General features: G+C 49.3%; 100 protein-coding genes and 1 tRNA gene (1 of these 101 running past the window's edge). 60 read left to right on the plus strand and 41 right to left on the minus strand.

Annotated features, from left to right (window positions below; all coding sequences use genetic code 11):
- Positions 1-746: 746 nt before the first annotated feature.
- From QNM19_RS21880 to QNM19_RS21890, 3 genes are all read right to left on the minus strand, one after another.
- On the minus strand, positions 747-1,931 hold the full coding sequence (locus QNM19_RS21880) for a vWA domain-containing protein (protein WP_284027207.1): 1,185 nt from the start codon (positions 1,929-1,931) through the stop codon (positions 747-749).
- Positions 1,932-1,933: 2 nt separating this feature from the next.
- Positions 1,934-2,767, minus strand: a complete 834-nt coding sequence (locus QNM19_RS21885; protein ID WP_284027208.1) for an AAA family ATPase — start codon at positions 2,765-2,767, stop codon at positions 1,934-1,936.
- Positions 2,768-2,842: 75 nt separating this feature from the next.
- Positions 2,843-3,067: a DUF1653 domain-containing protein gene (locus QNM19_RS21890; protein WP_010383876.1), complete on the minus strand. Its 225-nt coding sequence runs from the start codon at positions 3,065-3,067 to the stop codon at positions 2,843-2,845.
- Between the two features lie 54 nt (positions 3,068-3,121).
- Here QNM19_RS21890 and QNM19_RS21895 point away from each other — a divergent pair, with 54 nt between their 5' ends.
- The 10 genes from QNM19_RS21895 (at position 3,122) to rpoS (ending at position 10,237) form a co-directional block, all read left to right on the plus strand.
- Positions 3,122-3,604: a DUF2947 domain-containing protein gene (locus QNM19_RS21895; protein WP_058796361.1), complete on the plus strand. Its 483-nt coding sequence runs from the start codon at positions 3,122-3,124 to the stop codon at positions 3,602-3,604.
- Between the two features lie 93 nt (positions 3,605-3,697).
- A complete protein-coding gene (locus tag QNM19_RS21900; protein WP_284027209.1) occupies positions 3,698-4,345 on the plus strand; it encodes a hypothetical protein in 648 nt (215 codons plus the stop codon).
- Positions 4,346-4,398: 53 nt separating this feature from the next.
- The gene (gene ftsB / locus QNM19_RS21905; RefSeq protein ID WP_010383879.1) at positions 4,399-4,683 is read left to right on the plus strand and encodes a cell division protein FtsB; all 285 of its coding nucleotides are present in this window, start codon (positions 4,399-4,401) and stop codon (positions 4,681-4,683) included.
- The gene (gene ispD, locus QNM19_RS21910; RefSeq protein ID WP_049864764.1) at positions 4,676-5,377 is read left to right on the plus strand and encodes a 2-C-methyl-D-erythritol 4-phosphate cytidylyltransferase; all 702 of its coding nucleotides are present in this window, start codon (positions 4,676-4,678) and stop codon (positions 5,375-5,377) included. Before ftsB ends, ispD begins: the two co-directional genes overlap by 8 nt.
- Positions 5,374-5,853, plus strand: a complete 480-nt coding sequence (ispF, locus tag QNM19_RS21915; protein ID WP_049864763.1) for a 2-C-methyl-D-erythritol 2,4-cyclodiphosphate synthase — start codon at positions 5,374-5,376, stop codon at positions 5,851-5,853. The genes ispD and ispF overlap by 4 nt, the downstream gene beginning before the upstream one ends.
- A 1-nt stretch (position 5,854) precedes the next feature.
- Positions 5,855-6,919 (plus strand): tRNA pseudouridine(13) synthase TruD, encoded by a 1,065-nt coding sequence (gene truD, locus QNM19_RS21920; protein WP_049864762.1) that lies wholly within the window; start codon positions 5,855-5,857, stop codon positions 6,917-6,919.
- Positions 6,900-7,649 (plus strand): 5'/3'-nucleotidase SurE, encoded by a 750-nt coding sequence (surE, locus tag QNM19_RS21925; protein WP_049864761.1) that lies wholly within the window; start codon positions 6,900-6,902, stop codon positions 7,647-7,649. Before truD ends, surE begins: the two co-directional genes overlap by 20 nt.
- Positions 7,650-7,654: 5 nt before the next feature.
- Complete coding sequence (locus QNM19_RS21930) at positions 7,655-8,293, plus strand: protein-L-isoaspartate(D-aspartate) O-methyltransferase (protein WP_049864760.1); 639 nt, start codon at positions 7,655-7,657, stop codon at positions 8,291-8,293.
- An 80-nt stretch (positions 8,294-8,373) separates the two neighbouring features.
- On the plus strand, positions 8,374-9,198 hold the full coding sequence (locus tag QNM19_RS21935; RefSeq protein WP_049864759.1) for a peptidoglycan DD-metalloendopeptidase family protein: 825 nt from the start codon (positions 8,374-8,376) through the stop codon (positions 9,196-9,198).
- A 55-nt stretch (positions 9,199-9,253) separates the two neighbouring features.
- Positions 9,254-10,237, plus strand: a complete 984-nt coding sequence (gene rpoS, locus QNM19_RS21940) for an RNA polymerase sigma factor RpoS (RefSeq protein ID WP_010383890.1) — start codon at positions 9,254-9,256, stop codon at positions 10,235-10,237.
- Between the two features lie 725 nt (positions 10,238-10,962).
- On the opposite strand, the gene QNM19_RS21945 is transcribed toward rpoS, so the two are convergent.
- A complete protein-coding gene (locus QNM19_RS21945; RefSeq protein WP_049864758.1) occupies positions 10,963-13,077 on the minus strand; it encodes a S8 family peptidase in 2,115 nt (704 codons plus the stop codon).
- Positions 13,078-13,449: 372 nt separating this feature from the next.
- Here QNM19_RS21945 and QNM19_RS21950 point away from each other — a divergent pair, with 372 nt between their 5' ends.
- Together QNM19_RS21950 and QNM19_RS21955 are read left to right on the plus strand one after the other, a co-directional pair.
- Positions 13,450-14,637 (plus strand): BaiN/RdsA family NAD(P)/FAD-dependent oxidoreductase, encoded by a 1,188-nt coding sequence (locus QNM19_RS21950; RefSeq protein WP_049864757.1) that lies wholly within the window; start codon positions 13,450-13,452, stop codon positions 14,635-14,637.
- Between the two features lie 498 nt (positions 14,638-15,135).
- Positions 15,136-15,867, plus strand: coding sequence for a substrate-binding periplasmic protein (locus QNM19_RS21955; protein ID WP_049864756.1), 732 nt, complete (start codon positions 15,136-15,138; stop codon positions 15,865-15,867).
- A gap of 29 nt (positions 15,868-15,896) precedes the next feature.
- Here the strand turns inward: QNM19_RS21955 and QNM19_RS21960 are convergent, their stop codons facing one another.
- The 8 genes from QNM19_RS21960 to QNM19_RS21995 form a co-directional block, all read right to left on the minus strand.
- Positions 15,897-17,081, minus strand: coding sequence for an alpha/beta hydrolase family protein (locus tag QNM19_RS21960; RefSeq protein WP_049864755.1), 1,185 nt, complete (start codon positions 17,079-17,081; stop codon positions 15,897-15,899).
- A 190-nt stretch (positions 17,082-17,271) separates the two neighbouring features.
- The gene (locus QNM19_RS21965; RefSeq protein WP_049864754.1) at positions 17,272-17,964 is read right to left on the minus strand and encodes a M48 family metallopeptidase; all 693 of its coding nucleotides are present in this window, start codon (positions 17,962-17,964) and stop codon (positions 17,272-17,274) included.
- The gene (locus QNM19_RS21970) at positions 17,961-21,263 is read right to left on the minus strand and encodes a type I restriction endonuclease subunit R (protein ID WP_284027210.1); all 3,303 of its coding nucleotides are present in this window, start codon (positions 21,261-21,263) and stop codon (positions 17,961-17,963) included. The genes QNM19_RS21965 and QNM19_RS21970 overlap by 4 nt, the downstream gene beginning before the upstream one ends.
- Before the next feature lie 25 nt (positions 21,264-21,288).
- Positions 21,289-22,632, minus strand: coding sequence for a restriction endonuclease subunit S (locus QNM19_RS21975; RefSeq protein ID WP_049865160.1), 1,344 nt, complete (start codon positions 22,630-22,632; stop codon positions 21,289-21,291).
- Entirely contained in the window at positions 22,625-25,135 is a 2,511-nt protein-coding gene (locus tag QNM19_RS21980; RefSeq protein ID WP_284027211.1) for a type I restriction-modification system subunit M, read from the minus strand. Before QNM19_RS21980 ends, QNM19_RS21975 begins: the two co-directional genes overlap by 8 nt.
- A gap of 4 nt (positions 25,136-25,139) precedes the next feature.
- The gene (locus QNM19_RS21985; protein WP_284027212.1) at positions 25,140-27,632 is read right to left on the minus strand and encodes an N-6 DNA methylase; all 2,493 of its coding nucleotides are present in this window, start codon (positions 27,630-27,632) and stop codon (positions 25,140-25,142) included.
- A 14-nt stretch (positions 27,633-27,646) separates the two neighbouring features.
- Positions 27,647-28,582: a restriction endonuclease gene (locus tag QNM19_RS21990; RefSeq protein ID WP_049865163.1), complete on the minus strand. Its 936-nt coding sequence runs from the start codon at positions 28,580-28,582 to the stop codon at positions 27,647-27,649.
- Between the two features lie 145 nt (positions 28,583-28,727).
- Entirely contained in the window at positions 28,728-29,120 is a 393-nt protein-coding gene (locus QNM19_RS21995; RefSeq protein WP_049865164.1) for a MerR family transcriptional regulator, read from the minus strand.
- 76 nt (positions 29,121-29,196) lie between these two features.
- On the opposite strand from QNM19_RS21995, the gene QNM19_RS22000 reads away from it, so the two are divergent.
- Positions 29,197-31,296 carry a TonB-dependent receptor plug domain-containing protein gene (locus QNM19_RS22000; protein ID WP_049865165.1) on the plus strand — a complete coding sequence of 700 codons (2,100 nt, stop codon included), beginning with the start codon at positions 29,197-29,199 and terminating at the stop codon, positions 31,294-31,296.
- A gap of 128 nt (positions 31,297-31,424) precedes the next feature.
- On the opposite strand, the gene QNM19_RS22005 is transcribed toward QNM19_RS22000, so the two are convergent.
- Positions 31,425-33,515 (minus strand): winged helix-turn-helix domain-containing protein, encoded by a 2,091-nt coding sequence (locus tag QNM19_RS22005; protein WP_284027213.1) that lies wholly within the window; start codon positions 33,513-33,515, stop codon positions 31,425-31,427.
- A gap of 576 nt (positions 33,516-34,091) precedes the next feature.
- Here QNM19_RS22005 and QNM19_RS22010 point away from each other — a divergent pair.
- A complete protein-coding gene (locus QNM19_RS22010) occupies positions 34,092-35,723 on the plus strand; it encodes an MBL fold metallo-hydrolase (protein WP_284027214.1) in 1,632 nt (543 codons plus the stop codon).
- A gap of 60 nt (positions 35,724-35,783) precedes the next feature.
- On the opposite strand, the gene QNM19_RS22015 is transcribed toward QNM19_RS22010, so the two are convergent.
- Genes QNM19_RS22015 through QNM19_RS22025 form a run of 3 tightly spaced genes read right to left on the minus strand, consistent with a single transcriptional unit; the run spans position 35,784 to position 40,212 of the window.
- A complete protein-coding gene (locus QNM19_RS22015) occupies positions 35,784-38,195 on the minus strand; it encodes an ABC transporter permease (protein ID WP_284027215.1) in 2,412 nt (803 codons plus the stop codon).
- Between the two features lie 30 nt (positions 38,196-38,225).
- Positions 38,226-38,918 (minus strand): ABC transporter ATP-binding protein, encoded by a 693-nt coding sequence (locus QNM19_RS22020; protein WP_049865922.1) that lies wholly within the window; start codon positions 38,916-38,918, stop codon positions 38,226-38,228.
- Between the two features lie 46 nt (positions 38,919-38,964).
- Positions 38,965-40,212 carry an efflux RND transporter periplasmic adaptor subunit gene (locus QNM19_RS22025; RefSeq protein ID WP_049865923.1) on the minus strand — a complete coding sequence of 416 codons (1,248 nt, stop codon included), beginning with the start codon at positions 40,210-40,212 and terminating at the stop codon, positions 38,965-38,967.
- Between the two features lie 233 nt (positions 40,213-40,445).
- Between QNM19_RS22025 and QNM19_RS22030 the strand changes: the two genes are divergently transcribed.
- Together QNM19_RS22030 and QNM19_RS22035 are read left to right on the plus strand one after the other, a co-directional pair.
- Positions 40,446-41,846, plus strand: coding sequence for a sigma-54-dependent transcriptional regulator (locus QNM19_RS22030; RefSeq protein ID WP_049865924.1), 1,401 nt, complete (start codon positions 40,446-40,448; stop codon positions 41,844-41,846).
- A gap of 9 nt (positions 41,847-41,855) precedes the next feature.
- Entirely contained in the window at positions 41,856-43,187 is a 1,332-nt protein-coding gene (locus QNM19_RS22035; protein ID WP_049865925.1) for a sensor histidine kinase, read from the plus strand.
- Between the two features lie 252 nt (positions 43,188-43,439).
- Here the strand turns inward: QNM19_RS22035 and QNM19_RS22040 are convergent, their stop codons facing one another.
- From QNM19_RS22040 to QNM19_RS22080, 9 genes are all read right to left on the minus strand, one after another.
- Complete coding sequence (locus tag QNM19_RS22040; protein WP_049865926.1) at positions 43,440-43,859, minus strand: hypothetical protein; 420 nt, start codon at positions 43,857-43,859, stop codon at positions 43,440-43,442.
- 157 nt (positions 43,860-44,016) lie between these two features.
- On the minus strand, positions 44,017-46,209 hold the full coding sequence (locus QNM19_RS22045; RefSeq protein WP_082225563.1) for a TonB-dependent receptor: 2,193 nt from the start codon (positions 46,207-46,209) through the stop codon (positions 44,017-44,019).
- A 183-nt stretch (positions 46,210-46,392) separates the two neighbouring features.
- Positions 46,393-46,845, minus strand: a complete 453-nt coding sequence (locus QNM19_RS22050; protein WP_049865928.1) for a hypothetical protein — start codon at positions 46,843-46,845, stop codon at positions 46,393-46,395.
- A 363-nt stretch (positions 46,846-47,208) separates the two neighbouring features.
- The gene (locus QNM19_RS22055) at positions 47,209-48,477 is read right to left on the minus strand and encodes a sensor histidine kinase (protein ID WP_284027216.1); all 1,269 of its coding nucleotides are present in this window, start codon (positions 48,475-48,477) and stop codon (positions 47,209-47,211) included.
- Entirely contained in the window at positions 48,477-49,196 is a 720-nt protein-coding gene (locus QNM19_RS22060) for a winged helix-turn-helix domain-containing protein (protein ID WP_049865930.1), read from the minus strand. The genes QNM19_RS22055 and QNM19_RS22060 overlap by 1 nt, the downstream gene beginning before the upstream one ends.
- Positions 49,196-49,582 (minus strand): DUF3019 domain-containing protein, encoded by a 387-nt coding sequence (locus QNM19_RS22065; RefSeq protein ID WP_049865931.1) that lies wholly within the window; start codon positions 49,580-49,582, stop codon positions 49,196-49,198. Before QNM19_RS22065 ends, QNM19_RS22060 begins: the two co-directional genes overlap by 1 nt.
- Positions 49,583-49,592: 10 nt before the next feature.
- Complete coding sequence (locus QNM19_RS22070) at positions 49,593-50,450, minus strand: MipA/OmpV family protein (RefSeq protein ID WP_049865932.1); 858 nt, start codon at positions 50,448-50,450, stop codon at positions 49,593-49,595.
- Between the two features lie 215 nt (positions 50,451-50,665).
- Positions 50,666-52,513 carry a sensor histidine kinase gene (locus tag QNM19_RS22075; RefSeq protein ID WP_284027217.1) on the minus strand — a complete coding sequence of 616 codons (1,848 nt, stop codon included), beginning with the start codon at positions 52,511-52,513 and terminating at the stop codon, positions 50,666-50,668.
- A gap of 10 nt (positions 52,514-52,523) precedes the next feature.
- Positions 52,524-53,213 (minus strand): response regulator transcription factor, encoded by a 690-nt coding sequence (locus QNM19_RS22080; RefSeq protein ID WP_049865464.1) that lies wholly within the window; start codon positions 53,211-53,213, stop codon positions 52,524-52,526.
- Between the two features lie 175 nt (positions 53,214-53,388).
- Here QNM19_RS22080 and QNM19_RS22085 point away from each other — a divergent pair, with 175 nt between their 5' ends.
- The 5 genes from QNM19_RS22085 to QNM19_RS22105 all read left to right on the plus strand — a co-directional run bounded on the left by QNM19_RS22085 (position 53,389) and on the right by QNM19_RS22105 (position 58,818).
- Entirely contained in the window at positions 53,389-54,666 is a 1,278-nt protein-coding gene (locus tag QNM19_RS22085; RefSeq protein ID WP_049865465.1) for an HlyD family secretion protein, read from the plus strand.
- Between the two features lie 25 nt (positions 54,667-54,691).
- On the plus strand, positions 54,692-55,423 hold the full coding sequence (locus QNM19_RS22090) for an ABC transporter ATP-binding protein (protein ID WP_049865466.1): 732 nt from the start codon (positions 54,692-54,694) through the stop codon (positions 55,421-55,423).
- A 26-nt stretch (positions 55,424-55,449) separates the two neighbouring features.
- Positions 55,450-58,023 (plus strand): ABC transporter permease, encoded by a 2,574-nt coding sequence (locus QNM19_RS22095; protein ID WP_284027218.1) that lies wholly within the window; start codon positions 55,450-55,452, stop codon positions 58,021-58,023.
- 9 nt (positions 58,024-58,032) lie between these two features.
- Positions 58,033-58,449: an SMU1112c/YaeR family gloxylase I-like metalloprotein gene (gloA2, locus tag QNM19_RS22100; protein ID WP_049865469.1), complete on the plus strand. Its 417-nt coding sequence runs from the start codon at positions 58,033-58,035 to the stop codon at positions 58,447-58,449.
- A gap of 81 nt (positions 58,450-58,530) precedes the next feature.
- Positions 58,531-58,818, plus strand: a complete 288-nt coding sequence (locus QNM19_RS22105) for a hypothetical protein (RefSeq protein WP_049865470.1) — start codon at positions 58,531-58,533, stop codon at positions 58,816-58,818.
- Between the two features lie 86 nt (positions 58,819-58,904).
- Here QNM19_RS22105 and QNM19_RS22110 read toward each other — a convergent pair whose 3' ends face one another.
- Positions 58,905-61,406: a S8 family serine peptidase gene (locus QNM19_RS22110; protein WP_049865471.1), complete on the minus strand. Its 2,502-nt coding sequence runs from the start codon at positions 61,404-61,406 to the stop codon at positions 58,905-58,907.
- A 710-nt stretch (positions 61,407-62,116) separates the two neighbouring features.
- Here QNM19_RS22110 and QNM19_RS22115 point away from each other — a divergent pair.
- From QNM19_RS22115 to QNM19_RS22130, 4 genes are read left to right on the plus strand one after another with little or no spacing between them, the layout of a single operon-like run.
- Positions 62,117-63,637: an autotransporter outer membrane beta-barrel domain-containing protein gene (locus QNM19_RS22115; protein ID WP_284027219.1), complete on the plus strand. Its 1,521-nt coding sequence runs from the start codon at positions 62,117-62,119 to the stop codon at positions 63,635-63,637.
- A gap of 44 nt (positions 63,638-63,681) precedes the next feature.
- Positions 63,682-64,074 carry a CsgE family curli-type amyloid fiber assembly protein gene (locus QNM19_RS22120; RefSeq protein WP_284027220.1) on the plus strand — a complete coding sequence of 131 codons (393 nt, stop codon included), beginning with the start codon at positions 63,682-63,684 and terminating at the stop codon, positions 64,072-64,074.
- 2 nt (positions 64,075-64,076) lie between these two features.
- Positions 64,077-64,493, plus strand: a complete 417-nt coding sequence (locus tag QNM19_RS22125; RefSeq protein ID WP_010383926.1) for a curli assembly protein CsgF — start codon at positions 64,077-64,079, stop codon at positions 64,491-64,493.
- Positions 64,493-65,275 carry a CsgG/HfaB family protein gene (locus QNM19_RS22130; RefSeq protein ID WP_049866236.1) on the plus strand — a complete coding sequence of 261 codons (783 nt, stop codon included), beginning with the start codon at positions 64,493-64,495 and terminating at the stop codon, positions 65,273-65,275. Before QNM19_RS22125 ends, QNM19_RS22130 begins: the two co-directional genes overlap by 1 nt.
- On the opposite strand, the gene QNM19_RS22135 is transcribed toward QNM19_RS22130, so the two are convergent.
- From QNM19_RS22135 to trhP, 5 genes are all read right to left on the minus strand, one after another.
- A complete protein-coding gene (locus tag QNM19_RS22135) occupies positions 65,272-65,970 on the minus strand; it encodes a helix-turn-helix transcriptional regulator (RefSeq protein ID WP_049866235.1) in 699 nt (232 codons plus the stop codon). The genes QNM19_RS22130 and QNM19_RS22135 overlap by 4 nt on opposite strands.
- Before the next feature lie 292 nt (positions 65,971-66,262).
- Positions 66,263-67,450, minus strand: coding sequence for a M23 family metallopeptidase (locus QNM19_RS22140; RefSeq protein WP_049866234.1), 1,188 nt, complete (start codon positions 67,448-67,450; stop codon positions 66,263-66,265).
- Positions 67,451-67,640: 190 nt separating this feature from the next.
- The gene (locus QNM19_RS22145; RefSeq protein ID WP_049866233.1) at positions 67,641-68,378 is read right to left on the minus strand and encodes an EAL domain-containing protein; all 738 of its coding nucleotides are present in this window, start codon (positions 68,376-68,378) and stop codon (positions 67,641-67,643) included.
- Positions 68,379-68,562: 184 nt separating this feature from the next.
- On the minus strand, positions 68,563-68,814 hold the full coding sequence (locus QNM19_RS22150) for a YfhL family 4Fe-4S dicluster ferredoxin (protein ID WP_010383933.1): 252 nt from the start codon (positions 68,812-68,814) through the stop codon (positions 68,563-68,565).
- Between the two features lie 24 nt (positions 68,815-68,838).
- Positions 68,839-70,197 (minus strand): prephenate-dependent tRNA uridine(34) hydroxylase TrhP, encoded by a 1,359-nt coding sequence (gene trhP, locus QNM19_RS22155; protein WP_284027221.1) that lies wholly within the window; start codon positions 70,195-70,197, stop codon positions 68,839-68,841.
- A gap of 321 nt (positions 70,198-70,518) precedes the next feature.
- Between trhP and ndk the strand changes: the two genes are divergently transcribed.
- From ndk to QNM19_RS22205, 10 genes are all read left to right on the plus strand, one after another.
- Positions 70,519-70,950 carry a nucleoside-diphosphate kinase gene (ndk, locus tag QNM19_RS22160; protein WP_010383936.1) on the plus strand — a complete coding sequence of 144 codons (432 nt, stop codon included), beginning with the start codon at positions 70,519-70,521 and terminating at the stop codon, positions 70,948-70,950.
- A 188-nt stretch (positions 70,951-71,138) separates the two neighbouring features.
- Complete coding sequence (gene rlmN, locus QNM19_RS22165; protein ID WP_010383939.1) at positions 71,139-72,269, plus strand: dual-specificity RNA methyltransferase RlmN; 1,131 nt, start codon at positions 71,139-71,141, stop codon at positions 72,267-72,269.
- 136 nt (positions 72,270-72,405) lie between these two features.
- Positions 72,406-74,058, plus strand: a complete 1,653-nt coding sequence (pilW, locus tag QNM19_RS22170; RefSeq protein WP_049866008.1) for a type IV pilus biogenesis/stability protein PilW — start codon at positions 72,406-72,408, stop codon at positions 74,056-74,058.
- Positions 74,055-75,029: a RodZ domain-containing protein gene (locus QNM19_RS22175; RefSeq protein ID WP_049866006.1), complete on the plus strand. Its 975-nt coding sequence runs from the start codon at positions 74,055-74,057 to the stop codon at positions 75,027-75,029. Before pilW ends, QNM19_RS22175 begins: the two co-directional genes overlap by 4 nt.
- A gap of 5 nt (positions 75,030-75,034) precedes the next feature.
- Positions 75,035-76,153 (plus strand): flavodoxin-dependent (E)-4-hydroxy-3-methylbut-2-enyl-diphosphate synthase, encoded by a 1,119-nt coding sequence (gene ispG, locus QNM19_RS22180; protein WP_058796316.1) that lies wholly within the window; start codon positions 75,035-75,037, stop codon positions 76,151-76,153.
- 133 nt (positions 76,154-76,286) lie between these two features.
- A complete protein-coding gene (hisS, locus tag QNM19_RS22185) occupies positions 76,287-77,564 on the plus strand; it encodes a histidine--tRNA ligase (RefSeq protein WP_284027222.1) in 1,278 nt (425 codons plus the stop codon).
- A 74-nt stretch (positions 77,565-77,638) separates the two neighbouring features.
- Positions 77,639-78,256, plus strand: a complete 618-nt coding sequence (locus tag QNM19_RS22190; protein WP_049866595.1) for a YfgM family protein — start codon at positions 77,639-77,641, stop codon at positions 78,254-78,256.
- 9 nt (positions 78,257-78,265) lie between these two features.
- The gene (gene bamB, locus QNM19_RS22195) at positions 78,266-79,441 is read left to right on the plus strand and encodes an outer membrane protein assembly factor BamB (protein ID WP_049866594.1); all 1,176 of its coding nucleotides are present in this window, start codon (positions 78,266-78,268) and stop codon (positions 79,439-79,441) included.
- 74 nt (positions 79,442-79,515) lie between these two features.
- Complete coding sequence (gene der, locus QNM19_RS22200) at positions 79,516-80,988, plus strand: ribosome biogenesis GTPase Der (protein ID WP_010383954.1); 1,473 nt, start codon at positions 79,516-79,518, stop codon at positions 80,986-80,988.
- 128 nt (positions 80,989-81,116) lie between these two features.
- A complete protein-coding gene (locus QNM19_RS22205; protein ID WP_010383955.1) occupies positions 81,117-81,500 on the plus strand; it encodes a VOC family protein in 384 nt (127 codons plus the stop codon).
- A gap of 6 nt (positions 81,501-81,506) precedes the next feature.
- On the opposite strand, the gene QNM19_RS22210 is transcribed toward QNM19_RS22205, so the two are convergent.
- The 4 genes from QNM19_RS22210 to QNM19_RS22225 all read right to left on the minus strand — a co-directional run bounded on the left by QNM19_RS22210 (position 81,507) and on the right by QNM19_RS22225 (position 83,832).
- Positions 81,507-81,857: a DUF2750 domain-containing protein gene (locus QNM19_RS22210; RefSeq protein WP_049865427.1), complete on the minus strand. Its 351-nt coding sequence runs from the start codon at positions 81,855-81,857 to the stop codon at positions 81,507-81,509.
- Between the two features lie 186 nt (positions 81,858-82,043).
- Positions 82,044-82,622 (minus strand): glutathione S-transferase family protein, encoded by a 579-nt coding sequence (locus tag QNM19_RS22215; protein WP_049865428.1) that lies wholly within the window; start codon positions 82,620-82,622, stop codon positions 82,044-82,046.
- 295 nt (positions 82,623-82,917) lie between these two features.
- Positions 82,918-83,199 carry a peptidylprolyl isomerase gene (locus QNM19_RS22220; protein WP_010383960.1) on the minus strand — a complete coding sequence of 94 codons (282 nt, stop codon included), beginning with the start codon at positions 83,197-83,199 and terminating at the stop codon, positions 82,918-82,920.
- Between the two features lie 66 nt (positions 83,200-83,265).
- A complete protein-coding gene (locus QNM19_RS22225) occupies positions 83,266-83,832 on the minus strand; it encodes a glutathione peroxidase (RefSeq protein ID WP_049865429.1) in 567 nt (188 codons plus the stop codon).
- Between the two features lie 194 nt (positions 83,833-84,026).
- Here QNM19_RS22225 and QNM19_RS22230 point away from each other — a divergent pair, with 194 nt between their 5' ends.
- Together QNM19_RS22230 and QNM19_RS22235 are read left to right on the plus strand one after the other, a co-directional pair.
- Positions 84,027-85,970 carry a sensor histidine kinase gene (locus tag QNM19_RS22230; RefSeq protein ID WP_049865432.1) on the plus strand — a complete coding sequence of 648 codons (1,944 nt, stop codon included), beginning with the start codon at positions 84,027-84,029 and terminating at the stop codon, positions 85,968-85,970.
- A 129-nt stretch (positions 85,971-86,099) separates the two neighbouring features.
- Positions 86,100-87,242, plus strand: a complete 1,143-nt coding sequence (locus QNM19_RS22235) for a response regulator (RefSeq protein WP_049865430.1) — start codon at positions 86,100-86,102, stop codon at positions 87,240-87,242.
- A gap of 81 nt (positions 87,243-87,323) precedes the next feature.
- On the opposite strand, the gene queG is transcribed toward QNM19_RS22235, so the two are convergent.
- The gene (queG, locus tag QNM19_RS22240) at positions 87,324-88,472 is read right to left on the minus strand and encodes a tRNA epoxyqueuosine(34) reductase QueG (RefSeq protein ID WP_284027223.1); all 1,149 of its coding nucleotides are present in this window, start codon (positions 88,470-88,472) and stop codon (positions 87,324-87,326) included.
- A gap of 3 nt (positions 88,473-88,475) precedes the next feature.
- Between queG and QNM19_RS22245 the strand changes: the two genes are divergently transcribed.
- The 9 genes from QNM19_RS22245 to hflC all read left to right on the plus strand — a co-directional run bounded on the left by QNM19_RS22245 (position 88,476) and on the right by hflC (position 98,457).
- Positions 88,476-89,969 (plus strand): NAD(P)H-hydrate dehydratase, encoded by a 1,494-nt coding sequence (locus QNM19_RS22245; RefSeq protein ID WP_284027224.1) that lies wholly within the window; start codon positions 88,476-88,478, stop codon positions 89,967-89,969.
- 8 nt (positions 89,970-89,977) lie between these two features.
- Positions 89,978-90,442 carry a tRNA (adenosine(37)-N6)-threonylcarbamoyltransferase complex ATPase subunit type 1 TsaE gene (tsaE, locus tag QNM19_RS22250; RefSeq protein ID WP_284027225.1) on the plus strand — a complete coding sequence of 155 codons (465 nt, stop codon included), beginning with the start codon at positions 89,978-89,980 and terminating at the stop codon, positions 90,440-90,442.
- A complete protein-coding gene (locus tag QNM19_RS22255; RefSeq protein ID WP_284027226.1) occupies positions 90,435-91,781 on the plus strand; it encodes an N-acetylmuramoyl-L-alanine amidase in 1,347 nt (448 codons plus the stop codon). Before tsaE ends, QNM19_RS22255 begins: the two co-directional genes overlap by 8 nt.
- Before the next feature lie 3 nt (positions 91,782-91,784).
- Positions 91,785-93,677 (plus strand): DNA mismatch repair endonuclease MutL, encoded by a 1,893-nt coding sequence (gene mutL, locus QNM19_RS22260; protein WP_049866221.1) that lies wholly within the window; start codon positions 91,785-91,787, stop codon positions 93,675-93,677.
- Positions 93,678-93,737: 60 nt separating this feature from the next.
- A complete protein-coding gene (gene miaA, locus QNM19_RS22265; protein WP_082225589.1) occupies positions 93,738-94,655 on the plus strand; it encodes a tRNA (adenosine(37)-N6)-dimethylallyltransferase MiaA in 918 nt (305 codons plus the stop codon).
- Positions 94,656-94,733: 78 nt separating this feature from the next.
- Positions 94,734-94,997 (plus strand): RNA chaperone Hfq, encoded by a 264-nt coding sequence (gene hfq / locus QNM19_RS22270; RefSeq protein ID WP_010383977.1) that lies wholly within the window; start codon positions 94,734-94,736, stop codon positions 94,995-94,997.
- A 31-nt stretch (positions 94,998-95,028) separates the two neighbouring features.
- Positions 95,029-96,318 carry a ribosome rescue GTPase HflX gene (gene hflX / locus QNM19_RS22275; RefSeq protein ID WP_049866219.1) on the plus strand — a complete coding sequence of 430 codons (1,290 nt, stop codon included), beginning with the start codon at positions 95,029-95,031 and terminating at the stop codon, positions 96,316-96,318.
- Between the two features lie 91 nt (positions 96,319-96,409).
- Complete coding sequence (hflK, locus tag QNM19_RS22280; RefSeq protein ID WP_284027227.1) at positions 96,410-97,573, plus strand: FtsH protease activity modulator HflK; 1,164 nt, start codon at positions 96,410-96,412, stop codon at positions 97,571-97,573.
- A 5-nt stretch (positions 97,574-97,578) separates the two neighbouring features.
- Positions 97,579-98,457, plus strand: a complete 879-nt coding sequence (gene hflC / locus QNM19_RS22285) for a protease modulator HflC (protein WP_010383983.1) — start codon at positions 97,579-97,581, stop codon at positions 98,455-98,457.
- Positions 98,458-98,553: 96 nt separating this feature from the next.
- Here the strand turns inward: hflC and QNM19_RS22290 are convergent, their stop codons facing one another.
- A complete protein-coding gene (locus tag QNM19_RS22290) occupies positions 98,554-99,120 on the minus strand; it encodes a TetR/AcrR family transcriptional regulator (protein ID WP_049866446.1) in 567 nt (188 codons plus the stop codon).
- A 126-nt stretch (positions 99,121-99,246) separates the two neighbouring features.
- Here QNM19_RS22290 and QNM19_RS22295 point away from each other — a divergent pair, with 126 nt between their 5' ends.
- The 3 genes from QNM19_RS22295 (at position 99,247) to QNM19_RS22305 (ending at position 102,000) form a co-directional block, all read left to right on the plus strand.
- The gene (locus QNM19_RS22295; protein WP_049866445.1) at positions 99,247-99,666 is read left to right on the plus strand and encodes a tautomerase family protein; all 420 of its coding nucleotides are present in this window, start codon (positions 99,247-99,249) and stop codon (positions 99,664-99,666) included.
- 252 nt (positions 99,667-99,918) lie between these two features.
- Entirely contained in the window at positions 99,919-101,235 is a 1,317-nt protein-coding gene (locus QNM19_RS22300; RefSeq protein WP_010383986.1) for an adenylosuccinate synthase, read from the plus strand.
- Between the two features lie 150 nt (positions 101,236-101,385).
- Complete coding sequence (locus tag QNM19_RS22305; protein ID WP_284027243.1) at positions 101,386-102,000, plus strand: tetratricopeptide repeat protein; 615 nt, start codon at positions 101,386-101,388, stop codon at positions 101,998-102,000.
- Between the two features lie 6 nt (positions 102,001-102,006).
- Here the strand turns inward: QNM19_RS22305 and QNM19_RS22310 are convergent, their stop codons facing one another.
- Positions 102,007-103,863 carry a cation:proton antiporter gene (locus QNM19_RS22310; protein ID WP_284027228.1) on the minus strand — a complete coding sequence of 619 codons (1,857 nt, stop codon included), beginning with the start codon at positions 103,861-103,863 and terminating at the stop codon, positions 102,007-102,009.
- 639 nt (positions 103,864-104,502) lie between these two features.
- On the opposite strand from QNM19_RS22310, the gene proB reads away from it, so the two are divergent.
- Positions 104,503-105,594 (plus strand): glutamate 5-kinase, encoded by a 1,092-nt coding sequence (gene proB / locus QNM19_RS22315; protein ID WP_049864549.1) that lies wholly within the window; start codon positions 104,503-104,505, stop codon positions 105,592-105,594.
- Positions 105,591-106,838 carry a glutamate-5-semialdehyde dehydrogenase gene (locus QNM19_RS22320; RefSeq protein WP_049864548.1) on the plus strand — a complete coding sequence of 416 codons (1,248 nt, stop codon included), beginning with the start codon at positions 105,591-105,593 and terminating at the stop codon, positions 106,836-106,838. Before proB ends, QNM19_RS22320 begins: the two co-directional genes overlap by 4 nt.
- Before the next feature lie 94 nt (positions 106,839-106,932).
- Here QNM19_RS22320 and QNM19_RS22325 read toward each other — a convergent pair.
- Positions 106,933-107,008 (minus strand) — tRNA-Ala (locus QNM19_RS22325).
- Positions 107,009-107,136: 128 nt separating this feature from the next.
- Between QNM19_RS22325 and QNM19_RS22330 the strand changes: the two genes are divergently transcribed.
- Entirely contained in the window at positions 107,137-107,529 is a 393-nt protein-coding gene (locus tag QNM19_RS22330; RefSeq protein WP_049864552.1) for a putative periplasmic lipoprotein, read from the plus strand.
- Entirely contained in the window at positions 107,526-108,041 is a 516-nt protein-coding gene (locus tag QNM19_RS22335; protein ID WP_049864547.1) for a prolyl-tRNA synthetase associated domain-containing protein, read from the plus strand. Before QNM19_RS22330 ends, QNM19_RS22335 begins: the two co-directional genes overlap by 4 nt.
- A gap of 6 nt (positions 108,042-108,047) precedes the next feature.
- Here the strand turns inward: QNM19_RS22335 and QNM19_RS22340 are convergent, their stop codons facing one another.
- A complete protein-coding gene (locus tag QNM19_RS22340; RefSeq protein WP_049864546.1) occupies positions 108,048-109,211 on the minus strand; it encodes an MFS transporter in 1,164 nt (387 codons plus the stop codon).
- 217 nt (positions 109,212-109,428) lie between these two features.
- On the opposite strand from QNM19_RS22340, the gene QNM19_RS22345 reads away from it, so the two are divergent.
- The 4 genes from QNM19_RS22345 to QNM19_RS22360 all read left to right on the plus strand — a co-directional run bounded on the left by QNM19_RS22345 (position 109,429) and on the right by QNM19_RS22360 (position 112,506).
- Positions 109,429-109,971 (plus strand): DUF2058 domain-containing protein, encoded by a 543-nt coding sequence (locus tag QNM19_RS22345; protein ID WP_049864545.1) that lies wholly within the window; start codon positions 109,429-109,431, stop codon positions 109,969-109,971.
- Between the two features lie 101 nt (positions 109,972-110,072).
- The gene (locus QNM19_RS22350; RefSeq protein WP_010384005.1) at positions 110,073-110,393 is read left to right on the plus strand and encodes a c-type cytochrome; all 321 of its coding nucleotides are present in this window, start codon (positions 110,073-110,075) and stop codon (positions 110,391-110,393) included.
- A gap of 161 nt (positions 110,394-110,554) precedes the next feature.
- The gene (locus tag QNM19_RS22355) at positions 110,555-111,322 is read left to right on the plus strand and encodes a class II aldolase/adducin family protein (RefSeq protein ID WP_049864544.1); all 768 of its coding nucleotides are present in this window, start codon (positions 110,555-110,557) and stop codon (positions 111,320-111,322) included.
- An 8-nt stretch (positions 111,323-111,330) separates the two neighbouring features.
- A complete protein-coding gene (locus QNM19_RS22360) occupies positions 111,331-112,506 on the plus strand; it encodes a mandelate racemase/muconate lactonizing enzyme family protein (protein WP_010384009.1) in 1,176 nt (391 codons plus the stop codon).
- Positions 112,507-112,748: 242 nt separating this feature from the next.
- Here the strand turns inward: QNM19_RS22360 and suhB are convergent, their stop codons facing one another.
- Positions 112,749-113,552 (minus strand): inositol-1-monophosphatase, encoded by an 804-nt coding sequence (gene suhB, locus QNM19_RS22365; RefSeq protein WP_010384011.1) that lies wholly within the window; start codon positions 113,550-113,552, stop codon positions 112,749-112,751.
- A gap of 282 nt (positions 113,553-113,834) precedes the next feature.
- On the opposite strand from suhB, the gene trmJ reads away from it, so the two are divergent.
- The 3 genes from trmJ to QNM19_RS22380 form a co-directional block, all read left to right on the plus strand.
- Positions 113,835-114,557, plus strand: a complete 723-nt coding sequence (gene trmJ, locus QNM19_RS22370; RefSeq protein WP_010384012.1) for a tRNA (cytosine(32)/uridine(32)-2'-O)-methyltransferase TrmJ — start codon at positions 113,835-113,837, stop codon at positions 114,555-114,557.
- A gap of 267 nt (positions 114,558-114,824) precedes the next feature.
- On the plus strand, positions 114,825-115,316 hold the full coding sequence (gene iscR / locus QNM19_RS22375; protein ID WP_010384014.1) for a Fe-S cluster assembly transcriptional regulator IscR: 492 nt from the start codon (positions 114,825-114,827) through the stop codon (positions 115,314-115,316).
- 23 nt (positions 115,317-115,339) lie between these two features.
- A protein-coding gene (locus tag QNM19_RS22380; protein ID WP_049864543.1) for an IscS subfamily cysteine desulfurase crosses the window boundary here: on the plus strand, positions 115,340-115,343 show its start. Its footprint extends 1,211 nt past the window's final position; 4 of the gene's 1,215 nt are visible here — the first part of the coding sequence; its start codon is at positions 115,340-115,342; the stop codon falls past the right edge of the window.

The following is a 115,343-nucleotide window of genomic DNA, read 5'->3' on the forward strand; positions in this document are numbered from 1 at the left end:
GACATCGCCAGGGCCTAATAAGTAGGTCGATGAAAGACATTCATCCATGAATCTCATCGACATTAGTACTTCCATGTACGTCAAACCCGTTGCAGCAATGCAGCGGGTTTTTTGCTATGTGTGGTTTAAAAAAGTGTCGATGAAGCTGTAGATAGAATAGCGTTGTCTATTCATCCATGAAGCTAGAGTATCTGGCAGTCTTTGGGGACACTTCCCTGTGGAGGGCTCCCGGCTCGGCGTCCATGCCTCGCGTTCATTGCGCTGCGAAGCGGTGCTTCGGTCGCAATTCACCCATCTGAAAGTGGGACATTGCCAAGCTCCTAATTAGAGGTCGACGAAAGACATTCATCCATGAATATCATCGACATTCGTACTTCCATGTACGTCAAACCCGTTGCAGCAATGCAGCGGGTTTTTTGCTATGTGCGATTTAAAAAAGTTGTATAACTTTCCGATCACAAAGCCTATCCCCCTTCATCCCGTACTTGATGTGGGAGCTGGTGACAGGCCGCACCGTAAGCATGAGTTGCCCCGAGACCTGACAAGCATCGTCAGACTCCAAACAAGAAAAGCCCAACTCGAAAGAGGCGGGCATTTTGCGATGTGTAAATTAAAAAAGCTGTAAAGAGCTGTCCTGTCTATTCGCCCGTGAAGCTGGGTTGGATGGCGAATTGGTCAGCATCCACTAAAAAACTGCGCGTTTCATCTTGTGTAAGGCCGCGCTATAGCACGGCTATACTTTGTCATTAGCTCAACTCTTTAATTGCTTCACTAAGCCCATCTAAGGTCAGTGGAAACATGCGGCCAGCCATCAGCTCATCGATAAGGCCAATTGAATGGTAGTAAGGCCAATGAGTCTTTGGCTGAGGATTGAGCCAGGCGACTTTATCAAAATGCTGAGTGAGTCTTTGTAGCCACACTGAACCGGCTTCCTGATTCCAGTGCTCGACACTGCCCCCGGGGTAGGTGATCTCATAGGGGCCCATAGTGGCATCCCCGACGAAGATCAGCCGATAATCCCGGCCAAAGCGGTTGATCAGCTGATGGGTATCGAACAAGGTACTATCCAGCCTGTCATTGTCCTGCCAGACATGTTCATATACACAGTTATGGAAGTAGAAAAACTCAAGGTGTTTAAACTCGCTGTGCGCGGCGCTGAACAGCTGTTCACAGATCTGAATATGATCATCCATAGATCCGCCTATATCGAACAACATGATGACATTGACGGCATTGTGTCGCTCAGGTGCCATTTTCACATCCAGCATACCACCTTGCTTAGCCGTAGCGCGGATAGTTTCATTCAGATCAAGTTGATCGCTGGCGCCACTGCGGGCAAATTTGCGTAATTGTTTGAGTGCCAGCTTGATAGTGCGGTTACTGATGTCGCTGTCGGCATCCAGGTTGCGATACTGACGTTTATCCCACACTTTGACGGCACGGCGGTGACGACTGCCGTCCTGACCAATTCGAACACCTTCCGGGTTATAACCGTATGCCCCAAAAGGCGAAGTACCGCCCGTACCTACCCATTTGTTGCCACCGGCATGACGCTTTTGCTGCTCGGCGAGCCGTTGCTTCAGGGTGTCCAGCAGCTTGTCGAGTCCACCGAGCGCCTTAAGCTTGGCTTTTTCTTCTTCACTCAGGTGCTTTTCAAACTCTTTGCGCAGCCAGTCTTGTGGCAGGGCGTTTTGCTGTAACTGACTGAACAGATCCAGGGATTCGACACCCTCAAAATAATCGGCAAAGGCGCGGTCAAACTTATCGAACTGGGTCTCATCTTTGACAAATATGGTTTTGGCCAGATGATAAAACCCGTCGATATCGGCGAAACATACGCCTTTATCCAGCGCATTGATGCAGTCCAGTAGCTCTCGAAGGCTGGCTTTCACGCCATAGCGTCTGAGCGTGAATAAGAAGTCGATCAACATGATCAGCGCTTACCTAAAAAAGCCAGCTTCTCAAGCAAAGTGACGTCCTGCTCATTTTTTAGCAGTGCGCCAAACATGGGCATCAATCCACCTTTGTGGCTACGATCCTGAAGTGTCTGGGGATCTATGTCTTCTGCCAATAGTAGCTTGAGCCAGTCGAGCAGTTCACTGGTACTGGGTTTCTTTTTTAATCCTGCGACACTGCGTAATTCAAAAAACACTTCCAGCGCGTGTTTTACTAAGCGCGGCTTAATCGCCGGGAAGTGGACATCAATGATTGCCTGCATTTCGTCTTTATCGGGGAAATCGATATAGTGGAAGAAACAACGACGCAAAAATGCATCGGGCAGTTCTTTTTCGTTATTGGATGTGATGATCACAATAGGACGAACCTGTGCCTTAACCTGCTCACCGGTTTCATATACATGAAACTCCATGCGATCCAGCTCAAGTAACAGGTCATTCGGGAACTCAATGTCTGCTTTATCAATTTCATCGATCAGCAGCACCGGGCGTTTGGCCTGTGTAAAGGCCTGCCACAGCTTGCCCTGAATGATGTAGTTACCAATATCATGTACGCGTGCGTCGCCCAGTTGACTGTCTCGAAGGCGCGATACTGCATCGTATTCATATAAGCCTTGCTGCGCTTTAGTGGTTGATTTGATGTGCCACTGAATGAGCTCAGTATCCAGACTTTTGGCCAGCTCCTCAGCCAGCAGGGTTTTCCCTGTGCCTGGCTCCCCTTTGATCAAAAGCGGCTTTTCCAGGATCACGGCTGCGTTCACCGCTTGTTGCAGCGCCGGGCTGGCAATATAAGATTCGGTACCTTTAAACATAAATGTGTTAACTCTGGTCTGATGAGTAATAGAAGCTCAGTGTGCCACAGCGAAGACGGACAGCGCAAATACACCTCACTGTGCCGGTCCCAGGTAATTAAAACGTGGCACTTGTTCACCGTCGATCTCGACGGTCTCACAGAACATACTGAGTGGGCGCACCCAATGATCATAGTTGCCGTACAGTGTCTGGTAGACCACCATGGCCTCTTCCGTTTCGCTATGCGTGGCAACAAACAGCACCTGATATTTTGGGCCTTTGTAATGCTGGTAAATGCCGGGTTTGAGTTCTTTGTTCACGGTTGTAGCTCCAATTAGGTATAATGCTTAGGTTTTAATAAATAGGTATCAGACATGAATTATATTGCGCTCGATGCGTTCAAGAAAGCCTGGGTGTTCCGTCATCAGGACTTGCCCATTGATGAGGCCGATCTGGCACGGATCAAGCCGATGACCGAGCAACGCGCGGCGGTGCTATGGACCACTATGGTGAGTCGAGAGCAGGATCACCCTGACTTTTTTACGCCTCATGACTGGCCAGGCAAAGAAGAAAATTGGCACGAAAGCCTGGACTGGGAAGGCCCCTGGGAAGCCGGTGAAACCACTTTGCCCGACACCATTTGCGATTTTCTCAATTGGGAAGATAACACCACAGTGTACTTTTGTATGTCACGGGAACTGATCATTGAAACCCAGTTTGATGTGTTTAAGCGCACCTGGCAGAACTTTATGTTTTTGGCCGATGGCAGCCTGTTGCTAGGCAAAAAACGTGATACCGCGGTGATGTTCAGTGAATCAGGGGAAGCCAGGCTCGGTAAGCGGCCTAAAAACCCTTAATCGCGTAGAGTTGCTTGTTGTCGGTTGCTTTCATGCGAGTGCGCTATATTTAACCGTGTGGTCGTGATATAACCTCTGTGTAAAGGAGGCATTTTGAACAGTCAAGATCACACCAAGCAGCAAAGCACGATATGGCAGGATGAGGCAACCCGGTTGGCGTATGCTGAGCTGGCTAACGTCTTTTATGCGCGTGAAATCCCCAGCTTGTCGGCTGAGCCTGATATTGATCGGCTGCAAAGGCGTTTAAACAGCCTGCCTTACTACGTAGAGCGAGCAGCGACGCACATTGTGCTTGGAGAGGTGCCTCTGGAGCTTGATAGCCACAATGGCTGCTGGTTGGCGAAACAACGTAAATGCCCAGAGTGGCAAGCAGAAGAAGCGCAGTCTTTTTTCACTGCGCAGGCTGCCGTGGGGCTGGTTGTGCCGGTGCTGGTTGTGGACCTTGGCATAAGCTGTTTGTATTTAGATACGCTGGATCAGAGGCGCGACGGGCGATGGCATTGTAACCAGTTTGGCTGGTTTGACTGTGCGGGCAAAGCACTCAGCAACAATGAGCAAGCCGATTTGCCAACAATCCGTTATTTACTCAAACCCAATAAAGCGTTAATGACCGCCGCCTGTTGTGGTCACCGCTGGCAATATCATAAAATACTGCCACCCAGAACGCTGGGCTTACGCGAAATGTTACTGGCCAGCAGTGTAAACTGGGCAAACGTGAGAAAAAAACAACAACGCAAGTAGTGCACATTGCCAGGTGCAATGCATGATCCTGTAAAGCAATTAAGGTAGCCCGAATGCGATATTTCCAACTTGCATTGCTATGCCTGTGTGCCTATACCCAATATAACTTGTGGTTTGGACACAATGGTCTTGAAGACTTCAGGCGTATCAAAACGGCGGTAGACAAACATCAGGCTGCCAATGCCGATCTGGCCAAACGTAATAAATTACTCAGAGCGGATATCGAAGATCTTAAACTTGGACTCGAAGGGGTTGAAGAACGGGCACGCCATGAGCTGGGCATGATCAAACCTAACGAAACCTTTATCCGCGTACTGTCAAAGAAGCACGATGAATAAACCAACTACAATTGCAGCGGTTGTTCCTGCTGCTGGCGTGGGTGCCAGAATGGGACTGAATCACCCCAAGCAATATCTGAAAATTGGCGACAAAACGGTGCTTGAGCACACACTTGGTAAATTGGCTCAAGTACCCCAGCTGACTAAACTGTATGTGGCCGTGAGTGAAACGGATGGCTACTTTGATGAATTGGACTTGAGTGGTCTTGCAGTCAGCCGGGTAACCGGGGGGCAGGAGCGATCCGATTCGGTGCTCAATGCCTTGCTGGCGATGCAAAGTACCGCGCCAGACTGGGTCCTGGTGCATGATGCTGCTCGACCACTGGTGGAAATCAACGACATCACCAACTTGATTGAGCAATGCCTGACGCATCAGGAAGGTGGCATTTTGGCGAGTAAGGTCAAAGACACCATTAAACGTGGTACCAGCCACAGCGAAGAGACAGTGCCACGAGCAACATTATGGCAGGCGCTGACACCGCAGTTTTTCCCTTATCATCAATTGCTCAATGCGTTGCAACAGGCACAGCAAAATAACGCACAGATCACCGATGAGGCTTCAGCCGTTGAGCTGGCCGGCCAACCTGTTCGGTTAGTCAGTGGTCGCTCAGATAACATTAAAATTACCACACCAGAAGACTACGCATTGGCCAGTTTTCTGATGTCACAACAAAGCAAAGCGAGGTCATTATGATACGCATAGGTCACGGGTTTGATGTTCATAAGTTTGGTGGTGAAGGCCCGCTAACCATTTGTGGTGAGAAGATCTCCTACACGCAAGGGTTTATCGCACACTCCGACGGTGATGTAGCCATTCATGCTGTGTGTGATGCTTTACTTGGCGCGCTGGCGCTGGGCGACATTGGTAAACACTTTCCCGATACGGCCGCTGAGTTTGAAAACATCGACAGCCGTATTTTGCTGCGCAGAGTGATGGAACAGGTCAGCGAACTGGGCTATCAGCTTGGTAATCTGGATGTCACTATCGTCGCACAGGCTCCAAAAATGCGCCCACACATTGATGCGATGCGCGCTAACCTGGCGGCAGATTGTCACGCCGATATTGGCCAGATCAATGTGAAAGCCACCACCACGGAAAAATTGGGCTTTGAAGGGCGTAAAGAAGGGATCTCCAGTCATGCCGTGGTATTACTGACTAAGGTGGCTTAGCGTGAAAACCTGTGTATCTGCGCTTAACTATTTGTACGGTGAGCCGTTATCGCGTGCTGAGTTCAAGTCTCAGCCAGAAGACTTTATGGTAGATGAAATCCTCGATATTGAATTTACCGGGGAAGGGGAGCATGTTTGTCTGCAGGTGGTAAAAAAAGGAGAGAACACAGCCTTTATTGCCCGCAAGCTGGCCGAATTTGCAGGCGTTGCGCCAAGAGATGTTAGCTATGGCGGACTCAAAGACCGTCACGGTGTATGTACTCAGTGGTTCAGTGTCCCGGTGCCAATTAAACAATCTTTGGATTTCAGTGAGCTGAACAGCGATAGCCTGTTTGTGGTGAAACAAGTGCGCCACAATCGAAAATTGCGCACCGGGTGTCACAAGGGTAATCGTTTTACCATCACATTACGTAATGTCAGTGAACCGTTGGATCTGTTGTCACGGGTCAACGCTGTGCGCCAGGGGGTACCGAACTACTTTGGTGAGCAGCGTTTTGGCCATGATGGTTACAACCTGGAAATGGCACAAAGGCTGTTTGAGGGAGAGCGGATCCGTGATAAAAAATTACGCGGCTTGGTGATCTCTGCTGCACGCTCACATATTTTTAATCAGCTGGTTTCTAGACGGGTCGCTGAGCATGGTCTGGCAAAAACCTGGCACCGTGAAGTCTTCATGCTCAGTGGCAGTAATGCGTTTTTTGAAGAAGACATCAGTGATGCGCTGATTGTCCGGCTACTTGAAGCCGATATTGTGTTGTCAGCGCCGTTGCTGGGTAAAGGCGAAAAGGGCTTGACTGCACTTGAAATAGAATGGCTTAAACCCTTTGCCGACTGGTGGCAGGGGCTGGGCGCTTTGGGGCTTAAAAATGAGCGCCGTGCCCTAAGGGTGATCCCCGAAAATCTCGTGGTGAAAACACTCGACCAGACAAGCATACAGCTTAGTTTTGATTTACCAAAAGGGTGTTATGCCACCGCAATACTGCGAGAGCTGGTGCATCATGAGGATGTCAGTCATCGCAATTATGATAAAAAAGGAAGCAACCAAGATGAAGATCCTGCTCAGTAATGATGATGGAGTACATGCTAAAGGAATAGAAGTACTGTACAAAGCGCTATGCGAAATTGCCGAGGTGATGGTCATTGCGCCAGATCGCAATTGCAGCGGTGCAAGTAACTCGTTAACACTGATTAATCCACTGCGGGCAACCACGCTTGACAATGGCTTTGTGAGTGTCAATGGGACACCCACAGACTGTGTTCACCTTGGGGTTAACCAGTTGCTTGACGAAGCCCCCGATCTGGTGGTGGCCGGCATCAACAATGGGGCGAATTTGGGCGACGATACGCTTTACTCAGGTACGGTTGCTGCCGCGACAGAAGGTCGCCATCTGGGTTTACCTGCCATTGCGGTGTCTTTGTGTTCAAAACGTGAAGCACATTATGAAACCGCCGCGGCTGTCACGGTTAAACTCATTAAAGCGCTGAAAAGTCATCCGCTGCCGAAAGATCAGATCATCAATATCAATGTGCCAGATATTCCCCTGCCTGAGCTCAAAGGCATGCAAGTGACTCGCCTGGGCGCACGACACAAAGCCGAAACCATGACTCGGCAGTTGGATCCCTGGAACCGTGATGTGTACTGGTATGGCTCACTGGGCCAGGAACTGGATGCGGGCGAAGGCACCGATTTTTATGCGATTAAGCAGGGGTATGCCGCCATTACCCCATTGAAAGTAGATATGACAGCACATGAGAGTCTGGATCCTTTATCAAGCTGGATCGCTGAGCAGGAGTAAGCACATTGCTCAAAAACTACAAACGCAGTGCTGAGGCGCTGGTTGCTACTTTGAGTCGTAATGGGATCCGTGACCCAGAGGTCTTGAATTGTCTGGAGATCACGCCTCGCCACTTGTTTGTCGATGCCGTATTGCAGCATAAATCCTATGAAAATACGGCGTTGCCTATCGGTCAGGGTCAGACTATTTCTCAGCCGCTGGTGGTTGCCAGAATGACGGAGTTGCTACGCCAGGCTGGGGTACGCAAAAAAGTACTAGAGGTTGGCACAGGATCCGGCTATCAAACCGCGGTGCTGGCCCAGCTGTTCGATGAGGTGTACAGCGTAGAGCGGATCAAGGCACTGCAATGGCAGGCAAAACGTCGCTTGCATATGCTGGATTTATACAATGTCGCCATGAAGCATGGGGATGGCTGGCAGGGCTGGGCGTCGAAAGGCCCCTATGATGGTATCATCGTCACCGCAGCGGCAGCCCAAGTTCCGCAGGCGTTGTTAGAACAGCTTTCGGAAGGCGGCGTGATGGTTATTCCCGTGGGTGAGCAATACCAGGTGCTCACTGTGTACCAAAGAAAAGGTCAGCAGTTTATCGAAAACAAACTGGCCGAGGTGCGTTTTGTGCCACTGATCCCTGGTGCACTAAGCTAGAAGTCACAAAAAAGGCGAGAAAATCCATACGAGTATGCTAAAGTGGATGGTCGAATTAACAAGCGGAAAGTAATCAAGGCATGAATCGGGCGCGCATCAATTTTTTATTGCTATTGTGCTATTTTCTGGCCGCATGTACGACGCCACATTCCCCCGCTCCGGTTGTGAATCTCTCTAAAGGTAAGACCAGTTATAAACAAAAAATTCAAATAAAAAATAATCAATATAAGGTTAAAAAAGGTGATACCTTATTTGCTATTGCTTTTAGTGCAAATAAGGATGTTAGAACTGTTGCCAAAATCAATAAAATTAAGCCTCCCTACACCATTTTCCCCGGTCAACTTATCTTATTAGAATATCCGAAAAAGAAGTATAAAGCGCCTAAAAAGCAGCCAGTAAAAACCGTAAAATTAACTGATAAAAAACAAAAAAATAACATTTCACCGAAAAAAGAGCTTGATCGACCTAAGCAACGAGAGTATGTTCAAAAGCAAGCCAGCGAAAAATCCAGTCATACCAAGCAGTTGTCAAATAATAAGGTACGATGGCGCTGGCCCGCAGTTGGTAAGGTGACCCGACGTTTTTCTGTCAAAGAAAACGGCTATAAGGGAATTCAGATTACAAATAAAAAGGGAACATCTGTTAAGGCTGCGGCAAATGGCGTTGTTGTATACGCAGGGAGTGCATTACGGGGATACGGCAATCTGATCATTCTGAAACACACAGATGATTACCTTAGCGCGTACGCCCACAATTCCAAATTGCTAGTAAGAGAGCAGCAGCAAGTTAAAGCCGGGCAAAAAATTGCCGAAATGGGAGATACAGACGCATCATCTGTTGCGTTGCGGTTTGAGATCCGTTACCGGGGACAAGCCGTAAATCCTAGTAGGTATTTGCCTAAATAATAGCCTATCGACGTAATGATGGAAGACTGTCACTTATTCGCTTGGGGGGATGCTTATGGCTCAAACAGCAAAATTGAATAGTAAAGTAAATCCAGAGTTGGACGAGAAGTTTGAAGATGTCTCAGTAGAGGAGCCCAAATCGGAGCTACTGGAAGATATTGAGAATGATGAAGACCTTTTCGCCAAGGACGACAGCGTTAAGAATTTAGATGCAACTCAGTTGTATCTGGGAGAGATTGGCTTTTCGCCACTGCTTAGTGCAGAAGAAGAAGTTTACTTCGCACGTAAGGCCTTGAGAGGCTGCGAGGCGTCGCGCAAACGCATGATCGAAAGTAACCTGCGCCTGGTGGTTAAAATTGCGCGCCGTTACAACAATCGGGGCCTGGCACTGCTTGACCTGATTGAAGAAGGAAACTTAGGCCTTATCCGGGCTGTTGAGAAGTTCGATCCGGAGCGTGGTTTCCGCTTTTCTACCTACGCGACCTGGTGGATCCGTCAGACCATTGAACGGGCCATTATGAACCAGACTCGTACCATACGTTTACCTATCCACGTAGTCAAAGAGCTTAATGTGTATCTTCGTACAGCACGTGAGCTGACGCAAAAACTGGACCACGAGCCGACCGCTGAGGAAATCGCAGAGTCACTCGACAGACCGGTTGAAGATGTCAGTAAGATGTTACGTCTGAATGAGAAAATCACCTCTGTGGATACACCCATTGGTGGTGATAATGATAAGGCGCTGCTGGACATTATTGCAGATGAGCGTGGTTACGAGCCTGAAAGTGAAGTGCAGAACAAAGACATCAACCGCCATATTGTCGACTGGTTAGGTGAATTGAACCCGAAACAAAGAGAAGTGTTAGCGCGTCGCTTTGGGTTACTGGGTTACGAGCCATCGACACTGGAAGATGTAGGACGTGAGATTGGGTTAACACGTGAGCGTGTACGTCAAATTCAGGTAGAAGCACTGCGTCGCTTAAAAGACATTTTACAACACGAGGGGTTAAGCACCGACAGCTTGTTTGAACAAATGTAAGCACACTCGCAGCGCATTTTTTTATTGCCTTATTCCTTTAGCGCTGCTGAGCACACATCGTAGAGTCATTCCGTTGTTCGAATGACTCACGCATCTCCTAATCCCTTTGCTTTTTTCTACTTTTATTTTGATAACCCATTGATTATTATGCTTAAACAGAGCCTGGTATTAATGATTTTTGGTATCTGCTGTCTAAGCGTCCAGCCCATACTCACAAGTTTCAACTGGCTTTCCCAGCTCGCGCTGAATACATCTCCCAGCCAGTCGCTACAGGGCTCGTGAACCGGCAACACTGAAAGCTTGTCTGAGCGCCGACTCCATAACCTGGACCGTCACCCCTTACTAGATAGAGCTGTCATACCGTACTCGATACGAACGTCATCCCGCACTCGATACGAACGTCACCCCGTACTTGATACGAACGTCACCCCGTACTTGATACGAACGTCATCCCGCACTCGATACGAACGTCATCCCGCACTCGATACGAACGTCATCCCGTACTTGATACGAACGTCATCCCGTACTTGATACGGGACCCACCAACAGGCAACACAGTTGTTTATCTTGTTCATCAATCTGACATACCACACTGTCATCTGTCACTCGGTAGGGCAATCATCAACATACCAGAACAAACAACTCCAATACCCCCAATCACAAGACATAAAAAAAGGGCTAAACCCTAAGGTTTAGCCCTCATTATAAAGCCTGGGGAATGTTGCTTATTGAGCCTGTGCGTTCAATGTAACGCCAGAGAAAGTTCTGTAAGCGTTAAGACCGAAGTACCAGGTACCCGCTTGTGGGTTAGTGAAAGTACACGTCTCTGCATTACCACCTTTGTAAGGACGGCAGTCATAGCTAGAGCTGGTAGGTGCACTACCTTGCTTAACGAACAGGTCAGCGTCGCCTGTACCACCAGAGATGGTTACAGTAAGGCTGCTCATGCCCGCAGGGACGTCTAGTGACTTCTGAACCCAGCCACCTGTGCTTGCAGACAGGTTAGACTCAGTCAAAGAAACCGGACCAGTAGAACCACCTGCAGTTTCAGCTTTCAGGCTAACACCGTTGTATGCAGAGTAACCGCGCATCATTACGTGGTAAGTACCAGTAGATGGGTTATCAATTGTACATACTTCGTTGTTACCACCTTCGTATGGACGACAGTCGTAAGTTGTCTGAGTTGGCTTAGCGTTTGCACGTACGTACAAGTCAGCATCACCGGTACCGCCACTCATAGTGAAGGTAACTTTGCTCACACCACTGGTAACGTCAAAAGTGTAGAATGTTTCGCTGCTTGCGCCGCCAGACAGGCCAGTTTTAGCTACGCCGTCTTCCAGCTCGTTGCCACCAGTACCATTGTCGTTGCCAAGTGCTGCATCTACCGCCGCTGACGCGTCGATGATACCAGTACCACAGCTAGTACAGGTTGCAGGGAAGCTGCGAGTTGTGCTTTTCAGGATGCTTTCTACTTCATCCGGCGTTGCAGAAGGTTTAGCTTGCTTGATAAGCGCCGCTACACCCGCTACGTGAGGTGCCGCCATTGACGTACCTTGTGAATACGCATAGCTGTCGCTAGAAGGCGTGTTGCTGCCTGAGTTGTAAGTAGACAGAACACCTTCTGGATCATTAGCAAAGCTTTGTGCGCCACCTGGTGCTGCAACATCAATGTTTGCACCGTAGTTTGAGTAGTAAGCACGACCACCGTTACGACCTACAGACGCAACATTGATAACACCAGAACAGTTACCAGGGTTGTAGTTTGCAGAGTTGTCGTTGTCGTTACCTGCTGCAATAACAATTGTGGTGCCGTTTGCACGCGCTGTATTGATTGCATTTTGAGTGGTAGAGCTACATGAACCACTGCCACCTAAACTCATGTTAATTACGTCAGCTGGGTTAGCGTTTGCAGGTACGCCTGATACTGAACCACCTGATGCCCAGATGATAGCGTCAGCGATATCTGAAGTCAGACCACCACATTTACCAAGTACACGAACTGGTACGACTTTCGCGTCGTAAGCAACACCGGCAATACCTTCACCATTGTTAGATACCGCAGCCACAGTACCTGCTACGTGTGTACCGTGCCAGCTTGAATCACGTGCACTGTGCGTATAACCACATTCGTTACGTGTAACCGCGTCACCCGGGTCACGTGCATCGCTATCACGGCCGCCACCATCGTTAGCAACAGACACATCTGAGATCATGTCATAACCTTGTAGCAGGTTAGCGCTCAGATCCGCGTGCGGACGGTAACCAGTATCCAGTACAGCAACAACTACGCCGCTACCAGTTGCTTTGTCCCAAGCGGCAGGTGCGTTGATACCACCGTTTGCTTCAAAATAGTGCCACTGATCAGAGTAACGTGGATCGTTAGGCGTTGCGAAAGGCTGTAGCATCTGGTCAATTTCGATGTATTCGATGTTGCCAGTTGCTGCCATTTCCTGCATCAGGCTTTGTGCTTCAGCTGCAGTTAGTTTCTTGTCAACACGCATTACGTGGTGGTTGCTCAATGCCATTTTACGAACGTACTTGGTTTGTAGTGAAGATTTTTTCTTACTTTTGAAGTTCTTCACGAAACTTTGAGCGCGCGAGTTCATCATTGCTGGTGACATGTCTGCACCGGCAACAGACATAAGCTGGCTGCTGTTATCTTTATATTTGATGATGAACTGAGTACCGGCTGTGTTCTGGCTTTCCATCTTCTGGCTCAACTGCGCCATGCTAACGCTGTTGTTGAGTGCTTCAAAGTTGTTTGCCATTGCATTAGTCGCGGCAAACATGCCAGTCATTGCCAGCGCAACTGCGCCGATTTTTAGGTTACGTGTTGTCATTCTTAGAATTCCCTAGTTTCTTACTTGTTGTTGTTGTTCTGTTTGCGTGTGCAAGCAGATGGTTATCGAAGGTAAAGAAGTGGTTAAAGTATTTAAAGTGCTGTTTTGTTATTTACACTATTGTTTTTGTTATAAGTGGATGGCTAGATAGTTCGTTTATTGCAATAGTTCATTGTTTTTATTGCATAATTATTCTTTGTTACAGGATGAGGTATGATTTAGTTAGTATTGTAAATGATTGTAAATGGTTAATATTTTATTACTAGTTGTGATAAAATTATGTGCCTTTGTTTGCTAAATAACCGCATTACTCCACCTCTTGGGTATAAGTTGATACAATACCTGCATAACTTTTTCAGGACACAATATACAATGTTGAACTTTGATGTGGTGATCATCGGCGCGGGCGCGGCTGGCCTGATGTGCGCGGCACAAGCTGGGTATCGGGGCCGCAGTGTGGCGGTGGTTGATATGGGCAAAAAAGCCGGTCGAAAAATACTCATTAGCGGCGGTGGTCGTTGCAATTTTACTAATGAGGGTGCCACACCACAGAACTATTTATGCGCCAACCCCCATTTTGTGAAATCCTGCCTGAGCCGCTACACCCAGCATGATTTCATCGAGCTGGTGGACAGACACGGCCTGGCTTATCACCATAAAACGCTCGGTCAGCTGTTTTGTGATAACAGTGCTCAGGACATAGTCGATATTTTGTTAACAGAGTGCGACTGGGCCGGGGTTGAAGTATTCCTGCGCAATGAGGTCATAAAGGTCGAACGCACTGACACGGGTGGATATATTGTAACGACCTCTGAGCAAGTATTTAGCTGTCAGTCTCTGGTGGTCGCTGCTGGCGGTCTGACCATGCCTAAACTGGGCGCCACGCCGATTGGTTACAAAATTGCTGAGCAGTTTGGCCTTAAGGTTCTGCCGACCATGGCGGCACTGGTGCCGTTTACTCTGCATGACCACGACAAAGCCCGTTTTGATGGGCTGGCAGGCGTCAGCCTCCCTTGCACTGCGCAAAGTGAAGACGGCACCCGCTTCAAAGAAAACCTGCTGTTTACCCATCGAGGCCTGTCGGGCCCGGCGATTTTGCAGATCTCCTCGTTCTGGCGTGCCGGGCAGGGCGTGATCGTGAACCTGTTGCCAGAGGTTGATATGCAGGCACAATTGCACGACTGGCGTCAGGAGCAAGGTAGTAAGTCTCTGAAAAACTTACTTAGTACAGTGTTACCTAAGCGCTTTGTCGAGGTCTTGATCAGCGAGCAAACCGTTCCGGATAAAAATGCCAACCAGCTCAGCCACAGCGAAATTGACACGCTGGCCCACGCCCTGCACCACTGGCACATCAAACCCAATGGTACTGAAGGCTATCGCACAGCCGAAGTCACCTTAGGCGGCGTCGACACCGACGAACTCAGCTCCAAAACCTTCGAAGCCAAAAAAGCCCCGGGTCTGTACTTTATCGGCGAAGTCACCGACGTCACCGGCTGGCTCGGCGGCTACAACTTCCAGTACGCCTGGAGCTGCGGCTGGGCATGCGGACAGGCGTGTTAGTGTATAGAGACAATAATGGTGAAGAGATTGTCAGGTGTGTCAGGTATTGACCAGCACACCTGACAAGCTGGTTTAAAGTGTAATGTTGTAACCCAAGTGGCTTTTAAGGAATTGTCACTAGGGTGGGAAGAAGTAGGGCACCCTTGTTGTGTTGATGACTGGCTCTAATGTTGCGAAATTTATTTGTCGTTCAATGTTGTCTGGTACCCGAGCTGAATTTTGCAGCTTGGTGTTCTGCGCTTAGATATCAGTTTTTTATCTTTGCTAGTAATATGTCAGGAAACTCAGTTTGAGTGGTTTTTATGGTGAAATCTGCGGGTACTCCACTCCAACGTACTTGATTGACTTACGCTGCTTGTCGATTTGTGCAACACTGATGAGATTGTCTGCCTGAGTATGAATGCAGAATTTTGTAACGAATAACAATGTGTGGTGTCCGTGATAAAACGCATTTTGAAGACGTACTGTAATGTAAACGTCTGGTTTTTATGTCTCTTAGTGAGTTCGGCTTTTTCTCCTGCTGCTCAAAGTAAAACGCTGCGATTTGGCGTAGATCCCTGGCCACCATTTGTCATTGTAGAGCAAGCACAAATCAGTGGTATCGATGTTGATATAGTCCGGCATCTGGCAGATACCCTTAATCTTGATCTTGAGCTGGTTCGCTGCCCGTTTAAGCGTTGTCTGCGGATGATGGAGAGCGGTGAGCTGGATATGCTGGGCTCTTTGCAAAAGTTCAAAGACCGTGAAGTCTATATGCAGTATCTGGAACCTAGTTATTACACTGCGAATAAAGTGTTCTATACCCTGAAGGGGAGCGAGGTTAGCATCAACGCCTATCAGGATCTCGAACGCTATATTCTCGGCGTGACACTGGGCCATAAAAATGACCCCCAATTCGATGCAGATACCCGCCTCACAAAATTCGCAGCGGTAGACACAGACAAGCTGTTTAGCCTGCTGATGAAAAAGCGCATTGACGCTGCACTGAGTGTGGATGTGCGCTCGGATCACTATTTAAAAACGCATAATCTGAATTCAGATATTCAGAAGGCACCATTTTACTTTAAAGGCACACAAGGTTATCTGGCTGTATCGCGTGCGTCCGGGCTGCTCGAAAGGCGCCAGGAGATTGAACGTATGCTTGCTGGCATGGTAAATGATGGCACCATAGCCAGTATGATTGACGCTATGGTACGTGAAGGTGTTAAAAAAACGCCCCCGACGCGCTAAACATGCAGCTGTTCATTTTCCCCTCCAAATCAAAATAACTGTTGTGTCCAGAGCTTAATTCGATGTGTCAGGCAGCGCAATGGCGTTTCTGAGTCGTTATGTTTGGGGTTGCAGTCAGAGAGCTTGAAGGAAAATGGGGTTTTGCTTTTGATAGCTGGCACAAACGTTTCTTCGGTGTGTTGAAAGTGGTGTTCAAAAAAAGCGGCATTTAGCCTGGCGACGTCCAGGATAGCGTTAACTTGAGGCGTATCTTTCAGCCCGTTTTCTAGCCAGTCTTTGAGGACCACAATGTCAGAAAAACTGACGTGATTGAGTGATTCAAACAGCGCTAAATAGCCCTTATGGTGTACGTTGAGAAAGATTTCGCTGAAGTATTCTTCGTCTGCCTGCACATACATAAAAGGTTGTGTTACGGTGATATCTTGCCAGCCAAACACAGTGCCATCCATATTAACAATCGCGGCTACTTCGGGTGTTTTTGCAGCGGTATAAAATGCCGCAGCACCACCGTAAGAATGACCCAGAATACCTACCTGACCATTGAGTGCATTGAACAAGGGGCTCTGCGGGTCTTGATCCATGTGTTTTATTTTAGCCAGTACAAAACGCTGATCTGCAGACCACATGGGTAAATCAATGCCCAGATCATCTGACGGCAGCTCTATCGTTTTTAACGCTTTTGAATTGGGCGGCTGATAATGATCCGAGCCAAAACTGTGATTGATGGAAGCGACCAGGTATCCCTGGCTGGCGATATGTGCAGCCATGATGGTAAACAACTCGGGATTTAGATAATAACCGTGGGAAAAAATGATCAGGGGTAAAGCGCCCTGTGACAGCTGTATTTCACTCTCTGCGGCAATGTTCCATGTCATTGCGCTCAGCAGATCGATATAGGTCATATCTGCGTCTTCATCATAAATCAGCCTGTGCGAGCGCGAAAACTGATTGCTTAACAGCGGTAATCTCTGGTTGCTGGCGGTGAGCTTGGTGGGATAAAAAAATCGTACACCAAGTTGTCTGGGCGCGTCGGGTTGTGTTCTGTGGCCGGGACGGTTTAAGTCCTCAAAATGCATGTAATGCGTGCCAACCGGTTGCTCCAACGGCAGGATAAGTTTATTTGTAGCGTAGTCGATATTGAGCTGTGCAAATAGTGGCTGTGTAGTTAGCAGGCTAAACAGGCTGAATAGCAGGTAAATCGATAGTCGTGGCATCTATGGCGCTTTGTTATTTTTATCTGGCTTGTATTGCATGAGGTTACAACACTTTTAGTCATATTTCAGCTCCTCACGGCGCCTTCAACTTATGCCTAATTGAACGCTTTTTTCACCTTTTTGAGACGCTATCAGGTTGACGATGTTTGCCGTGAGCGTAAAAGGGGGCGTGTAACGTTTACTCATTGTGCTACAAGCCCTCCACATCCATTCCATGTTCAGCAAGCCACTGTTTTCGTTCTTTGTAATCTGGCATAGCTCGCTCAACGCAAAGCCAAAACTCTGAAGAGTGACTGGGTTCTATTAGATGTGATAATTCATGAACAACAACATACTCTGCAATTTTGGCCGGCAGCAGTATCGTTTTCCAGTGAAAATACAAGGTTTGGTTTTTACCGCATGATCCCCAGCGATAGCCCAAGTCTCGTACCTTAACTGACGAAAATTCAACGGCTAAACGGCTTTTGAATTCATCCGCTTTTGCCTCCAACCAGGCTGTACCTTTTTCTACATACCAGCTAATAAAAAGTTGCCTGGCATTTTCCTGGTTACTTTTTGCAAGGTGAAAACGTCCATGATAGAGCTTCAGTGGTACAGCGGGTTGTTCTATCAGATTCAATCGGTAGCTTCTGCCCAGATATAAAAAGCCCTCGCCCTGCACAAAACGTTTAGGCCTGATAGATTTATACATGAGTGCTTTTTCAGCCAATTTTTGATACACCCAGCTCAGTTTAGAGCGCACAAACCCTTCCAACACTTCTGTTGTGGCACTTGGTGGTGCGGTTAATAGCAGACTACTGTCTCTGTCCACCGTTAGTTGCATCGTTTTTCGTTGTGCACTGTGCTTAACCGGAATTACCAGGTCATCAATCGTTAGTATCATACTGTCTCTAATTTATGGCTGTTGGCCCTGGCAAGCTCTCTCAACTTATCAACTAGGGGCTCTATATGATCGTAGTCAAGAAGTTCAGAGTCATACAAGCTCTCAAATAAATACTGCTCCAGCTCTTCTTGCAAGCTGATCCGATGCGGCTCCCAGAAGCTGGTAGTCGCTATTTTATCTTGAATGTGAGCCACCAGTTGCTCGGTCAACGCTATCAGTTGTGCTTCAAGGGCTAAGTCGGGTTGTTGCTCTGCGCATACTGCCACTTTTAGCATGCGGTAAAAAGGCAGGTAGTGCTCTGGAATGTCAGGCAGACCTGCTTCATGTTTGGTCGAGCCTGAACGCACCTCGTCGATAATGTTTTGTAGTGCATTTATCAGGTCATCCCATTGTCCTGCAAGGGAATCAAGAATGCTTTTTAGTCGCTCACTCAGTTTTTCATAGTAAACCGGATCTTCATCCAGGTGTTGTGTGATATGGCTTTTAACGGCATGCTCCATTTCAGAGGCGATGGCTTTTTTCTGCTCGTCAGGCGTTGCACCATAATGCAAGGCTTGTTCACGTACTTCATCAACGTTCTTTTCAAAATGAGCATCGGTCAGGTTGACCGGTGCTACTTTGGGGTCTATGCCTAAAGAAATAATGTGCTCGTCAATTAATGTGCGAACTTTAGCACCAACGTCTTTTCCAATCACCATGCTATCGCGATAGCGCATTCTGGCCCGGTTGTGGATAGTAGCTAGCGCTTTGGCATCGGCCGCAAAGGGCAGCCCCTCGGGTCGTGGTAATACCTGTTCCAAGCTTTGTAAAAAAGCTTTCAGTTTGACAGCAAACTCCTGGCGCAGTCGCTCTGTGCTCAACAGCTGAACGCACGATTCAACGTCATCCAGTGTTTCTATCCCCTGGCTCCGAAAGATATCTACAGCACGAATATGTCGCTCTCTCAGTGCAGGCACTTCGTCTTTTAAGCTGCGCAAGGCACCTTCTACGTCTTCATCACTGTATGCTGCCAGTGCAGCCTTTAAGTGATTCGCAACACCGTAGTAATCAACTACGATGCCAAATTGCTTGCCAAAGCCTGTACGATTAACGCGGGCGATGGTTTGTAATAGCTCAGCTTCCCGAATAGAGCGATCTAAATACATTACCCCTTCAATCGGCGCATCAAAGCCCGTTAGCAGCATCGACTTAACAATTAAAAATGAAAGCGGATCTGTGTCTGATTGCTTGCCTTCTTCAGCTATAAGCGGCTTTTTAAAACGCTCAATTGCGTTGTCCTGCTTTGCTCTGTCCGTATGAACCGCCCATTCTGGTCCATCGTTGTTATCCGATGAAATGATGGTGGCAAACTCCATTTTTGCTAACACATCTCGATAGCGCCAGGCTTGTATCAGTGCCTGAACCTTTGGTGACTTACGACATAAAGCTTCGTTATCACATGCCTTTAGTTCATCAGCTAACCGCTGTGCATCAACTAAGAGCTTGTCACGGGCCTCTTCAAAGGCTTTATAGTAACGTACGGCAGCCAGTCGACTATAAGCCACAACCTGGGCTTTATAGCCATTAGGCAGAATATTGGTCACATAGTGACGCAGCATGTCGGCCGCTTTGTCCTTAATCAGCTTGGTCGCTTCAAGCACGTTGCCTTTGGTTGCGTACTTTTTCTTAATGGCTTCCAGTTCTTCTTCTGTTTTTTCACTGAAAAAGTCTTCAAACAAGTCATCTAAGCTGGAGCCATCTTTAACCGCACCATTAACCGTGCGGCCTTCGTACAAAATAGGCACAGTTGCGCCATCGGCTTCGGCTTCTTTAATGGTGTATTTATCAATAAACTCCCCAAAGACTTCATGAGTTCGCTTTTTCTCACCCATGATAATGGGCGTGCCGGTAAAACCAATACGCGCACAATTTGGAATACCCGAGAGCAAATTAGCGTGTAAGTCACCTGATTGGGTACGATGCGCCTCGTCTACCATGACTAAAATGTCTTCGCTGGCATTGAGTAGTTCAAATGGGTCGGCGGCTTTAGCTTGTGATTCGCGATACTTTTGGATCATCGCAAATACAATCCCTGGGCCTTGTTGTTTTAATAGGTTTTTAAGCGACTTATTGTTGGTGGCAACACAGACGGTTTCATCGGTAATTTTTGCAGTACTAGAGAGCTGGCTTTGCAAGTCTTTTCGGTCTGTTACTACCACCACTTTAAAGCGGCGAAGTGTTGCGTCGGTGCGTAACTTGCGGATCAGGAACATCATAGTGAGTGACTTACCCGAGCCCTGGGTATGCCACACTATGCCGCCGCGTCTGTCGTATTCACCATCTTGCTTGCGGGTTTTGCCATTTAGCAAGCGATGAACAGAGCGCACTACGCCACGGTATTGTTGATAGCGACACACCATTTTGATGGTTTGCCCACCCTGATGCGTAAATAAAATAAAGTGACGAATAATATCAAGCAGAGCGTCAGGCATTAACATGCCAGCGACGAGTCGTTGCTGAGCAGATAACTTGCTTACCTCCAGCTCTTTAGCCAGCGCTTTTTCACAGCGATTTGGTTCACTCGCCGTCACAATGGTTTTCCAGGGTTTGTAAAACTCAGCACGTGCGCCAATGGTGCCCACCAAACACTGCTCAAAACTGGCAGCTATCATTAGCTGGTTGGTGTTAAACAGCGCAGGTGCCCCCTCGTTATCTTCAACTTCACCAGCGGCAAAGCGCTGGTTTGAATAACGACGCAGTTGATCAATTGCCGCTGCCATGGGCTCGGCACTGTCCGGATTTTTACACTCAATCACCACCAGTGGAATACCATTTACCAGCAAAACAAGATCAGGAATAATGTGTTTTTTACTGGAGTCGTGTCCTGGCGGGCACTGTACCTTAAACTGGTTGATCACCGTAAAGGTATTATTTTCTGGGGTATCCCAGTCAATAAAATGAATACTACGGGCGCGGCCGCCATCCCAGTCTGGTAAACCATCGACAACAATGCCGCTGGTTAACAGCTCAGATGCTTTCTGGTTGGCTTCCATCAACTTAGAAGCCGCAATACGGCTGATGGCAGAAACGGCTTGATTGACTCTTTGCTCATCCAGCCACTTAACTTGCTCGCCATTATCTAGCGTGCGCAAATTAATCTTTACCAGCTGCTGGCGTAATACTTTACTTTGTAGTACCTCTGCAAAGCTATCACGGCCAGTCACCGCTGCGTCGTCTAAACATCCTTCAATATACTGCCAGCCTTGTGCTTGCAGCTGTTGAATCAAGGGCAATTCTGATTGTAAATATTCCGGACCCATAGTACTTCCTTTTAAATTCTTATTTTTAACTGGCCTGTTTTTGTTTTAGTAATTCAGTGACACGGACTTTGCCGGTTAGAAGATCGTCCATTAAGCCTGATTTTTTGAGCTTTAGCTTCTTTAGGTACGTTAACTCAAAATCATACCTATTATATATTGAAGAATATCGTTCAGAAATCATGAGTTGTTCTCTTTTTGGAGGAAATAATAAAGGCAATTCTCTCTGAGCTAGAATTCCAATATATGCTCTGGTTGATTGAGCAGAAAGGGCGCTTAATATTTTTTGAAAATATGAACCTAAGAACCAGCAACTTAAATATTGAGGGGCTAATTGTTCCGCATCACATCTATAGTAAGTGACTTGTGGTGTTAGCATAATTTTTTCACAGTCATCTGGTACAATTGCAACTTGGCCAACAGTACCTTTGTGGCTGAGTAATACATCACTTGCTGTTGAAAAACCTATTCTAAGTGATTCATATTGCTTCTCTGTGATTCGGTAGCATTTATCGAAATTAATTTTATTATTTTGAATATCGTTCGCCATGATAAATGGCACACCATCTTTTACAAAGTCACTCGTTTTAGGATGTATTTCACCATGATTCCCATCTTGAACTTCCATTATGTATTTTTTTGTTATCGCTTCACCAATATTCATACAAGTCCAGTTAACAGGAATCCAGCCCAATTCAGAGGACTTATATAATTCTGGCGCATCTTCATAGCTAGGGCGAAGTTCACCGTTTTCGTCAACACCACGAGTTAATAAATCGTGTAACAAGCCTTGTTTTACTTGTTGTAATTTGGCTATGATTGCTTCAGTTTCGCGGATTTGAGTATCAATGGCGTCAAGCACGTCACCAATTTGGGATTGTTCCTCCTCAGGAGGGATTGGAAGCGATGAGCTGTTCAAGTAAGTTCTGCTTAGCTCTAATTGGTTTGTCGACCCTGTATAGCAAAAACGCTCTAAGTGACTTTGAAACCATTTGGAGCGAATAACTGCATTTAGCCAACGACTATCCACAAGCTCCTTATGAGGACGTAACACTGTTACATGGCCGTCTACGATATATTTACCAGGGTCATCAAAAATGACTGAACGACCAATCGTCCCAGTACCAGTTGAATTGAGTAAAACATCATTTTTCTCAGCTTCAAGTATATTCGAAGTTGCTTTCTCGCTATGTGGCCGAGCAAAAATAGGCTCAAAGTCTCCATGTGTAACACAACGCTGACCAATCGCTTTTATGCTGGAGTTTTCAACGTAAACGGGTGCTGTCCCGCGTCTCGCTATACTGCAAAGTTGGTCAATGCTTTTGCGGTTCCAACCAGCGTAGTTGGGAATATCAACAATAATTTCAAACATAACCCAACCCTGATAAATAACCATTAAGTGCTTTAGCCGCTTTATTTCGAGATGACTCTATCTGGGTTAATGTTACCTGATATTTGTCCCACCAATTCTCTACCGTTGCAATTAACTGCTGACGTTCTGTGGCCAGATAACGCTCAACAATCTTTTGCATATCTTCATAAAGGATCCACAGGATCACTTTGGCCGCATCTTCCGGGCCCAGTTGATCTACTGTGCTGTTAAGCTCACTTTCAAATGCATCGGTTTTGGCTTTTAAGCTTTTAGTCACTTTGGTGCGTTCTGTCTTTTGTGCTTTTAGTTGTTTTTCAATACGCGCAATCTCCTCAGCTGAGAGTGCTTCGGAGCTTTCAACACCATCATCATCGTCGTTTTCATCTTGCGGCAATTTTGCGCTTAGGGCTTTTATTGAACCCTCCAGCTCGGTTTTTTGTTGCTGTAAGCTTTGTACTTCCGATAAAAAGCCGTCGAGTAAAAAGCGTACCAGCTTGTGCTCTAGCGGGTCGTACTTACTTTTACTGTCTTCCATGGCGGTCAGGATGCTGGTGCGCCAGGCGTCGACCACGCCTTTAGCGCCCCGTGCAACCAGGGTTAAAAAGTCATAACGCTGTTGATACCAGAATGCGGCTATCATGCCGCTGACCTGGGCATCGCTGAGCATCCCAATCGGTTTTAGGGTTTCAGTAAAACTGTTAAGTAGCTCTTTGCGCAGCGCCGCATATTCTTTACCTTTGGCAAGGGCTGTAATACTGAGCTTGTGGTTTTCCCACCAGGTATCAAAGGCCTTACGCATGGCCTGCTCTTGAGCCATTACATGGGGATTACTGTTTATCGCGGCTTTTATCGCTTGCTTAGTGTCTATGCTTGACACAAACACCTGGTAGCCTGGCTGGCCAGTTTTGGGTATAAAGATATCCTGTGTTTTTAACCCTTGGGCATCAAACAGGGCTTGCTTGCTGGCAATTTCGCTATCGGGGATCCCGCCCAGTAAATGCGCTTTAACATCGTGTGGTTCGGGGTCTGGTGAATTATCGGCATAGCGGCGGATATTCAGGTTAAAGCTTTCCGCCGCTAGCGCTTGATTGCTGACGATTGCAGCAAACCCTGGAATGTCATCTTTTAACTCACCGTTTTCGAATGCCTCAAACGCGGAAGCGATACGCTCAATATGTTCAGGCATCAGATAGTTTTGTGCGCGGCCTTCAAAGTATTCTTTATCCGCATTGATAAACAGTACCTTGCCTTGCATATGCTCAGGTTTGCCACTGGTTAGATGGGCGCCTTCTGATACTTGCTGCCGAAAGATCATAATGCAGGCTGGAATACCGGTACCGTAAAAGAGGTTTGGCGGCAGGCCAATAACTGCTTCAAGCAAGTCATCACGAATAATCCCAGCACGAATGTCTTTTTCTTCACCGCCACGAAATAGTACACCATGAGGTAATACGGTCGCGACTCGACCGCCTTCGGCACATACCGCCAGCATATGCTGTACAAACATAAGGTCTGCTTTTTTAGCGCCTAATGGCACTTGACCATATTTGAAACGCTCGGGGTGATCGGGTTGATAGATAAACTGGCCATCATCGTCAGTTTCCTTGGTGCCAAAGTTAATTGAAAACGGCGGGTTAGTAAGAATGCGATCAAACTGAGTCAGTTTACCGTCCGTTTTGTGCTGCGGATGCTCAAGCGTATCGTCATTTTCCAGGCTGTTACTGGTTAAGCCATGCAGTAACATATTCATCTTGGCAATTGACCACACTGTGCCAGCAGCTTCTTGACCATAGCAATCAAGACGAGCGCCATCACCACCTTGCTCATCAATGTATTCTTTTGAGGCAATGAGCATACCGCCAGAGCCGCAACAGGGGTCATAGACCTTATGGTGTTGCTCTGGCTTCATCAGTCTTACCATTAAACGCACGACAGAGCGGGGCGTATAAAACTCACCGCCTTTTTTACCTGCAGAGTCGGCAAAGTCGCCGATTAAATACTCATAGGCCGCACCAAGTAGGTCGGGAAATTCAAAGTCATCATTGCGCAGTCTGTACTTATTGAAGTGGGTGATCAGCTCACGCAGTTTTCTGTCTGGCATCGAGCTTTTACCAATTTTACGGTTAAAGTCGATATACTCTAAAACGTCCTGAAGTGAGCTGTTACCTTGTTCTAGGCCACCAAGTGCTTCATTCAAAAAGTTGCCCACATTTTTATGCGCTTCGTTTACTAAATAACTCCAGCGGGAAGTAGGAGGCACATAAAAGGTACTTTTGTACCACATTTTGTTTTCAGCAACCTTCTCGGCCTCTGTTGGCGACTTGCCCTTGGCGAGTTGGGTCTTGAGCACCTCTTCACGACGTTCTTCAAAAATATCTGAACAGCGTTTTAAAAACAGCATGCCAAAAATATATTCTTTAAATTCTGATGCATCCATCTTGCCGCGTAGTATGTCAGCGGCATTGAACAGATGTCTTTCTAGTTGAGATAGCGTTAATGGCATAATTTTACTTCTTAAAGTGTGATTCTATATATCCTAGCAGCTCATAACCTCTGAGAGTTACTGATGCTGTACCGCGTCTAATAATGAACTCTGTTGGCTCGCTATGAATTTTCCCATCTTTGTTTTTACTAGGAATTAAAACTGGCTCTGTGGCCTGTTTGCAGTCAATTACAATAACTGTTTTTCCATCAACTTCAACGGATGAATATTTTACCCATTTGTTATTTCTTTCGCCGATTATATTGGCTGTAAGTTCAGCAAGCCGCTTAATATAACCTTCAGCTTTAACTTCTTTGATATGTTGCATTTCTTTCTCGATTCCACAGACCTGGCTATCGTCAGTTACGCCTATCAATAGGGTACCTCCGTCTGTGTTTAAAAAAGTTGCAATATTTTTAGCTATTTTGTATTGCTCTTCAAAACACTTTTTTTTGTATTCTCTGTCACCCTTACTGAACTCAAAACCCAAATCATCAGCATTGGCGAAAAATGTTTGTTTGAACTCAATCCGCTGTGTCTCATTTATTTTTATGAGGTGCTTTACTCTGCTGATTTCATCTAAGGTTGAAAGCTCATAAACTAAGTCATCTGTCCTGGATTCTACTTCTCGATACAAAGCGGGTTTTGTAAGCAATTCATTTTTGTATTCAGCAAGTTGCTCTCTTGCTAAATCAAGCTTTCTGGCTAAGTCTACAATTTTAGTTTGTTCAACTTTGCTAGGAATAAAAATAGTCACACTCTCAATGTCTTGCTTTGTGAGCATAGGTATCGCAGTTCCACGAGGAAGGTGCGACAGTGTGAGTTTGCCCAGTTCTGACTCGAAGAATAGCTTTACATAAGCATTCGAAACTATTTCTTCATCAAATTGCAGCTCATAGAAGAGGCTTTTTTTTCTTTCGCCTATTTCACTATGGTCGATACACCTTTTTTTGTTCGTAACCGTTCTGGCTAAAACTACAGCATTTGAACGAGGCTTATCAGAAGGTGGTTCTATGGATTTCACTACACAGTTTTTGCTGTTGGGCGAAAAGGTAAACTCTTCAAAAGCTTTGTGGTATGCGTTTAGTTCATTGATCCTTTGTAAAACGGGCGAATTATCAATATATTTTCTTACGCTTAAATTATAGTCATTTTCACGGATTTCATTAATATCGACTAGTTTTGAGTAACTGCCTTCAGAGGAAAAAGAAAAGTACGCGTTAGTTATTTTTTGAATGATTTCTAAACTTAAGCGTTTCGCGTAGCGAACTTCAGTGTAGTCGTGCGAAGCATCAACAAATATAGTTTGCCACTTTCGTTCGCTTGGTTTTTTTTTGTTAAGGACTAAGATAGCTACAGGTATACCGGTTCCATAAAATAGGCCCGGTGGTAGTGCGATAACAGCTTCTAATAGGTCATCTTCGACAATACCTGAGCGAATCTGTTTTTCTTGCAAATTACGAAAAAGCGGTCCAAAAGGGACAACGGAAACTACTTTCCCGTTTGCTTTACAAGTAGCAAGCATATGCTGTAAGAACATTAAATCAGTAGTTTTAGTGCCTGAACCATATTTAAACCTTTCAGGGTATTTAATTTCTTTTTGTACACTCTTTTCTCGGGTACTAAAACGACAAGAAAATGGAGGAACTGATAACACCCTATCAAATTGTGTAAGCGTGCCATCACAATCTACATGAGCTGGACTTTCTAAGGTGTCTTCGTTAGTGAGGTTGCTTAATGATGCACCGGAAAAGAGCATGTTCATCTGAGCTATTGACCAAGTTACTCCGGCTACTTCTTGCCCATAAAGAGCTAAATTAGCATTGTCATCTGTCATATTAGCTACATGCTTTTTGGCTTCAACAAGTAAGCTAGCAGAACCACAGCAAGGGTCGTAGATAGAAGTGTTATTTTTAGGGGCAGCCAGTTTTACAAGCAATTGAACTATTGCTCTTGGTGTATAAAACTCTCCGGCTTTTTTTCCAGCACTTTCAGCGCAGTAACCTAAAAATGATTCAAAGGCTTCACCTAATATGTCGCCATTTTCTAAACTCTTATCAGAGAGAGACAGCTGATCGAAATGATTTATAAAATCACGCAGTACTTTGTCTGTTAATTGTCTTTGTCCAATTTTTCGGTTGAAGTTTATATGACTTAAAACCTCTTGGAGCGAACTATTGCCTTGTTCTAATCCTCCAAGTGCCTTATTTAGGTAACTACCAACATTTTCATCATGCTGGTTGATGAGGTATTTCCAGCGAGATGTCTGTGGAACATAAAATGTGCTAGTGTACCATTCCTTGGCTTCTGCAATTTCCGTTGCACTATTTTGGTCTTTGCCTTTCGATATTTGTTCCTTTATTACCTCTGCACGGCGTTCTTCAAAAATATCTGAACAGCGTTTTAAAAACAGCATGCCAAAAATATATTCTTTAAATTCTGATGCATCCATCTTGCCACGTAGTATGTCAGCGGCATTGAATAGATGTCTTTCTAGTTGAGATAACGTTAATGGCATACTGATTCTCGGGGTTAACTTTCAAAAAATTCTTCGTCTATTTTCTTCAGGTGTAATACCTGCTCGTCTCTGCTACCGATATTGTAACGCAACATCAGTCTGGCGAGCTCATGGCCGTTGATTAAAACGATGCGAGTACCTAAGTTTTGTGCGGTATCGATGGCTGAGGCTGTAAAATCTGAGGTGGTGATAAAGATACCTTTGTGCGCTTTTTTCAAGTTGAGAGCGCCAAAAAAGTCACGAATGTCACCTGCGCTGACGTTGTTACCCTCTGCGTAGCGTTTGGCTTGAATATATATTTGGTCAACGCCGAGTGGGTCTTGGTCAATCACGCCATCTACCCCGTTATCGCCGCTTTTTCCCAGAGCATGAGCGGCGCCTTCACCTGTACCGCCATAGCCCATGGCGACGAGTAGTTCAATCAGCAAGTCTTCAAAAAAAGCTGGCGTGACTTTGCGGGTACGTTGTAGCAGCTCTTCAGCCAGTGCATTATTGATTTTTTTATAGGCGGCGCGCAATGCTTCATCGGGTGTGATATCGCTGATGGGCTCCGCTTGCTGAGAGGTTGTGACTATTGATGGCTTGGTGTGTTGTTGTGTGTCGTTGCTCTTTTGAGTAAAAGCAACGAACTCATCAAACTGCTGCAAATAGGTGTTGTTGATTTCGCTTTGACTGTGCACTGCCTTTATGCCGCGAGGAGTTATAGCAATATGTGCCCTGCGTGGGGATTCCAGTAACCCGGCTTTTACCAGATAGGTTTTTGCCCAGCCAATACGGTTGTCAATTACACTTTGTTTGCCGCTTGGCAGGGTTTCTGTGCGCTCGGCGTCTGTCAGGGCAAACTTGTCGGCTATCTGGTTTACAACATCGCGCAGTTTAACTTCTGCACCATTTGCTTGCGCAGCAACTTCTAAAACAGGGCGCATAAATTGCTGATAATTTGGGATCACGGGTAGTCCTTTTAATACGCTCGGGCGCGACTTTACTGTACAAATAAAACGCTGCACTGGCATTAATTTACATCAATAAGTGGTGCTTAGCTTACCACGTTTGTACTAAAAGTATGAGTGAGCCTCAACGGTTTGATGTGTAGGTTTAGCCTTCCCGCGCCTTCAACTTATGCAAAATGGTGCACTGGTCAACCTGCTCGGCGCTGCATGAGGCGAGGGTTTGCAGGGATTGCTCCAGCAGTGCGAGTTCGCGCTGGGCGCGCTGTACCTGGGCGAGTTGTTCGGCGATGATTTTATCGACCACGGCGCAGGAGGCGTTGGGGTCGGCCTGTACTTCTACCAGGCGTTTGATGTCGTCCAGCGGGATGTTGAGCTCGCGGCAGCGGCGGATAAAGATCAGGGTGTCTACATCGCCCGGTTGATAGTGGCGATAGCCGTTGCTGGCGCGTTGTGGTGCGCTGATTAAACCAACTTGTTCATAATAGCGGATGGTTTTCGCATTTATCTGGGATTTCGTCGCAAGTTCGCTGATTTTCATATTGACCTTCCAGTCGCTGTAACCTTTAGCATCCGCAGTATCATTTATTCCTGTCCTGAGGGTCAAGTAAATAGTTATGTCTGATACGTTTCGTTCTGCCGGTTTGGTTTTGTCATTAAGTTGTTTATCTCTGGGGATGTCGGTGAGTGTGGCGGCGCCGCTGAGTCCGCTGGCCACTGCTGTGAGTGCTGCGCTGGTTGCGCCGGGGCCTGAACATCATGAACATGAGTCCCATGCTGAAGAAAAGCATGAAGACGGGGACCATGATGCACACGCAGAAGGTGAGCACCATGATGAGCATGGCCATGAGATGGAAAAAATCGTCATTCAGGCGACGCGCTCTGGCCGTATTGCTGATGAGCAGCCGGTGCGGGTGGAGCTGATCAACCGCGAAGAAATCGAAGAAAAGGCGGCGATGCGCCCGGGCAATATTTCTATGCTGGTAGCCGAAACCGGTGGCGTGCGCATGCAAACCACGTCGCCAGCGCTGGGCAGTGCCAATATTCGATTGCAGGGCTTGTATGGTCGCTACACTCAGCTGCTGGCCGATGGTCTGCCGCTGTATGGTAATCAGGCCGCGTCGATTGGCCTGTTACAAATTCCACCCACGGATTTAGGCCGGGTTGAGATCATCAAAGGTTCGGCGTCGTCCTTATATGGTGGCTCGGCGCTGGGCGGGGTGATCAACCTGATCTCCCGTAAACCGGGCGACGAATTCAAGGGCGAGGTGCTACTGAATCTGACCACCCGTGATGGGCAGGATCTGACGTCTTACATTGAAAGCCCGCTGACTGATGATCTGAAAGGCTCGCTGACGCTGGGTGCACACCATCAGAAGTCCGAAGACATAGACAACGACGGCTGGTTCGATTTGGCCGGGTATGAGCGCTACACAGCACGGCCGCGTTTGTTTTGGGAAGGAGAGCAGGGCGAAACTCTGTATGTCACGGCCGGAGCCATGACCGAGCAGCGCAACGGGGGGACTAAAGCTGGGTTTACCATGGCGGATGGCAATCCGTACGTTCAAACGCAGGATTCAGAACGTCTGGACGGTGGGTTTGTGTATAGCCAGCCGATGTCCGACACGCTTACGCTGCATGCGCGTTCATCGGCCATGGTGCAAAATCATGAGCACGGCTTTGGCCTGGTGCTGGAAGAGGACAAGCACGAAAGTTATTTGTTTGAAACCAGTGTCAGTGGCTACAACGACACCACCGACTGGCTACTGGGCGTGGCCTATCAGTCGGATGTGTTTGAGTCAGAGACGTTTCCGACTTTTGATTACAGCTATGAGGTGCCGGGCCTGTTCGCGCAGCTGGATCACACGCTGAGCGATACGCTGACCGCCTCAGTGAGTGCGCGGGTGGATGATCACAATGAATATGGTACTCAGTTCAGCCCCCGAGTGACCTTGTTGTATCGTCCGGGTGAGCTGACGGTACGCGGCTCCTATGCGCAGGGCTATTTTGCGCCAACGCCGTTTGTGGAAGACATCGAAGCCGCGGGTTTATCGCGCTTAGCACCCGTTGGTGATTTACAGGCAGAAGAAGCCGAAACCGCCTCGCTGGACTTTACCTACACCTTTGATTCGGTTGAAACCAGTCTGACCCTGTTTGGCTCGAATGTGGATAATGTCACTGAGCTGGAGGTCGTGCCGACAACAGATGGCACCCAGCCCACTCAGGTACGGCTGATCAATGCGCTGGGTGAAAGTCAGATCCGCGGCTCAGAAGTGCTGCTGCGTTATTACTGGCGCGACGTAAAACTGACTGCCAGTTATTTATATCTGGATGCAACCCAAAGCGTGGATGGTCAGACGCGCACAGAGATTGCGCTCACGCCTAAACATTCGGCCGGATTTGTTGCCATGTGGGAGCAGCACGGTAACTTCCGCGCCGGGTTTGAAGCCTATTACACAGGGCCGCAGCGCCTCAATGCTAACCCGTATGTCACTGAGTCTGATCCTTACTGGCATCTGGGCCTGATGGGCGAGATCACCACCGGGCGTTACAGCTGGTTTATCAACTTCGAGAACCTGCTGGATGTGAAGCAAACCGATGAGCATCCGTTGTTGTTGCCACAGCAGGCGGTGAGTGGCCAGTGGACAACGGATATCTGGTCGCGCAACGATGGCTTTATTGTGAATGCGGGTGTACGCATTAAGTTTGGCCATTAACCCTCAGGTACAGCTGTTCGGGGCGGTGTCTCTTACTGATAAACCAAGAGGGTTTTTTAGTAGATCCCGTGTCAAGCACGGGATGACAGGTAATGAAGCACGGGATGTCACAGAAGGGGCTGTTGCTTTTAGTTAATCAACACCAGCTCCTGATCGATACCGATAAACTGCTCCAGTAGCAGTTGCTCCCCGTGAACGTCGCTGATTTTCCAGGCGGTGGGCTTCAGGGAGCGCAGCGTGTTGAGCAGGCTTCCGTCTAAGTCGTACTGGTTCAGCGTGAGGTTTGTCTGGTCGACGCTGTAGATATGCTCGCCTTTTATCACCATAGCGCGCCCGTTCAGTGAAGGGAGCGTTATGGCGTCGGCGGGATCTTCGCCCGGCATAAAGCGCTTTACCTTGCCCTGAGCATCACTGTAGTACACCTGCTCATCTACCTGCCATGCGCGCTTGACGCCGTTAATCCCCAGTTTAGTCAGCCGGTTGCTTGCTAAATCATAACGATATAAACCACCGGGCATGGGGTCGTTTATCAGCATCAGCACTTGTCCCGATTGATGCCAGGCTTGTACAGAATGAATGGGCAATCTTGTGCTCAGGCTGTGTTGCTGGCCAGACAAACCAGTGCGGTACAGTTTACCCCCCTGCGCCCAGAGCAGTTGAGTTGAATCGGGCGACCAGACAAACCCGTGGATAGAATGGGGGAAGCTGGCATCGCTGAGTGCAATGACCTGGTCATTTTGCCAAACCCAGAGCTGATCCACTCCGTTGCGATTGGATATGAACGCAATATGCTGACCGTCCGGTGAATACTGAGGCTGCCGCTCTTGGGCCTGGGTGCGTGACAAGCTCGGGTAGGGCAGAGAGCGGGTGTTCAGATCGGGGGCTTGTGTGGTCACAGCCAGATCACCGTGATTGAGCGCCAGCTTTACGATATCAATGTCTTTTCTGCCAGTCACCGCCACCAAAGTACGATTGTCCGGGTGCCGAGCTGCGGATACCAGACTGGTATCCGGAGTCGGTAGCAGGCTCAATTCGCCGTTCAGTTCCAGACTATATAACTGACCTTGATTGACAACCAACAGGGTACGACCATCGGCAGAAAAATGGCCGGCGAGCAGGGCATTGGGGTCCATATTGGGAAGCAGGGTTATCGGGCTGTTGTGAAGTGTTTGCGCGTTTTTATCCAGGAGCGTCAATCTGTGGTTGCGCTGCTTATCCCGGCTAAACAACGCAAAACGCTGGCTGGGCGCGTGATAATCAAAGTGATACAGGTAGTCATCTGTGGCGGAATATAAGGGGCTGACAGCCTTAGTTAAGTCGCCGTATTGAAGCAGCCGGGTTTGGTCAGGGCTGTGTTGTAAGAAGACATAAGCATGATTGGGCAGCGCTTTAGGTGTGTGGGGCTGGCCTGAGCTGCACAGGTAGCGTGGTTCAATGGCTTGGGGTTTAGCAAGTGCCTGGGCGAAATCTAACGTGGCCAGCGCCCAGCATGTGTGCGTTTTGTCGGAGGCTGTGTCTTGATCGCAGTCCGCTTTGGCTGCAAACACCAGCTCTCTGCCATCCGGGGTAAAACTGGGCCCGCCAAATTGGCCGGGTGTATTACTGAGTTGAAACTCTTTGCCACTATCGAGGTGTCTTGCCCACAAATGGCTACTACAGTTGCCCGCATAGCGGTTAAAGATCACATGCTGGCCATCCGGGCTGAATAGGGCATGAGATTCATGAGCATCAGTGTGGGTCACCGGAGTGAGGCGAGTGTATTCGGGCAGTGGCTTGGTGGGCCAGTTGAGGTATACCAAGGTGCTCAGTAAGAGTGTGCTTACTAATGTTATAACTAGCTTCAGGTAAGGTTTTTGGGTTTCAGTTGCTGCAGCTTTTGACTCTGCTTTTGGCCAGCGTACCGGGACCAGCAGGCGGTATCCTATCTTTGGGTGGGTAGCGATAATGGTGGGATTTTTAGCATCGTCTCCCAGTACTTTACGCAAAATGGCAATACAGCGTTGCAGGGCATTGGGCACGACTTCAACGCCCTGCCAGACGTGGGTCATAATCTCCTGATGAGTGACAACTTGCTCGCCATGTTCGCGCTGGCGCTGTGCCAGCAATAGCAGAACCTGCAACACCTTTGGCTCTACATGGGTGTGCTGGTCATTGAGGATCACGACACTGCGGGAGAGGTCGATTTCATATGCGTTAATAAAGAATCTTGTCTGTGTCATTATAATCCGCTACTGCCTGAATCCGGCATTGAGTGTACGGCGCAATGTTGTGTCTGTCGAGGTGTGCAACAGCGGATGCAGGTCTGTTATTTGTGACAGTGTTTTGCTGCTGGCAGGGATATGAGGTTCGCTGTGCCTAAGTGAAATCACTTTGCTGAGTCGCGCCAGATAAGCCTCCCTTGCCACCCCGGCCTCCGAGCCGGGACGCATCTAAAATACGACACAAGTTCAGCGTATGTAATGTGAAAGTCATGTGTTTTTGCATCGCTAACTTATGAGTCGCCGGTGAGTGGATCCCGTGTCAAGCACGGGATGACGGCGGAAGGGGCACGGGATGGATGAGAAAAGCGCATGTGGTGGCAGAGTAAAGAGCACGGAATAGCGCAGGGGAACGGGTTGGAGTACATTAAAACTTATCTATTCTATTCAATATATTAGATTTATCTTCTGTATGTTAACCCGGTAATTTCTAACCCCTCATCAATTCATCAGCTTTTCATTAGGGTGGCTTTGTGGTGTTGCGCTGCGCCATGGTATCCAATGGCGCTCAGACAATAATAAAAGAGCGCTAATCCTATGTATTTTGATAATAACAAACGCTTTATCTGTTCTTCCGGAAACGATTTTAAACACGTCTCTCAGTGGCTGAGTACTCTGATCCCCGGGATGTTGCTGATACTAAAACGCCCATCCATGTTGGTGTTGTGTTGCGCGCTGGCTACACTGGGCGTTTGTCCGCTTTCTCATGCTCAAACGCGCGAGGCGCAGATCATTGAACGCACGGTTGAGGCTTACGGAGGTGAACGCTTACTGACGATAGCGGGCTTGTCGGTCAATGAATCCTTCTACCATTATTCACAGTGGCTGAGCGGCCATGCCTTGCAGGGCCCGATGGTGACTTATATGAGCGAGTTGCAAAGCGAATATCACATTGATTTTACCGCGCAACGTAAGGTGTTTAAACAGGCTAACACTCGCCGGGTGGGCAGTCATGGCAGTGATACGCCTGAAGTGACTCACCGCTTGTTTAGCGCGGGAAAGGGCATCAGCATTGATCATGCTTTGCAGCGGTATCAGCCGAGCCAGCGTATCTCCTTTGAGAATGCCACGCTGGGCTTTGAAGCTATGCTGGATACCCTGATCGTGCGTAAACTGGCAAGGCTTAAACAAACCAGTCAGTGGCTGGATAAGGCTTATATCGCAGGTATCCCCCATGATGTGATGACTGCACCACTGGATGATGATCCGCAGACCACACATACACTCTATCTGAACCAGAACAGTGGCGCACTGAGCCGGGTGATGACTGAGCAGCAAGGTAAAAAGCGGTTTTATGACTTTATGGCGCATCGTAAAACTCAGGGTATTCTGTGGGCATCTCACGTGCTGGTTAGTACCGCAGAGGGTCCGCTTTATCACAGTCGAGCGCGCACGCTTAACGTTGGACAGCCCGGCGAGGCGGTGTTTCAAATTCCTGCGGCTTATCAGCGCGCGCCAAAAGTAAAGCCGTTTGATGTTGCCGGGCTGACAATACGTGAGCTGGCAGCTGGCGTGTACTTTGTTGGTCAGGATTGGGGTTATACCTTATTTGTTGATGCCGGTGATTATCTGATCTCGGCAGGCACCTGGCAGATGAGCGAGCAGGCCGGCGCATGGGCGAAAGCACTGAGCAAATTAAGAGACAGTACCTCACTTGATAAGCCTGTGAAGTATCACATTGTGACACACCATCATACCGATCACCTGAGAGGCTTAGCAGATACGCAGGCTGAGAACACCACCTTGCTTGTTCATCCGGCCGACCAAGCGGCGGTAGAGGCTGAGCTGGGCCCACGCGTTAACATTGCACCTATCCCTGCCTCCTACACGCTGGCTGCTGGAAAAATTCGTCTGTTGGATGTGCCCAACAGCCATGCTGCACATAACCTGATTGTCTACCTGCCTGACTCACAGATTTTAATGACAGAGGACATGTTTGGCAGCAGTTTCGAACAGGCGCTGCACTCACCAGCTCGCTGGCCAGACTTAGATATTTACCATAGATTGGATACGCTGGTGGACACGCTCAACAAGCAGGGAATTGAAGTTTCGCAGTATGTGTCTTCGCATCATGGCAGGGTGCTGACTCAGGCTGATATCGACCGGGCAATGGTGATACCGCGCACTGAGCGTGCAGTGCTGTTACAGCGCTTGTTTGGGGGTAAATAAGAAAAAAGCGGCACACAGCAGTAGGTCTGTGTGCCGCCTGGTCGTGGCTAACTGTGGCTGTTACTCATAACGCAGTATCAGCGAAGGACGGGTGCTAGCCGCTTTAAAGGCCAGACAGGCAACGGTCAGCCAGGTGATGACCAGCACACCCAGTGTGGCGGCGGCATACACCCAGGCTGCCTGCTCAATGCGTTCGTTAAAGTTATTCAGCCAGGCACTCATCACCCAGTAGCTCAGCGGTATGGCCAGTAACCCCCCTATGCCGACTATGGTGATGAACTCCTTAGATAAAATAGTCACTATACTGAGCCGTGATGCCCCTAACACTTTGCGCACAGCCACTTCTTTTTGGCGGCGAATGGTCGCAAACGACGCCAGCCCCAAAATCCCCATACAGGTCAGCACAATCGACAGCGTACTGAACAGCAGCACCAGTTGCTGCATTCTGAACTCGTTGATGTGGGCACGCTGATAGTCGTCTTCAATCAGGCTGATCTCGACTTCAGGTATCGCCAGCTCGTCGCGAATGATTTGTTCGGCCTGGCGCATCACCTGTGCTTTGTTTGTACCCGGTTGCAGCTTGAGCACCAGAGTACCAATTGCGACATTTATGTCCCCCGCAGTCAGTAACACGGGGAGTTGCTGCTGACGTGCTGAGCCAATTTTAATGTCTTTGATAATGCCAACCACCGTGGCACGGGCTGTGCCTGTGTGCGAGCTGAGGGTCTGGCCCAGCAACACGCTGGGGTCATCGTAGCCGGCTTGTTTTGCCAGACTCTGTGAGAGCAGCACAGAGAACGAGCGGATGTTGTCATCGCTGGTTTGGATCCAGTCGCTGGCAAACTGAGGCAAGAAATCCCGACCTGCTATCAGCTCCAGGCCCAGTGTTTCAACCGCGTGGAAGCCGGTGGCAACGGTCGGCTGTGTGCCTTCCAGGCGCTCACCGTTTGGAAACACCAAAAACAGTTCTGAGCTCATATCATTGGTCAGCAGGGTATCTGACTGAGTGACCTGGGCGACGCCTTGCAGAGCTTTGAGGGTTCTCAGTACCCGAGGTTCAGCTTCCTGATACAACGCTTCTGCGGGCAGGTTTTTGATGATCAGACGATCATGCTTCGCATAGCCAACCGGCAGATCGTTGATCAGCGCCATTTGTTTGTAGACCACGGCTGCGGCAACAATCAGCGCCACCGACAGTGCCCCTTGTAGTCCCAGTGTCAGCTTGCGAACCCAGATGGCCGTTTTACCGCGTTGCAGGTCGCCACTGAGCACCCGCTTGGCACTGAATGAGGCGATAAACAGCGCCGGGTAGAGGCCTGAGATCACCCCAATCAGCACCACGACCCCCATCACCGCGACCAAAAACAAGGGCGAGAAGCTCAATGACAGGCTGCGTTCAAGCAGCTGATTGGCATAGGGGATCATCATTTCCACTAAGGCCAGGGCAACCAGCGCGGCCACCATCACAATAAACAAAGATTCCGTTAAAAACTGGGTGAACAGTTGTGGCTTACTGGCCCCCAGTGCTTTGCGCACACCCACTTCTTTGGCACGTTTTGCAGCGCCGGCAATATTCAGATTGATAAAGTTCACACTGGCAATCACCAGCAACAAAACGGTTAATGCAATGCAGACCTGCATGACCAGACGAGAGCCGCCTTGTTTCATCTCAAACGGGCCACTGCTGTGAAAGTGCAACTCTGACAGGCGGCTTAATTCTATGGCTCTGAGCTTGCGGCGGCCGGTCGACTGCTCGCGCATGACCTCTGTCATCTGCTTGGCGATAAGCTTAGCCTCTGTGCCTTCAGCCAGGCGCATATAGACATAACCAATAAAGGGCATTTTGGTGGCCTTGGGCAGTGCCGTTAAGGTTTCGAATACAAAATGGGTGTTGTCAGGCAAGTCGTCAAATACCGCAGCCACTTCATACTGACCTTGTGTATATGACAGGGTTTTGCCTACGGCATTCACACTGCCAAACAAACGCAGCGCTTGTGCCCGGCTGATAGCCAGCAAACCCGGGCGGCTCAGGGCATTGTTCAGGTCGCCATGCAGCACTGTCATATTGATAAACTCTGGCAAATTGGCTGAGGCAAGATAGACCTTGCTCAGGCGTACCTGCTCGCCCGCCACACTGACGTCCAGCGCCATCGGCTCGGCTGAGTATGCCAGGTTGTCGGTGGACACCAGCATCATGATGTCTTCAACCTGCGCATGGTTTTGCATATTCAGGGCCTGTTGCGAGTCTGAGGCTGCGATCAGTTGCAGACCCCAGGCACGGTAATCGGTATGCACCCGGTATACACGCTCGGCATGGGGGTGTTGCTTGTCAAAAGACAGCTCATAGGCCGCAAACAACGCCACCATAATGGCGGCCGCCAGACCAATGCTAAAACCGGCCAGATTAAGGGCAAAGTGACGGGTGTCTTTTTTAATCGCCCTGAGTGTGGTTTTAAAATAATTCACAATCATAACAGATACATCCTTTTTAATTCCGGTGCGTTAAGCGGCGGGGGAAACGCTGTTGGCTTTGTCCAGCATGACCTGGCCGTCGAGCAGACGGACCAGACGATCGGCATAAGCCCCTTCTTTTTCTGAGTGGGTAACCACAATCACTGTGGTGCCTTCGCGGTTGAGTTCGCGCAGCATGGCCATGACTTCTTCGCCGTTTCTGGAATCCAGGTTACCGGTGGGCTCATCCGCCAGGATCAGCTTAGGGTTGATCACGAGCGCTCGGGCAACGGCAACCCGTTGCTGCTGGCCGCCCGACAATTGCTGGGGCAGGTGATCGGCACGATGGTCAATGGCCACGCGTTTTAAAATGGCTTCAACCCGTTGTTTACGTTCGGTTTTGGAGATGTTCTGATATTGCAGGGGCAGCTCAACGTTTTCGAATACGGTCAGTTCATCTATCAGGTTAAAGCTCTGAAAGACGAAGCCGATGGATGCTTTACGCAGTTCAGCGAGGCGTTTTTCGCTGTATCCGGCGATGTCGGTCCCGGCGAATTCAAACGCACCTGAGGTGGGTGAGTCGAGCATGCCTAAAATAGACAGCAGGGTTGATTTACCGCAGCCCGAGGGGCCCATAATGGCCAGAAACTCGCCCTCACTGACCTGTAAATTAATCTCGCATAGTGCTGTGGTTTCGACGTCTTCAGTGCGAAACACGCGGCTTAAGTTTGTCAGTTTAATCATCTTGGCATCCTTTATTCTGTGGTTGTGCGTTGTTATTTTTCAGGGACTAGTTCAGTTGTAATGTCTGTGCTTTATCAAAGTGGCTGTAGCTGGAGGTGATCACCTGATCGCCCAGTGCCAGTCCGTCTAATACTTCAAAGTAGTCACGGTTTTTCTTGCCCAGCACGATATTTTTACGGATCGCGGTATCGCCCGCTACCACGTAAACCCAGTTACCTCCGCTGCTGGTATAAAACGCTCCGCGTTTGACCAGCAGGGCATTGTTTTTGCTATCACCCAGCATCAGAGCCACATCCAGGTTCTGGCCGCGTTTTATGCCATCCAGCCCGGCTGGCAGCGCCACTTCTACCTGAAATTGCGCATTGGTGACTCGGCTGTCGATTTTGCTGACGTGCGCGCTAACTTGCTCGGTGCCTAATGAGACGTGTACCGCCATGCCGCTGTGTACCTGGTTGAGATAAAACTCATCCAGACGGACCGTCAGTTTGTATTCATTCGGTATGTCTATCTGACCCAGGCGTGCGCCACGGTCTTTGGATTCGCCAATTTCAACGTCCAGCTCGCTCAGATAGCCAGACACCGGTGCTTTGATCAACAGGTTTTCGAGGTTGTGGCGGGCAAATTGCAGGTTCTTTTGCAGCATCTCAGCACTGTCTTCGAGCTGTGCAACCTGGACTTCGCGGATGGTGTTTTCCTGTTTTTGACGATCCAGAGTCAGTTCCTTACGGGCTTTGTAGTAGGCCAAATCATCTTTGATTTCATCCAACTTGTCCTGGGCCAGCATGCCTTTTTTAGCCAGTAACACCGATTGTGTGTAGCGCCTTTGCAGATGGTTGATCTGCAGTTCAATCTCCAGCAGATCGCGGCGCAGGTTCAGGCGGCTGGTTTCCATGTTCATTTGGGTGTTACGCAGAAAGTTAAGCTGTTCGGTAACTTGCGCTTCACGGCTCATGACATCCAGTTGCAGGTTGGTATTACTCAGGCGCACCAGTGGCTGACCTTGTTCAACATACTCACCTTGTTCAACCAGACGCTCTTCAACCCGTCCGCCTGCGACGGTGTCGAGGTAAATGGTGGTTTTGGGCACCACCTGACCACGCAGACTCAGGGCATCAACAAACTGGCCTTGTGTTACGGTACTGATGGTCAGGCTGTTGAGTGGTACATTTTGGCTGCGCCCGGTGCTGCTCGATTGTGTAAAAGCATAAGCAAGGGCGGTTGCTAATATTAAGCTAACCGCGACGCCCGTCTTAAGGTGCTTGTTAAGTCCTGAGCGTTCTATCTTCTTATCCATAGTGCAACTCCTGCTGTCTGATGCGGTTCGGGTGTATGAACTAAAGTAATCAAACCACGTGCCAACCTTAAAAATGCAATAAATACAAGGGGCTAGCGTTTTATTTGGCTTGCTTTCCTGACGCAGGTGTCCGCTAATAGAACAGTCGGCATCCCGCAACTGCCCATAAATGGACACATCCTCGCGCAATACGCTAAGCTAATAAGCCAATAAAAATAAATTAGGGACAGATCGTGAGCGCAAAACAACCCGGGGCCATTTTGGTGGTGGACGACAACCCGGACATTCTGATCGCGGCGAGGTTGCTGCTCAAACAACACTACCTGGTGGTCAAAACCACCGACAATCCGTTTGATATTGAACAGCTGGTTAAAGCCCACAACATTGAAGTGATCCTGCTGGATATGAACTTTAATCGTGATGCCATCAGTGGTCAGGAAGGTTTTTACTGGCTGAAGAAAATCATTACGCAGGACCCCAGCATCGTGGTCTTGCTGATGACCGCCTATGGTGACATTCAGCTGGCGGTGGATGCCATCAAGGCCGGCGCGGCAGATTTTATTGCGAAGCCCTGGCAAAACGAGCAGTTACTGGGGGCGGTTGCGGCGGCGTTTGCTCACGCCAAAGACAAGCAGCAGCTGGGTAAGCTGACCCGCCAGACACAAGGACTGAATCAGGCGCTCAGTGAGTCATCAACGGGCCCGGCCTTTGACTTTTTGGGCCAAAGTGCGGCCATGAAACAGGTGTTTGCGACCATAGACAAAGCGGCTCAGTCTGATGCTAATATCCTGATCACCGGTGAAAGCGGCACTGGCAAAGAGCTGGCCGCTCACGCCATTCACCGCACCAGTCTGCGTGCTGCACAGCCCATGATCAGTCTGGATATGGGCGCCATTTCTGATGCGCTGTTTGAAAGCGAACTGTTTGGCCACAAAAAAGGCGCTTTTACCGATGCCAAAGCCGATAAAATAGGCCGGTTTGAGCTGGCCAGTGGCGGGTCGTTGTTCCTTGATGAGCTTGGGAATTTGCCTTTAAACCATCAGGCCACCTTGCTGGCGGCGCTACAGAATCGGTGCATCACCCCAGTGGGTGGCACCAAACCGCTTGATGTGGATATCCGCCTGATCTGTGCGACTAACGACAATCTGCAACAGGCGGTCAATGAAGGACGCTTCAGGCAGGATCTGTTGTACCGCATCAATACGGTCGAAATCCGCCTGCCTCCGCTGAGGGAGCGCAGCGAGGATATTCCTTTGCTGGTGAATTATTACCTGGCACACTTTGCACACAGATACAAACGCGCATTGCAGATCACTGAGCAAGATATGGCTGCGCTGTGCGGATATGGCTGGCCCGGTAACGTTCGCGAGCTGGCCCATGCGATTGAGCGGGCCGTGATTTTATCGGATGGCGATACGCTGGATGTGACGTCTGTGATTGGCGCGACCGCGACCTCATTGGAGGCCACACAAGGTAGCAGTGGGAGTTACGATACATTCGATCTGGAAGTGCTGGAACAGCGAACCATTCGTGCAGCACTTAAGCACTATCAGGGGAATGTGAGTCACGCTGCCAAAGCGCTGGGGTTGACGCGCGGTGCCATGTATCGGCGACTGGAAAAATATGGGCTGTAGGGAGTAACTATGTCCTATCTGAAACGTCACCCCCGCTGGTTACTTGGGTTGCAGTTGGGCCTGTTGTGTGTGCTGGTCAGCGCTGCAACCGGGCAGTATCTTCACCGTGGGATCAGTGCCACCTGGTTACTCGTCTTGCTACTTATCGTCGTATGCTGTGGTGCGGTATTCACCTTGTTTGCCCGGCAGCAACGACAAAGTACGGCGGTGATCCGGGCGCTGGTGAATGGCGACAGTTCTTTGCGACTCAGTCCCAGTCATCCGCTGCACAAGGAGTATGACGAGGTCCGTCATACTTTGCAGGCTGCGCGGTTCAAAGCTGAGCAACAGGCACAGTTTTTCCAGGCTTTGTTACTGCACATTGAGCTGGCAGTGCTAGTGTGTGACAGCGAGGGTAGAGTGATAGAGTCCAACCCGGCGGCGGCACGCCTGCTGGGTAAGTCGGTCAGCAGCGTGGCTGAGTTGGCTCATATTGGCGCGTTAATTCAAAGTTGTGATACGCAGTTAAAAACCAGTGCGCCCTGGCAGCGTGGTGAGCAGCAGGATACTTTGTCGGTACAGATCAGCGTTGCACAAATTCAGGGTCAGATCCGTAAGGTGATCACCCTGACCTCCATTCATACTGCCCTGAACAGCAAAGAACAACAGGCCTATAAGCGCCTGACCCGGGTGTTAACCCATGAAGTGGCGAATTCCATCACGCCTTTGTCTTCGATCGCCCAGTCTTGTCAGGGGCTGTTGCCCGATGCACTGTGTTTTGATGATGAAGACGATAAAGACGATTTGATCCTGGCATTGAATACACTGGCTGCGCGCACTGAGCATCTGGGGGCGTTTATTACCCGCTTCAGGGCGATCAGCAGTTTGCCGCGCCCGAGCCTGAGTCCCACCTCCCTGGCGCCTTTGCTGGAGCGGTTAGTGGCCTTACACAAAAACCAACTTAGTGCGGCAGGGATCCAGTGTGAGCTGAGCGTGTCAACCAAGCTGCTGGTGATGCTGGATCCCGGACAGATCGAACAGGTGTTGATAAACCTGTTCACCAATGCGGTTCAGGCCATTGAGCAAGTGCAGCAAGGCGGCACTCAGCAAATCGACAACCCGGTAATTCAGCTGACGCTGGCACAAAATGAGGCACAGCAGGTGTATGTGGAGATCCGCGATAATGGGCCGGGCGTTGAAGCCCATGTCATTGATATGATGTTTGTGCCTTTCTTCACGACTAAACAGCAGGGATCGGGCATTGGCCTGAGTCTGTCGCGGCAGATCATGGTCAGTCATGGCGGCGACTTGGTCTATTTGCAAAAACCACAGGGGGCCTGCTTTCGCTGTGTATTTGGCTAAAGGAAAAAAGCCAGGCTAGCTGGCTTTTGCTTGAAGGCCATGGCAGGCAACCATGGTCGGGGTCATAATCTCAGGTACCGCAGGGGGCCAATAAGACACCGTGCCGGGCAAGGTACCTTGTGATTCATCGTGTCGCAGCATTATGGCTGAACTCAGTCAGACCAAGTATTCACACCCTGAGTAGGCGAATAGGGTGAAAGTCGCAGGATTATGCCGTTTGACGATGCGTGCAAACGCTGACCGTTTCAATTATCAGTCACCCGGGCAATTGTTATTGCGGATACATTCTTTATCCATGTCATCGACCCAGACATCTTTGAGGTAGCAGTTATCCGGGTCGTCGACCCATTTTACTTCCGTATAGCTGGCGTCGGTGATGCCGACAAGCGATAAGTATCCGGTGTATCTCGCCCCGTTATGATAATAGTTGCCTTCGAATATTTGGCCGTCACAGCTTTTACCATAGACGTATCGTCCGATGGTTACGTGCGTGTTGTCCCCATTATTAGCAGCGTTGAACAATGTGCCATTATAGGTACAGTGGTAGGCGACATGGTTTACGGTGACCTTCTTTTTGGGGCAGACCAAAATTTGCGTCCAGTAGGCGCTGGCGGGTGCTGAGTAGGCCAATATACTGGCAAGTGCAATGCTGATCGCTTTGAGTGATTTCATGTTGTATTCCTTCCGCTTATTGCTATTAGGGTAATGTTCGCAGCCGATCGGTAGGTTGGCTCAGTTCGGCAGCGACAGGATCATCTTAGCAATGGCGCGCAGCCCAGACGCCTCCCCGACCGGGGTGGGTGATAGAGAGAATGGCGGTTGTTGCGGTTTAGTAATTAATATGCAGACTGAGTTCAATGGTTCTTGGCGCGGCAATGGCGGCCTGAGCCGGGTAGAAAATGTCTGCCCAGGGGACATACGCTTCGTTGAGCAGGTTCCGTACATTGAGGTTTAGCCGGGTATGCTCAAACTGGTAGGCTGCAAACAGGGTCACTGTTTCATAGCGGGTAAAGGTGACTGAATTCTGGAAGTTGCCATAGCGATCGCTGACATGGCGTATACCTGCGCCCAGTTCCAGCGGCAGACCGCCAATTTTATCCCAACTGAACCAGGCATTGGCCACAATCTCAGGCACATTAGGCGGGGTATGGCCGCTGGCATTGACACCAAAATCCGGGTCAACAAAGGACTCGTAGCTGGCGTCGGTATAAGCGACGTTGCCACCCAGGCGAAAATACTCGGTCGGCTGGCTGGTGATCGCCAGTTCGACTCCATGCGCAACATGAGTGCCTGAATTACCCACGGTTTCATGTGATGTCAGCAGCAGAATATTACGCCGCGTAATATCGTACCAGGCCAGGGTGAACTCACTCTGCCAGGTATTGAGCAAGGTTTTGATGCCGACTTCGTACTGACGAATGTCTGTGAAATCAAAATTTTCACTGGCATTAACCAGGTAAATATTCGAACCCACTGGGTCATGCCCGGTGCTCCAGTGGGCATATACACTGAGTGTGTCGCTAAATTGATAGGTCGAGCCTAATTGATAGGCAAGCGGGGTGAAGGTGCGCTCAAAGCTCTCATCGGCAATAAAGTTGCCTGAAACATCGTAGTTGTCCCGAACCAGCCGGATGTGATCGCGACGCAGTCCGCCAAACAGACGCCAGTGTTCGGTGACAGACAAGGTGTTGTTAATGTACAGGCCCCACTGTCGGATATCGGTCGGGCTGAGGTGTTTGTCTAACGCGCCAAACTGGCCGGCAATTGGCGTGAGTAACGACACGCTGTCTCCGTCAGGAAAGCCTCTTTCGCGGCTAAAGTCGGTGACCTTGAGTTCTGCGCCAAAGGCCAGTTGATGTGCCATAGTACCAAGTTGGTGGCGGTATACGCCTGCGAATTGATTACCGTAAAAGGTGTGATCGTGAAAAACGAAAAAACGGTCCCGGTCAATTAATTCGGTGGCCGGGTTGAAGACATAGCTCTCTGCATTTTGCCATGCGCGATCGGCCTTAAAGTGAAACAGCGTATTGCTTAGTGAGAGTGTATCACTGGGCTGCCAGTCTGTGCGCAGACGAGACCATAGATGCTCGGAATCCGAGCGGCTATCTGCGACATTATAGTTAAGGTAGCGGGTCCGGTTATCCAGTACCCGGTCGTTGGCGGTTGTTACTATGTCTGAAATAGGATCTAACGCTGCATGCCCGGGAACTAACGGTGTGCCCCAGTATGCAGGGAGATCGTCTTCGAGGTAATCAAAACTCAGTAGCCAGCTCAGTGTTGGGCTGGCCTGCCACAGGATGGATGCCGTGGCATTCAGAGAATGCGACGGGGTGTTGTTGACCCAGCCGTCGGACTGCGCTTTATTCACATCCAGCCGGGCAGCACTGTTTGAGGTGACCGGCAGATGAAGGCCGACGCCCCATTCTCGCGTATCGAACTTAGATTGAGAGACAAAAGCTTCGCTGTTGAGCGGGGCATTAAGCTGAGGCTTACGGGTGATCATATTGATCACCCCTGACGCGGTGCCCTGACCAAATTGCAGTGCGGCAGGTCCTTTGATGACCTCTATCTGTTGCAGGTTAAAGGTGTTGTGTGGCCGCATTGTCATTGACGCTGGGCCCAGTTTAATCCCATCGCGCACCACAGAAACGGAATCGCGAATAAAGCCCCGCATGGCGAAGCTGGAAGGCTCAGCAGGCGACTCGCCCGATATCACGCCCACCAGATTATCAACCGCACTAGTTACAGAAGTCAGGCCGCGTGCACGCATGGTTTTGCGTTCGATCACGTCTACACTGAATGGCAGCGCCAGTGCACTCAGGTTAAATGGATTGGCGCTGACAGGCGTGGTTTCGAGGTTCAGATCGCGCACCGCCGAGCCACTGAGGGTAACCGTGAGTAGCTCATCCAGACTCATCTCAAATAGATCGGTGTCCTCGGTAGCCTGTATGCTGGCAGCAAACAGCCAGATACAGCACAGCGAAAGCGCTCGGCAGGTCCTCAGCGCATGGGGTATTATCATTCAGAATTATATTATTAAACTTGTGTTTACTTAGTGTAGCTCAGGATATCCGGGCCGGGGCAGTGGCGGTGTAAATGGCGCGCAACTTCTTCGTTTAGCCGGGGAGGGGGTGAATATCTTTGAGATGGGGGCTTTCGCGTAAAACCGGCCCCTGACGGGACAGGGGCTGGCGGCACGAAAAAATTAAAAACGGTAACCTATGTGGAGACCAATTAATGTTTTGGATTGTACTTTTTCGGTGCCAAAGATATCGAGTATATCCGTACGGTATTCCCGCTCATCGGTGCGACGAACCCCAACGCTGGCACCAAATGTCCAGCCCTCCTGAAGCGCGCCTTGCGAATAGTAATGGTAATTCAGTGCGGCAAACCCTTTTTCACTCGTAAAGGCCTCACTGCCGGTGATGACGCCCAGTGTATGTTTATTATCCTTGTCCAGGATGTACTCATAACTGATGGCTGCGCCAATTAAGCCTGCTGAAATCGACACGAGATGGTCGTCATTGACGGCATTGGTATACTGAACGCCAATCAAGCCACCATAAGGGTATCCGGCACCTACGCTGAGCTCGGCCTGTGCAGTGTTGATAAAGCTAACCGCGACGAGTCCCAGTGCCAAGTGATACGTTTTTTTCATTTTAACGTTATCCTTAATATGTGGAGGTGATGGGTTATAAATACTGGCTTTCTCGTGTTCAGTTTAGTGGTTGAACCTTGTCGGAACTTGCGCTGTAAAAGCATACTCTTCATGGTAACGGCTGTTTTTATAGTGTGCCTTTTGTGTCGCACCTGGTATCCAAACACGTAATTAAATTCATGCCTGAAGTGTATCAAAACGTGGTTAACAAAATGTATCAAGATGTGTTTTTTTGTGTTTTTTGAGCTGGTGTGTCGGGTTTAGCTTTCTTTCAGTTTTTGCCTTAAGGTTTCTTAGGTTTTAGAGTTTACGCTTAATATAAGGTGCGTGAGCGTTGCCGAGCGACTGTGGCCGCTCGGACTGTTATGCCGGTAGCTGCAAAGTAAAACAGGCCCCGCTCAGGTGTGTTGAATCACTGACTCCGAGCTGACCCTGATGCCAATCGGCAATTCGCTGAGCAAGTGCCAGACCCAGGCCAAATCCGCGGCGCGTATGGTCGTCTGTATGCGCCCGGACAAAGGGCTTAAAAATATGTGCCTGCTGTGTACTGGGTACACCCGAACCATCATCATGCACTGCCAATGTGCAGGTCCCTGGGCTGTGCTTAAGCGTGACCACAACCTGGCCGTTTCCGTACTTGCTGGCGTTTTCCAGCAGGTTACTCAGTAAGGTGGTTAGATAAAATGGATCTCCGATAACCTGCACGGCGTGTTCAGGTAAAGCCAGTTTGAGTGTTATATCCATGTCGTGCCAGGTGCTTGATACCTGCTTGACCAGTTGGCAAAGATCCAGCGGACGACGCTGCAGCTCGGCGATACTTTGATCCATCCTTGCGTAGCTTAAAAGCTGGTCTATCAGCGCGGACATGGTATCCAGATCGCGGTTGATCTTGGCTTCATAGTGACGTCGTTTGTCGGGGTCCGTGGTTTCTTCCAGGGTATCCATGCCAAGGCGGATCCGCGCCAGCGGTGTACGCAGCTCATGTGACATGGCGCCACTGAGTAGTTTGACGTCCTGCACCAGATATTCAATGCGTTCAGCCATGTGGTTAAAGTCCCGTTCCAGATCGCGCAAATACATCACGGATCCAACCTGCAAGCGCTGCGACAGGTCGCCTTCACCAAAATGCTGGGCTGCCCGACGCAGTTTGAGCAGCCGCAGTAGAAAGGGCAGCAGCCAGATCAGGATCAGCGTCATCATCGCGGTGTAAAACAGCCCCGTCAGCCACCAGGCCAGCTCACTGCGCGACGTGGCCTGATCGCTGCGGATGACTAATAAGTCTGCGGAGTTTGGCAGACGTTGCAGAAACAGCCTTTGTTGATCGGTTTCCAGCTGGATCTGTTCATTGGCTTGTAATTTGGTTTGCAGCGCAGCCGGAAGCGGGAACGCTGATGCCGGGACAATTTGAGGTTGCAGGAGCGACTGAGCAGGCCAGTTTGACAGCAAGGCATGGGGTGAATCTGTGGCAGCAATCAATGCATGTATGTCCCGGGCCAGCTGCGCCAGTTGCGTCTGAGGCGTGTGTTGCTGCTGATCAGGTGTGAACGTCTGATAGAGATGGTCAAACAGCCAGCTGGTGGCGATGGAAATAACCACGACGGCCAGCAGGAGTGAAAGGGCAAAATGGCGCATCACCAGGCTTCCCGAACCAACTGATAGCCCTGTCCCCAGACCGTTTTGATACGAAAGGGCGCAACCGGGTTGTCACCGAGTTTTTTGCGCAACCGTGAGATGCGCAGATCGATGGAGCGATCAAATCCATCGTATTCAAAACCGCGCAGAGACTGGGTAAGGAAATCCCGGGTAACCAGCTCACCGGCTGATTTTGCCAGCAGCCAGAGTAAATCAAACTCTTTGGACGACACGTCAATGGTCTCGCCCTGTAAGGTAACGGTGCGGGCGCTTTTGTCCACTAACAGACCTTGTATCTCAATGCTCTCGATATTGCCAGGGGGGGCCGGTTCGACACTGGTTGGGTTATGGCGGCGCAGGAGCGCACGGATCCGGGCGAGCAATACCCGTGCTCGCACCGGTTTGGTGAGATAGTCATCGGCGCCCATTTCCAGTCCCAGTACTTCGTCCATATCTTCATCCCGTGCGGTCAGCATCAGGATAGGTCCGCAATATTGGGGCCTGACTTGTTTACAGACGTCCAGCCCATCCAGGCCGGGCAGCATGCCATCGAGGATCACTAGATCCGGGTTCAGGCTCAGGATCTGCTGCGGGGCCTCATCACCGCGATGGCAGAGGCTGACGGTAAAAGATTTTTCCGCCAGGTAGTCACAGATCCAGTGTGCCAGTTCATGGTCATCTTCAATTAATAACAGGTGTGTATTTGGTGTTGTCGTCATCAGAACATTCGCCATCTTACGCGTGTGTTTTTACTTTTGTTATAGACCCAGGCATAGGTTAACTGGGCACTGGCCAGAGTTTTTTGCTGCCTATCTTGCAGGAAAAAATGCACATTTTGATTGAATTTCAGATCCATCGTTAGTGTGCCTTGCCTTGTGGTTTGCCAGCATTTTATCGGCTGTTCACGATTGGTATGTGTCAGACAGTAGTCGCCCGGTGAGCTCGTTTGCCAGTGGATGGTCAGCTCGCTGTGACAGTACTCCCCTTGGTGCAATGCGACACATTGTTGCGGACTCAGTGTCAGGGTCACGGGTGCGTTGGCAACAGCCGGGTTGTGGACAAGTGTTATGACAGTAAGGGCTAAGGTGGAGATAAATTTACGCATTCTCGGCCCCTTAAAACACATAGCTGACAGACAGACCCAATCCCAGCGCATTGCGGCTGCGATTGTCACCCCGTGCGAGATTGTTTTGTATAATGGGGCTATCGGTAATGGCACTGGGTGTGTGGTAGTAACGTAAAGAGGCATCAAACAGCCAGTTTTCTGTGAGCGGATACGTTGCGCCGAGGTGCAGGCTGTGAGATAAGCCGCTACTGGCTATGTACTCAGGCAACCCATCGATCCGGTTATTATTGTTATTCTCTGTGTTGTTGACGCCATAATAGTAGTTCAGCATATCACCTGATAGATAATTCATCCGATAAGCACTGAACAGGTGCCAGTTTTTTACCGTCCAGTGTTTGCTGATCTGCGAACTCACATAAGCGCCCCGGTCGTCACTCATCTGAGGGGCGGCAATTAACTGAAATCGCAATCCTGACCAGATCCCACGAAAGCGAACACCCAGATAGTTGGTCTGGTTTTTTGTAAAACGCAGCTCGGAGCCGTCTTGTTGAATGTACTTGGTATCGGCATCGGAGCGTGCAGATGAGGCCAGAAAATCCACATCCCACTGCGCAGTGCGATATAAGTTGTAGCCTACGCTGGTGTTGCCGAGCAGGTTATTGGGGCCGCCAGGGACTTCTACAAATAGCCCGTTATCCCACTCATAGGCACCATTCACAAAATACCCCAGCCCCACACTGGCATCGCCAAATGGCCCCTGCCCGGCAAAAGCACCAACCCCAATTGCGACAAAGCCTTTACTGTCTGGGTGTTGTTCCTGTGGCGATTCAGCTGCCAGTAGCGTCTGGCTGTTCATCCCGGCAAGTAGCAGGCAACTTGCCAGGGTGCGTATCATTACCTTGTTCATTGTTATTATTCCTGTGGTCACATTTGATACCAACAGCTTAATGAGTGACTAAGGGCAAAGCCGTAACAGTCACCACCAAAATGTATCAAAGTGTAGCGCAGGTTATATAGAATTTAGGGACACACGTCCACCCCTCTGAATTATCATTCTTGATGCAGGGGACGCAGTATGCACAATTAACATCTTCAGCCGGATGCGTAGCTGCCCGAGCAATGCTACGCCAAGACCTTAGGTTCGGGCATCTCATTGCCAGTATGTCGGGTATGTAAGGTCAACCTTAGCGCGAGCCCCGGGCTCATCTGGTGGGCCGTTATCTGACCTTGCTGTGCTTTGACCAACTGAGCCACCAGGGCCAACCCTATTCCCGTTCCCTGGGTTGTGCGGGTTAGCTCATCCCCGCCGCGATAAAACAGCTCAAACAGCTTATCGCATTGCTGTTGCGACACGCCCGGACCGTAATCACGGATCTCCAGGATTAGTTTGTCGTCTCTGTGCGCTGCATGTCGAAAGGTAATATCGAGTTGTCTGCGCGCGGGATCACTGATGCCCTCGGCACGAAAGAATTTGACGGTGTTTTCAACAATGTTTATCACCACCTGGGCAAAGGCATCCTGATCCACTAAAACGTCAAGCTCCTCTGATAGCGGCGCTTCAATCACCATATTCAAATGGAAGTCCTGTTTTTCCAGGAGAGTAGAGGTCTTGGAGCGAATGATATCGGCCAGCATGGCCACCGGAGCATAATCTGGTTTAACCTGAGGCAGGCCCGTGTGATCTTCCTGATTCAGCCGGGTCAGCAACAGAATATTGTCAATCAGACGACTCAGGCGCTCGCTTTCACTGTGAATAAAGCCATAATAATCCTGCTGTGCTTCTGTGGAAACCACTGTGCCAGCACGCAGCATTTCGGCATACATGCGGATGGCGGTAAGCGGTGTTTTGAGCTCATGGCTGACCGAAGACACAAAGTTCATTCTTTGCTCAGCCAACGCCAGCTGCCTGACACTCAGCCGGTAAAATCCGTAACAGGCGCCTAAAATCGTGAGAACGAGCAACAGGGCAAACAGTGCGCTGTAAAACAGCGTCGGGCTCATGGGCAAGGTACGGGTGGTAAAGTGTAGTGTGTAATTGTTAAATGGCCAGCGCAGGGCACTACTATACAAAGGCTGTGCTCGCAGCTCAGCGGGAGTGTCGGCCTCAGCCAGCCTGCGTACATTTGACTGGGCGTGCGGCAGTAAGAAATACAGTTGTTCTGGCTGGGCGGTCATTGCGTTATACAATTTGTTGGAGCTGTTTGACCTATCCGCATCCAGCGTGAGTAAAACCGGGGTATCAAACTGACTTTGGCTCAGATATTCGCCAACGAGACTAAGTAAATAGGGATCACGCCTGACCAGGTAACCTTGTAACTTACGCTCCGTACCGACTTTAGGCAGTCGATAGAAGATAAAGTAGCCGGGCACATCAAACCAGATCTGATACAAGCCATTTTCCTTGCTCAGCCCGGCCGCCAGCTTAGTTTGCAGCGCATTGGATTTGGCCAGTGTCTGATAAATGAACTTAGCCTGGTCGTAACGTTGCTGCAGCTCGACAGAGGTTTTTTGTTGTTCTGATGTGGACTTCGTGAGGTCTTCAGCAGACAGTGGCTCTGGCCAGATTGGGCTGTTGAATCGGCCTTGCGCATCAAACTGAAAATAACCGACCAGTCCCTGAATTGGCCGGGTGGCCGTTGGTCTGGCCGGATCCAGATGAGACAAGACAGAAGGGATCTGCAGGGTTTCTTCAGTGAGAGGATTATAGACTGGCTGATAATAATTAAATGCCTCGACAGGCAGTGAACTGGACAGCAGGCGGCGTTTAAACATCTGGCGGTCAATTTGTGATAGCAGGCTACGGGCCTGCTCCTGATACTCGCTCAACTGGTTCTGTTTAAGTTGTGCAAAGCCGAAGTAGAGCAAAATACTAAGCGGAATTAACAGGCATAATAAGAAGGCACCGGCCTGCAACCGCAGCTGCTGTTTACGTTGTGCATAGGTCATAAGGTGTTTGTTTTTAAACCACATGGCGATGCCGTTACTGGGTATAGAGTTGATAACCTTCACCGCGATGGGTGATCAGGTGGCGCGGAGATTTTGGATCCTGCTCTATTTTTTTTCGCAGTTTGGCGATGTGAATATCCACGGTACGCGTATCTATGTCTCCCACTGTTTTGTAGCCCCAAACCTGGTGTAATAGCTCGTCACGGCTGATGGGCTTATTCTGACGCAGCAGGTAACTCAATAAGCTGACCTCACGGCGCGTGTACTTAACGCTCTGTTGGTAAGATGTGCCGGTCAGTGTTTGTGGGTTGATACAAACGTCTTTGCTCAAAACCAGCTCTTCGTCATGCTGGTGCCAGCCAGAACGACGTACCAGCGCGTTGACGCGCAATACCAGTTCCGAGGTTGAAAAGGGTTTGGCCACATAATCATCGGCACCCAGGCTCAGACCATTAATTATGTCCTGCTCGGTGCTTTTGGCGGTGAGCATCATGATCGGCTGAGTCGGTGCGCTTTGCCTGAGTGCTTCACAGACCGTAAAGCCGTTCATCGATGGCAGCATGACGTCTAATAAAATGCAGGCGTAATCGCCCTGTTGGGCACGCTTAAGGCCTTGCGCACCGTCCATTTCACTGTCGACTTCATAGCCATGAAAAACAAACAGGTCGGTCAGACCACGTAAGATGGCCGGCTCATCTTCTACGATCAGTAGGGTAGGTTTCATGTTGTTATTATTTCCCTGTTTTGCGCTGGCCAGTTTAGCGTAAAGCTAGCGGGCCCGCCGCGAAAGTGCACGTAAACTTTTGTAAAACCTGCGCTGTTTTCTTTTACATAGTCAGCCTGTTTGAACCCTCTCCCGCACTCTAAAGTAGGTCTCATAGCCTGCTGGAGGAAGCATCATGGACATAGTGAGAACCAATAAAAGCCCCCTGTTAAGTCGCAAAGCCAAAGTTATGAGCGTGATGGGATTGATTGTCGTGAGCAGTCTGACCCTGTTTTTTAACCACCATACTAGCGCGTCCAATCTGGTAGATAAAGCCCCCTTGTTGATCGATACGGTGCGCCGGGGCGAGTTAAAAGTGACGGTGCGTGGCAGTGGCGTCCTGGTGCCGGCGCAGATCCGTTGGATCACGACGCCGGTCGATGGTCGAGTTGAACAAGTGTTTAAAAAAGCCGGCGCTGAGGTAAAACAGGGCGATGTGTTACTGCAACTGAGCAATCCTGAATTGGAAGAAGCGCTGGCACAGGCACGCTGGGAGCTACAGGCATTAGAAGCAGAAATTCACGCCGAACAGGTTGCGCTGGAGTCGACTTTACTGGACCAGGAAATTGCCGTTGTAGACGAAAAACTCAGTCTGGAGCGCGCTCAGCTGACGCTGGCTGCACAAGAACAGCTGCTGGCACAAGGGATAGTGGCGGTCTCTAAGATTGATTTTGAAGAGGTCAAAATCAATGTTGCTCAGTATCGCCAGCGTTTTGCGCTGGAACAGCAAAGGCTGCAAAAGCGACGTGAAAACCTGGCAGCACAACTGCGCGCCGGTGACGCGCGGCTCAATAGCCTGCGCAAACGGGTTGCGCGGATTGAGCAGCAGGTCACTGGCCTGACTGTGGTGGCGAGCATGGACAGCATAGTGCAGGCCATGCCACTGGAGCCGGGACAGCAGATCGGTGCGGGCAGTAACCTGGCGATGCTGGCCAGAAATGATCAGTTCTTTGCTGAGTTACGCATTCCTGAAAGCCAGATCAAAGACGTACAGCTCGGCCAAATGGTGACTCTGGATACCCGTGCCAGTCAGATCACAGGCACGGTGCAGCGTATTGATCCTGTGGTCAGCGACAGTGCGGTATTGGTCGAGGTGGCGCTCAGCGGGGAGCTGCCGAAAGAGGTACGCCCGGCGCTGAGTGTCGATGGGGTGATTGAAATCGCAACAATTGAGGACACTTTGTTTGTGAAGCGGCCGGTTATGGCCAGTGGTTTTAGTCAGGCCAGCCTCTACTTATTGGCGAACTCGGGAGAACAGGCCCTTCGCCGAGCACTGACATTTGGCCACATGTCCAGTCAGTACATTGAGATTGAACACGGTGCCGCCGAGGGCGAGCGGGTGATCCTCTCTGATACCTCACACTGGCAACACGCCGAAGTACGTTTCAAGCAATCATTTTCTTCCTTGCAGTAGTCACACTTTTAACGGAGTACATACTATGTCACATCAACAACACAGCAGCGACCGTCTGGTGGAGCTGAGTCAGTTAAATAAGGTATTTGTCAGTGATGATGTCGAAACCTGGGCACTGAACAACATCAATCTCACCATTTCAAAAGGCGAATACCTGGCCATCACTGGTCCGTCTGGGTGTGGTAAATCGACCTTGCTGGCCCAGCTGGGCCTGTTGGATACAGCGAGCAATGGCACCTACTGGCTGGCCGGACACAATACCGCCCAGCTCGATAAGCATGAGCGAGCCCGGATCCGTAATAAGGAAATCGGCTTTATTTTTCAGGCGTTTAACTTAATCAGTGAGCTGAGTGTGGCCGACAACGTGGCCCTGCCGTTGAGTTATCGTGCGGATCTTAGTCGTGCGGAGCAGCAAGAGCGGGTTGCGGTGGCGCTGGAGCAGGTCGAAATGAGCCATCGAGCCAGCCATTATCCAGCTCAGCTGTCCGGGGGACAGCAGCAGCGTGTTGCCATTGCCCGTGCTATTGCCGGTCAACCAGCCATTATTTTGGCCGATGAACCCACAGGTAATCTGGACTCAAACAATGCCCGGATCGTGATGACGCTGCTCGACACGCTTAATCACAATGGCGCAACCATTTGTATGGTGACGCATGATATGTCGTCGGCGTTGCGTACCGGGCGGATCATTGAAATGAAGGATGGTGCCATCGTGTCTGACAGCCCGGCCAAAGCGCGTACTGCCATTGCGGTTTGAATTGCCCTTGCTGAGAGGAATGCTTTATGTCTGCCTGGATAGATATTCGATATGCAGCCCGGCTGCTGCTTAAAAAGCCGTTATTCACTCTGACCACCACGGCGATTGTGACCGTGGGCCTGGCCCTGACTTTATATACCTTTACTCTGATGCAGCAACTGGTCTTTAAGCCACTGACGCTAGGCCAGGATACGCCCCTGGTTGCGATTGCTGGTGAGTTTAAAACCGCCCATGGGGCGCGTCAGCGGGTTGATCCCTATCATCTCAACCAGATCCAGGCCGACAGCATGTTATTACAGAATATGAGTCTGTATGAGTCGGCTGTGCGCACTGTGGGCAGGCAGGGCAACGAAGCCATCTCACATAAAGTACACCTCACCTATGCGCAGTGGGATCTATTTGAAGTCGCCGGCGTGCAGCCGCTGCTTGGTCGTAGCTTTAGCCCGTCAGATCAGCAAGATGGCGCGCAATCTGTGGTGGTGCTGAGTCATGATATCTGGCAGCGGGTGTTCGACGGCGATGAAACTATCATAGGTCGCATGATCCAGGTGGAAGCGATCCCCAAACAGGTGATCGGGGTGATGCCACCCGGGTTTGCTTTTCCAACTCGGGCACAGGTATGGCAAATCATGACACAAACCCGCCTTGAGCCGGCTAATCCATCAAACCGGGGCGCTTTACAGGCGGTTGCCCGGCTGAAGCCTGGTGTGACTTTGACGCAGTTCCAGCATGAACTGGCGACGCTGTTACAGCGTCAACTTCAGGCTTTACCGCAGGAATTTGCCTGGCGTGCGGATGTGGCTGGGGGATATCTCCAGGCGATCCCGTTCAAGCTCAGCGTCGATGTGTTGTATCAACATTACGCGATTTTAGTGGCAATGATTTTGGTGGTGTTACTGATTTTACTGCTGACCTGTATCAATGTGGGCAACCTGTTACTGGCCCGGGTCAATGAACAGATCCGGGATGTGGCAATTCGGGTGGCACTTGGTGTGCCGCAGCATCGTCTGGTGTTACAAATGTTGTGGGAAAGCACCCTGATCTGCTGTCTGGGTGGGTTGCTGGCGTTGGGGCTGGCGCACTGGGGGATTGTCCTGACCAATCTGGCCTTTGATGAGATATTTGCCATGAGTGGCGCGCGGCCTTTCTGGTGGACCCTCAGTATCTCATCGGACGGAGTCTGGATGCTGATACTCGCGGTGGTGATGATGATAGTGATCACCGGATTGATCCCCGCGTGGCGTGCTTTGCAGGGGGATATTAATGGTATTTTGCGTGATGGTACGCGCGGTGCGGTGAGCAAACGAGCCGGACGGGTTAATCAGGCGCTGGTCGTTGCTGAGATTGCCTTATCTTGTGTGGTATTGGCCATTGCGGCCATGTTATTGGGTAGCAGTCTGGCAGCGCAACAGGCCGATTATGGTGTGCAAACTGAACATCGCTTAACGGCGTCTGTACGCCTGGCCTGGGGCAGCTATCGCTGGAATGGCGGTGCACCTGAGGCAAGAAAAAAGCGCAATGATTTTTACTATGGGCTCAAAGCAAAGTTAGAGCAACTTCCTCAGGTCAATAGCGTGGCGTATTTTAGCAGTCTGCCGGGCACTGGAGGCGGGACCTCTCACTTTGAAATTCAGGGGCGGGCGGAAGCGGTGTTCAGTGACAATCCAATGTGGAACTTTGAGCTGGTCAGCCGGGATGCCTGGCGTACCGTGGGTATGCAGTTGCTTGAAGGCCGTGATTTTAATCTGAGCGACCTGGCTGTTGATAGCCGCGAGCTGCGTGAACAGGGGTCTGTGGTGATCATTAATGCCGCCATGGCACGCGAATTGTTTCCACAGGGGAATGCACTGGGTCAGCGCGTGCGAACGCTCAATGGTGAAGGCTGGCATACCGAATGGCGCACTATTGTGGGAGTGGTGTCTGACAGTGTTCACGGCCCGACAATGGATGCAACCAGTGCCCGACATACTGGCTATGGGCTGATGGATTTACGGCCCTGGAGAATGAACCTGGTGATGCACTACCGCGGTGAGCAAGCACAGGCCATTGCCGCACTGCGTCAGGCCATTGTTGATCTGGATGCCGATGCCACGGTACACGACATTCAGAGTTATCAAAGCCTTATTAAACAGCCACTGTTGCTGATGGCCTCACTCAATCAGATATTTTTGGTTGGCGGGCTGGTGGCGTTGTTTTTAGCGGCCAGCGGCATTTATGCGATGGCAGCCAACAGTATTGCTTTGCGTAGTCAGGAAATTGCTACGCGCCGTGCGCTCGGCGTACCGGAAGGGCAAGTTGTACTTTTGTTTGTCAGACAGGCACTGTGGCAGCTGGCAGTGGGCTTAACACTGGGGATAGGCGCGGCGTTATGGCTAAGCGCGCAGCTTGCCGGGGCCATGAATATTGACCCGAATAGCTATGTCTGGGCGCTGCTCGGGATACCTGGGTTTATTGTGATCTTGGTGCTGCTGGCGACCTTGCTGCCGGTTTCCCGGCAGCTTCAGGTGCCCCCGCTGAGGCACTTAGGCAGAGTTAGTGGGCCGCGACAGGTGGACATGTCTGACTGGATACGGCACAGTACGGTTTTACTCTTTCCGTAATAAAAACTTATGCTTGCCAGTTACATTCAGCGTGTTCACCATGTTGCGATTATTTGTTCAGACTATGCCGTATCAAAAGCATTTTATACTGATGTGATAGGGTGTCGGGTCATTGCTGAGAACTATCAACCTGGGCGTGAGAGTTATAAGCTGGATTTGGCACTGCCTGACGGCACCCAGATTGAATTATTTCACTTTGCCTCGGCACCAGCACGGCCGAGTTACCCTGAAGCACAAGGGTTGCGTCATCTTGCCTTGTCCGTTACTAACCTTGAAGCGGCGCGTCATGCACTCGTAGATCAAGGGGTGAGTTGTGAGCCCATTCGCCTTGACCCCTATACCCAAAAACGATTTTGCTTTTTTGCTGACCCGGATGGGTTACCACTGGAATTGTACGAAGCGTCGGACGCCGCAGATCCCCTCTAATAACGTGTCGTTGTTTTGATTTGTTCCTTTTATTATTCCATGTGATACCATCTAGGTCTCGTCATATCAGGAAGTAATAATATGAAAAAACAAGGGTTATTCATTGGGTTATGTTTAGTCACATTGGCTGGTTGCCAGGTCTCCCAGCCTGCACCCTATGAGCAAGACAAAGCGCCCGAGGAGCGACAGGAATACAGTGGAGTTGAAGGCCTGGCTCAGGCACAGCGGGATCAGGTTTATCTGATGGATAAAGAACTCAGAGATAAGTGTCGTAACGCTAAGGTCGATCTGGCAGTGGCACAAGGCGACAAAAATGATCAAGAGATTGCCAGACAAACTGACATTATCAAACAAACTTGCAGACAGTAACGGGAATAAAAAGGCCGCAGTGCAATGCGGCCTTTGTCGTTACTAAATCTGGATTTGATCAATCAAACCAGATTACTGGAATGAAGTTAATCAAAACTCACACTCACTTCGTTTGAGCAGATGTCACTTGACTGACAGATTTTGTAAGTGAAGCCACTGACCGCCGGGTCACGACCGAAATCACGGAACTGACCTGAGTTATTGACTGTGCGTAGTAGTGCACCATCGCGGTAAACATCTACCTGCTCAGCGCTGCTGCCAGACCAGGAGAGTGATACCCGATAGAAGCCCAGGCGTGACTTATTAGTACGCACGACTTCCAGCGCAATATCATCTGAGCTGACAGTGACTTCCAGTGTGGTGCTGTTGCTGTTGCCTTCACTGTCAGTGACGGTGAGGGTGGCAGAATAAGTGCCTGACGCAGTGTAGATATGAGTTGGGTTCGCATCAGCGCTGCTGTTACCATCACCGAAATCCCACTGCCAGCTGACGATGTCATTGTTGGCATCGGTACTGCTGTCAGTAAAGGCAACACTCAGGCCACTTTTCTCAAAGCTGAAACCTGCCACAGGCGGCTGTGCAGACACTTCACCCAGGCCGGTCAATGTCAGCGTCCAGCTGTTCAGTGTGCCGGTATCCACACCAGCGTTATCCGATACATTCAATGTCCAGTCACCGCGTGCAGCTTCACCATTGAAGGCGCCAGAATTGAAGGTCTCAACCAGGTTATCGGCGCTACCACCTGCACGGTTGTGTAGTGTCACAGAAGTACCCGCTGGAGAAGTCAGGGTTACCAACAGATCGCCAATGTAAGTGTGCGTGATATCCACCAGCGTGTTGCTGTCGAAAATGGTGATGTCGTCAGCAACCGTGATGACTGAACTGATGCCTGTGGCGTCGTTGTCAGGAATGTCTACCGCAGTTGTATTGTCATAGCTGAAGTCGCTCAGACCTTGTGGTAGCACAGATAAGTTAACGGACTTGCTGTCTGCCAAATCGCCAGACGCAGCGTTAACAGTGAAGCTGTAGTTGCCCCATTGAGTATCCGCAGTAGTAGGCACTGTCAGGGTCACTGTGTTACCCGGAGTGACGGTGCTTTGTGATAACACGGCACCAGGCAGCGGGCTGTCCAGCGTCAGAGCAATTTCGCCCTGCCAGTCGGCTACCGAAGTGAAGCTGAATTCATAGCTGGCAGTGTCACCTGCGGTGATCTCCTGGCCACCTGGCGTGACACCCATTCTGAAGCCTGGTGCCGGATCCGCATCGATCAGTGCCTGGTGTGCGTTCAGGCGCGTACCAGCGACCGTTTTGCCATCCAGTGCTGCATTTGCATCACCGCTTTGCATTAGCAGGTTTTTCAGAGAAATCGCGTCCAGCGTCGGGTCAATAGACAGTACCAATGCTGCAACACCAGCAACATGGGGTGTCGCCATTGAGGTACCTGAGAAGCTGCTGTAACCGCCGCCCGGTACAGTCGACAGAATAGCGCTACCAGGTGCACCCATGTCTACAGAAGCCAGGCCCCACTGTGAGAACGATGACATTGTGTCGTTGTCTGTAGTTGAAGCAATTGAGAAAACGCTGTCATGCTCATAGCTTGATGGGTAATGTGGATTGCTGTCATTATCAACAGCACCGTTACCGGCTGCGGCGACAAACAGGATATCCGCATTTTCACTGGCGGTAATGGCATCGGCCAGTGTCTGGCTGAAACCGCCACCCCCCCAGCTGTTGTTCAGTACGCGGATGTTATGACCCGCTTGCTTCAGCGATACCATGTAATCGATACACTCGATGGCATCTGAGGTCGACCCACTGCCTGAAGAGTTGAGGAACTTACAGCCGACGATCGAGACTTCCTGGTTTACGCCGACGACGCCGGTGGCATCGTTACCCGTTGCGCCAATGGTACCTGATACGTGTGTACCATGGCCCTGATCATCCATTGGGTCACCAGAGCCTGTGATGGCGTTAACACCGTAAATGTCATCAATGTAGCCATTGTTGTCGTTATCAATACCGTCTCCGGCAATTTCACCTGGGTTTTGCCACATGTTCGCCGCCAGATCCGGGTGCGTATAGTCAACCCCTGTGTCGATAACCCCAACAATCACGTCACGTGAACCAATGCTGATATCCCAGGCTTCAGGGGCATCGATGTCGGCATCTTCCACGCCGCCAGTTTGACCTGTGTTGTGCAAGCCCCAAAGCTCGTCAAAGCGTGCATCATCCGGAATGCCCAGCGCTTTGACCTGATAATCAGGCTCAACGTATTCCACCGCCGGGTGCTTCGCCAGCTTAGCAATGGCTTCTTTACTGCTGATCCCATCCAGTTTGAAGTTCGCCAGGCGGCCCGCCAGCACGTTCTTGTAACGATCATCGATTTCATCGGCGTTGTTGTCTGAAATACGGGCTTTCACCAGATTACGGGCTTGTGCTCTTAGTGCACTGGACGCATCCTGTTTGAAGACCACCATTACGCTGTTGTCATTGGTTTTTTCCGTTGCTGTGATTTGTACTGCAGCTTGTGCTGCGCCACTGAATACTGGCAGTAATGCCAATGTTAAGGCAGAAAGTTTTAATTTCATCATTTGTCCTAGATATTTAGTTGAGTTATTGACCATGAGGCCATGGTGTGTGCTCGACTAAGTGGCATGATGTGTGATCCGCCGGCCCTTGGGCTGGCGGTTGATAACTCGGTTTGGCAACTCAGGCCACGCTAAAACAGCCTGAATTAGGGATGCAATTTTAAAATGAGTTTACGTCTTTAAAATCCAACTTTTTTGTAGTTGGGATGGTTTATGTCCGGTCTTAATCATACTTTTTTGTTGGTTTTTATCCTTTGGTTAACGATTTTGTAACTCATACTATTTTGTGAGAATACCTGGTTTTAATATCGGTAAATTAATAGTTGTAGCTTTAACTATATGAATTTAATCAAGTTAGAAGATTCAAAATTATTTCTCATTCCCCTGGCCAATGCGACGTTCTAGAGTGACTACACGAGTCCGAAAAAACAACGTGCAAACACTGCGCAGCCACAGGCTGGGCAGCGGACTCAGGCTTTGATGGCTAAGCGAGTATGAACGCGCCCCTGATTGATGACAGCAGCCCACCGGGCTTTGGTTATAACAAGGGAAGCGAAAGATAACCCGGTTGAAACACAGTACTGCGTCGGCGTATAGGTCAGGAGTTGGCAACCTCCACTAAGGCGATACGCAAATATATAAAGACAATCACGCAGTGCGAGTTGAAGGAAATCATTGCGAAAACGATTAATAACTCTAAGGAGAACCAGGTGAAATTTTCAAAATCACTGACCTGCTGTGCAATTGCACTGGCTTTATCTGGTGTCGGCGCGGCACAGGCAGCTGACACAGACGCAAAAGCAGCTTCAACGTCTGAGTTGTCACAGCTGATGCAAATTGACAACACGGGCAATACGCTGACGGTAACCCAACAATCGAACAATGGCGCAGGAAATGTGCTAACCAGTTCACAGCAGGGCGAGTCCAATGTGAGTGACTTGTCGGTTGCTGGAGACAGCAATATCACCACAGTCGCACAGGCTGGCACTGGCAACTTGACCAAGGCAACTGTCGTAGGCGATGGCAATACCCAAGAATACAGTCAGGATGGTGAGGGCAATGGCACACTGACTGAGCTCAATGGTAATGACAATAACCTAAACATCACCCAGCGTGGTGTTGCTTACCTGGGTATCACTAATGAAGTGACAAACACCATCAATGGTGATGGCAACCGCATTCATGTTGAGCAAAGCAGCGGTGGTCACTGGTTCTACAACACTGACATGCAAGGTAACAATAACCAGGTTGTGGCGACTCAGCTGGGCTCCTGGGGTGAAGTGAACATTGACCGTGTGCAGGGCGATCAGAACAGCATCGAAGTCGATCAAGATGGCGTATACAACGAGCTGAATCTGACTCTTTTACAGGGCAACGACAATGACCTGGCGCTCTCACAGGAAGGGAACTACAACAAATTCAGTATTGATGTACTGACGGGCAACGACAACGAGTTGCGGGTTGAGCAAAGCGCAGGCAATAGTAACCGGGTTGACATGGCTGAACTTCAGGGTGAAAGCAACCGGGTTGACCTGGAGCAGGAAGGCAATGATAACCGTATGACTTCTACCCTGTTCAGCGGTGACAGCAACTATGTCACTGTGGCACAGCTCGGAGACAACAACCAGACTACGTTCGACGTAGTGGGCAATGACAATGACTTCGATGCACAGCAGCGTGGTAACGACAACCAGGCTTACCTGGGTGCTGTGGGTGATGACAATGAGTACAGCACTTTGCAGCTGGGTGACAATAATGAGCTGCACATTGCGAAATTCAACAGCAATGGCAGTGAAGTTGGCGTGATCCAAAATGGTGATAACAACGAAGTCGTGTTGCAGTCATCGTATCCGGACAACGCACTGAGCAGTAACAACAATATGCTGAATGTTGCGCAAACAGGCGACAGCAACGGTGTGTCAGTGACCCTTGCTTCTGTGGCGGAAAGCGGGCTGAACCAGCTTGATTTGGTACAAAGCGGTGAACTGAACGCCATCGACCTGATGCTTGAGGGCAGTGGCAATGATATCGCTATTGAACAAACGGGTGGCGCGAACTTTGTTGCCGGTGTTGGCTCAGGTGCATTTGTAGTCAATGGCAGCGACAACAACATCCAGATTAGTCAGGACGGCTTTGGCAACCTGGTTGAAGGTGGGGTGAGTGGTAACGGCCAGATTGTGAATATTACACAGGTCGGTGACTATAACGTCGCAACTGTGACGCAGCAGTAAGTCAGGTGGCCACAAAACCGGGTGGTTTTGTGGCCAACGTTGTTATGAAGTATACGCTATTTATTCTCGGTATTTTGCTGTTGAGCGTGATACCACATAGTCAGGGCGCCGATGAGGAGGTCGAGCTGGGAGGACTGGTTATTGACCAGAGTATCAGCCGCTTTGGCTATCAGTTTTATTTTGATTTTTCGCAGTTGTGGCGTGATGTACCGGGCACCACAGGTGTGAATATCACCATTAGAGAAACCGTGTTGCCGCGCGCAGGTACGCGGTTACAGGTATTTATGAACAACCAGCTGGTCTATGCCACAGCCATGGGACGTCGCGGCGGACCGTTAAAAGAGCGCGTTGAGACGGCGTTATTTGCCATTATGGATGCCATGGCCAGCGCACAGCATCAGCAACACTCTCCAGATTTAGCAACAAGCGGGTGGTAACAATGAAAACAACAATACTAGGTTGCTTGGGGGCACTATGCAGTTTGTCGCTGCATGCGACTGAATTGGTTTATAAGCCCATTAATCCGTCGTTCGGCGGCAACCCTCTCAATGCCAATATGTTATTAAACAAAGCACAGGCCCAAAACAAACATCGTGCGCCAGTGATTGAAAAATCTTATGGCGACCGGTTTCAGGAGTCGCTGGAGCGGACTTACCTGAATCGCATGGTCAGGGAGATTACGTCCACGGCGTTTGGTGATGAAGTCGAAGACAGTATTTTTGATAAAGACTCGACGTTTATGAGTGGGGATTATGAAATTCAGGTGATCACCAGTACACCGGATTCCATTACAGTGCAGATCACCAACACGCTGACGGGTGATATTACCACACTGGAAGTGCCGAGGTTTGGTTAATGAAGTACCTGAGTATTACCTGTTTTATGTTATTGCTGAGTGCTTGTAGCAGTATCCCTGTGCTGCCACCGCCCATGGCGAAGGCACAACCACTGGCAGCCACTGAAGTCTTCAGCGAATTAAAAGCATTGCCAACGCCACGTGGACCAATCCCGGTTTCTGTGTATTCATTTCGAGACCAGACCGGACAATATAAACCCCAGGAAAACGTCAGCTCATTTTCGACAGCGGTGACGCAGGGGGCCAACTCAATTTTGATGCAGGCGTTGCATGAAACGGACTGGTTCATTCCCATTGAACGTGAAGGGCTGCAAAACCTGCTGACCGAGCGTAAGATCACCCGGGCGGCAATGCAGGACCAGGACAACGCAAACAGCCTGCCACCATTGACGCATGCCAAGCTGATCTTTGAGGGCGGCATCATCAGTTATGATGCCAATATCAAAACCGGCGGCATGGGGATGGAGTACTTTGGGATTGGCGCATCTGAGCTATATCGCGAAGATACCATTAGCATTTATTTGCGCGCGGTGGATGTCCGTACGGGCCAGGTTTTGCTGTCGGTTGCGACCAGCAAAAAAGTGCTGTCAAAGGAAATGCGTGCAGGATTCTTTCGTTACGTCAGTTATAAACGCCTGGCCGAAGCAGAAGCCGGATACAGTGAAAATGAGCCCATGCATATTTGTGTGACTCAGGCGATTGAAAAAGCCCTGACCTTGTTAGTGCATCAGGGCCTCGAAAAAGGCGTGTGGGCTGCTAAACCTGTGCAGCAGGCGGGTTAATTGGCCAGTCCACCGAAGGGGATGTGTTGTTGTGCCCAGTTGGCCAGCTCAATCCGGTTGCGCGAGTTTGTCTTTTTAAACGCGCTGTAAATATGGGTTTTGACGGTATGGCTACTGATATTCAGAGAGTCGGCAATATCGTCGTTTTTGGCCCCATCAGCGAGCAGTCTGATCACCGACTTTTCGCGTTTGGTGAGTGAGGCCAGTGTGATGTCTCTTTGTTCGTCTGACAGCGCCGGTAGTGCTTGTGGCAGGCGTTGCATCAGGGCGCTGAACGCCAGTGAAATAGCGCCTCTGCCAAACCATAATTCGCCACCCAGTACACGCTGAATGCCTTTGAATTGACTTTCCGGCGAGGCACCCTGGTAGAGTACACCTTTGACATTGGCAAGCAGTGCTGTTTGCTCGTTTAGGGTATCCGGGCAGGCATTAAATAGTAAGACGCTGTGATGTTGTGCTAACGCTCTGAGCTGGGCGCTGAGTAAATCGCGACATTCGCGGTGGCTGACATCGACCAGAAACAGCTGGTAGTGCGCTCTGTGCTCAGTGGTTGGCAGGCGGGTATCGACCTTGATATTGTTACCGCAAGCCTCAAGCATTTTGACAAACATGAGGAAATCCTGACTCAGCGTGTTGGTCTTTTGGTCTGTCAGGACGAACAGAGCACCACGCGTTTGATTGTCTGAATACATCATTATCTCGACTGTCCTTTTGTTGTTCCGTTAACCTAAATATACATATTTTTTACAAGATGTTTAGTACTTATTTTCAATTTTTGGAACTGACCGGATCTGTATGTCGAATTGGAACATTCCATTTTGCCACAGACAAAGTAACCAGGATATGAGCGACGCTTTTCTGCCCCTAAAGAAAGGAATAGTGATGATTCATAGGGTTGGGGTGGCATGATACACAGGTGGTCAGAATAGTTGTCTGATACACAGGTGATCAGACAACTATTCTGACCACCTTTTGAGGGGCGGAGGGTTATCGGTAGAGTGCACGCCAGGCACAGGTACGGTAGCCATTGCGCTCAAAGTAAAAACGGTTGCAGTTGTCGTCGTAATTGTAGTTGCCGACATCGACCCGGTAACCACTGATGTAGGCGTTATGTAAAGAAACAAAGCGACCGTTATACAGCAGGGAGAAGTGCAAGTGAGGTCCGCTTGACTGACCGCCCTGACACAGCGCTGTGTTGTAGTCATTGGCATATCGACCGAGCCAGGCCCCGGCATCAATCACGTCACCGGTTTGATATTGAAGTGCATCCATGTGGTAATACTGAGTCGCATAGCCACTGGGGTGCGTAATACGGATGTTACAGCGTGAATAACGTGTCACGGTGCCACCATGCGCCGCCTGAACCCAGGGGGTATTGGACCCCCAGCCACCAGAGTTATTGTTGAAATCCAGCGATGAGTAGGGGTAGCCTGAGCCGGTATTGGAATGAGCGCCACCACTGTACCAGGCATAGCCTGATGGCCAGGGGAAATTAAGATAAAAATTATTATTGATGGCTATGGACTCAACATCCGGCGTTGCTGAGCGTGCAGCGGGGTTGAGTAACGCGTCGCCAAAGTAGGATTGGTACTGCCCGGCCACCTGAGCAAAGGCTTTAGCATCATCCAGTACAGCGCTTAGTGCAAAGGTCGCTGGCGTGACAGTGAGCGCCTGATTGTTGAGATGGTCAGATACTGTATGCTGCACCTGATTGCGTTGCTGACTTTGCCACTGTTCATACGCATAAAAGTGCTGTGACAGTGCATGGGTCAGTGCTTCCAGTTGTGCTGAAAATCCGGATGGTGCCACTAACAGACCGAACGGCCTTTCAAATGCTGCTGGTGTCGGTGCGGAGAGCAGCTGACTGTGCTGTTCCATCAGGGCGAGCAATAACTTGGGGTTGATACTGGCGTGACCGGCCCAGTGCAACAGGGTTTCCAGTTGGTCCTGTAAATGGGGCGCAAGAATTGCCAGTGTGCTTTCCCAGTCTGTTTGCTGGAGTGTATTACTGAACAGGAATTGCTGCGTGTCTATGTTGAACAGGGGAGTGAGCGCATGTTTTGTCAGCGTATCTCCGTTGATCTGAAAGGCTGTTTGATCGTGGTGCTGACCTTGCGCGTGCACAGATAAGTGGGCCAGTCCGGCCGCCAGTAAAGCGTATTGTAGTGTTTTCATGTTGTATCCTCATTAAGGTGAGTGCATAGTCAGGTATATCCCTTTGTTTAATAAATGTACAATTTGAGCTTTTGCTCTGTAATTCGCTTTTGTTTCTTTTTGTTTACAATTTTATTTCATTTTATTCTGGTACATCATGAAGGCAGCACAAATAGCTTCCAGGTCAAACGTATGATGGGAAAGTAAATGTTTAGGTGGGAAAGCTCGGTTGGGGCAAAGTGGCAACCACTGGCTTGGCAAATAAATAACCTTGCATCAGGTAAACGCCTAAATCGCTCAGGCACCTGTAGTCGTCTTCGGTTTCAACGCCTTCTACCACTAAGTCGATATTCAACCGGCGTGCCATCAGGCACACACCGTCTACAATTGCCTGCTTAACTGGGTCCTGTGCTATCCCATTGATCAGCGCAATATCGAGCTTGATGATATCGGGTTGAAAACGATGCAGTACTTCAATGCCGGCGTAACCGGCACCAAAATCGTCAAGCGCAACTTTGAAGCCATTTTTGTTGTAGGTGTTGGCAATGTCGATGAGTTTGTCAGGATCGGTCAGGTGCTCCTGCTCCGAGACTTCGAAAATAATGCGCTCTTTTGCCAGATTGAATTGGTCGGCGGCTTCGAGCGTTTTACGTAAGCAGGTTTGGGGGTCATAAATGGCGTTGGGTAAAAAGTTGATAGACAGTTTGGCGGTGTCGCTGAGTTTGGCCATCATTTCAATGGCGGTTGTGCGACACAATTGATCGAAATAATATTTGCTATCTTCTGTTACCTGGGAGAGCACCTGCCCGGCTGATTGGCCCTGCGTCCCTCTGACCAGAGCTTCATAGGCATAAACTTGTCGGCTGCGCAGATCCACGATTGGTTGCATCGCCATGGTAATATCCATGTGATAATCGGTATGGCAACGACATGTTTTGCAGCCAGGCATAAAAGCTCCCTGTTTAAGAGTCAGATATTTAAGCAAGTCTGGCACAGCCCGTGGGTTTTGCAATCGAACTGTACTCGATTAATCACACTGTAATACGGTGGATATTGCTGTGTGAGTTTACTATCTGCGACTAATAACTGGGGATTGGTAAAAGAAAAAGCGCCGTCGGGCGCTTTTTCTGGATTTAGCTCTGACCGGTCAGTTTGAGGTACTTCTCGGCCAGGGTATCGAGGCTTTCGCGGTGTGCCGGGTCGGGCTTAATACAATCTATCGGGCAGACGCTCACACAGGTTGGCTGATCGTAGTGGCCAACACACTCGGTGCATTTTTCCGGGTCTATCTGGTAGATTTTTTCACCCATATAAATGGCCTGGTTCGGACATTCCGGGTCACACATATCGCAGTTAATACATTTACTGTTGATCAGTAATGCCATAATTCACGCTCCGTTTTAGCTAGCTTAGGCTTTTTTAAACGGGTTACGGGTGTCTTCCTGGGCACCCAGATTACGCATCAAAATGGCATGATTGAGGTCAATGTCTTCTGGCAGCGGAATTTTAACTATGTGGCCAGAGCCCTTGGCATCGCTGATCAGCTCGCCTTTTTTGTTTTCCATGTGCTCCAGAGTAAAGCTGATATTGCCCTGGGGTGTCATCAGCTCCAGGCTGTGACCGGTACAGAACTTGTTTTTGACGTCAATTTCCACCAGGCCGTTGTCGTGACGACCCAAAATCTCACCAACAAACTGTTGTTGATCCGATACGGAGTGGCCATAGTCGTAATTTTGGTATTCCTGGTGGGCGTGGCGTTTCAGGAAGCCTTCGGTATAACCCCGGTGTGCCAGGTTTTCCAGCGTACGCATCAATGAAGGATCGAAAGGTTTGCCAGCGACGGCATCGTCAATGGCACGACGATACACCTGCGCGGTTCTGGCGACATAGTAGAAGGATTTAGTACGGCCTTCTATTTTCAGGCTGTGTACACCCATCTTGGTCAGCTGGTCAACATATTGCACGGCGCGAAGATCTTTGGAATTCATGATGTAAGTGCCATGTTCATCTTCAAAGGCCGGCATGTACTCACCCGGACGGCCTTGCTCTTCGAGCATGAACACCTGATCAGTCGGCTGTCCGTCACCTAAAGTCGGGATCACCTGTTGCGGGTCAATTTTGTGCACCACATCGCCTGTGGCGTTTTCTTCTCCCGGCTTAACGTCGTAGCTCCAGCGGCAGGCATTGGTACAAGTGCCCTGGTTTGGGTCGCGTTTATTGATGTAGCCTGACAACAGGCAGCGCCCGGAGTAAGCCATACACAGGGCACCATGCACGAAGACTTCCAGTTCGGTATTCGGGCATAAAGTGCGGATTTCGGCAATTTCTTCCAGTGACAGTTCCCGTGACAGGATCACGCGCTCGATCCCTTGTTTTGCCCAGAATTGTACGGCGGCGTAGTTGACGGCGTTGGCCTGAACGGACAAATGGATGGGCATGTCAGGCCATTTTTCACGTACCAGCATGATGAGGCCCGGATCTGACATGATCAGTGCATCTGGTTGCATAGCAATGACTGGCTCGATATCACGCAGGTAGGTTTTCACTTTGCCGTTATGCGGGGCAATGTTAGACACCACATACAGTTTTTTATTTTGCTGGTGGGCTTCGTTGATGCCAATTTCGAGATTGGCCAGGTCGAATTCATTATTACGCACGCGCAGGCTGTAGCGTGGCTGGCCGGCATAAACGGCATCAGCACCATACGCAAAAGCGTAACGCATATTCTTTAAACTACCTGCGGGTGAAAGGAGCTCAGGTACAAACATCTCAAACCTCATACATTGAACTGATTACGGGTCAGCTGTTGGGGTAAATCAATCGCCAGTTTGGCCCGTACTTCAAGCAGTACAAGGGCTTAGGCAATTGGGTTAAATCAAAAAGCGGCGCAGTATAGGGCAAGGTTTAACGGGATGATTTGACCTGGATCAGGTTTTTCCGGATCTGCGGGATAGCCGACTCCGATGCTGTAACGGCAGGTTGCGTTTCACACAAAATCAAAGCGGGACGGAAATAGTAGGTTTTTACATCTAAAACGCGTATAATTCGCGCCCGTATAAATTCATTAATTTCATTTTGGAGCAAAAAAGATGGCTTTAGAGCGTACTTTTTCAATCGTTAAGCCTGATGCGGTAGCTAAAAACCACATCGGTGCAATCTACAACCGTTTCGAGTCTGCTGGTCTGAAGATCGTTGCAGCTAAAATGATCCACCTTTCTCAAGAGAAAGCAGAAGGTTTCTACGCTGAGCACAAAGAGCGTCCTTTCTTCGGTGCTTTGGTTGAGTTCATGACATCTGGTCCAGTAATGGTTCAGGTACTTGAAGGTGAAGATGCAATCCGTAAAAACCGTGAAATCATGGGTGCAACTAACCCAGCTGAAGCGCTAGCGGGTACGCTACGTGCTGATTACGCTGACAGCATCGACGAAAATGCGGTACACGGTTCAGATGCTCCAGAGTCTGCTGCACGTGAAATCGCTTACTTCTTCACTGAAGAAGAGCTGTGCGCACGTACTCGTTAATTCGAGCACTGTGACATGAAAGAAGGGCCTTAGCGCCCTTTTTTCGTCCCTGATGTATTTTACTAAGCCTGAATGCAACATGCAGCGGGTTTAGCAAAGTATTCAGATTTGAAAGCGTTGGTTGAATTTTGTACAATTTGGCGCTTTATTAAATTTGCACTGGCCGTCATCTGATCTGGGGTTGTTTCATGACTACGACTGAGAAAAAAATTAACTTACTTGATTTAAATCGCGAGGGGATGCGCGAGTTGTTTGCATCATACGGTGAAAAACCGTTTCGCGCCGATCAGGTCATGAAATGGATTTACCACTTCGGCATCGATAACTTCGATGACATGAGCAACATTAACAAAAAACTGCGTGCTAAGTTGCAGGCAGAGTGTGAGATCCGCGCACCTGAGATCTCAGTGCGCCAGCAAGCCAGCGATGGCACCATTAAGTACGCGCTGGTACTGGATGGCGGACAGGAAGTTGAAACTGTGTGGATCCCGGAAAAAGACCGTGCCACTTTGTGTGTCTCGTCTCAGGTTGGTTGTGCACTGGAGTGTACCTTCTGCTCAACAGCACAACAGGGCTTTAACCGTAACCTCAAGGTCAGTGAGATCATTGGCCAGGTGTGGCGCGTGGCCAAAGACATTGGCTTGCACGATGGCGACAGCACTAAGCGTCCGATCACCAATGTGGTGATGATGGGCATGGGTGAACCGCTGCTCAACATCAACAACGTAGTGCCGGCAATGGAACTGATGATGGATGACTGGGCATTTGGTTTGTCCAAACGTCGTGTGACCCTGAGCACTTCAGGTGTGGTACCTGCGCTGGATATCCTGAAAGAAAAAATTGATGTGGCGTTGGCAATTTCTCTGCATGCGCCAAATAACCCGCTGCGCGATGAGTTGGTGCCGATCAATAAAAAGTATCCAATTGAAGAGTTTCTGGCGGCCTGTCGTCGTTATATTGATGGTTCGAAAGCCAATAAAGACGTCACCATTGAATACGTTATGCTACAGGGCGTGAACGACAGCACAGATCACGCGCATGAATTGGTTCAGGTACTAAAAGGCACACCGTCGAAAATTAACCTGATCCCATTCAATCCATTCCCGGGCAATGAGTATGGGCGTTCGAGTAACAGCCGCATCGACCGTTTCTCTAAAGTACTTCAGGCAGCCGGGTTAACCTGTATTGTCCGTCGTACCCGTGGTGACGATATCGACGCTGCTTGTGGCCAGCTGGTTGGTGATGTGGTCGACAGAACCAAACGTCTTGCGAAGAAAAAGCAGCTGGAAGACAACGCCATAGCCGTGAAGGTTGGCTAAAAAAAGGGTGAAACTCGAACGCATTCGGGTAATATATGGGCATAGATCAACAGCGCTCTGGTGAGCTATGCCTGCGGCCCCTGCGCCAATTGTGACTTGTCAATGCGCGCTTTTAACTAAAGTGTTTAGTTCAGCTATGTTTTCATTGGTAAAAAGCTTCTCCTTTGAGGTCTCAAAGCGTGCTCAGGTTGCCCGTACCGGGTTGCTGTTGATACTGGGCGTGACACTCAGTGGTTGTGTGACCGAAACGCGTTATGCCAACAGCGATAAGCCGGTTGTGCAGAGTAAAGCGAGCCGCGAAGACGCTGCAAAAACGCGTATTTCACTGGCACTACAGTACCTGGCGAATGGCAATAATACCCAGGCCAAGTTTAATCTTGAACGGGCACTGACATTGGCACCGCAATTGCCCGAAGCACACTATTCACTGGCTTATTATTACGAGCAGGTGGGGGAGAATGCGCGTGCCGAGCAGGCCTATCAAAAAGCCCTGACACTTGCCCCGAAAGACCCAAACACACTCAATAATTATGGCACTTTCCTGTGTCGTATCGGCAAATATGACGCCGCCACTGAGCAGTTGCTTAAAGCCATTGACATACCGAGCTATATCCGTGTTGCACAAAGCTACGAAAACCTCGCGATGTGTGCATTGCGCCAGGATAATTTCGAGCTGGCACTGGAGTATCTGGGGAGTGCTGAAAAACACAATGGGCAGCGTCAGTCGACTTTGCTACTGATGGCTGGCTTGCATTATGCGAAAAGTGAGTTGCATCGCGCAGAGGAAGTACTGAAGGTGTATGGCGACCGTGGGTTTGTCTCTGCGCGTGGATTATTACTGTCTCATTTACTGGAATTACGCAAAGGCCATTTGCAACAAGCAGAAGAAACCGCGACTTTGTTGCTACAGACGTATCCGGAGTCGCCCCAGGCGGCATTGGTGCTTCAGCAACGTCTGAAAGACAGTGAATTTGAACGTTTGAAAGAGCAATATCGTCAGGCTCAGTTGACAAAAATCACCCATAAGTCGCCAACGCATTTGGTGGCTGAACCCAAAATCAAGGTACGTCGTAAAGTCGAACCGGCCAGCTCTCAACCTCAGGAGCTTGAGCTTGTGCCAGTTGCATCTGAACCAGCACAGCAACTGGTTCAGACGCCAGCACGTTCGTTGCGTGCACAACAGTTCACTCAGAATTCACCCGAGCAGGATACAGTAACGGCTCAGAGTGTCCCTGATAAAGCTGCTGACACAGTTAAACTCGTTGCATCAGATACAAGAGGACAGGTGGTATTTTATGAGCCTGATCCGGCTGATATTGCCTTTTCAGCGCCTTCTGTACGCACCGGGGACACGGCCGCAATAACCGATAAGCCATCAGATAGCTGGCTTGCGCAACTTCCATCAGAGCCTGCGGCAGAGAATGTGCAAGGCCGTGCGGTTGGTGGCCTGCTGAATACCGATCTGATGCTACCTAGTATTCCTCAGCACATCATCAGGTTGGGGGAAAACCTGTTTAGTGTTTCAGTGAAGTACAACCTGAAGTTAGAAAAACTGATGGCATGGAATAATTTACGTGAGTCGGACCAGCTGTCAATTGGTCAGGTGGTGTATTTGAACGATCCTAAGATTGTGCACACCATAGGCCAGGGCCAGTCGCTGTTCGATATTGCAATGGAATATAATCTCCAGATTGACGACCTGATGCGGTGGAACAAATTGACCCCGGATATCGTCTTACAACCAGGGCGACATCTCTTAATCGTGGATCCAGATAACTATACCTTATGAACGAAGCAGAATTAGATACAGAAAATAGCAGCGATTTATTGTCGCTTGGACAAACACTGGCCAAAGCCAGGCATGACAGGGGTGTCAGCTATGAAGAGATCACCACACGGTTGAAGCTCAGTGAAACCCAGATCAATAAATTAGAGCAGGACGACTATCAGAACCTGGGCCCCGAAACTTTTGTACGGGGCTACATCAAAAGTTACTGTCATTTACTGGGCCTGGATGCGCAGGAAACACTGAAATTATATCAGTCTCCCGTTGTGCCTGAACAAAAAGGCAAGATGAAAAGCTTCTCACGCCGTACCGAGAAAGAAGCGCACGACAATCGTCTGATGTGGTTCAGCTATGCTGTCTTGATCCTGGTCGTGGGCAGCTCCGCGATTTGGTTTTGGCAAAACAGCAGCTCGCAGAGCGAGATCACTCCGGGTGATGCCCGGGATATACCTCAGGCCAATGTTGTTTCAGGCGGTGGGCAAAATGACGAGCAAAATACGTTGCAAGCCGGGGCAGATGAGCCTGAGGCAGTCACCCCTGAGTATCAGCCTGAGAGTATCAGTGAGCCCGAAAAGCCGGCCAAAGATATGACCCCGGAGCCTGCGTCAGAGCCATCTGAAGAGGCTACGTTACCTGCGCCAGAAGCGAGCGCAATCACACAAAACAATGCCGTTGCAGAGGTGCAAGCTGCGCCCGCGACCGAGCGCAACCCTCAGCCAGAGCTTGCTCAGAACACCATTGTGATGGTGTTTAAAGAAGACAGCTGGGTAGAGATTTTCGATGCCAGTCAGGAGCGCGTTGCCTTTGGTGTTAAGAAAGCCGGGTATACCATGACCGTCAGTGGGCAGGCCCCGTTTTCCGTCGTACTGGGCAAACACCTTGCCGTGAGCATCACTCTCGATGGCGCAGCTGTGGATATTTCCGGCTTGCCGCGCAATCGTTTAGCCAAATTTAATTTACCGTTAGCAGAGTAATCGTCATGTTTTCAGAATCACCGATCAAACGTAGAAAATCCACGCGTATCAATGTGGGGAATGTGCCCATCGGGGACGGAGCACCGATCGCCGTGCAGTCGATGACCAACACCAATACCCTGGACGTGGACGCCACTGTGGCTCAGATCCGGGCGATTGCCGATGCCGGCGCGGACATCGTGCGGGTCTCTGTTCCGACTATGGAAGCCGCAGAAGCGTTTAAGAGCATCAAAGAACAGTCCGAGATACCTTTGGTCGCCGACATTCACTTTGATTATCGTATCGCCCTGAAAGTGGCTGAATATGGTGTGGATTGCTTGCGTATCAACCCCGGCAATATCGGCAATGAAGAGCGTATTCGTGCGGTCGTCGATGCAGCACGTGATAAGAACATTCCGATCCGTATCGGAGTGAATGGCGGCTCGCTGGAGCGAGATCTGCAGGAAAAATATGGCGAACCTACGCCAGAAGCTTTGCTTGAGTCAGCGATGCGTCATGTTGAGATCTTACAGCGACTCGACTTTGATCAATTTAAAGTGTCGGTTAAAGCGTCGGACGTTTTCTTAGCGGTTGGGGCATATCGCCTGTTAGCCAAAGAAATTGACCAACCACTGCATTTGGGGATCACCGAAGCCGGCGGGATGCGTGCCGGTTCGGTTAAGTCGGCAGTGGGTTTAGGTATGCTCCTTGCTGAGGGCATTGGTGATACGTTGCGGGTTTCCCTGGCTGCCGATCCAGTTCAGGAAATCAAAGTAGGCTTTGATATTCTTAAATCGCTGCGTATTCGTTCGCGGGGGATTAACTTTATCGCCTGCCCAAGTTGCTCTCGTCAGGAATTTGATGTGGTTAACACCATGAATCAACTGGAAGAACGCCTGGAAGATATCACAACCCCAATTTCGGTTTCTGTAATTGGTTGTGTGGTAAATGGTCCGGGTGAGGCTTTGGTGAGCGATTTGGGTCTGGCAGGGGCAAACCGCCGTTCGGGCCTTTATATCAATGGTGAGCGCCAAAAATTGCGTATCGACAACGATCACATCGTTGAACAGCTGGAAGAGCAGGTACGCAGCTATGTTGAAAAACAACAAAATGAACCCAAAATCGACGTCAAGATAGTCGAGTAAGCGCGGCAGACCCGGTAAACTAAGCGTTTACGTTTTAGCCGAGCTGGGTATAATAGCGGGTCTATCAGATCTGGCTAAGTCATCGGGTTTAGCCAGCCGTTTCGTGTAAAAAATTAGATTACTAGGATTTTCAGTGGCAAAACAAATTCAGGCAATTCGAGGTATGAACGATTGTCTGCCGGGTGATACGCAAGTCTGGCAGAAGGTAGAATCTATCTTACGTGACACAGTGGCATCTTTTGGATATCAGGAGATCCGCTTTCCTATCGTGGAATCCACCGAGTTATTCAAGCGCTCAATTGGTGAAGTCACCGACATCGTTGAAAAAGAAATGTATACCTTCGAAGATCGCAATGGCGATCTCCTGACCTTGCGTCCTGAAGGCACCGCAGTTTGTGTGCGGGCCGGTAACCAGAATGGCTTACTGTATAACCAGGAGCAGCGTTTGTGGTACATGGGACCTATGTTTCGTCACGAGCGTCCGCAAAAGGGCCGTTATCGCCAGTTCCATCAGTTTGGAGTAGAAACCTTTGGTGTGGCAAGTGCTGACATGGACGCTGAAGTGATCCTGATGACGGCGCGCCTGTGGCAGCAGTTTGGGATCAGCGAATTTGTTCGTCTGGAACTCAACTCTCTGGGCTCAAATGAAGCGCGCGCAACCTATCGTGATGCCTTGATTGCGTTTCTTGAACAGCACGAAGCGGCTCTGGATGAAGATTCAAAGCGCCGCATGCACAGCAATCCGTTACGTGTGCTGGACAGCAAAAATCCGGACGTGCAGGCCATATTAGTGAACGCGCCAAAACTGTCTGAATATCTGGACGAAGAGTCGCGTGAACATTTTGCAAATTTATGTGAACGTTTAGACGCTGCTGGCGTCGAATACCAGGTTAATGAAAAACTGGTACGCGGCCTGGATTATTATAACCGCACTGTATTCGAATGGGTAACGGATAGCTTAGGCGCTCAGGGTACTGTGTGTGCCGGTGGGCGTTATGATGGCCTGGTAGAGCAGGTTGGTGGTAAAGCGACGCCGGCTGTGGGTTTTGCTATGGGTATGGAGCGTCTTGTGCTGATGCTACAAGAGCTTGAGCGTATCGGCACAGTACGCCGTAATGCCGATGTGTTCGTTGCAGCGATGGGCGAACAGGCAGGCATTCAGGCGCCGGTTATTGCGCAACAACTACGCAGTGAAATCCCAGGCCTGCGCGTACTGGTCAATGCCGGTGGCGGCAACTTCAAAAAACAACTGAAACGTGCGGATAAGAGCGATGCACAAGTTGCCCTGATTTTTGGCGAAGATGAATTGGCCGAAGGTAAGGTGACGGTTAAGTATCTCCGCGAACACAAAGAACAAGTTACCCTGACACTGGCAGAGGCAAAAAGCCTGTTGTCGGCGTTAGTGGATTAAGCGCCCAGGCGCAGTAAAGTCAGGCCAGTTATCTGAAAAGGGACTGGCTTTACGCTATTAATAAAGAGGTCAGAATGGAAATTTATTCAACAGAAGAACAACAAGCCGAAGCAATAAAACGATTTTTCCGTGAAAATGGAACATCTTTGATCATCGGTGCGGTGCTGGGCCTGGGTGGTCTGTATGGTTGGAAAGCTTATAACCAGCATCAAATTGACACCGCAGAAGCAGGTTCTGAAGCCTATAACCAGTTGGTTGATAGTGGTGACGTTCTGACCAAAAGCGATGACTTTTTAGCTACGAATGGTGAGTCGAGCTATGCGGTACTGGCTGCGTTTGTGGCAGCAAAAGAGGCCGTTGAACAAGGCAAACTGGACGTTGCACAAGAGAAGCTCAACTTCGCTGCAAACACCGTTAAATCACCAGAGTTAAAAGCGACTGCTTATCTGCGCTTGGCCCGTGTACAGGCTGCGCGTGAAGATTACAGTGCGGCACTGGCGACACTGGGTAACCCGATGCCAGAGAGCTTTGCTGCTCAGGTAGCTGAGGTGAAAGGCGATGTACTGTTAGCGCAAGGCAACAAAGAGGCTGCGCGCGATGAGTATCAAAAAGCAGTGACTGCCGGTGGCAGTGATAATAATCCACTGCTACAAATTAAATTGGACGATCTGGCTAGCACAGCAGCACTGTAAGGAGTCGCCATGAAGAAGTTGACTATGGCCTCATTGGCGCTATGTATGGCGTCATTGCTGGGATGCTCCTCAAGTGATGATGAAGAGGAACTGGTGTTACCTGAAATTGTAAACCAGTTTGAAACCGACGTTGTCTGGCAGGAATCTATTGGTGATGGCGTTGAGCATTACTTCTCACGTCTGACACCCACCTTTTATCAAAGTACGGTTTACGTAGCAGAACGAAATGGTCTGGTCGCTGCACTTGATAGCAGCAGCGGCGATACGCTATGGGAAGTTGATACGCGTGAAAACCCGGCTTTCTGGCCATGGGAAGATGATGACACGGCTAAGCTGTCGGGCGGTATTTTGCAGGCCTACGGCAAGCTGTATATCGGCTCTGAGCACGGCGAAGTGATTGCCTTAGACCGTGAAACCGGTGAGGTCGTTTGGCGTAAGACGGTGCCGGGAGAGGCGCTTTCGACCCCTGCGGCCGGAGATGGTTTGGTCTACGTTAACCTGGGTTCAGGAAAGCTTCTGGCATTACACCCGGATACCGGCGAGGAGCGCTGGCAGTTTGAGCAGGAAGTGCCTGCACTGACATTACGTGGCCTGAGTTCACCTACGTCAGCAAATGGTGGCGTACTGGTTGGTGAAGAAAGCGGTAAATTATCTGTACTGATTGCTGAGAATGGCTTCATGGCCTGGAGTACGGACATCGCTCTGGCGAAAGGCGCTTCTGAGTTTGAGCGCCTGGTTGATGTAGATACTAAGCCTGTGGTTGTTGGTAGTACCGTGTATACCATCGCCTACAATGGTAAACTGGCCGCATTGGATGTGCGTAACGGCAATGTGCTTTGGGATCGTGAGTACAGCAGTTACCGTGATCTCAGTGTTGAGCTGAATACCATTTATTTGGTAGATAGCGAAGGCGTACTCTATGCTCTAGATAGAGAATCGGGCATTGAGCGTTGGAGCCAGTCTGCGTTACGTGGTTGGTACCTGACGACGCCGGCAGTGGCTGGTAATTATCTGGTAGTGGGTGATCAGGAAGGTAACCTGCATTGGCTGGATAAACAAACAGGTCAATTGGTTTCTCGTGAAGAGTTTGATAGTTCAGGCTTTTTTGTCGAACCTATTGTGGTCGATGACACCTTGATCTTGTACACCCGCGATGGTGAAGTCAGTGCGGTAAAAATTCCGTAACCACCATATGCTGAATGAATAGAAGTAAGGCTTCGCGGTGCGAAGCCTTTTGTTGTTTTTAAAAGAGGTAGTCTATGCTTCCTGTGATCGCTCTCGTCGGGCGACCCAATGTGGGGAAATCCACTTTATTTAACCGTCTGACCCGCACGCGTGATGCGTTAGTGGCGGACTTTCCGGGCCTTACACGTGACCGTAAATATGGCCAGGCAAATTATGATGGCTATGAGTTTATCGTGGTCGATACCGGCGGTATTGATGGCAGTGAAGAAGGCATCGAAACGGAAATGGCAGAGCAGTCTTTGCTGGCCATTGAAGAAGCCGATGTGGTGCTGTTTCTGGTCGACGCCCGTGCAGGCATGACCGCAGCGGATCAGGCCATCGCGCAACACTTGCGTAAGCAGCAGAAGAAAAGCTTTGTGGTGGCCAATAAAACAGACGGCATCGATGCAGACTCTAACTGTGCTGAGTTTTACCAGTTAGCGTTGGGTGAGGTGTATCACATTGCTGCTGCACACGGCCGGGGTGTTACCCAGCTGCTCGAAGCGACTCTGGGTCCGGTAATTGCGGAGCTGGCCTCAGAAGAAGATGAAATTGAGCAGGACGATGAGCTGCTGACTGAGCTTTACCTGGAAGGGGAAGAAGCGCCGGAAGAGGGCAAAACTGGCTTTGAAGACAAACCCATTAAACTGGCTATCATCGGTCGCCCTAATGTAGGTAAGTCAACGCTTACCAACCGAATCCTGGGTGAAGAGCGGGTAATTGTGTACGATATGCCAGGCACGACACGCGACTCAATTTATATCCCGATGACGCGTAATGAGCGCGACTACGTGCTGATAGATACCGCAGGTGTTCGTAAGCGTAAGAAAGTCAGTGATGTGGTTGAAAAGTTCTCAGTGATTAAAACGCTGAAAGCCATTGAAGATGCTAACGTCATTCTGCTAGTGATCGACGCACGAGATGGTATCTCAGATCAGGATCTCAGTCTGCTGGGCTTTGCCCTGAACGCGGGTCGCTCTTTGGTGATCGCAGTGAACAAGTGGGATGGTCTGGATGACTACGTGAAAGAGCGAATTAAGTCTGAACTGGATCGTCGCCTTGGCTTTATTGATTTTGCCCGCCTGCACTTCATTTCGGCGCTGCATGGTACCGGGGTTGGTCACCTGTTTGAATCTGTTGAAGAAGCCTATGAGTCGGCGACTAAACGTGTCAGCACAGCCATGCTGAGACGTATCATGGATATGGCCCAGGCCGACCATCAACCTCCTCTGGTACGTGGTCGCCGGGTTAAGCTGAAATATGCCCATGCCGGTGGTTATAACCCGCCGCGTATCGTGATCCATGGTAACCAGGTGCATGATTTGCCAGACAGTTATAAGCGCTATCTGATGAATTACTATCGTAAGGCGCTGAATATCATGGGGACGCCGATTAAGATCGAGTTCCGTGAAGGGGATAACCCGTACTCTGGTCGCACCAACAAAATGACCCTGTCGCAGAAGCGTAAACTCAGGGCATTTACGAAAGAACAAAAGAATAAGCAGTAATTGCTTGATAAGAGGGCGCCAATGGCGCCCTTTTTTATTGCCTGTCTCTACCCTGTTCGGATCTTAAATCGGTTTACGCTGAACGAAAAATATGCTTTATTTATATTTATTTAGCTTGAAATTTAGCCATGCAGTTTCTAAAAACCGTGATCTACGTCGACAGTGTCGAAGAGGTACTGGACTTTTACTATCAGGCCTTCGGGCTCAGTGCCTGTGGCCTCAGCGAGGACGGAGACTATGGAGAGCTGGACACCGGACAGGTTTTACTCGCTTTTGCTACCCACCCGGTTGCACAGGCGCAGTTTAAACAAAGCTACATTCGTAGCCAACCTAAGCAGCCCGCGTTGGGTTTTGAGTTAACTTTGGGGTGTGAGAATGTCGCGAAGAGCTATGATAAAGCCGTAGCAGCGGGCGCTGAGCCGTTGTCGCCGCCGACTTTAAAAGGTGAGCACACACAGGCCTATGTGCGCTCAATTGAAGGCACCTTAGTGGCGCTGATCAGCGTGGAATAACGGCGCTTATTCTGACAGGGCACGGGCCAGACCAACCGGCTCGATCTCTGTACACACGTTGTCATCATTCCAGTTAAGACCCAGCAGGGCGTTGTCGTCGCGTAAATCTTCAATCCATTCGTCAAGCAACTCATCCAGCGCGATGGCAATTGGTTTGAAGTCTGCCCACTCGTCACGGCACTGTGCCTGAGCGCTCTCTTCGTTATCCCATAGCAGCAATACGTCCGACTCTTCAAACTGGTTTGAGTCAACCACAACCAGGCCGCCATCATCTGAGCCCAGTGCCCAAACTTGCTCTTGCTCTTTCGCTGTCACGACAAAATTGACTACTTCCGATTCTAATTCGATGTCACTCATGGTGTATTTCCATAGTTATCGAGCTTATACCAATTTCACTTAATACCTGTTTAATTTGAAAGAGCAAATATGACGCTAATGGCGTTAAAAATTTCTATTTAGAACGACTAAATGTCAAAATTTTCGCCTTGTTGTCGACCTTATTTTCTCGCCTCAAAATAGAACACTTAATTAAGCAAATTGGTATTATGCTCTGGGATCTGTAAGACGTGCCTCTTCTTGAGGCTGCCATTGGTCATAAAACTGCTCCAGAGCGGTGTACGGCGTTAAGTCGAACAAGTTTCTGAAGCGGATCCAATCCAGCAGGCAGTATAAACTGATCTGCAGATACTCGCAGTTTAAAAATACCGTTTCATGACAGCTTTGCTCCAGTACGCGCAAGGTTTCAGCGATGCGCCCGCGTTGCAGGTTAAAAAACAGCTTGTCATCCTGGGTATCAAATTCTGAACGCTGGCAAAGCAACAGCTCTACCAATGAATCGTTGCAGGCATTGATGATAGTGAGCAGGTTTTCCTGTGCCCAATTGAGATGAGGCAAAGAAAACTTTTGTTGCAGGTAACGGGCAATGACATTGGAATCCAAGACCGGCTGATCATCAGCAAGCAGAAACGGCAGTTTACGTGCCGGATTGTGCTGGTGAAGGATAGCTCTGCCTTCCTCGCTAAAGATGTCCAGTTTGCGATAGTCCAGGGTAATGTCGTGGCGAAGACAATAAATGCGGATGCGCCTGACATACGGAGATGTATCCGAGCCATATAAGATCATCACTCAATCCTTATGTTGTGGTTAGATGCGCAATGACTATAGCATTACTTAAACCAATCTACATTAATACATAATCAATTGGAAAGATTAATTCTGCCGATAATAGTGTTAAAAATTTCTTATTTAGAACAACTAAATAGCGAAATTATTTCCTGGCTATCGGCGAGGTTTACTGGTCTCAAGATTAGCTAATTAATTATGCGGATTGGTATGATAGACGGGTAGGACCAGGACAGATTCGAGAGGCTACAGGCAAAGCTACCGACAGAGAAACACTGCCAGTAGCAAACATGGTTTAATCGACCCGGTTGGTGACTTCAAGCAGGTGATAACCAAACTGCGTCTGAACTGGGCCTTGCACCTCATTGAGTGGTGCCGAAAATACCACTTTGTCGAACTCAGGTACCATCATGCCAGGTCCAAACTCACCCAGCTCACCCCCATCCTGACCAGACGGGCAACTGGAATATTGTTTTGCGATCTCGGCGAAGTCTTCACCTGCTGCAATACGTTGCTTGAGTTCAAGGCATTGGGCTTCGTTATCGACTAATATGTGTCTTGCGCTGGCTAGTGTCATTATCTCTCCATGGATGGGTTAATTATTGCTCATACATTATTCTAATATACTTAGATTTAAAGCGCATTATTTAAGATCAAGTTCTTTTTCAATGGCCGCTATCATTGGTTCCGACATTGGTTTGGTGCGGCTGTTGAACTGCTGGATTGACTTGCGATCCGCTGAGATTAAATACTTGTAGAAATTCCACATGGGCGCACCGCTTTGTTCACCCAGATGTTGAAAAACCGGGTTGGCATCGTCGCCGCGTACGGCACCTGTTGCCATCATAGTAAAGGTGACGCCGTAGTTGATAAAGCAGACCTCAGCCGTATCTTTTTCGTCGTTTTCTTCCTGAAAGAAGTCGTCTGACGGAAACCCGAGTACCACCAGACCTTTGTCGGCATAAGCTTTATGTAGCTTTTCCAGGCCATCAAACTGACCTGTAAACCCACAGTTACTGGCAGTGTTGACTATCAATAATGGTTTACCCTCAAAGGCGCATAAGTCGACGGTGTCTTTCGATCTGAGTTTTCTGAATTCATAGCCGGTAAAATCATTACAGGCCTTACTTTTGGTGAAATCTGGTGTCTCGCTGGCATACGCGCCGTTGCTGGCAAGCAGTGCCATAGATATCAATAGTGGTTTAATCATCGGGGGCTCCCTGAAACGGTTTTAAACTCAATGCCTGAGTATACGTGGCACGAACGTGGTCAGTTCACAGTGTAACGGTTGCACGTTGTGATTCAACCGGCGTGTGTTTCGGATTGGCGATTTTTGACTAAACTGAATGCTATTGATTGCATTGAGTAATGCAGCAAATTGGTTTACCACAGCAGGGTTTAGTTATGGAAAACAACAAGGTATTGATTATCGATAGCAGCAGTGTGCTGGCTATGAGACTGAAGGTATTATTTGAATTATTGGGCTGTGAGGTGGTGCATTTACATTTTCAGATGTTGCACAAGGTTCAGGACTTCTCTGCGTATCATGTTGTTGCCATTGCCCATGGGCTGCCGGATAGCACCTTTGATGCCCTGTCTGGGCTAAAAGATCACGACCGTCTCATCTTGCTCGCTCCCAAGCCAGAAAATTCTGAGCATGTTGATGCATTCAGCCGGTTAAACCGAATGCTGTGCAATGCCATTGTGATCTATCCTTTTTTTGGTAACAAAGAAATCACGGGGTTGCTTGAACGCGTGCTTGAAACCGGTGATCACGACCGACTTGAGCTGCCGAAAATCCTACTGGTTGACCATCGTGAAGATCGTCTGAGGCGTTTGACGGCCAGCCTGCGTGGCGCGCAACTGACAGTCGTAACTGCACACTGTATTACTGAGGCAATGCAACAGGCAACCACTCATGATATTGATCTGTTGATTTGTGATTTTAATCTGGCACAGGGGAGCGGCCTGGATGTCTTCAAAAAGGTGCGGCAGATCCACCGCGATGCGCGTTGCCTGTTAATGACCTCACGGCAAAATCAGGTTGATATGATGGAAGCCATCCGTCAGGGTGTTGAAGATGTGCTAACTAAACCCATTGATGAGGGGGCGTTGCTGCAGTCGCTGCATAAACTATGGCAAAGCGAGCTGTTACGTCGCCATAATCAAGAGTTGGTTGAACGGTTGCAGGATACGGTCGACGCACTCATTGAGCGAGACAGTTTACTGCGGGTGATTTATAAGCACACACCGGACCCCATCATGTTGTTTAATCTCGATGGTTTTGTGATTGAGGCCAATGATGGTTGTACTTCATTACTGCGACTACCGGGAGATCAGCTTCAGCAACATTCGATTTTTGACCTGTTTGAACCGGCCTCTGTCACCGCATTAAAAGAAGCCATCAACAATGGCGGTGTATTGCGGCATTTCAATTGTGAGTTGGTGTTACCGCAAAAAGACGGGCCGAGTATTCCATTGATGGGGACGTTTATTGAGATTGACCACCACGGTGAAATTGCCCTGGCCGCGATTTTTAAGAACGTTGCCCAATTGAAACGTAAACAGCAATTACTCGAAGAGGCGAAAGAAGTGCTGGAAGTCGAGGTTCAGGCGCGCACGGCACAACTTCAGGCAGCTAAAGAGGCCGCAGAAGCCGCAAATATCAGTAAATCTGAGTTTCTTGCTAATATGTCCCATGAACTCAGAACCCCCATGCACTCCATTTTGAGTTTCGCGCGCTTTGGGATTGATAAGTTGGCGTGTGGTGAGATACCGGTGAACAAACTGGAGAAATATTTATCACGCATTGAGACCAGTGGAGAACGCCTGCTGTTACTGCTGAACAATCTGCTCGACTTGTCCAAATTGGATGCTGGCCGTTTTCCCTTTAATCCGGCATCGCACAATTTACTGACGTTAATACATACCGCAAAAGAAGATGTGTCAGGTCTGGCGATGGCGCGGCATATTCATATCGAGTTGCAAGCGCAAGAGGACAACATTGTGCTGTGTTGTGATGCTGAGCAGTTGACTCAGGTGATGAGGAACTTGTTGGGTAATGCGTTGAAGTTCAGCCCCGAGCACAGCGAAGTGACCGTCACGGTTACGCTTAAAGCGGGATATGTCCATATTCTGGTGCGGGACAAGGGGGTGGGTATACCGGAGGATGAACTGGAGCACATATTCGATAAGTTTGCCCAAAGCAGTAAAACCAACAGCGGGGCCGGTGGAACCGGGTTAGGATTGGCCATTTGCAAAGAATTTGTATTGCTGCATAAAGGTTGTATTTATGCCGAAAACAACCCAGAACAGGGCGCTTGTATTCATATTGAGCTGCCAATTTAGAGGGATGACTAGCGCCATGGGTGATCCCTGTCTATAACTAAATTAAAGCTGTCATTGCGGGGGCATTTCTTACGTTTGAAGATGTGTTTGCAGATGATGGTGCTTTGGCAACGGAAAAGGAACTGAGAAATGGCATTGCAACGAATCCTGGCGGTGGATGACGAACCTTTCAACCTCGAAATCATTGAAGAAATACTTGAAGACCTCGACTTTGAACTCCTGACTGTAACCAGCGGGCAGCAATGCCTGGACGTTATTGAGGATTTTGCGCCTCAGGTCGTCTTGCTGGATGTCAGCATGCCGCAGATGAATGGGTATGAAGTGTGTAAAAAGATCAAAGCCAATCTGGAGACGCAGAATATCATCGTGATGTTTGTGTCGGCACGAGGCTCGGTTGAAGAGCGCATGGAAGGCTACGCGGTTGGCGCGGAGGACTACATTGTTAAGCCTTTTGGCCATAGTGAATTGAAAGCTAAATTGCTTAATTTAGGACAGATGTTGCTGGAGCGCGACATCCTGGAGCAGCAGGTAGAAGATGCAACTTCCACGGCGTTCAATGCCATGGCGACCAGCAGTGAAATGGGATTTATCGTCAGTTACATTGAACAGATAGGTGTTATTGATGACATTCAGGCGTTAGCAAAGGCGTTGATCCAGTGCCTCAGTAATTTAGGGTTAAGCTGCAATATCGAGTTTCGGGTCGATGAGCAGCGCCATCATTTTGCCACAGCGGGGCTGTGTTCCCCAATTGTACTGGAGTTGTTTGAAATATTACGTTCGAAGGGCCGTTTGCATGAGTTTACCAGCCGGATACTGGTGAATTACAATCTGGTGAGTGTGCTGATCCTGAATATGCCCTCAGAAGACGCGGACAAACATGGTCGACTCAGAGATCATATTTGTTTTATCGCCAGTGTCACCGAGCAGCAATTGCTGGCGATTTTAACGCGCAAGCAGCTGCTGTCTCAGCAAGCAGAGCTCAATGATGCCATTTCTATGATCCACAGTAAGTTCACCGGATTGCTGGCTTTGCTCAACAACAACCGCTCTCAGAATGAATCCATTTTTCGTCGCCTTCAGGAGGTATTTGAGCAGCGGATCCCAACCATGGGGTTGGATGAGGATCAGGAAGTGTTTATTTATCAGCATGTCGACGAAGCCATTCAGGGTTCAATTGCCCGGGAAGAAGCCATCATGCAGGTGCGCGAAGCGTTTACTGAGATTGAGAGCGATTTGTCATTGCTCAGCTCCGCAGGAAAGCATGCAGAATAGCTGAATACGCGTTGTCACCGCAATCTTTGAGGTGTAAACGCGGTTAAGATCTCAGCAGGGAGCCAATGCTGACTCACTTGGTTAAGCGTCCCGAGGCAGGCCTTTTTCTATGATCCGGATCAGCCGGGCGTTTTTGCGCTGTTGCTCGGTGTGTTTGGTACGCTGTTGCGCCAGGGCCCAGATAATATGTTCTTTGACCAGGTCGGAGGCGGACTTCAGGCGTGCTTCAAGCACCTGAATGATTTGTTCGTCAGGCTCTGCATTACCTAATCCTACGGCTAAGTTTCGTAGCCAGCGTTCATGGCCAATGCGACGAATGGGGCTACCTTCGGTGTTTTTCAGAAAGGTTGCTTCGTCCCACTGGAACAGGGTCAGCAGCTCCTGATCTTTGAGTTGCTGACGAGGATGAAAATCCTGCTCATCGGTGATCTGGCCGTAGCGGTTCCACGGGCATACCAGCTGACAGTCGTCACAGCCGTATACCCGGTTGCCCAACAGTGGACGGTATTGTTCGGGGATCGGACCCTGTAATTCTATTGTCAGGTAAGAAATGCATTTGCGGGCATCCACCACATAGGGTTCCACAATGGCTCCGGTCGGGCAAAGTGTGATACAGGCGTTGCACTTGCCACAGCCTTCTTCCTGAGGGGAGTTATCAACTGGCAGGGGCAAGTCAACAAACAGCTCACCAAGAAAAAACCACGAACCGGCCTGTTTGTGGATCAGCAAGCTGTTTTTGCCACGCCAGCCGAGTCCGGCTTTTTCGGCCAGTTGCCGTTCCAAAACCGGTGCTGAATCAACAAAAGGACGGAAGCCAAACTGGCCGACGTCCTGTTCAATGCGCTGGCCGAGTTTCTTTAATCGGTTGCGGATAACTTTGTGATAGTCCCGGCCCAGTGCATAACGGCTGATATAGGCGGTTTGCTTATTGTTGAGTGCGCGGGCGAAACTGGCATCGGGTGGCAGGTAGTTCATTTTTACCGAGATCACCCTTTGTGTGCCAGGCACTAGCTCAGCAGGGCGGGCACGTTTCATACCATGTGCTGCCATGTATTCCATCTCACCATGATAGCCATTATCAAGCCAACGCTGTAGCTGTGCTTCATGCTCGCTGAGGTCTATGTCGGTAATGCCGACTTCGGCAAAGCCAAGTTCTTTGCCCCAAAGCTTAATTTTTTGCGCAAGTTCAGTATAGTTAATATCAACAGAAGAATGAGTAGTGGTTGTCACGGAATGTCTATATCACAAGCAAAATACCTGACTAATTTACCACAAGTTGCCTATACGGCCCAAGCGGTACAAACGAATGAAGCCGAAGCCGCGCGTCTTGCGGGAACTACGTTAAGCGCCTTGATGCAGCGCGCCGGGGCTGCCTTATTTGATTACGTCAGTAGCCTGGCACCGTGTGGTCCAATCTTAATTCTCACGGGCAAGGGCAATAACGGGGGCGATGGTTATGTTCTGGCGCGTTTGTGTCATCAGGCAGGCATGGAGGTTGCTGTGCTGGCCTTGTTCGATCCGCAGCAACTTCAGGGTGATGCGTACGAGGCGTACCAGGCTTATCTGAGCGGTGGCGGTGTCGTACTGGATAGTGTGCAGCCAGACAATGCGCCGGGTTTAATAGTCGATGCGGTGTTTGGCAGTGGCTTTCGTGGTCAGTTGCCTGAAAACGTTGCTACGGTATTTCGACACTTTGCATCGTGCCCGGCACACCGGCTTGCTGTGGACATCCCAAGCGGTGTCAATGGCTCAACCAGCGAAGTGGCCTGTGATGCCTTTGTTGCGGATGTCACCATGACCTTCATTGCGCTGAAACAAGGGGTGCTGAGTGGCTCAGCCAAACGTCATACCGGCAGTGTGTATCTGGCACAGTTAGGGGTCGGGCGAGAGTTTGCTCAGCTGGTGTCTCCCTCAAGTCATTATTTTAGCAAAGAAACGCTACTGGCAAAGCGCCCAGTGCGGCCCATGGATAGTTATAAAAACCGCTGTGGCCATGTTCTGTTAATTGGTGGCGGTCCGGGGATGGCTGGTGCGATACGTTTGGCAGCCGAAGCCTGTTTACGCGCCGGGGCTGGGCTGGTGAGTGTGGCGACGCACCCGGACAATCAGGCCATGGTTCTGCAAGGCCGTTATGAACTTATGGTGCATGGTGTTGCAAACGCCCAGGCGCTGACGCCTTTACTGGACAAGGCCGATACATTGGTGATTGGCCCTGGGTTAGGTCAGTCAGAATGGGCGCACGCATTATTCGACGCCGTGCGCTCAAGTGAGCAACACGTTGTTGTCGACGCCGATGGGCTGAATTTACTGGCGGGTCAGCCAATGCAGTGGCAAAATGCGGTTTTGACCCCACATTGGGGAGAAGCGAGGCGACTGAGCACCGCTATTAAGGCGGACGCTGAAACATCAAGTCGCTTCGCCATGAGCAATATGCTTGCTCAGCATTATCAGGCCTGCGTGGTACTCAAAGGGCCGGGGACTTTGGTTCAGCAGGAAAAGCGAATAAATATCAATCGCTCGGGGTGTGCAGCCATGGCCAGTGCTGGGATGGGCGATGTATTATCTGGTATAATTGCGGCTTTGTTAGCGCAGGGCCTGAGTAAATTTGATGCGGCTATGTTAGCGGTGTATATTCATGGTCTTGCGGCTGAAAAAGCGGCACATGACGGCGCGAATGGGTTGCTGGCAAGTGATTTATTTGTCCATATTAGAGGTATTATCGGATGAGTGTCGATATGACATTAGAAATTGATCTGGCTGATGAAGCTGCAACCATTGCCCTGGGAAGCCAGCTGGCCAAGTTGATTGATTCAGGTGCGGTATTCTATTTGCATGGTGATTTGGGCGCCGGCAAAACAACGCTGACGCGCGGCATTGTGCAGGGGTTGGGTCATCAGGGGAATGTGAAAAGCCCGACCTATACCTTAGTTGAACCGTATGAGTTGGGTGAGGTTAGTATCTATCACTTTGACTTGTATCGCCTGGGTGACCCTGAAGAGCTCGAGTTTATGGGGATCCGGGATTACTTTGCACCACACGCTGTGTGCATTGTCGAGTGGCCAGAAAAAGGCGCAGGCGTGATCCCAACGGCGGATATGGATATTGATTTGGCCTATCACGGTGCAGGACGCCGCGCAGTATTAAGGCCACACACAGAACGAGGAAAGCAGCTTACTGAAGCTATAAGTCGATATGCGTAGTGCGATAATAAGAATTAGCTTTACCCTGTTTGCGCTGAGCGTGCTATTACTTGCCAGCGCTGCACAGGCAAAAAACAAAATCAACGGTGTGCGTGTCTGGCCTTCACCCGAAAGCACGCGCGTGGTGTTTGATTTGTCCAAAAAGCCTGAATACAGCTACTTTATGCTGAAAAACCCGCTGCGGCTGGTGATCGATCTGGAAAATACCAGCAAACTCAAGCAGCTACCGACCTTACCTAAAGAACATAAAATTGTACATAAACTCCGCTACAGTCAGGCAAAGAGCCGCAACAGCACCCGGGTGGTGATGGAGTTAAGCCGCACAGCCAAACCCGTTATTTTTGCGCTGGCGCCGACCGGACCATATAAAGACCGTCTGGTTGTGGACCTGTATGGCCAGCAAAAGAGCCTCTACGCGAGTAAATCTGCGCAAAGTAAAAAGCGTGAGCTGGCCAAAGACAGAGATATCATCATTGCCATTGATGCCGGACATGGTGGAGAGGACCCGGGTTCCATCGGGCCTGCCGGCACCTATGAAAAGAATGTCACATTGCCAATCGCCAAACGGCTTGCCCGCCTGATAGATAAGGAGCCGGGCATGCAGGCACGCTTGACCCGCACGGGCGATTACTACATTAAACTGAACACACGTACTGCACGGGCCAGAGAGCGCCAGGCTGACTTTTTTGTGTCTATTCACGCCGATGCGTTTTCGCGTCCAGAGCCGAGAGGTGCGTCGGTATGGATCCTGTCGTTACGCCGGGCCAATTCTGAAGTGGGTAAATGGCTGGAAGACAAAGAAAAGCACTCTCAGTTGTTAGGGGGAGCTGCGGATGTGATTAAAGACACTGCTAACGAAAAGTACCTGGCGAAAGCACTGCTAGATATGTCGATGGATCACTCGATGAAAACCGGTTTTAAAGTGGCTGAGCAGGTCGTTGGCGAGCTAAAAAAAGTCACTAAGTTACATAAAAAACGCCCTCAGGCGGCAAACTTTGGGGTGCTGAAGTCACCGGATATCCCCTCAATTTTGGTCGAAACCGGGTTTATTTCTAATCCTCAGGAAGAGAAGCAGCTCAAAACCAGCTATCACCAGCAACGCCTCGCAAATGCGATATTTAAATCGATTAAGCGTTATTATCAGCAAAATCCGCCGGACAACACCTTGTTTGCGAGTCTGAAAAATAATAAACCGCTGCGTCATAAGGTACAGCGGGGAGAATCTCTGAGTGTGCTGGCTGCGCGTTATGGCACAACGGTGTCGGCGCTTAAAAAGGCAAATCGCTTGACCAAGAACACCTTGTATATTGGTCAGGTATTGACCATTCCAAAGGCGTAAACCGTGAGCATTGAAATTTTACCAGCCAGGCTGGCCAACCAGATAGCCGCGGGGGAGGTGGTTGAACGTCCCGCGTCAGTGGTCAAAGAGCTGGTTGAAAACAGCATTGATGCCGGTGCGACACGCATTCAGATCGACATAGAGCGTGGCGGTCACAAACTGATCCGGATCCGGGATAACGGCGCTGGGATAGTCAAAGATGAACTGACCTTGGCATTGTCCCGTCATGCAACCAGTAAGCTGAAAACCCTGGACGACCTGGAGTGTATTGCGTCACTGGGGTTTCGTGGTGAAGCACTGGCGTCAATCAGCTCGGTATCGCGGCTGACATTGAGCTCCAAACCGGCAGAGCAGGAAACGGCCTGGCAGGCATTTGCCGAGGGCCGTGACATGACGGTTCAGATCCAGCCAACAGCCCACCCCAATGGCACCACCATTGAAGTAAAGGATCTGTTCTTCAACACGCCGGCAAGGCGTAAATTTTTACGCACAGAAAAAACCGAATTCAGTCACATTGACGAGCTGATCAAACGCATTGCACTGAGTCGCTTTGACCTGGCTCTGACCCTCACTCACAACCAGAAAGTGATCAGACAGTTTCGTGCCCGACCTGATCCATACAGCGTTGAGCGCGTTGCGCAGGTTGCTGGTAAAATCTTTGCGCAACAAGCGAGTTTTGTTGAGTCTGGTCATGATGGTTTGAAGTTGTATGGCTGGGTACTGCCAGTGGGTAGCAGCAATCAGACTCAGTACACCTATGTGAATGGCCGCATGATGCGCGATAAGCTCATTTTACATGCTATTCGACAAGCGTTTGAAGAGACTGCAGGGGCTGTTGATACACCTGGGTTCGTGATTTATCTTGAATTGGATCCCACTCAGGTTGATGTCAATGTACATCCGGCTAAGCACGAAGTGCGTTTTCATCAGGCCCGGCTTATCCATGACTTCATCGTACAGGCCGTCAAACAGGTGGCACTCAGCGACTCCCCGGAGTTACCTTTATCGGCGGCTGAACCTCCGCTGGCGAGCAGCGTTATGAGTGATGTACAAGAACCCCATAGCCCGCCAGTATCTGAACAGTTTACTTCACAGGATGCGCGTCAACACCAGGCATATCGTTCACCATTACAGAGTGACTATGGGTCGGTGCAAGACGGTGCGCGGACTTCCGTTCCAGGATCTGGTTCCGCTGCGTTTACGCCCAACCCAGGTTATCGAAGTGGTGCGAAAAGCAGCAACAGTTCAGGCGCTGCTAAGTCCCGGCAAGTTAATGTGAACGAGCTTTACCAGGGGATGGCCACGGTTGCTGATATGCCGCAGCTGGCACCGGCAACAGACGAGCAGATAAAACCACAGCGCACGGAAGTAACTCGCTTTCTGGTATTAGCTGAAGGGGCGGTGCTTTTCACTCAAGAGGGGGAGCTCCGGTTAGGACACTGCCGAGATGGTCTGGTTGAGACCTGGCAAGCACAAATTGAGCAAGATGGTACTTTGCAGGGCAAAGCCTTGTTGTTGCCAGTGCGCGTGAATCTTAGTGCGGAGGAAATTGCGCGCGTCATGGCGCAGGAATCCTGGCTGACATTATTGGGGTTTGCCATTCAGGCGCATGAGCGTTATGTGATGATTAAAAAGCTCCCGCTGAGCTTATACAGCCTTGACGTACCGCAGTGCCTTGATCAGGTGCTGAGTGCTTGCACAATGCAGGAGCAAACGCTGAATGCCTGGTTAAACTGGTTACAAGTAACCACCCCCGCAGGATATTTTTATTCGCAACACTTTGCGGCCGTGGCAGAAAAAATCATAAAAAATGCCAGAAGCTGTGCTCAAATTGAGGCAAAAGCGGTTACAATAGATCAAAGCAAGTTATCAAGCTTGTCCCAACAAGAACAATGAGTTCTTGTCCTGGCTGCAACCCCTGATTGGTTGCAGCACCAACAGCAGTAGAGAAACAGCGTGCAAGCAAAACCCGTTATTACCTTGATGGGGCCAACCGCCGCCGGTAAAACCGCGTTGGCCATTGAGCTCTGTCAGCATTTAAACAGTGAGATTATCAGTGTGGACTCTGCACTGGTTTATAAAGGTATGGACATAGGCACTGCCAAGCCAGATGCTGCTGAACAGGCAATGGCACCGCATCATCTCATCGATATGCTGGATCCGGCTGAGAGTTATTCTGTGGCGGATTTTCGACGTGATGCCATTGCCTGTATCGATCGTCTTCACCAGCAAGGCAAAGTGCCTGTGTTGGTTGGCGGTACCATGATGTATTTTAAAGGGTTGATTGAAGGGCTATCCCCCTTACCGGAAGCATGTCCTAAAGTGCGCGAAACACTGGAGCAAGAGGCAAATGCACAGGGCTGGCCCGCTTTACATGCACAGCTTACAGCGATCGATCCGCAAGCAGCGAGCAAAATCAGTGAAAATGATTCACAGCGGATTAATAGAGCGCTGGAAGTCTATCGCCTAACGGGCAAAACGATGACGGAATTGCAAAAAGCCAAACAAGCGCCTTTGCCATATCAGTTTCATCAGTTTGCAATTGCCCCGAAGGATCGTAAGATACTGCACGAAAGGATAGAAAAAAGATTTAAAATAATGCTGGATCAGGGCTTTAAAAACGAAGTTTTGGCCTTATATCAGCGAGATGATTTGCATCCAGATTTGCCTTCCATTCGTTGTGTGGGGTATCGGCAGATGTGGGAGCATTTGGCTGGTGAGTGCGATCATGAAGAAATGCTCTTCAAAGGGATTGCTGCAACCAGGCAGTTAGCGAAGCGCCAATTAACCTGGTTACGTAGTTGGCCAGATGTCACCTGGCTTGAAACCGACGGGCAAGAAAACTTGCAACGTGTATTAAGTTCGCTAAGCTAATAGAGGTTGAGGGAATCTTTTTATTCAGATTACTTCAACTATCTCAACATAATAACACCTAGAACGAAGGATAAGAACATGGCAAAAGGCCAATCGTTACAAGACCCATTTTTGAATGTCTTACGTCGTGAGCGCATTCCCGTTTCCATCTTTTTAGTTAACGGTATCAAATTACAAGGCAAGATCCAGTCCTTTGATCAGTTCGTCATCTTGCTTGAAAACACTGTAAATCAAATGGTTTACAAACATGCCATTTCCACTGTGGTGCCTGCTCGTGCTGTAAATTTCCAGAACACTCAAGGTAGTGACAGTGCAGATCATGGCGAAGATGGTAACTTTTAATCGTTTTTAGTCGATAGTAGGAGCGTAATGCTTGTTTGACCGTTATGAAGCCGGCGAACAGGCAGTCTTAGTACATATAGAGTTTCCGAATGAAGGAGATCGAGAAGATCTTCGCGAGCTGGAAATGCTAGTGTCTTCTGCTGGTGTTAGTTGTTTGACGGTTGTGCAAGGCAGCCGTCAGGCGCCTCACCCGAAATTATTTGTCGGGACGGGGAAAGCAGAAGAAATCGCTGAGATTGTCAGAACTCACAATGCAGATGTCATCATCTTTAATCATCAACTCAGTCCCTCTCAAGAGCGCAACTTAGAGCGTGTCTGCCGTTGTCGTGTATTAGATAGAACGACCTTAATTTTAGATATTTTTGCTCAACGTGCACGTACCCACGAAGGTAAATTGCAGGTTGAATTGGCGCAGCTACGGCATATTTCAACTCGCCTGATCCGCGGCTGGACTCACCTTGAAAGACAAAAAGGCGGGATAGGCTTGCGTGGACCGGGTGAAACCCAGCTGGAAACCGACCGACGGTTACTCAGAGAGCGGATTAAAAGTATCCGTAAAAGACTTGAAAAGGTAGCGACGGTGCGCGAGCAAGGGCGTCGTGCCCGTAGCCGTAATGAAATTCCGACGGTGTCGCTGGTTGGCTATACCAATGCAGGAAAGTCGACCTTATTTAACCATGTGACACACGCAGATGTGTATGCAGCTGATCAACTTTTTGCGACTTTGGATCCGACCCTGCGCAAGCTGGAGATAGCGGATGTTGGACCGGTTATTTTTGCTGATACCGTCGGGTTTATACGCCATTTGCCTCACGATTTGGTTGCGGCATTTAAAGCTACCCTGACAGAAACGCGAGAAGCAGATTTGCAGCTACATGTTGTGGATGTGGCAGATCAGAGAAGAAAAGAAAATATAGAAGAGGTACAATCGGTCCTCAAAGAAATTGAGGCAGACGAGATCCCTCAGTTACTGGTTTACAACAAAATTGATCTGGTTGACGAGATCAACCCTAAAATAGACAGAGACGAGCAAGGCGTTCCGGTGCGCGTTTGGTTATCGGCCCACACTGGTGAAGGCAGTGAGTTGCTTGAACAGGCAATTTCAGAGCTGCTGGCGAAGAAGATTTTTGCTCATCAGCTTATTGTACCGCCGGCATTTGGCAAGTTACGTGGTGCTTTGTTCAACCTCAATGCGGTCAATGGTGAGTCTTATGATGAGTCCGGAAATTGGCTGTTGGATATCAGACTGCCGCAGGCTGACTGGGAAAGATTAAAGAAAGAGCAGGGGCAAGAAATAGAGCAATTTGTGGTTGGGGATTGAAAAAGCCACATATCGCACGCATTTCTCTATTAGATCTCTGTGTTTTTTGTTAGATTTAGATTAATTCATTTTATAACAATGGAGTATAGCTATGGCCTGGAACGAACCGGGTAATAATGGCAATGATAACGACCCGTGGAAGAACCGCGGCGGTCGTGATCAGGGGCCACCTGACTTAGACGAGGTATTCCGCAAATTCAACAACAAGTTTGGCGGTATGTTTGGCGGTAAGCCAGGCAAAGGCGGTGGTATCGGCGGGGCCGGTACGGTATTTGTGCTGCTGATTGCGTTTGTTGTTTGGGCACTGAGCGGTATTTACACAGTGAAAGAAGCCGAACGTGGCATCGTGCTGCAATTCGGTGAATTTAACCGTATCGCCGAGCCGGGCCTGCGCTGGAAAATGACTTTCATTGAGCGTGTTATTCCCATTGATATTGAAGCGGTTCGCTCACTGTCGGCATCCGGTTTTATGCTGACCGAAGACGAAAACGTGGTAAGTGTTGAGTTTGAAGTACAGTATCGAGTGGTTGATCCGACTTTGTATCGCTTCAGCGTAACCGATGCCGATCACAGCTTGCAGCAAGCGCTTGATAGTGCATTGCGCTATGTTGTGGGTCACTCTCGCATGGACCAGGTCTTAACCACAGGTCGTGAGTTAGTGCGTCAGCGTACCTGGGATGAGCTAACCAAAATCATCGAACCTTATAACCTGGGTATCATCGTCACTGATGTGAACTTTAAAGACTCGCGTCCGCCTGCTGAAGTTAAAGATGCATTCGATGACGCCATTGCAGCACAGGAAGATGAAGAACGTTTCATTCGTGAAGCAGAAGCCTATGCAAGAGAAATTGAGCCTCGTGCCCGTGGTCAGGTAACGCGTATGACTCAGGAGGCCGAAGGTTACAAAGAGCGTATCACGCTGGAAGCACAGGGTGAGGTTGAGCGCTTTGAAAAGCTATTGCCAGAATATCAGTCTGCTAAGCAGGTTACGCGTGAGCGTCTATACATCGAAACCATGGAACAAGTGTTGGGTAACAGCTCTAAAGTACTGGTTGATGTAAAAGGCGGTAATAACATGATGTATCTGCCGCTAGATAAGATTATGCAACAAGGCAAGTCGGGCTCTCAGGTAACCCTCCCGAGCCAGAATGACATCAATCAGCTACGTCAGTCACTTGGTCAGTCACGTAACAGCACAGTGAACAGCAGTGATGATCGTTTTTCACGTGACCGTTTTAACAATGGTGGGAGGTAACTGATATGAAAAACATGACTGTCGTAGGATTGATTATTGCCGCATTTTTGGCTTTCTCATCGGTGTTTGTTGTCACAGAAGGGCAGCGCGCCATTGTATTACTGTTCAGTAAAGTACAAAAAGACAGCCAGGATAACGCTGTGGTTTATGAGCCGGGTCTGCACTTGAAGGTGCCATTCTTCAGTCAGGTACGTCGTATTGATGCACGTATTCAGACGCTCGATGGTGCACCAGACCGTTTCGTGACCAGCGAGAAAAAAGACCTGATCGTTGATTCATTCGTAAAGTGGCGTGTAAATGATTTCTCCGCTTACTATCTGCGTGCCAGGGGTGATAAACAGTACGCTGAAACCCTGTTGAAGCAGAAAGTGAACAATGGTCTGAGAACCAACTTCGGTTCGCGTACCATTAAGGAAATCGTTTCGGGTGAGCGTAGTGAGCTGATGGAAGAAGCGCTGGTACAGGCATCTGAAAGTGCTCAGGAACTGGGTATTGAAGTTCTGGATGTGCGCGTGAAGCAAATTAACCTGCCGAACGAAGTTAGTAACTCTATCTTCCAGCGGATGCGTGCTGAGCGTACGGCTGTGGCCAAAGAGCACCGCTCAGAAGGTCAGGAAAAGGCTGAAATCATTCGTGCTGAAGTTGACCGCCGGGTAACGGTTATGCTGGCAGATGCGGAACGTAATGCACGTGCCGTACGTGGTCAGGGTGATGCGCAGGCTGCGAAAATTTATGCTGACGCCTACAACAAAGATCCGGAGTTCTTCGGTTTTGTTCGCTCGCTGGAAGCATATAAAAATACCTTCACCAGCAAAGGCGATGTCATGGTGTTGTCACCAGACAGCGAGTTCTTTGATTACATGAAGAACAAAAAAGGTGAATAGCGAGCGTTAGGTGTTTTAGAAGCCTATAATCAATAAAAAAGCCGATCCTGTTACACGGATTGGCTTTTTTTGTGCACTGAATCAGCGTATGGGTTGTTAACCTGCAACCAGTAGGTCAGCTTGTTGTCTGGCTGATTGCAGAATTTCCTGTTGCAGACGCTGTGAGTCCACACTGCGAGCAATCATAATGCTGCCTGCCAGCAAAGAGATCAACGCCAGTGCACCTGCTTTGCCTCGCTCTGGTGTCGATTGACTGATTTGTGTCGCTATTTGTTCGAGCAAGGCTGAATAGACAGCCTTAGTCTGGTCATTCGCTCGCATCACGTCACATGACAGAGCGGGTACCACACAACTGTTAGCAACGTCACTTAAATGTTCCTGACTAAGATAAAAATCCAGAAAGTGCTTTGGCCAGTCGTCTTGGTAGAGGTTTTTAAACTGTGCAACCGAGTCTTTGTAGTCACACATGCCTTTTTCGACTACCTCATGAAACGCCTGGCTTTTTGAGGGGAAGTGACCATAGAAGGCGCCAGATGTCATGCCTGCACGTTTGGCTAGCGCATTGATCCCTAAACCCTGATATCCCTCTTCACGAAATCCTTGCCCGGATGACTCAAGAATATGCGCACGAATTTTATCCATATGCTCTTTTGAGGCTCTCATAGTTTTCCAGTTATAGAAATAAATAATGATCATTATATTTAACTTGAAATAAATATCGATCGCTATTTATAATTCAATGGATAGCGATCGCTATCTATTTTTCAATCAGATTAAAAGGAAAAGATCATGCCGATTCAAGTTATTATGTCTGAAGGCCTCGTGTCTAAGCGCTCCGCACAGGTGCTGCATCAACAGTTAGGTCAGATTTTTTTAGACAACCATGAAATCAGTGATAACCGATTTATGCTGCCTAATATTGTGGGGGAAGTCGTTTTTGTTGACCGTGAGCTGACGTTTTCAGGCTTAGCCGTTTCTCCACTGGTGATTGTAGAGCTCAGAGTGCCTGCTTTTACCTTTGCCACAGAGGTTCAGAAAAAGCGCTTTATAAGTGAAGCGACAGAGCTGGTTTTGAGCCATACACACGGTAAACTTAGTAAGGAGTCAATCTGGGTGAATGCGGTATACACGGTAGATGGCATGTGGGGCATTGCAGGTCAAGCTTATACCAATGCTCAGCTTCAGCAGGCCATTGTTAATGCTGAGTAAAAACTGACACAATCGTGTCTCGCTTTATTAGGAAGGCCGCTGACACGGCCTTTTCTTATTGGGTTGCCGTATGAACCCTTTAAGGCGTACAGTCCACCCGGTATAGTCGCTGCTTAATCACAAGTTGCATTAATATAATCCCCTTAAATTCATCAGGATCCCGGCGAGTGCGGAAAAAATAGCCGTGATGGGGTGTTTTGAACGTGCTTTTCTGATAAAATCTGCGCCTAATTTTTTCTAAGTGATTTTGCAATGGGTAAAAACGTCGTTGTATTGGGCACCCAGTGGGGTGACGAAGGTAAAGGTAAGGTTGTAGACCTGCTGACAGATAAGGCTTCTTTGGTTGTTCGCTATCAGGGCGGACATAATGCGGGCCACACACTGGTGATCAACGGTGAGAAAACCGTTCTGCACCTTATCCCGTCAGGCATTCTGCGTGATAACGTAAAATGTATTATCGGTAACGGTGTGGTATTGGCACCAGACGCGCTAATGAAAGAAGTACGTATGCTGGAAGAGCGTGGCGTACCAGTTCGTGAACGTTTGTTGATCAGTGAAGCTTGTCCGTTGATCTTGCCTTACCATGTTGCTTTGGATCAGGCGCGTGAATTGGCACGTGGTAACAAAGCAATCGGTACAACTGGACGTGGTATCGGCCCTGCTTATGAAGATAAAGTAGCGCGTCGTGGCCTGCGTGTTGGCGATTTGTTCAACCCTGAACAGTTTGCTGCTAAGCTCAAAGAAGTGCTTGAGTACCATAACTTCAGCCTGGTTAACTACTACAAAGTCGATCCTGTTGACTTCCAGAAGACTTACGATGAAGCAATGGAAATTGCTCAGATCCTGAAATCGATGGTTGTTGACGTAACTGAGCTGTTGGACCAAACGCGTCTGAAGGGCGATAACATCCTGTTTGAAGGCGCTCAGGGCACCCTGCTTGATATCGACCATGGTACATACCCTTATGTAACTTCGTCTAATACCACTGCCGGTGGTGTTGCGACTGGTGCTGGTTTTGGTCCTCTACACCTTGACTATGTACTGGGTATCGTAAAAGCCTACACCACGCGTGTTGGTTCAGGCCCGTTCCCGACAGAGCTTTATGACGGTCAGGACAAGCAAGATCCAGTTGGTAAACACCTTGGTGAGAAAGGGCACGAGTTTGGTGCTACTACAGGTCGTCTGCGTCGCACGGGCTGGTTCGATGCCGTTGCAATGCGTCGTGCAATCCAGATCAACAGCATTTCAGGCTTCTGTCTGACTAAGCTGGATGTACTGGATGGTCTTGAAACTATCAAGATCTGTACTGGTTACCAGCTGGAAGATGGCACGGTTACGAACGTGACGCCATTGGCGGCTGAAGGCTACGAGAAAGTCACGCCAGTATACGAAGAGATGCCAGGCTGGTCAGAAAACACCTTTGGTGCAACGACGGTTGAAGCGCTGCCAGAAGCCGCTGTTAACTACATCAAGCGCCTTGAAGAACTGACTGGTGTACCAATCGACATCATTTCAACCGGTCCGGACCGCGTTGAAACTATGATTGTTCGCAACCCATTCGGCGAATAAGCATTAAAAACAAAAAAAGCTGCTACGGCAGCTTTTTTTATGTCTGCAATACCACATCATATCTTCCAAAGCCTGCGCTGTGGCACATTTATTGTATAATTAAGTTTAGTGTGTCATTGGTACGTATCGAATATGAACAAGCATTTAAGCATGATATCTGCGCTAATTGTAAGCACTTGCTTACTTGTTAGTCCTTGCTCTCAAAGTGAAGAGGCGATAGAGGCGGTCCCCTTATACAGCCAGGCTGAATTATTGGAATTGATCGGTCGTAATGCGCATTTGAAGCGCGTTAAAGACGATGAATGCCAGCTGGTTCAGGATATTGAAGCCCGCGCCGAAATAATGGCGCTGCCCTCCTACCAGTTTCTGTATGGCGATATGCTGGCCTACGCAGTCTGTGTAGAGCGCAATGTGGAACTGGGCTTATATTATATGCGCAAAGCTGCTGAGCAAGGTTTAGCACCGGCGCTGGAACAACTTGGTCGCTATTATGATCTGGGTAAACTGGTGCAGATGGATAAGCGTATGGCGATCACTTATTTGCGTGAGGCTTCCGTGCTGGGTAATTTGAAAGCCCAGTTACGTCTGGTCGACTTGTTTAATAAAGGCTATGGCAGTCCAAGGGATTACGAGGATGCCTATCGCTGGCTATTCCATGCGGCCGTTGCCGATAAAAAGTTGCATAAGCGCATCGAAACCGCCCTGGCATTGCTGGCACAGAAAATGCCGGACAGCGTCGTAAAGCGTGCCCGGCTACCTATGTAAACTGGATTAGTCGCCGAGTTTTTCCCCTATAGGCGCTTCTTTTTGCGCCGGATCTTTGAGTACCGACAGCTTAGGCGGTTGCAGTGCCAGTACGCGCTCCCCGCTGCCTGGCGCATTTTTCATATCCGGTGTAAATGGGCGCACGGGCAAACCATCATCGTTTTTGCCGGCTTCTCCAATGATAAACAGAGGAATGGCTTCTTTGTTGACTTCCTGATATTGCGACCAGGTGAACTCTTCTGACAATCTGGTTGCGCTGACTTTGCCACCCTTGGCCATCATGCTGCTTAATTTGGCGTAGTTACCTTCATCGCCGAACAACAACTGACGAGATAAGAAAGTGGCACTGTCTTTGTTTGCTTTGGCATGGTTGGTTGAGGACTTGAGAGAAAATACATTCTGTTCGCCCAGCAGGTGCGAAAAATATTGCACGCCAAGCGCATTATGATGGCGGTTGGGAGACAGCGCCATGACTGATTTCAGGCTGGTCAGGGGCAGGTAACGCTCCGCGTGCTCGGATTGCGGGTTACCATAGTAACAGGGCAGTCCGTCCATCCGCGCCATTTTACAGTTTTCCCACGCCGGATCTGACAGGTAAACATCGACATTTTGCTCTGTGAGTCCTTTGGCGATGGCGCGTGATACGTGATTCGCACCTATGAGTAATAAGGTGTTGGGCGCAGGCTGGCGAACTTTGAGCAGGCGTGCCAGGGGGGTCGCTGTCAGACTTTGTAAGATCACCGTGACAATGATCACCATAAAGATCAATGGCACCATTTTGTTGGCGTCGGGATAACCTGATTGCATCATACTCAATGCGAATACGGAGCCGACCGCCGCAGCAACAATGCCGCGTGGCGCGATCCAGGCAAGTATCAGTCGGGAACGCAGTGGCAGATCACTACCAAAGGTTGATACAGCAATACTCAGGGGGCGGGCGACAAACAGCACAATAGCCAGAAAGATGAACACGTCGCTATCAAGCAGCATGAGGTCTTCCAGCTGTAGCCGTGCAGCGAGCAGAATGAACAGACTCGAGATCAGGATCATGGATAAATCTTCTTTGAATTCAAGCACTGAATCGATCTCCAGATCGTCCTGATTGGCAAGCCAGATGCCAAAAATGGTCACGGCCAGCAGGCCGGATTCGTGACTCAGGTGGTTCGCCAGAGTAAAGCTGAACAGCACTAATGCCAGAATACCAAACTTATGCAGCTCATAGGGGAGCCATTCGCGCCGAATGATAGTTGTCGTGAGCCAGCCTGCAACAATGCCCACCGAGGTCCCCACGCCCAATGTTGAAAACAAGGCCAGCATGGTATGACTAAATACGGCGGCCTCACCGACCTGGTTGACGGCTTCAAACACCAAGACGGCAAAGAGTGCACCTATGGGGTCAATGACAATCCCTTCCCAGCGCAGGATCCGATCAATGTCTTTTTGTGGCCGCATGGCATTGAGCATGGGGGCTATCACTGTGGGTCCAGTAACGACCAATACAGCGCCTAGTACTGCTGCCACTCGCCAGTCCAGTTCTAACAGCCAGATAGCGCTGGCGGTGAGAATGGTAAATGTGGTGAGCATACCTATAGAACATAAATTTCTGACGACTTTGCCAATCCCTTTAAGCTCGTGAAAGTGTAACGTCAATGCCCCTTCAAATAAGATAATGGCAACAGACAGGGAGACGACAGGAAACAGTAGATCGCCCAGCAGTTGGTCCGGTTGAAGCTGACCAGATATAGGACCAAGCAACAGACCCGTAAGCAGTAAAAACAAAATAGCCGGTACCCGGCAAACCCAGGCAAGCCATTGGGCTAAAACAGAAAATAATGCAATCCCGGCAATATAAATAGCTGACATAGCTGCTCCCACAAGTTGGGGTAAATGTAATTATAGTGTTTGCTTGGTTATAGCACAGTCAAACAACAAATAAAGTGTTAGTTCTGCTCGAAATAGCAACAAGCATGACTTTTTTACAGTGTCTCCGTCCAGTAAGTAACGCTGATTTTTGGTCATAATATGGTGATATCTATAGACTATCAATTACACTTATGGCGACCATAAAGCACCTATATCTGCAAGGGTTGCAATGCCTCAGTTATCTGCGTTAAGGTAATAAGCGTTTATTCGAGCGGGCTATGCGCCCATCATCAATCTACTCATGTGCGCAATTATTCATTGCGATCAGGCCTTTTTTGCCACACCAAACCATGGTGAGCCTGCAAAAAACGGCTCGACCAGCAGAGCAAGGCTCTTTGGTCACAATCAATCTTTCTTAGTTTTCGCAGCCACAGGTGCTTGCCCGTACTGAATTATTTAGTGCATGCTTGTCAGGGGTCTGTTTGTATGTCGTTTCGAAATGCGTGCTGTATTCGTGTGAGCGGGTATTTCGAAGCCGTTGTTATCTTATCTTTTATGGTCGCGTAAGCTGACGAAGAGGTGTTGCAGTATCAACCAGGGTGCTGCGTGCATGAGGATATAAGGTAAAACGGAAAAAACATGTCAATCGAAACATCTCAACGCATCGTGATAAAAATCGGCAGTGCGTTAATTGCGCCAGAGCAGGATGGCTGTCGCTCTCGTTACCTGCTGAACATTGCTCAGTTCATCGTTCAGTGCCGTGCCAAAGGCAAAGAAGTGCTGCTGGTGTCATCCGGCGCAGTGGCCGCAGGGTCGCATTTGTTTAAGAACAAAGATAAAAGGTCGGTGGCGGTAAAAAAGGCCATGGCAGCGGCGGGGCAGACCGAAATGATCTCGACCTGGGAGCGTTTTTTTGACTTTCCTTCAGCCCAGTTATTGCTAACTCATGGGGATTTACGAGACCGTGACCGATACAACAATATTCGTGAAACATTGTTCACTTTACTGGAGCAAGGGATCCTGCCTATTATCAACGAGAATGATGCGGTGACAACGGATGATTTAAAGGTTGGTGATAACGACAATTTGTCAGCCATGGTTGCAGCGGCAGCAGATGCAGATTGTCTGATCATTTGTTCAGATGTGAATGGTTTGTATGACAAAGATCCGAATAAAAACGCGGATGCCAGGTTGTTAGATACGGTGGGTGAACTCACCCCGGAGATCTATGCAATGACGGGCGGCCCGACCAGCAGTGTTGGCACCGGAGGCATGAAAACTAAGTTACAGGCGGCGGAAAAAGCCACCTCTCATGGTATTGTGACTTATATCGTAAACGGGTTTAACGAAGATACCTTCACCGCATTGCTTAACGGTGCTAACCCGGGAACGCGTTTTCTGCCTTATGACACACCCATGCATGAAGCGCTGCACTGGATGACACACACTGCGTCAGAGCAGGGAGAGTTGATTGTTGAAGCTGGCCAGTTTGATGCTCTGAGCTGCGATGACATTGTTGCCGTCAATGGTGACTTTTCAGCGGGCGAAACCGTACTGGTCAGGAGCGAAGATGGTCAGAAGCTGGCAAAAGCAAACTGTAATTACAGCAGTTGTTTGCTTAATTTTATTGCCCAGCAGGATAAAGATATAGTGACCGAGCAGGTTCAGAATAGTATCGGGCCTGTTATCTCACAAAATGATATTGCCGTATTTGAGGAAAGAAATTCATGAGCTTAATTACAGACATTGCACATAATGCCGCACAGGCAGCGAAAACTCTGGCGCTATTATCCAGCACCCAAAAAGACGCGGTATTGCGTGGTATGGCGGGCGCGCTCAGAGCCAATATGGATGCAATCATCGGTGCTAACCAACAGGATCTGGCGGCGGCACGTGATAATCAGTTGCCAGCTGCCATGGTTGATCGCCTGACACTCACGCCCGAGCGCATTGAAGATATGGCACAGGGAATTGAAACCATTATTGAGTTACCCGATCCGGTTGGTACAGTGCGTGATTTAGGCTCACGACCCAATGGCATTGAGATCCGGAAAATGCGGGTGCCTTTGGGTGTCGTCTGTATGATTTATGAAGCTCGCCCAAATGTGACAGCAGATGCCGGCGCTTTGTGCTTTAAATCGGGCAATGGGGTGATCCTGCGTGGTGGTAAAGAGGCACTGCAAAGCTCGCTTGCCATTGCCTCTGTGTTACATACTGTGCTGGAAGCTCACGACCTGCCTAAGGCGTTGATTAGCGTGATACCTGATCCGGACCGCAGCCTGATGATGGAGCTGATGCAGCAAAAAGACTACATTGACCTGATCATCCCACGCGGTGGTGAAGGCCTGATCCAATTTGTGACCCAAAACAGTACTGTGCCGGTGATCCAGCATTTTAAAGGGGTCTGTCACCTGTATGTCGATAAGGATGCGGATCTTGATAAGGCGCTGCAGTTGCTACTTAACGGTAAAACCCAGCGCACCGGCGTGTGTAATGCACTTGAAGGGCTGATTGTCCATCAGGACATTGCTGAGCAGTTTTTACCACAAGCCGCAGAGGCTTTGCAGCAGCGCGGTGTTAAGATCAATGCCGATCGGGCGAGTGCTGGCTATTTCGACAATGCCACAGTGCTAGCGGATGATGAGTTTGGTGAAGAGTACCTGAGCCTGGAGATTGCCATTAAACAAGTAGCTGATTTCAGGGCGGCTGTGGCACACATTGATTGCTTTGGTAGTCATCACACCGAAGTGATCTGTACGCAGGATAGGCAGACTGCGGACTTGTTTCAGCGCAGCGTTGATGCTTCGGTGGTCATGGTGAATGCTTCATCACGGTTCAGTGATGGTGGTCAGCTTGGACTGGGCGCAGAAATTGGTATCGCAACAACCAAATTGCATGCTTACGGTCCGATGGGGTTGGAATCGCTGACGACTGAAAAATACCTGGTGAATGGCGACGGCCAGATCAGAAGTTGATTTTTACGGGTACAAGGATGACCCAGTAAACAGTTTAATGCGCTGATAACAGTCAGGTTAAGGAAAAAGAACTTCATAAGAGAAAGGCGGAAAGTGGTGGAGCTAAGCAGGATCGAACTGCTGACCTCCTGCGTGCAAGGCAGGCGCTCTCCCAGCTGAGCTATAGCCCCACTTCCGGTGTCGATTTGACGGTGAGAATTTAAAACATTTCGCTACTCAGCGTCAAGTCTTGGTCATAAAAAACTTGCCAAATAACCGCGTTGCTTTGATACACTGGGCAAAAAATACAGAGAAATTTATGATACGTGCGAGTCTACTGTTTGGCGCCGTACTGCTGCTCAGTGCTTGTAGCAGTAAGCCAGAGGTGCCACTTCTGGAAGTCGAAAGTCAACAACTACATCAACGCGTTAACGCGAAAGGGCAGGACGAGTTCGCGTTTGTTGTTACGGTCAAAGCTACCCCACAAATGAATCTGGATACCAGTAAGCCGGTATCCCGGCGTGATTTAAAGCGTTTTGCGGATCAGCAAAGAGTCGAGGACTCGCCAGAACTGAAACTCAAACTGGAAGACGAAGCGGTTGTCAGGCTTAAAAAAGCACTCAGTGATGCCCGTTACTGTGAGTCCGGCTACAAGATAGAGCAGGTGTTTTGGCGCGATCGCAGCGTGCAGTTACGTGGTATTTGTCAATGAGCACGCTGACTGTCTCTCAATTGGCGGCGTTGCTTAATAAGCTGGACATCATTTACCAGGCTTATCAGCATCCCCCTCTGGCAACCTGTCAGGATGCTGACAAGTTGGCACTTGAACGCGCCGGCACACGACTGAAAAACCTATTTTTACGCGACAATTATGGCCGACAACATATTTTGTTGGTCACCACTGCAAATAAACAAATTGACCTCAAGGCATTGTCTAAACAACAAGGTTTATCCCGGCTCGGGTTTGCGTCTGATAGTCGGCTGCAGCAGTATTTAGGGATAAAACCAGGCTGCGTTTCTGCGCTGGCGGTTGCCAATGACCCTGAGCAGCACGTCCAGTTATGGTTGGATGAGGCACTGAGTGATGCTGTGCTGTGGCAATGTCATCCTTTCGAAAATGACAAGACCTGGGTACTGTCTTTAGCTGATTTAACGCGTTTCTGGCAGCATACTGGTCATCAACCTGTGTGGCTGACTGTGCCAGAGCGGGTCATGACAGTGTGACTCTGGCTACGTTGATTTGTGTGTCAGGCTCGCTTTATCCGGCTCTGTTTGGCAGTAATTTCGCCACACCAGCAGTAAACCGCCGCTACACACAAACAGCAACGTAAGCAGAAAATAAACTAATCCCCAGCGCTGGTAAATGATGCCCGGCAGATAAGAGCCCAGCGCGCCGCCACAATAGTAAAAAGACACGTAGGCGCCATTGGTTACTGTGGCTTCGGCTTTACTGAGTTGATTGGCCAGGGGGGCTGCACTGGCATGGATCATAAACATGCAGGCGCAAAACACAGTAAACAGCACTAGAAACAGCCAAAAGTGATGCCACAGCATGCCCACTATGGTCAGGCAGTATAAAGCAAACAAGCCACTGAGGATCTGCCACATACTGGTCGATAATTTACTGAGCAGTGGGGTCGACAAAGACAAACACGCGCCGATCAGATACCCCGTATAAACCCACCCAATCAGACGAGGGTCGCTTACCTGGTAGTCATTGCTGAGAATGAAAGGCAGGTAGTTGAGCAGCGCCGCAAAGCAAAAAAACATGCAAAATACCGCGCCATAGAGACTCAACAAATTTACCTGCTTCAGGGGCTTGAGATAAGCCAATGGATGATTCGCCTGACTACTCACCGCCTGAGCACGCGCTGGTTTGATCCGCCATGCCAGCAACACAAGCATCACAGCATTGAGCAGATAAAAGCTTTGCCAGTTGAACCACACGGCAAAGTTGGCAGCCAGTGTACGACCCAGATAGCCGCCAACTATGGTGCTGCCAATGTACCAGCTCATCGTGCGTTTGAGCTGGCTGTGTTGGTAGGTGCGTCCCAGGTATCCCGTCATGGCGGTCAGCGCAGCCGGGAGTAGTAACCCTTCAGCAAAGCGTATTGCAAGCATCCACTGAAAGTGCCCGCTGAGCGCAAACCCAACGCAACACAGTGCCAGCAGCAACATCACGACTTTGATGATCTTCAGTGGATTACGTTTCGTAAATAATAACCCGTAGCAAATAGGTGCAATTGCCAGCGGTAGCATAGTCACTGACATAAGCATGCCAGATTTTGCAGGTGTTATCTGATACTGGTGTGCAAACACCGACAATAACGGCTGGGGTGCGTACAAAACGCAAAAAATGGCGACGGAGCACAACAACAAGTGCGGCAGAGACATAACGCATCCACAATAACCAAATAGCGCTCAAATTATGCCTGTCAGATAATGGAATTGCGAAGCCAATTAGAGAAAACTTGCGGTAAATCATATTTTTTAGTTCAGACTCTGTTAGATTTTTGGCTAATAAAATTTTTCTTCCGTATCGGCCAGCAGCAGTGGTCAAATTCGTCTACTGCGTTAAAATAGCGTCAGTCTAGATTTATGGAGTGGCATTATGGGATCTCTACAAGATCAACTTTTGAAAGCGGGCCTGACCACCGAGCACAAAGCGAAAATTGCGAAGAGTGAAAAGCGCAAATCTCAGAAGAAAAAGAAAAAGAAAGGTGCAACCAGCGACGTCAGTGATCTGCAAAAACACATTGAACAAACCAAACAGGCACAACAGCAAAAAGCCGAAGAGCTGAATAAGGCTAAGCAGGCTGAACTAAAAGAGCGCGAACAGGTCGCCCGGGTTAAGCAAATTCTGGAACACCATAACCAGGAAGAAATTCGCGGCAATGTGACCTTCAACTTTACTTATGAAAGCAAAGTTAAAGAGCTGGATGTGAATGCCCAGACGCAGCAAGCCTTGGCGAAAGGTCGACTGGCAATTTGCGTACTTGAAGGCCAGTTCTACGTGTTACAGGATGAACCTGCTCGTAAGATTGCAGAAGTCGATGAAAAGTACATCGTCTTCCATGTGGAAGATGGCCAGAGTGATAAGGACGAAGACGATCCTTATGCAGACTTCGAAGTGCCTGATGATCTGATTTGGTAGGTACCCTGGCTGCACCCATATGCTCACCGTCATTGGTGTATGGATAACAGTGCGGCATAGACTACACTTGAATTGATCCGTTATATTAGAAGAGAAAAGATATGAGCAAGATGAAACAATTAATGTTAGCCAGTGGCCTGGCCGTTGCTGCCCTTTCTGCCGGTACAGCCAGTGCTGCCGATGGTAAGGCCTTGTACACGGCGAAGATGTGTCAGACGTGTCATGGCGCAGAAGGTAAAGCACCTATCATGCCTTTGTATCCTAAACTGGCCGGCCAGAATAAAGAATATTTGCTGGCTCAGATGAAAGACATCAAATCTGGCGCGCGTAGCAATGGCATGTCAGCAGCCATGAAAGCTATGACTGCGAACGTGTCTGACGCAGAGCTGGAAGCCATTGCCGATTACCTGTCTAAACTATAGTAGGCTGGCAACATTAAAAAAAACCACCGCTTGCCGGTGGTTTTTTGATCCACATCGACGATTATGCTTTCTTCCGGATTGAATCATTGCATCCCGGAGGTGAGTGTTTTAGACTTCTATACATCCAAATTACATTGGGCTTTATAACAAAAGGAACAGCCATGTTTGAATTGCCAAAACTCAATCTTAAAGACAAAGTCAGTGAGCAAGAGTGGCGACTGCGTGTTGATCTGGCGGCGTGCTATCGTCTTGTTGAGCATTTTCGCTGGGGCGACTTGATCTACACACACATGTCAGCCCGTTTACCTGGCACAGATCATTATCTGGTGAATGCATTTGGTCTGAGTTTTGATGAGGTTACCGCTTCTAATCTGGTGAAAGTGGACCTGCAAGGCAATATTCTGGACGACACGCCTTTTGAAATAAACCCGGCCGGCTTTACTATTCACAGTGCGATTCATGAAGTACGAGAAGATGCCCATTGTGTGATCCATCTGCATACCAAAGAAACCATTGCCGTTGCGAGTCTGGAAGGGGGTCTGTTGCCGCTCAGTCAGCACAGTATGTTCTCGCTGCCTTCTTTGTCTTATCACGAATATGAAGGGTTGGCCGTGAATGAGGCCGAAAAAGCGCGGCTGCAGAATGATCTGGGCACCACCAACCACATGCTCTTGGTTAACCATGGTGGTTTAACGGTGGGGCCAACGGTCGGCGATGCCTTCATGCGTTTTTATGATCTGCAACGTGCCTGTGAGATCCAGGTCGCGATCCAGGCAACGGGTCGTCCGGCGATTGAAGTGCCGCAGCCCATTCAGGATAATATTTATAATCAGGCAAAAGTGGTGCACAGTGGTAGCACCGGTGGCCAATTAGCCTGGCCTGCCATGTTGAGAAAGGCATACCGCCTGGATCCTGGCTTTGCCGAATAGGAGTCAAAATGAAAGTTAATCGCGTCGAAGTGTTTGATATTCACTGTCCGGACAGACCAGCCTGGACCCCGGTTTTTGTTCGCATCCACACCGATGAAGGTATTTCTGGTGTAGGTGAAGCGGGCCTGGCCTACGACCTGGGACACAGTGCCGCTGCAGCCATGATTAAAGAAATGGCAGAAGCATTTTTAATTGGTCATGACCCATTCCAGACCGAAATGTTGTGGGCTCGCATGTTGCGTGAGAGCTTCTGGGGCTTAGGTGGTGGACCTGTAGTGTATGCTGCCATGAGTGCCATTGATACTGCCTTGTGGGACATCAAAGGTAAAGCATTGAACCTGCCGGTATATCAGTTACTGGGCGGTAAAGTGAATGATGAGTTGCGTACTTACGCGTCGCAATTGCAGTTTGACTGGGACAGTGAATTTAAAGCATTGGTACAGCCTCACGAATATGCTGAGGCAGCACACAAAGCGCTGGCAGAAGGGTATGATGCAGTCAAAGTCGACCCCATCATGTACGATAAAGACGGCAATACATACTACGACCGTACTAAATTGATCTCGCGCGGCGAAATGAAGCTATATCGGGCACGTATGCAGGCGATCCGCGAGGCAGTGGGCGATGAAGTGGATATTATTTTCGAATGCCACAGTCTGCCAGGTGCCACGTCTGCAATTCAAATTGCAGAAATTGCAGAAGAATTTGACTGTATGTATTACGAAGAGCCAGTCAATTACCTGAACCACTCGCTGCATGCCAAAGTCGCTAACAAAACTGCGGTGCCGATTGCCGGTGGCGAGCGTTTGTATAATCGCTGGGATGTTCGTCCTTACTTTGAAGATCAGAGTATTGATGTATTGCAGCCGGATATTGGTTTATGTGGTGGTTTTACTGAGACCAAAAAGGTCTGTGATTACGCCGATATTTTTGATATTCGCATTCAGGCGCACGTCTGTGGCGGACCTGTTGCAACGGCTGCTTCATTGCATCTGGAAACGGCCATTCCTAACTTCCTGATCCATGAGCACCATACTTATGCGATTAAAAAGTGGAACCGTGAGTTATGTCTTCAGGATCCTCAGCCAGAAAAAGGCGTATTTAAGGTCTCTGAAGCGCCGGGGATCGGCATTGAACTCAATGATGAAGTAGTGATGCGCTCGGCCCGCGTTGAAATTAAGTAATTCAGGTTTAATGTCAGATATAAAAAAACCCAAACACATGTTTGGGTTTTTTAATACCAATTTGCTTAATTAAGTGTTCTATTTTGAGGCGAGAAAATATGGTCGATAACTAGGCAAAAATTTGCGAACTAATACCTTAGGTAAAGGCTCTAAATGAGAAATTTTTAACACAGTTAGCGTCATATTTGCTCCGTCAAATTGAACAGGTATTAAGTGAAATTGGTATAACTTTTGCGTCCAGCTTACTTAAGTAGTGACTCAGTCAATACTGGGCGAATTTCTTTTACAATCGCCTGGCACAGTTTAGGGGCACCACATACAATGTTTCCACTGTTGTTGTAGTTGGCACCGCCAGCGAAGTCCATCAGCATGCCGCCGGCTTCTTTAACCAGTAGTTCACCCGCTGCTGTGTCCCAAGGCTTAAGACCGATCTCGTAGAAACCATCGATACGACCCGCAGCAACATAGGCCATGTCCAACGCCGCAGAACCGGCGCGACGGATATCAGTGGTTTGAATAAACAGGGCTTTAAAGGTTTCAGTGTAAGCGTCCAGGTGATGCTTTTGTTTGAACGGAAAGCCTGTTGCCAGTACAGAACCTGCTAGTTCAGTACTCTTAGTAACGCGAATACGTTTGCTGTTCAATTGTGCACCCTGACCGCGAGACGCTGTAAACAGCTCATCACGGATTGGATCGTATACAACAGCTTGTTCGACGCGGCCTTTTACTTTCAGCGCGATAGAAATAGCAAAGTGTGGAATGCCCTTGATGAAGTTAGTGGTGCCATCAAGCGGGTCAATAACCCAAAGGTAATCGGCTTGCTTGCCATCTGTGTGGCCAAGCTCTTCACCGACAATTGCATGCTCCGGGTAGGCTTTTAAAATTGTGTCGCGGATAACCAGTTCCGCTTCTTTATCTACGTTTGTTACGAAGTCGTTTGAACCTTTTTGTGAAGTCTCAACCTGAGACATGTTTTCACAAGCACGTAGAATCACCTTACCCGCGTTACGCGCAGCGCGTACCGCAATGTTTAACATTGGATGCATAGCATTACCTTTGAATTGTAAAAGAACTAAAAATTTCGAGCCGGCGTATTCTAGCGATTTTTGCTGCAAAGTAAATAACCCTTAGCCAAAAATAATGTGCTTTTTTTAACCAGATTGAGAAAGTGATTTAAATTCAGCCAGTTTAGATGAGGTGATTAGTGTGGTGGGGCTTACACTTATAAAGACCCTTTGCTATTCAGGTGCGTCTGGTCCGGATTTTACTATCTGGCGAATTCGCGTTTGTGCTAAACTCCGCCATTATTTTTTCATGAGGCATAAGACATGGCATTAGAAGACATTCGCATTGTACTGGTAAATACCTCCCATTCAGGCAATATCGGCTCGGTTGCACGCGCAATGAAAACCATGGGGTTATCGAAACTCTACTTGGTGGATCCAGCGTGTGAGGTAGACAGCCATGCCAGCGCTTTGGCGGCCGGTGCAACTGACGTGCTGGGCAATGCGGTTCAGGTAGAGAAACTCGAAGACGCCATTGCAGATTGTGCCTTAACCATAGGTACCAGTGCGCGTTCTCGTACTTTATCCTGGCCTATGGTTGGCCCGCGTGAGTGTGCTCAAAAGCTGGTAGATGGTGCAGAGCAAACCCCGGTTGCATTGGTGTTTGGTCGTGAAAATAGCGGTCTTACCAACGAAGAGCTGCAATTGTGCAATTACCACGTGTGTATTCCGGCAAACCCGGAGTACAGCTCACTGAACCTGGCTATGGCGGTGCAAACGCTGGCCTATGAAACCCGTATGACCTACCTGGATCGTCAGGAACAACCTGTTGAGCTGGACGACGCGCAGTATCCTACTTCTCAGCAAATGGAACTGTTCTATGAGCACCTTGAGTCTACTCTGAATGACACCGGTTTTATCATTAAGCAGCACCCGGGCATGGTCATGACCAAGCTAAAGCGCCTGTTTAACCGAGCTCGTCCGGAAGATCAAGAGCTCAATATTCTGCGTGGTATTTTAAGCTCAATAAATAAATCAATAAAATGATGGGGTTAGCGTTTTGGCATGAGATATACCAAAGCGCTGCAATAATCTCATGCGTAAATACTTGACTAAAATACTCAGGTAATTACAATGTCCATAATACCTGAGGAAATTAGTCGGGTATTTTGATAAGCGCAGATTGAACACGCTAGGTAAGTACCTACCTACGTGTTATCCGCATAGCACAGGGCGATTGGTTGTTGGTTAATACTTGACTATCTTAGTCAGGTAATTACAATTTGCGCCTTGATAACTTTTCTGGGGGCACGCATGAAACTGACTTCAAAAGGCAGATATGCAGTGACAGCGATGCTGGACGTCGCACTACACGCAAATATTGGACCCGTGCCTCTGGCGGATATTTCCGAACGTCAGGAAATATCTCTGTCATACCTGGAACAATTATTTGCCCGTTTGCGTAAACACGGCTTAGTGAGCTCTGTTCGTGGACCGGGTGGCGGCTATTTGCTGGGCCGCGACGCGCATACTATTTCCGTTGGCGATGTGATCGCTGCGGTCGATGAATCCGTAGATGCGACTCGATGTCATGGTGAAGGAGGCGGCTGCCAAAGCGGTATGCGCTGCCTTACTCATACATTGTGGTCAGACTTAAGTATGCGTATTGAAGAATTTTTAAACAGCATTTCCCTCGCCGAGTTAGTCGCTAATTCCGACGTGCAGTCTGTTGCAACGCGTCAGGATAATGGGGTTAACAGTGCAATGAAGCAATTAGAGAATATTCAAGTGAGTTGCCAGCTGTAAACTGGCGTCTAGCGGAGAAAGAAATGA

The sequence above is a fragment of the Pseudoalteromonas ardens genome (assembly GCF_030125445.1).
GTDB lineage: Bacteria > Pseudomonadota > Gammaproteobacteria > Enterobacterales > Alteromonadaceae > Pseudoalteromonas > Pseudoalteromonas ardens.

Bases quoted from the DNA above. Each gene is read 5' to 3' on its own strand.
- QNM19_RS22070 (WP_049865932.1), bottom strand. From the start codon at position 50,450: ATGAACAAGGTAATGATACGCACCCTGGCAAGTTGCCTGCTACTTGCC.
- QNM19_RS22010 (WP_284027214.1), top strand. From the start codon at position 34,092: ATGTATTTTGATAATAACAAACGCTTTATCTGTTCTTCCGGAAACGAT.
- QNM19_RS22025 (WP_049865923.1), bottom strand. From the start codon at position 40,212: ATGGATAAGAAGATAGAACGCTCAGGACTTAACAAGCACCTTAAGACG.
- QNM19_RS21895 (WP_058796361.1), top strand. From the start codon at position 3,122: ATGAATTATATTGCGCTCGATGCGTTCAAGAAAGCCTGGGTGTTCCGT.
- QNM19_RS22255 (WP_284027226.1), top strand. From the start codon at position 90,435: ATGCGTAGTGCGATAATAAGAATTAGCTTTACCCTGTTTGCGCTGAGC.
- hflC (WP_010383983.1), top strand. From the start codon at position 97,579: ATGAAAAACATGACTGTCGTAGGATTGATTATTGCCGCATTTTTGGCT.
- QNM19_RS22355 (WP_049864544.1), top strand. From the start codon at position 110,555: ATGTTTGAATTGCCAAAACTCAATCTTAAAGACAAAGTCAGTGAGCAA.
- trhP (WP_284027221.1), bottom strand. From the start codon at position 70,197: ATGTTTGTACCTGAGCTCCTTTCACCCGCAGGTAGTTTAAAGAATATG.
- QNM19_RS22040 (WP_049865926.1), bottom strand. From the start codon at position 43,859: ATGAAATCACTCAAAGCGATCAGCATTGCACTTGCCAGTATATTGGCC.
- rpoS (WP_010383890.1), top strand. From the start codon at position 9,254: ATGGCTCAAACAGCAAAATTGAATAGTAAAGTAAATCCAGAGTTGGAC.
- QNM19_RS21960 (WP_049864755.1), bottom strand. From the start codon at position 17,081: ATGCCACGACTATCGATTTACCTGCTATTCAGCCTGTTTAGCCTGCTA.
- QNM19_RS22075 (WP_284027217.1), bottom strand. From the start codon at position 52,513: ATGTGGTTTAAAAACAAACACCTTATGACCTATGCACAACGTAAACAG.
- QNM19_RS21970 (WP_284027210.1), bottom strand. From the start codon at position 21,263: ATGGGTCCGGAATATTTACAATCAGAATTGCCCTTGATTCAACAGCTG.
- QNM19_RS22110 (WP_049865471.1), bottom strand. From the start codon at position 61,406: ATGAAATTAAAACTTTCTGCCTTAACATTGGCATTACTGCCAGTATTC.
- der (WP_010383954.1), top strand. From the start codon at position 79,516: ATGCTTCCTGTGATCGCTCTCGTCGGGCGACCCAATGTGGGGAAATCC.
- QNM19_RS21945 (WP_049864758.1), bottom strand. From the start codon at position 13,077: ATGACAACACGTAACCTAAAAATCGGCGCAGTTGCGCTGGCAATGACT.
- QNM19_RS21985 (WP_284027212.1), bottom strand. From the start codon at position 27,632: ATGCCATTAACGTTATCTCAACTAGAAAGACATCTATTCAATGCCGCT.
- QNM19_RS22000 (WP_049865165.1), top strand. From the start codon at position 29,197: ATGTCTGATACGTTTCGTTCTGCCGGTTTGGTTTTGTCATTAAGTTGT.
- proB (WP_049864549.1), top strand. From the start codon at position 104,503: ATGTCAATCGAAACATCTCAACGCATCGTGATAAAAATCGGCAGTGCG.
- QNM19_RS22145 (WP_049866233.1), bottom strand. From the start codon at position 68,378: ATGCCTGGCTGCAAAACATGTCGTTGCCATACCGATTATCACATGGAT.
- QNM19_RS22235 (WP_049865430.1), top strand. From the start codon at position 86,100: ATGGCATTGCAACGAATCCTGGCGGTGGATGACGAACCTTTCAACCTC.
- QNM19_RS21975 (WP_049865160.1), bottom strand. From the start codon at position 22,632: ATGTTTGAAATTATTGTTGATATTCCCAACTACGCTGGTTGGAACCGC.
- QNM19_RS22105 (WP_049865470.1), top strand. From the start codon at position 58,531: ATGAAAAAACAAGGGTTATTCATTGGGTTATGTTTAGTCACATTGGCT.
- surE (WP_049864761.1), top strand. From the start codon at position 6,900: ATGAAGATCCTGCTCAGTAATGATGATGGAGTACATGCTAAAGGAATA.
- QNM19_RS22090 (WP_049865466.1), top strand. From the start codon at position 54,692: ATGTCACATCAACAACACAGCAGCGACCGTCTGGTGGAGCTGAGTCAG.
- tsaE (WP_284027225.1), top strand. From the start codon at position 89,978: ATGACATTAGAAATTGATCTGGCTGATGAAGCTGCAACCATTGCCCTG.
- rlmN (WP_010383939.1), top strand. From the start codon at position 71,139: ATGACTACGACTGAGAAAAAAATTAACTTACTTGATTTAAATCGCGAG.
- QNM19_RS22245 (WP_284027224.1), top strand. From the start codon at position 88,476: ATGTCTATATCACAAGCAAAATACCTGACTAATTTACCACAAGTTGCC.
- QNM19_RS21950 (WP_049864757.1), top strand. From the start codon at position 13,450: ATGTTGAACTTTGATGTGGTGATCATCGGCGCGGGCGCGGCTGGCCTG.
- QNM19_RS21880 (WP_284027207.1), bottom strand. From the start codon at position 1,931: ATGTTGATCGACTTCTTATTCACGCTCAGACGCTATGGCGTGAAAGCC.
- pilW (WP_049866008.1), top strand. From the start codon at position 72,406: ATGTTTTCATTGGTAAAAAGCTTCTCCTTTGAGGTCTCAAAGCGTGCT.
- trmJ (WP_010384012.1), top strand. From the start codon at position 113,835: ATGGCATTAGAAGACATTCGCATTGTACTGGTAAATACCTCCCATTCA.
- QNM19_RS22080 (WP_049865464.1), bottom strand. From the start codon at position 53,213: ATGAAACCTACCCTACTGATCGTAGAAGATGAGCCGGCCATCTTACGT.
- QNM19_RS22320 (WP_049864548.1), top strand. From the start codon at position 105,591: ATGAGCTTAATTACAGACATTGCACATAATGCCGCACAGGCAGCGAAA.
- ftsB (WP_010383879.1), top strand. From the start codon at position 4,399: ATGCGATATTTCCAACTTGCATTGCTATGCCTGTGTGCCTATACCCAA.
- QNM19_RS22085 (WP_049865465.1), top strand. From the start codon at position 53,389: ATGGACATAGTGAGAACCAATAAAAGCCCCCTGTTAAGTCGCAAAGCC.
- QNM19_RS22050 (WP_049865928.1), bottom strand. From the start codon at position 46,845: ATGAAAAAAACGTATCACTTGGCACTGGGACTCGTCGCGGTTAGCTTT.
- QNM19_RS22360 (WP_010384009.1), top strand. From the start codon at position 111,331: ATGAAAGTTAATCGCGTCGAAGTGTTTGATATTCACTGTCCGGACAGA.
- suhB (WP_010384011.1), bottom strand. From the start codon at position 113,552: ATGCATCCAATGTTAAACATTGCGGTACGCGCTGCGCGTAACGCGGGT.
- QNM19_RS22150 (WP_010383933.1), bottom strand. From the start codon at position 68,814: ATGGCATTACTGATCAACAGTAAATGTATTAACTGCGATATGTGTGAC.
- QNM19_RS22290 (WP_049866446.1), bottom strand. From the start codon at position 99,120: ATGAGAGCCTCAAAAGAGCATATGGATAAAATTCGTGCGCATATTCTT.
- QNM19_RS22125 (WP_010383926.1), top strand. From the start codon at position 64,077: ATGAAAACAACAATACTAGGTTGCTTGGGGGCACTATGCAGTTTGTCG.
- QNM19_RS22350 (WP_010384005.1), top strand. From the start codon at position 110,073: ATGAGCAAGATGAAACAATTAATGTTAGCCAGTGGCCTGGCCGTTGCT.
- QNM19_RS22215 (WP_049865428.1), bottom strand. From the start codon at position 82,622: ATGATCTTATATGGCTCGGATACATCTCCGTATGTCAGGCGCATCCGC.
- QNM19_RS22210 (WP_049865427.1), bottom strand. From the start codon at position 81,857: ATGAGTGACATCGAATTAGAATCGGAAGTAGTCAATTTTGTCGTGACA.
- QNM19_RS22190 (WP_049866595.1), top strand. From the start codon at position 77,639: ATGGAAATTTATTCAACAGAAGAACAACAAGCCGAAGCAATAAAACGA.
- hfq (WP_010383977.1), top strand. From the start codon at position 94,734: ATGGCAAAAGGCCAATCGTTACAAGACCCATTTTTGAATGTCTTACGT.
- QNM19_RS22140 (WP_049866234.1), bottom strand. From the start codon at position 67,450: ATGAAAACACTACAATACGCTTTACTGGCGGCCGGACTGGCCCACTTA.
- QNM19_RS22220 (WP_010383960.1), bottom strand. From the start codon at position 83,199: ATGACACTAGCCAGCGCAAGACACATATTAGTCGATAACGAAGCCCAA.
- ndk (WP_010383936.1), top strand. From the start codon at position 70,519: ATGGCTTTAGAGCGTACTTTTTCAATCGTTAAGCCTGATGCGGTAGCT.
- QNM19_RS22095 (WP_284027218.1), top strand. From the start codon at position 55,450: ATGTCTGCCTGGATAGATATTCGATATGCAGCCCGGCTGCTGCTTAAA.
- QNM19_RS22345 (WP_049864545.1), top strand. From the start codon at position 109,429: ATGGGATCTCTACAAGATCAACTTTTGAAAGCGGGCCTGACCACCGAG.
- QNM19_RS22055 (WP_284027216.1), bottom strand. From the start codon at position 48,477: ATGCGCCATTTTGCCCTTTCACTCCTGCTGGCCGTCGTGGTTATTTCC.
- QNM19_RS22065 (WP_049865931.1), bottom strand. From the start codon at position 49,582: ATGCGTAAATTTATCTCCACCTTAGCCCTTACTGTCATAACACTTGTC.
- QNM19_RS22300 (WP_010383986.1), top strand. From the start codon at position 99,919: ATGGGTAAAAACGTCGTTGTATTGGGCACCCAGTGGGGTGACGAAGGT.
- QNM19_RS21885 (WP_284027208.1), bottom strand. From the start codon at position 2,767: ATGTTTAAAGGTACCGAATCTTATATTGCCAGCCCGGCGCTGCAACAA.
- QNM19_RS22130 (WP_049866236.1), top strand. From the start codon at position 64,493: ATGAAGTACCTGAGTATTACCTGTTTTATGTTATTGCTGAGTGCTTGT.
- QNM19_RS22005 (WP_284027213.1), bottom strand. From the start codon at position 33,515: ATGACACAGACAAGATTCTTTATTAACGCATATGAAATCGACCTCTCC.
- QNM19_RS22015 (WP_284027215.1), bottom strand. From the start codon at position 38,195: ATGATTGTGAATTATTTTAAAACCACACTCAGGGCGATTAAAAAAGAC.
- ispD (WP_049864764.1), top strand. From the start codon at position 4,676: ATGAATAAACCAACTACAATTGCAGCGGTTGTTCCTGCTGCTGGCGTG.
- QNM19_RS21980 (WP_284027211.1), bottom strand. From the start codon at position 25,135: ATGCCATTAACGCTATCTCAACTAGAAAGACATCTGTTCAATGCCGCT.
- QNM19_RS21995 (WP_049865164.1), bottom strand. From the start codon at position 29,120: ATGAAAATCAGCGAACTTGCGACGAAATCCCAGATAAATGCGAAAACC.
- iscR (WP_010384014.1), top strand. From the start codon at position 114,825: ATGAAACTGACTTCAAAAGGCAGATATGCAGTGACAGCGATGCTGGAC.
- ispG (WP_058796316.1), top strand. From the start codon at position 75,035: ATGTTTTCAGAATCACCGATCAAACGTAGAAAATCCACGCGTATCAAT.
- QNM19_RS22335 (WP_049864547.1), top strand. From the start codon at position 107,526: ATGAGCACGCTGACTGTCTCTCAATTGGCGGCGTTGCTTAATAAGCTG.
- QNM19_RS22035 (WP_049865925.1), top strand. From the start codon at position 41,856: ATGTCCTATCTGAAACGTCACCCCCGCTGGTTACTTGGGTTGCAGTTG.
- QNM19_RS22135 (WP_049866235.1), bottom strand. From the start codon at position 65,970: ATGATGTATTCAGACAATCAAACGCGTGGTGCTCTGTTCGTCCTGACA.
- QNM19_RS22120 (WP_284027220.1), top strand. From the start codon at position 63,682: ATGAAGTATACGCTATTTATTCTCGGTATTTTGCTGTTGAGCGTGATA.
- QNM19_RS22060 (WP_049865930.1), bottom strand. From the start codon at position 49,196: ATGACGACAACACCAAATACACACCTGTTATTAATTGAAGATGACCAT.
- gloA2 (WP_049865469.1), top strand. From the start codon at position 58,033: ATGCTTGCCAGTTACATTCAGCGTGTTCACCATGTTGCGATTATTTGT.
- QNM19_RS22205 (WP_010383955.1), top strand. From the start codon at position 81,117: ATGCAGTTTCTAAAAACCGTGATCTACGTCGACAGTGTCGAAGAGGTA.
- QNM19_RS22330 (WP_049864552.1), top strand. From the start codon at position 107,137: ATGATACGTGCGAGTCTACTGTTTGGCGCCGTACTGCTGCTCAGTGCT.
- QNM19_RS22310 (WP_284027228.1), bottom strand. From the start codon at position 103,863: ATGTCAGCTATTTATATTGCCGGGATTGCATTATTTTCTGTTTTAGCC.
- QNM19_RS22340 (WP_049864546.1), bottom strand. From the start codon at position 109,211: ATGTCTCTGCCGCACTTGTTGTTGTGCTCCGTCGCCATTTTTTGCGTT.
- ispF (WP_049864763.1), top strand. From the start codon at position 5,374: ATGATACGCATAGGTCACGGGTTTGATGTTCATAAGTTTGGTGGTGAA.
- bamB (WP_049866594.1), top strand. From the start codon at position 78,266: ATGAAGAAGTTGACTATGGCCTCATTGGCGCTATGTATGGCGTCATTG.
- QNM19_RS21965 (WP_049864754.1), bottom strand. From the start codon at position 17,964: ATGATACTAACGATTGATGACCTGGTAATTCCGGTTAAGCACAGTGCA.
- QNM19_RS22020 (WP_049865922.1), bottom strand. From the start codon at position 38,918: ATGATTAAACTGACAAACTTAAGCCGCGTGTTTCGCACTGAAGACGTC.
- QNM19_RS22175 (WP_049866006.1), top strand. From the start codon at position 74,055: ATGAACGAAGCAGAATTAGATACAGAAAATAGCAGCGATTTATTGTCG.
- QNM19_RS22045 (WP_082225563.1), bottom strand. From the start codon at position 46,209: ATGATAATACCCCATGCGCTGAGGACCTGCCGAGCGCTTTCGCTGTGC.
- hflK (WP_284027227.1), top strand. From the start codon at position 96,410: ATGGCCTGGAACGAACCGGGTAATAATGGCAATGATAACGACCCGTGG.
- QNM19_RS22305 (WP_284027243.1), top strand. From the start codon at position 101,386: ATGATATCTGCGCTAATTGTAAGCACTTGCTTACTTGTTAGTCCTTGC.
- QNM19_RS22225 (WP_049865429.1), bottom strand. From the start codon at position 83,832: ATGATTAAACCACTATTGATATCTATGGCACTGCTTGCCAGCAACGGC.
- QNM19_RS21935 (WP_049864759.1), top strand. From the start codon at position 8,374: ATGAATCGGGCGCGCATCAATTTTTTATTGCTATTGTGCTATTTTCTG.
- QNM19_RS22230 (WP_049865432.1), top strand. From the start codon at position 84,027: ATGGAAAACAACAAGGTATTGATTATCGATAGCAGCAGTGTGCTGGCT.
- QNM19_RS22295 (WP_049866445.1), top strand. From the start codon at position 99,247: ATGCCGATTCAAGTTATTATGTCTGAAGGCCTCGTGTCTAAGCGCTCC.